Consider the following 115,343-nt stretch of genomic DNA (forward strand, 5'->3'; position numbering starts at 1 on the left):
TAAACTCATCTGAATTAATGCGCTCACGTAGCCTCTGTGCTATCAGCCTAAAAATCACTTTTATACCTCTTGTATGATCGAGAGTGTTTAAACCCGGAAAAGAAAAAACAAAATAAATAACTGATTAAAATTACTATTTTTTTACACAATGATGAATAGCCCTGTAAATCTATACAACTTACACATTTAAAAGACATCTCATTAGCAGTTTTTTTTTAGAGTTTGCTTTCAAAATTTCTATCTGACCTGCGCCTTTAAAAAGCGGGGGGATTACCTTTCTGTCGGGACATACATTCGCCACCCCTCTTACCCAACGCGATTAAGACGCGAAGGAAAACTTCAATTCAGCCAGTCGCTTGCGGCGGCATCAGGTGTTTTGGCGCTATTAATGAGATTGCAAAATGAACACGTTAATCAGGAAAAAGGCAACATTACGTATGGGTTGGTTATCTGCGGCGCTGATGGCGGCATTACTGAGTCAGCAGGCAGTTGCATCTGAAACGGAGAAGACAATGCCAAAAAACACAGCGGCTCAGTCAGTGCCGGGTGAGAATAAATGGTGGAAAGAGGCAGTGGTCTACCAGGTGTATCCACGTTCATTCAACGACACCAATGGCGATGGCATCGGCGATCTGAATGGCATTACCGAAAAACTTGATTACCTGAAAACGCTGGGCGTTAACGTTATCTGGCTGAGTCCACATTTTGATTCACCCAATGCCGATAACGGCTATGACATTCGTGACTACAGAAAGGTCATGAAAGAGTTCGGCACGATGGCAGACTTCGATCGCATGATGGCAGAAATGAAAAAACGTCATATGCGGCTGATTATCGATCTGGTGGTCAATCATACGAGCGATGAAAATCAGTGGTTTGTGGAAAGCCGCAAATCCAAAGACAACCCGTACCGTGATTTTTATATCTGGCGCAACGGTCACAATGGCAAAGCGCCAAATAACTATCCGTCATTCTTTGGTGGTTCGGCCTGGAAACTGGATCCGCAAACCGGCCAGTACTATCTGCACTATTTTGCCAGCAAACAGCCGGATCTTAACTGGGATAACCCGAAGGTGCGAACGGATGTGTATGACATTATGCGCTTCTGGCTGGATAAAGGCGTATCAGGCTTTCGCATGGACGTCATTCCTTTTATTTCCAAGCAGCCAGGGCTTCCGGATCTGCCTCCCGCTGCGCTGTCACACCCTGAGTTTGTTTTTGCCAACGGACCTTACGTCCATCAGTATCTGCAGGAAATGAACCGGGAAGTCCTCTCACATTATGACACGATGACCGTAGGCGAGGCGTTTGGAGTAACGCCTGAACAGGCGAAGACATTTACCGATCCGCAGCGCCATGAACTGAACATGCTGTTTAATTTTGATTTGGTGAGACTGGACCGTGATGGCTGGCGTAAAACCGACTGGACCCTGCCGCAGCTTAAAGCAATCTATACCAAAATTGACAATGCAGCAGGTGATGATGGCTGGAACACAAGTTTCCTGAGTAACCACGACAATCCGCGTGCCGTATCGCACTTCGGTGACGACAGTCCACTCTGGCGGGAAGCCTCTGCAAAGGCGCTGGCGACCATGATGATGACGCAACGCGCCACACCGTTTATCTATCAGGGTGATGAGCTCGGAATGACCAATTACCCGTTCAGGCGTATTGAGGACTATGAAGATGTTGAAGTACGAGGCCAGTGGAAAGATTTTGTTATCAGCGGTAAAGTTTCAGCTCAGGAATATCTGCAAAACGTCAGGCAAACCAGCCGTGACAACGCACGTACACCCATGCAATGGAACAGCCAGGCTAATGGAGGATTTACAACCGGCAAGCCATGGCTGGCGGTCAATCCTGACTATGTGCAGATCAATGCCTCATCTCAGGAACACAATCCCGACTCGGTCTATAACTATTACCGGCACCTCATCACTCTGCGCAGCCAAACGCCGGCGCTGATATATGGCAAATTTAAGGATATCGATCCAGCAAACGATAACGTGTTCGCCTATACGCGCACACTGGATGACCAACGCTATCTTGTTATAATCAACTTCACCAAACAACAACTGAAATATTCACTTCCGGAGGGGATAAAAATCAATAGGCTCGCATTAGACAGTGGTTCCGGCCATACGACTAAAGAGGGAGCAACCCAGCTGGATCTGCAACCATGGCAGGCTTCCATTTACAGACTGTAAACCACAGCCGAATTACTCCGCCGGTCATGCATCGGCGGTTTGCTTTTCACCACGATTTCCTTCTCCCTCATAGCGAACTCTGGTTGATACGAATGTCCGCTTTGTGCCAGAGGCGGACGTTGCTAACATCGGCATGTACTGATCTTTTGAATACAGGCTTTGGGATAGAGGAATGTTTCAAATAGACTCTGTGCCGCAGAACATGCAGAGGGCGTCTTAGAGTGGTCAACAAAAACTGGCCACAGCGTTAGAGTTTTTCCTGAATCTGTTTTCCGATTTTTTTAGTGGTAACCCAACATTATATTCATGCGGCCTGAGTGCGCTATAATACCCTACTATATAGTCCGATTTGGGTGAGCTGCATTGCTTAAGCTTCCACAGCCCTATGCCGGCATCCATTCATTCTTGAAACTCCGATAGAAGCGCTCCATTAGGCCGTTATTCCATCTGTTTCCACGCCGATTTATACTCAGCCTGATCATATGCCGCCACAGTAACTGCCAGAACTTTCTGCTCGTTTAATGTCAGCCTTAATAATTTGTGTACATCACCACAGCGGGCTTAATGCGGTTTATCCATGCCGTTTCCAGCGCTTTCATGATGAGCCTGTTGTCCGGCGAGAACAACAGCGAAATACGGCCAGCGTTTACCTTTTCAGATACAGGTCATATCGCTGCACCATAGCTGGTTAAGCTCCATTACGGCAAACTGTCGCTCAATATGATTTGGGATAGCGATGCGCTTATAACCACAGAGCTTATTTCGTTCAGACGGCTGCTTATAACCGACCAGCCCCAAATCTTTCATTAGCCTGCCAGCACGCTAACGTTCTATTTTTTACAGGCTGTAAAATACAAAACTTAAATTAATATGACAATATTAAATTCAATAGATTAATTCACCGCTCATAAAATTAGCAATAAAAACACTTCACCTCACATGTTATGTTTTACTTAAATAATACTTCTAGCCATGATATTAATTGACCTAATTAAATACAATGACCACTACGTTGGTGCGGCTTAATTAAATTACTAGAGTTTTAGTTTAGTAAACATAAAGCCTTTTTGTGATTCACATCACAAATAGAGATTTACCTCAGAAATTTAAACCTTAATCCTTGCCAGTTCAAATTATGCAAATTAAATTTGAATAAATGCTTTAGAAGCTGACTGGAACCAGAAACTGAAATATGACTAACATCCGTGATGTGGCACAGCATGCTGGTGTGTCTATTAGTACTGTTTCAAATGTAATTAACAATCGCATTGGCAGTATGACGGAAGAAACCAGATCAAAAGTCGAAAGTGTCATGATGGAGCTTGGGTACAAGCCGAGGAAAAGAAATAATTTCTTATATAAAGAGGAAGATAGAGTTTTAGGATTGATGATACCATCAATTGCAAACCCGAGCTTTGCAGGCTTGGCACATGCTTTAGAGATCGCAGCTAATAATATTAATTATAACATTATAATATGCTCTTGCTACAGAGATAAAGAAAAAGAAGTAAGGTTCATAAATGATATGTTCAATCTAAAGGCTCACGGAATAATTGTAGCTTCAAGCGACATGCGGCAGACACATTTTATCAAGTCTGCCGAAAGAGGGATGGTTTTTCTGAGTTATGACAATTCAAACTACATGCCTGGCAGCCGAGCAAGGAAAGTATTTGATAACGTCTCTATGGATAACTTCGAAGCAGGAAGGGTAGCTGCAGAACATCTCAAAAATCGAGGATGCAAAAAAATTGTTTTTATTACAGAATCAACATTAACAGTTGGAAGGAATCAGAAAATATCAGGTTTTCTTTCAGCGTTTGAAATCCTTAATCGAGATGAGTATCAATCAAGAATTATAGAGGTCGAGGCTTTAGTAGAATTCGGAGATTCAGAGATGTTTAATTTAGGGCTATCTATATGTAAAAAAATCCTGGAAGGATCAAACATACCTGACGGTGTTGTTACTATTAATGATGCGTTGGGGATCGGTTTGATGTCGGGCATGCGTGCCCAAGGGTTAAAAATTCCCGAAGATATATCAATTATTGGTATTGATAACATTACATTCAGTGCTTTTACTGATCCGAGTCTGGCTTCGGTGGGTCCTCCTCTAGAAAAAATGGCAAGAAAAATAATAGACAGAATTATTGAAAGGATTGAAAACAAGAGTTTAGAGCCGATGGATTATATATTTAAACCTGAGGTTTTTTTCAGGTCTTCAGTTAAAGTTTAACTAAAAATTTAGTGGTTATTTTTTTCACCGAAACTCAAATTCTAAAATTGGTATTTCTACGGGGGAGTTATGGGAACGCTGAAAGGCATGAATGCATTCGTAAGTGGTGCAGAACAGGGCATTGGGTACGCAATAGTTTCACAACTGATTAATGAAGGGTGTAATGTTTATTTCCACTATCACAGTGATGAAAGTGGGCCTAGATCGTTGCTAAAGCAGGCTGAACTTGCAGGTGTAAAAGCAAACTATAGTTATGCTGACCTTACGTCGGAAATTGAAACGCAGGATTGTGTTGGTAAAGCTATAGATTTTTTAGGGGGAGTAAATATTCTGGTTAATAATGTCGGAGGATTAGTTGGAAGAAAAAAACTTGGAGAAATAGATAAAGTTTTCCTAAACGAGGTTTTTGACAGAAACATAACCACAATGTTGAATGTCACACAGATGATGTTGCCATATTTACTTAATAAAACTTCAGGTTCCAGCATTGTTAACATCGCATCTCTTGCCGGGAGAACAGGCGGACATGAAGGATCGCTCGTTTATTCAGCTGCAAAAGGTGCAGTATTGACATGGACCCGCTCTTTAGCTGCAGAACTGGGACCACATGGGATACGTATAAATGCTGTAGCGCCTGGTTTTATATTGGGTACTCGCTTTCATCGAAACCATACGTCTGATTCCTCTTCAGAATTGACCATAAAAACAATTCCATTAGCAAGAGCCGGGCAACCAGAAGATGTTGCAAGAGCGGTGGTTTTTTTATCCTCTGAATATGATGGTTTTATAAATGGTGCAACGCTTGACATTAATGGTGGCGTGTATTGCGTATAGATATCATTAAAAAGTCAGGTAGATGAAAAAATAAAAATCATTTAAAGGTAAGGTTTTTTATGAAAAAAATCCATGAAGGAAAAAAAACAATACTTATTTTTACTATATTTAAAATATTAGATCCTATTTGGTACGGCATGTTTTTTTGTGCATTAATTTTTGATTTTGTTTATTTTTTTAATTATGACGTTTCATGGAGTAAAACTTCAAGCTGGCTGTTATTGATTGGTTTGTTTATTGCCATTATCCCCAGGTTGATAAATCTCTATTGGGTTTGCATTGTATGGAAAAAAAGTAAAATTTCATTAGTGCATCTTGATTTCTTTCTCAATTTCTTTGCAATAATCAGTGCGGTGATAAACTGCTTTGTACACGGCAGGGATGCATTTGCAATAGCACCAGATAATATTATTTTTTCATCGTTAACCGTCCTGCTTTTAGTTGTCGCTAAAATAGTAGAAAGTCATTTAATTATAGGGAAAAGTTATGTGTTTAAATATTTTCAGTAAAACCGGCTGCATTCTTTCCATTTTCCTTGCTGCAGGCTGTGATCAGGCATCAACACTCAAACCTGAACAACAAATAGGTGCAAATCCTGTGCTACCTGAGCCAAAAAAATTTTTGGTCCCTCCGGTTGAAGTACCGAAAGGAATGGGATGGCCAAGAGATTTGATGCCTGTGGTTGCTGATGATATGAAAATAGAGAAAATAGCTGACAACTTGCTCCACCCAAGGACTGTTTATGTCCTTCCAAACAACGATGTTCTTGTCGTTGAAGGCAATAGTCCGGGACAGGAAAAAGTAACAGCACCAAAACAACTTATTGCGGCAGTAATAAAAAACCGCGCAGGAAAAGGTGGTCAGGGTGGGAACCGGATATCGCTGCTTCGTAAAGTAGGTAATAGCTGGAAGAGATTTAATTTTCTTGAGAACCTTAACTCTCCGTTTGGTGTCCAGCTAATCGGGAATTTTTTATACGTAGCAAATGCTGATTACTTGGTGCGTTATCCATATGTCATGGGGGAAACTTCAATTAAGGAACCCGCTCAGGAAGTATCTGATTTACCAAATACAATTAACCACCACTGGACTAAAGCATTATTAGCCAGTCCCGATGGTTCGACATTATATGTAGGTGTAGGATCCAACAGTAACATTACAGAAAATGGACTAGATGTAGAATATCGCCGCGCCAGCATTCTTGCTGTAGACATTAACACCGGTGCAAGTCGAATTTATGCCAGTGGCATACGTAATCCCACTGGTCTGGCATGGGAACCCGTAAGCGGAAAACTTTGGGCCGTTGCTAACGAACGTGATGAAGTTGGCAACGATTTGGTTCCAGATTACATGACGTCCATAAAACCCGGCGGGTTTTATGGCTGGCCATGGAGTTATTTCGGTCAGCATGTAGACAAAAGAGTAAAGCCAGAGCGACCAGATAAAGTTGCTCAGGCATTGAAGCCAGACTACGCACTTGGTTCACATGTTGCTCCTTTAGGAATATTGTTCAGTACTAAAAACAACCTGCCAGAAAAATACCATGGTGGCGCATTTGTCAGTGAACATGGAAGCTGGGGCCGTATTCCTATCAATGGCTACAAAATCAGTTTTATAAAATTTCAAAATGGCGTCCCGATAGGTCAACCAAAAACTGTAGTGAGTGGTTTTGTTTCTCGCGATCACAAGTATCTCTATGGTTCACCAGTAGGTCTGGCACAGGATAAAAATGGTGAAATTATATTCGCAGATGATGTAGGTAACTCCGTCTGGATGATTAGCTCAAAATAAAATTAAACTTAATACTTCTAACTTAAGCTATTGATTAATGCCATAATTAATTACCTTCAGTTTTCTGGTGGTTATTAAGTAACGCAGGATGGGGTAATCAATGAAAATTCACAGCATAGGCTTATACTATACTCACTCTACTAAATTAATTTTTCGCTTCGGGTATTCTAAGCGACTAAATTATTCGGATGGTGGTTTATTAGTATGCCTAAGGAAAATACAAGCACTCAAAATATTTTAAAAGCAGAAGGAGTTTTTGAGTAGATTTATTACTGCTTTGTGATTTTTTATCAGTGATGAGTTTTTATTCTCTTTAGGGTCATAGGGGCTCTGGTTAAACATGGAGTGAATATAACAAGGTGCTGAATGTTTTCTCTGGAACGCTAAACTTCTGCCAGGCACCCCTGACCTATTTTATAGTTTCCGGTTTCTATCAGAGGCTGACATTCGCTTTTGCTAGCGCTGTATTAATTTCCTACCGGCGACATGCTGAAAAATCAGTGGCTGAACCGGTTTACTTTTTCATCAATGACTTTTCTCCGTCCTCTTTCGTTTTGCAATTCGTTCAGATATGCCTATAAATGTAAACCAGAATGATATAATCATTGTTTTGGTACTCATTGTACGCTATTCGCTCATAGCGGACGTTCATCGCATGCAACCACTGCACGACTTTTAAACCCCTTTCCAAGTTGACATCAAACACAACTGCTCACCCTTCAGCACGCTGATGCGTTCGCTCTGGACGCCGCAAGCCGGGCCAACCGATCTTTACAGGTTGCGGATCGTGACACTCGCCACACGCTCCAGCGTGCAACGCAACGGCATGAAGAAATTCTCGCATCACCCCTCCAACATGAATTTCTTTCATGTTCGTTGAAAATTGATCACTTTTTTTAAACCGGTAGTTGAGGCATAAAGTAAGAATTGTTAATAACTTTGTGTCATATAGAGGTTTTTAAGGGAAATTGCCTTTGACCTCCATATCAGCGAGCAGGATACCGACAGCGATGAATACTTTAGCCTTTACCCTCAAGCGCATTCGTTTCGACGAAAACTATAACCCTTCGAAAAATACGCGGGCGACGACTAACTTCGCTAACTTAGCGCGTGGTGAAAAACGTCAGGAAAATCTGCGTAACGCCCTGGCAATGATCAACAATCGCTTTAACGCACTGGCAAACTGGGATAACCCAAAAGCCGATCGCTATTCTGTCGAACTGGATATTATCTCTGCTGAACTGAATCTTTCTGGTGGCCGCGCAGATGAATCTTTCCCGGCGATTGAAATTCTGAAAACGCAGATCGTTGATCATCACACCGGTCAGCGCATCGAAGGTATCGTAGGCAATAACTTCTCATCCTATGTACGCGATTACGATTTCAGCGTGGTGCTGGCCGAATTTAACAAGGGGCAGACGGAATTCAGTACGCCTGAGGACTTTGGCCAGCTGCACGGCAACATCTTTAAAAGTTTTGTTAATTCGGCTGTTTATAAAGAGAACTTCAGCAAATCACCGGTTATCTGCCTGAGCGTTTCAAGTAAAAACACCTATGTGCGGACCGGTAATCACCATCCGGTGCTGGGGATCGAGTACCAGCAGGATGCGCCTTCGCTGACTGACTTTTATTTCGGAAAAATGGGTCTGAAGGTCCGCTTCTTTATGCCGCAGGGCAGCGTCGCGCCGCTGGCGTTCTATTTCCACGGTGACCTGCTGAGCGATTACACCAATCTTGAGCTGATCAGCACCATCAGCACCATGGAAACATTCCAGAAGATCTATCGTCCGGAAATTTATAACGCAAACTCTGCAGCCGGACAGTGCTATCAACCAACGCTGCAGCATCAGGACTATTCACTTACCCGTATTGTTTACGATCGCGAAGAGCGCAGCCGGCTGGCGGTTGAGCAGGGCAGATTTACTGAGACGCATTTTATCAAGCCTAACCAGACGCTGCTCTCACAATGGTCTGCCGAATCCGTTCTCTGATTAATTAAAATAGAAAAAGGTCACCTGCTATGAAAACGTTATTACCAACATCCACTGCGGGCAGCTTGCCTAAACCCTCATGGATTGCGCAGCCAGAGGTTCTCTGGTCACCCTGGAAACTGCAGGATGAAGAGCTGGTTGATGGTAAAAGAGATGCCCTGCGTCTCTGCCTGGATGACCAGGTGCGGGCCGGTATCGATATCGTAAGCGATGGCGAACAGACCCGTCAGCACTTCGTGACCACTTTTATTGAGCACCTCAGTGGTGTGGATTTTGAAAAGCGCGAAGTGGTTCGTATCCGTAACCGCTACGATGCAAGCGTGCCAACCGTGGTGGGTGAAGTCTCTCGTCCGAAATCAGTATTTGTTGAAGATGCAAAGATTCTGCGCAAGCTGACCGATCGTCCAATCAAGTGGGCGTTACCGGGCCCGATGACCATGATCGATACGCTGTATGACAACCACTACAAAAGTCGCGAAAAGCTGGCCTGGGAGTTCGCCAGAATCCTGAACCAGGAAGCGAAAGAGCTGGAAGCGGCGGGTGTCGATATCATTCAGTTCGATGAACCCGCATTTAACGTTTTCTTCGATGAGGTGAACGACTGGGGTATTGCCGCGCTGGAGCGTGCAGTTGAGGGCCTGAAGTGTGAAACCGCGGTGCATATCTGCTACGGCTATGGCATCAAAGCCAACACCGACTGGAAAAAGACCCTGGGCACAGAGTGGCGTCAGTATGAAGAGGTTTTCCCGAAACTGCAGCGTTCGGCTATAGATATCGTCTCACTGGAGTGCCAGAACTCACGCGTACCGATGGATCTGATCGAGCTGATTCGCGGCAAGAAAGTCATGGTCGGTGCCATCGACGTGGCGACCCATGAGATCGAAACGCCTGAAGCCGTAGCCGACACCCTGCGCAAGGCGCTGCAGTTTGTGGACGCGGAAAATCTCTATCCGTCCACTAACTGCGGCATGATCCCGCTGCCACGCCATGTTGCGAATGGCAAACTTCATGCGCTGAGCGCGGGTGCAGAGATTGTCCGCAGAGAAATCCTGGGCAAATAATTCCTCACCGAACGCGCTATCCGGCCAGCCGCGCTGGCCGGATAGCGCACATATCACCTTTCTTCAGCCGTTTTATTACCTCCCGCCTTTTCTGCGCGTATTCAGCGACTTAATGCGTTGCAATTCTGAAGAGACATGGCATTTTCTGGCCTCAGCCGATATAACTGAGCGTTCATCCCGCCCTCCAAAGGAATCACATGACGTTTTCGCACGAACTGCTGCTGATTTTCACAACCTATCTTGTTGCAACGGCCAGTCCCGGACCGAGCAACATGGCGATTATGGGCACGGCAATGAAAAGGGCAGAGGTGCCGCGCTGGCGCTGGCAGCAGGGGTAGTGAGTGGGTCACTGCTCTGGGCCCTGTTGGCCGCCTGTGGTGTGCTGACCGTGCTGGCTACGTTTGCTCAGCTGCTGATCGTGCTGAAAATTGGCGGTGGTGTTTATCTGCTCTGGCTGGCGTTTAAAGCGGGTAAATCAGCTTTACACCGGACGGATGCCGCTGCCCTGAACGCCAGCGAGGAGCGGGTTGCTTATGCCCGGCTTTTCCGGCAGGGCATCCTTATGCACGTCGGCAATCCTAAAGCGATTCTGACCTGGGTGGCCATTATGTCCTTTGCGATGAAGCCGGATGGCGACGCGATGACACTGCCGACCATTATTGGCGGCTGCGCGGCGATTTGCGTCTGCGTGTTCGGCGGCTACGCGCTGCTGTTCTCCACTGCCGTAATGAGCGCCTTCTACCTGCGCATCCGGCGCGGGCTTGATGCGCTGTTGGCCTGCTGCTTTGCGCTGGCAGGGCTTAAACTGGTCTTCAGCCGAAGCTAGCGGCTAATGCGCCGGGTCTGCCGATGGCCCGGCACCTCAACCTGCAAGGCGATTAAATGAAAGGCGCATGTCTGTGTGAAACCGTGACGTTTGAGATTGCCGTCACGCCTGTATTGTATTACCGCTGCCACTGCTCCCTGTGCAGAAAACAGAGCGGAACCGGCCATAATCTCGCGACACTGGTAAAAGAGCGTGACTTCACCTGGTTATCCGGAGAGACGCAGATCGCGTCATGGTCCAGACCGAGTGGGTATCGATGCGACTTCTGCTCCTGCTGCGGCTCTGCGGTACCAAACCGCTTGCGTGGCCATGCCTGTATCTGGATCCCGGTGGGGTTGCTTAATGAACCTGTCGATATGCAGTGCATCGGGGATTACTGCACCGATGACGCGATGCCCTGGGACACCCTCCGGTCCGCATCTGACCACGCCGGGCCGGTCGCGTCGCTGAATGCGCTGTTAGTGAGCCTGAAGCTCGTTGATTAATGGCCTGAGCGTTACCTGCGAACGTTTAATGCCCAGTGTTCTGAGCAGGCCTTAATCTCATCCAGAGAATGAAGCTGAATTTTTGGCAGGCTGACCCGATCAAAGATCTGCTGATGGCGTTTCCGGTTCTGCGGGGCGGTGCGGATAATATATTTCAGCATCGCCAGGGTCACCGGATCGCGGTCAGAACCCAGCCCGCCAATGCGCCGGGCAGAGGAGAAGCACCTGCGGATGTATCTGAGCAGAGCCACTGGCACGCTGACATCCAGCAGAATCAGCCCTGTGGCGTGAGCGAGTCGCTCTTCAAGGCATCGGGTGTAATTTCCCTCGATGACCCATCTATCCTGACTTACCGCCTCAGTATGCAGCTGAAGAAATTCTGCTGTTGCTCTGGGCCGCCACTGACTTCCCGGAACATGGTGAAGCTGATCAAGATAGACGACAGGTAATGAGGTTTTGCGGGAAATCGCGTCTGCCAGGGTCGATTTTCCACTGTTCGACGGACCCATAATACATATACGTGGTCCGAGCGCGTCTAACGTGAGGAGGGTATTCACAACGTTTCCTCTGACTGTTACCTGTGGGGGTGAAAGCGCAGTAACGTTATCTCTGTCGCTCATCTGAAAAGGCGACGGCCATGATAAACGACAACAGGGTAACTCGTCACAATACGCTGATGCCGGACGTACAGGACAGGCGGATGAGGTCGCCGCCCCCGACATAAACGCCTGAATCGCATTCACCCGCCGGTACTGGCGTTCGCCAGAAAACATTTTCAGTGCCTCGCATATTCCTGCCGCAGAGGCAGGCTCAATGTCGGCAGGTGGTCGCATCGAAGAACAACAGCCAAAAAAAAGCGAATACACATTTACAAATTTAAATGTGTAAATATAATGGCGACTTTTCACGCATCAGAGGATTTTTTTATGCCGTCACTGTTTAGCCCCCTGAATCTGGGCGATCTCAGCCTTCGTAACCGCATCGTCCTGCCGCCGCTGACCCGCTGCCGCAGCGAACAGCCGGGCAACATTCCCGGTGAGATGATGGTGGAGTATTACCGCCAGCGTGCCAGTGCCGGGCTGATGATCACCGAAGGCACCCAGATTGAGCCACGCGGGCAGGGCTACGCCTGGACGCCAGGCATCCACAGCGAGGCGCAGATCGCGGGCTGGAAAAAGGTGACAGAGGCGGTCCATCAGCAGGGCGCCACAATTTTCTGCCAGCTCTGGCACGTAGGCCGCGTATCACACAACGAACTTCAACCGGGTAAAGAAGCGCCGGTTGCCCCCTCGGCCATCGCCGCCGACAACGTGCGGGTGTTTATCGAAACCGGACCGGGTACCGGGATGCTGACCGCGCCCAGCGAGCCACGCGAACTGACTACCTGTGAAGTCAAAGAGATTGTGGCGCTCTACCGGCGTGCGGCAGAGAACGCCAAAGCCGCTGGATTCAACGGCGTTGAGCTGCATTCCGCCAACGGTTATCTGATTAACCAGTTTATTTCGGCACATACAAATTTCCGCACGGATGAATATGGTGGCTCGGCGGAGAATCGTCTGCGCTTCCTGCGTGAAGTGGTTGAGGCCGTCAGCGCAGTCTTTGGCAGCCATCGGGTAGGTGTCCGGTTTGCGCCCCTGTTTTCGAGCACCGATGAGGAGCGCGTTTACCTCGGTCTGGTTGAAAGCGATCCGCACGCCACCTATATCCGCGCTGCACAGCTGCTGAATACGCTGGAAGTGGGTTACCTCTCTATCGCAGAAGCGGACTGGGATAACAGCCCGGCCATGCCGGAGAGCTTCCGCATCGCACTGCGTGACACCTTCCGTTCGCCAATCATCTATTCCGGCCGCTACACCGCGGAGAAAGCGCAGCAGATGCTGGAAAAAGGCTGGGGCGATCTGTTTGGTTTTGGCCGCACCTTTATCGCCAACCCCGATTTGCCAGCGCGTATCCGGTCAGGTTATCCCCTGAATGCGGTGGACCACGCCTCGCTGTATGGCGGCGATGAGAAAGGGTATACTGACTATCCATTTTATCCATCCTGATACACTGTGAGGCGGCATGTCCCCGGAAAATGCCCTGAAGCTGCTGGCCAACCCCACGCGAGTGGCCGTGCTGAAGTGGCTCAAAGAACCTGATGATGCGTTTGCGGGCTATTCGCAGCTCTATCCCTTCGATCAGTACGGTGTCTGCGCCAGCCTCATTCAGGATAAGGCGGGCTTATCACAGCCCGCTACCTCGTTATGCCTCAAGGCCCTTCAGAGTGCCGGTCTGCTCGAAGCCAGCAAAGTGGGCAAATGGACCTACTATCGCCGCGCCGAACAGCGTATCCGGGAAGTTACGGACACCCTGACGCAGGCGCTGCAGGCGCTCTGAACGTCTTAGCCCTGCGGCGTCGTCAAACGAACCGGGGTTGCCTGTCTTTTTTCCCCGCACTTTCTGCGCCGCCTTTATGCCCGCGTCTTGACGAACCCGTCCGCTTAACTTACAACTAGACCCGTCAGGGGAGTCTCGCCGGAGAGACTGAGAGGCTGATAGCGCATCGCGCGGCTTAGCGACCCTTAGAACCTGACCCAGTTGATACTGGCGTAGGAAGACGGGTATCGCAGCCGATACTTGCCGCAGAGGCGCATACGCCTTTGCCTTTTCCCTCTGTATCACGGGTCTTCGTTAACAAAAACGAGGGCAATGTGAAAAATCTCATCCTGAAATCTTCACTTTCTGCCGGGTGGCAGTCATGAGCCGCTGGTCGGTACTTGGCAGCGGCGTGGCCGGGCTGTGTGTCGCCACGCTGCTGATGGAGCGCGGAGAAACGGTCGAAATTATTACACAGCCAGACTGCCGTGCCGCGTCTCACTGGGCGGGCGGGATGCTCGCGCCCTGGTGCGAAGCTGAAAGCGCACCGCCGGAGGTGATCGCCTGGGGCCAGCACGCGGCGAGCTGGTGGGCGAAGCGCGTGGCGGGCGTGGAGCAGCACGGCACGCTGGTGGTGGCGCCACCGCGTGACAGCCGCGAACTCACCCGTTTTGCCCGCCTGACCCAGGCGCATCAGTGGGTCACGCCCGGCGACATCGAGCCCGCGCTGGAAAACCGCTTTGCCCGCGGCCTGTTCTTTGCGGCGGAAGCGCATCTCGATCCGCGTCGGGCGATGCAGCAGCTGCACGACACCCTGCAGCAGGCGGGCGTTGCCATTCACAGCGGACAACCCACCGGCAAAATCATCGACTGCCGTGGTATTCACGCCGCTGCTCAACAACCTCAGTTGCGCGCGGTGCGGGGTGAAATGGTGATCCTGCAGACGCCCGACATCCAGCTTTCCCGTCCGGTACGGTTGCTGCACCCCCGTTTTCCCTGCTATCTGGTGCCGCGTGCCGGGGGGCACTTCATGCTGGGGGCGACCATGGTCGAAAGCCACGACAGCAGCCCGATCAGCGCCAGAGCGATGATGGAGCTGCTCAGCGCCGCCTACAGCCTGCATCCGGCACTGGCCGAAGCCCGCATCGTGGAAAGTGGTACCGGCCTGCGACCCGCTTATCGTCCGAATCTGCCGGAGGTGCGCTACGAAAATGGCCGATTTTCGCTGAATGGCCTCTATCGCCACGGCTTTTTACTGGCCCCGATGATGGCCGAAAAACTTATGCTGCAACTGACCCGGGAGATGACACATGCAGGTTGAACTCAATGGACGCACAATCGAAACCGCTGCCAGCACGCTAGCAGAACTGATGGCAGAGCAGCAGTTCGACATACGCAGCGTCGCCACCGCCCTGAATGGCGCGTTTGTGCCGCGCAGCAGCTATGCCCGCCAGCAGCTTGAGGCGGGCTGTCAGGTCGAAGTTCTGTCACCGATGCAGGGAGGATAATCATGTTCTATCAGTTCGAACCGCAGTCGCGATTCCTGCTCGGCACCGCCGGGTATCCCTCGCCAGAGATCCTCCATCAGGCGATTGACATTTCCGGCACGGAAATCATTACCGTCAGCCTGCGCCGCGAGGGTAGCGAAGGCGGGGCTTTCCGCTCGCTGCTGCAACAGGTGAATAAACGGATTCTGCCCAACACCGCGGGCTGCCACACGGTCAAAGAGGCGGTGACGACAGCGCAGATGGCTCGCGAACTCTTCGATACCCCGTGGATCAAGCTGGAGGTGATCGGTCACGCCGACACGCTGCAGCCCGACCCCTTTGCGCTGGTAGAAGCCGCCCGTATCCTCTGCGCCGAGGGTTTTCAGGTGTTTCCCTACACGACGGAAGATTTGATCGTGGGTGAAAAACTGCTGGAGGCGGGCTGCGAAGTGCTGATGCCCTGGGGGGCGCCTATCGGGTCCGGTCAGGGACTGCGCAACATCGAAGGGCTGCGTACTATGCGCGCCTGGTTCAGCGATGTACCGCTGATTATTGATGCGGGCATTGGCGCACCCGGTCAGGCAGCGCAGGCGATGGAAATGGGCTTCGATGGCGTGCTGCTCAACACGGCGGTGGCCAAAGCACGCGATCCGGTGCGGATGGCCGGGGCCTTTGCCGCCGCGATTCACGGCGGACGTGAGGCGTTTGAGGCGGGTTTGATGGAGCCTCGCGATATGGCATCGGCCTCGACGCCGATTTTTGGGCTGGCACAGTTCAGTTAAGGAGCGGCGATGGATCGTTATCAGCGACAGACCATGCTGCCGGAGATCGGGGACGCGGGCCAGCAGCGGCTGAGCAGGGCACGGGTCCTGGTGGTGGGGGCGGGCGGACTCAGCGCGGCGCTTCTGCCGTTACTGGCGGGGGCGGGCACCGGCTTTATTCGTCTTTACGACGGCGACCGGGTAGAACTGCACAACCTTCATCGGCAGACCCTGTTCGGCGTTGAGGATGTGGGGCAGCTAAAAGCCCTGTGCGCACAGCGCGCACTGGCCGAGAGAAATCCGGCGTGTCTGGTTGAGGCGCATCCCTCTGCACTCAGCGCCAGTCAGTTGCCACAGGCGCTGGAGGGGATCGATCTGGTGGTCGATGCGGCGGATAATTTTGCCATTACCTACCAGCTTTCTGATGCCTGCTATCCGCGAGGCGTACCGCTGATCTGCGCGTCGGTGCTGGGACGCAAAGGTTACGTCGGGGGATTCTGCGGCGGCGCACCGGGTTATCGCGCGCTCTTCCCGCAGTTGCCAGCCGCCGCAGCGAACTGCAATACCGCTGGCGTCATGGGACCGGCTGTCGCGACGCTGGGGGCGATGCAGGCGCAGATGGCGCTAAGCGTTTTGTTAGATCTGACGCCGTCGCCGCTGGGCTGCATGATCCACTGCGATTTTGTTGGGTGGCACATCCGCCGGTTCCGCTTTGACGATGCGCAGGAGCCTGATGGGCCCGTAACGCCTTTCATCGATCGGTCGATGCTGACGGAGGAGGACTGCATCGTGGAGTTGCGTAGCCTAGAAGAGGCGCCGGTCAGCGTCGCCGGGCGGGTCGAACGGATCCTGCCGCAGCAGATGGCGAGCTGGCAGCCACCGGCGCATCAGCGCGTGGTGCTGGTCTGCGCCAGTGGACTGCGCGCCGCCCAGGCGGCGGAAATGCTTGCCGCGCGGGGCATCACGCGGCTGGCGCTGATGGCGGCAAATAGCCTTTAACGCTAAATCACTTCAACCAGCTGGAAGGTTTCGAAAATCAGCTCCATTTCGGCGTGGAAATAGCCTCCACGCTGGAAGTAGCGCTGATGCTCCTGACGCCAGTAGTCAAGGCTCAGATCGCCTTCGCCTTCCATCATCGCCATCTCAGGGGTCACCCGGTCAAAGCGTGTCAGAAACAGTCCGGTGGTACGGATCACACAGACGGGCGTCTGTTCGCCATTCAACACAATGGTGTAGCCGCCCGGCTGTGGCAGCGGATCCTGCTGCTGCCAGCTCCGAAACTCACCACAGGTAGCCACCTTTTTTCCGGCGATAATCAGTGTCGCCAGCTCATCTGCTAATTCCGGAGAGTCACCAAAGGCATCGGTTATCGCATCCGGGTATTTTTCCCTGATCTGTTCCAGCGTCATCGTCATCTGCAAATCCCTGTTGAGTCGCGCGTCTCCGGCGCTACCGCAGCCACCGCGTTATGATAAGTCGCCACCGCGGCGCAGGTGCCGCTAAGGCTGAGAGCGGGACAGCTTAACCGCCCTGATGGCAGAAAAACAACTCTGATGTCAGGCAATTGCGTCTGCCGGGCGGAACGGTGAAGCGCATCACATAATCACGTTACCCATGATTAACGCGTCAGGAAACGTGCCCAGTGCGCAATGTCGTCACCGCTGCCGATCTCAGGCTGTACCAGACCATTGACCATAAAGGTGGGTGAAACGTGAATGCCATTCTGCCGGGCATATTTGCAGTGCCACTTAATGGCATTCTGCAGGTCAGCCTGATCGAATGCGGCAAAAGCATCCACGCCGCTGTACGCCTTCAGGCGCTCAAGGATCTGATTCGGGGTGGCATCGCGGTTCGGGCCGGTACAATGATCGATGAACTCAAACTCTTCACGATGATCGGCCACCGCCTGCATCACCTGCTTCGCGGCGGCTTTACTGTCACAGGCCGCGGCAAGGATATAGCGCACGATCAGACCGGAAAAGAGGTGCCAGGGCTGTGACTGCAGACGAATTTTCAGTGTCATCTGCTCTTCACCGACGTGCGCCAGTAATGCGTCCAGTTTATTGAATGCGCGTACCGAAAATGGACAGGTGGGTTCCAGAAAGACTTCGAAAACGGCAGGGCCGTGACCCCAGACCAGGCTATCGGCAGGTTGACTCATCAGTAACTCCTTCATGATAATCGGAAAAACAGGGCATTTTACTCTGGCAAATCATCAGGACATCAGCCAGTTAATCATCGGCTGTAATTGTTACAAAAAGCAGCAGTCAGCTGCGGCACGGCGTGAAGCAGGCGACAGGCCGGTGCATTAATCGTTAGAATTGCTGGTTTTAGCACGTGCTATAACGCGCTTCATCTTTGCTGGCGAGCCACTATAGTTAGCAGCAGATTAATGAAATTATATCTGCGACGCGTTAGCTAATCGTATGGCTGAGCCGACAAGCGTGAAAAGAGGTTAATTTTGTATAACGATCTCACCTGGAGAACGCTCCATCGCGTTATTAACCAGACGATCTCTGACATGCTGGATGAGCAGCAGACTATTAATGTGTTGTCACTGCGCGCCCGACTGCATGAAAGGGCGGAAAAAGAAGAAGATGAAGTGATGGTGCTCTGCTACTGGCAGGCAAGCAAAATTCTGATGCGATTACCTCCTTCCGTTACCGCCGAACAGCTCATTCAAGCCGCCCGCCACGCTTTCCGCACGCCGCTGGATCATGATCTGCTGTGAATCATGCTGCGTCTGATGCGGCTGCATGGTGTTCTGCAAAAGAGAGGGCAGGTTTATGGGGGTTGAGGTGACGGACCTTCTTCATCATGATCACGGGGCTGACATTCTGACTGAGAGTGTCAGAACTTTTATGGCGGCGGAATCCCCGTATGGCTGTGGGCATCCATCAGGGCGAACTGGCCAGATATACCCCTTTAATCGGACGACACATCGGCAGTGCTGACTTATCTTTTGCAGCAATCGTGGAGAGTCGCCAGACCCGCCCCGCAGCTTTCTGTAATCTCTGTTAAAATTGAACCGCTGCGCCACCGTGCAGGATGTTTATTCGGGAGAAACTATGTTGTGGATTTGGAATGCCCTGATTGTTCTGGTCACCGTGGTCGGTATGGAAATTACGGCTGCGCTGGCGCATAAATACATCATGCATGGGTGGGGTTGGGGCTGGCACCTGTCACATCATGAGCCGCACAAAGGCTGGTTCGAGGTCAACGATCTTTATGCCGTCGTGTTTGCCGGATTATCGATTTTGCTGATCTATCTTGGCAGCACAGGTATCTGGCCGTTGCAGTGGATTGGGGCGGGAATGACGCTGTATGGTCTGCTCTACTTTATTGTGCATGACGGGCTGGTGCATCAGCGCTGGCCATTCCGTTATGTACCGCGCCAGGGCTATTTACGCCGCCTCTATATGGCGCATCGCATGCATCATGCAGTACGGGGCAGAGAGGGCTGTGTTTCGTTTGGTTTTCTCTACGCGCCGCCGCTGGAAAAACTGCAGGCGACGCTGCGCGAGCGTCATGGCGCTAAACGGGGCGCTGCCAGAGGTGAGCGGGGCGCGGAGCAGGACGTGTCATCCGGGAAGTAACCGCCTGACCGGATGCGGCCATCAGCAGCGCCAGTTTCTCTGGTGTGCTGGTGGACTGGCGCTGATCCCAGGCCGCAGGACCGGCAGAAACCACCTTGATGCCGATTTTACGATACACCTGTTTTGCTGTTGCAATCGCCCATGCCGAGCGAAGCGGCAGACCAGGCAGCCCTGCCGACGAGGAGTGATAATAGGGTTCAGCAGCCTCTACCAGTCGCCGGGCGATGCGGCTGAGAGCCTGCCGGTGTCCTCTGTCAGCCAGATTCTCACGTGTCAGCCCTTCCTCCGCCAGCCATGTTTCAGGCAGATAACAGCGTCCCGCTTCCGCATCCTCAACAATATCCCGCGCGATATTGGTCAGCTGAAACGCAAGACCCAGGTCACAGGCGCGATCCAGGGTCGCGTTATCGCGTACGCCCATGATCTGCGCCATCATCAGGCCTACCACACCCGCGACGTGATAACAGTAACGCAGCGTATCATCCAGCGTCTGATAGCGCGTCTCATTCACATCCATCGCGAAGCCCGCCAGATGATCGAACGCGTAAGCGGGCAGAATATCGTGCGCCATGGCCACCTCCTGAAAAGCCGCGAAGGCGGGCTCATGCATCTGAGATCCCGCATAAGCCTGGCGGGTTTTTATCTCCAGCTGGTTAAGGCGCTGTTCAGCAGACTGCAGGGAGGGCGTATCGTTGCTGAAACCCAGCACCTGGTCGTCAATCACGTCGTCACAGTGACGGCACCACGAATAGAGCATCAGCACACTGCGCCGCGTTCTGGCATCAAAAAGTTTAGAGGCCGTCGCAAAGCTCTTTGAACCGACCTCCATTGTCTCTACAGCATGATCGAGTAGTGACGGACTGTTCAAGCCAGATCCTCCACCATTAATCCCGCGGTCGCTTTGGCCGAACCAATCACGCCAGGAATACCCGCGCCAGGATGGGTACCCGCGCCGACGAGGTAGAGGTTACTGATATGCTTATCGCGATTGTGAGGCCGGAACCAGGCACTTTGCGTCAGGATCGGTTCTACCGAAAATGCCGAACCCTGATACGCATTCAGCTCATCGCGGAAATCAAATGGCGTAAAGATACGATGCGTCACCAGCTGACTGCGCAGACCTGGCATGTAGTGCGCTTCAAGATAGTCAAAGATGCGATCGCGCAGGCGCGGCCCTTCAACCCCCCAGTCAATATCGGCGGTGCCAAGATGCGGAACCGGCGCGAGAACGTAGTAGCTGCCGCAGCCTTCCGGTGCCAGCGAAGGGTCGGTCACGCAGGGCGCATGCAGGTAGAGTGAGAAATCCTCTGCCAGTGCGTCTTTATTAAAGATCTCATCTATCAACTCGCGATAGCGCGGACCGAAACAGACCGTGTGATGCGCCAGCTGGTCGTGATGATGATTGAGGCCAAAATAGATCACAAACAGCGAGTTACTCATTCGCTTATTCTGCAGGGTTTTTCCCTGCGCGACTGACGCCGGATGCTGGCTCAGTAGTTCACGGTAGGTATGAACCACATCCGCATTAGAGGCAACCGCACGAGTCGGGAAGACGCGGCCATCCTCCAGATGGACGGCGGTAATCTGGTCGTTATGAGTTTCCAGACGGGCAACGCTGGCATTCAGTTCAACTTCGCCGCCCAGATCTTCGAACAGTTTCACCATGCCGCGAACCAGGGCACCGGTTCCGCCGCGCGGGAACCAGACACCCCATTCCCGTTCCAGAGCATGGATCAGGGTGTAGATTGAGGAGGTGGCAAACGGGTTACCGCCGACCAGCAGCGAGTGGAATGAGAACGCCTGACGCAGATGCTCATCTTCAATGTAACCCGACACTTTACTGTAGACGCTGCGCCAGGCTTGCAGTTTCGCCAGCTGAGGCGCCGCTCGCAGCATGTCACGGAACGACAGAAATGGCACGGTGCCAAGCTTCAGGTAGCCTTCGGCAAACACCGCGCGTGAATAGGCCAGAAAGCGACGATAACCTTCGACATCGCGTGGATTAAACGCGGAGATCTGCGCTTCCAGCGCGGGCTGGTCGTTGTCATAGCTGAAGACCTTGCCGGACTCCCAGCAGAGGCGATAAAACGGCCTCACAGGCATCAGTTCAACGTAGTCAGAAAGGTTTTTTCCCGCCAGGGTGAATAACTCTTCAATGGCACTGGGATCGGTGATCACTGTCGGGCCGGCATCAAAGGTAAAACCCTGGTCCTCGTAGACATACGCTCGTCCGCCAGGCTTGTCACGCTGCTCCAGCAGTCGGGTCGGAATACCTGACGCCTGAAGGCGAATTGCCAGTGCCAGGCCACCAAAGCCTGCGCCAATTACCGTAGTTCTGTTCATTGCATCGCCTGTTGACGGTGAGGAGTCATAATAGCCTGTAACGCTGCCAGCACGGGAACCGGCGGTTTGCCGCTTAATATGCGCAGCCGATCAGGCAGTGTGAGTTTTCCCGCATAAAAACGGGCAATGAGACCTTCGGGAAGGCCGTAAAATCGTTGCATGACCTGCCAGCGGCGATCGGCAGGCCCGGCCAGAAATAACATCCGGTTGAGCATGCGGAAAAAACGCTGCTGCTGCCATGTCTGACGGGCAAATTGCGCAATGGCGGTGTGCAGGTCTTCTGAGGTAAACGCTTGCATCTCTGCCAGCCGGTCCGCTAGCGACACTGCCAGCGGCAGGGAGTAACCGGTTGTAGGATGAAACAGGCCTGCACGCAGCCCGCTGCAGGGCAGATCGCGCTTTTGCCAGAAGCTGTCAGCGTCACCCGTTAATGTGATAGGCAGTGCGCCCTGTTCTTCGCGCAGCAGCCGGTCTAACTGCCAGCCCTGCCGGGCGGCGTAGTCGCGAATGTTTTGCCGCGCACGGTCGCTTTCCAGTGTTGCCTTGTCGATATAGTGCGTATCTTCAATCAACAGCGTATCGGCTGAAAAAGGCAGGCTGTAAACGAAGCGATAGCCCGCCTGCTGGTCCACCGTTGCATCCATGATAATCGGACCGGTCAGGCCATGCGGCGCACTGAGCTGCCACTCCTGGCCAACAAACGACTGAAAGCCCATGCACAGTGCGCTGTCGGGCTGATAACCCCGGCCATCAATCACTGCATCGCTTTCTATCACGCGGCCATCCACCAGCGTGACTGCATGTGATGTGACGGCGGCCACGCGGGTGTTCAGTAGCAGGTCCGGGCCGAACCTGTCGTGCATCACCTGCGCAAAGCGCTCTGCGGTGACGCAAAAATAGCCACTGTTCAGGCTGCGATGGCGCTGGGGAAAACGCACCTCATAGCCGGGCCAGTGGTAAGCCACCAGCGGCGTGATCCAGTGATGCTGGTTGTCTGTGAGATCGTCTTCGTGAAACGACCAGGTGTGGCCGGCACCCGGCTCGCTTTCGGCGTCAATCAGCAGGATGCGCAGTGTGGGTCGCTGCTGACGCAGGCGCAGGGCGATTAAGCCGTTAGCCAGTCCGGCGCCCACCAGAATCAGATCATACCGTGGCATACTCGCTCCTGGCGCTGACTGGCTGTCGGTTAGACATGGCCTGTTCGACAATGTCCGCCGCCAGCGCAGTTCCACCCGCCTGATGCAGCGCATCGCGCAGGATTTTCATCTGCTGCCGGTAGCTGTCATCGGCCAGCAACGTCTGCAACTGACGGGCCATCGAGTGGCTGGTGGTAAAGCGCGAGGCGCGGCGTCCAATCCCGTGCCAGACCACCCGTGCGGCCACACCGGGCTGATCGAACGCCAGCGGAATGGTCAGCAGCGGCGTAAGATGCGTGATGGCATCCAGCACGGTGTTCATTCCGCCGTGCGTAATGGCCAGATCGGCCTGAGCCAGTGCCGCCGCCTGGTCGGCAAAATCGACCACCTGAACGTGGTTTGCCTGGGCCAGTTTTTCCACCTGAAAGGGGGTCAGACGGCCACAATGGGCCAGCAGCAACTGCGCGTCGATCTCCTGACAGGCGCGGACAATGGTTTTAAACAGGCCGTAGCGGTGCCCCTGCAGCGTGCCAAGAGAGGCAAAGATACGGGGTTTCCCATCGTCGGCGAAGTAGTGAGGTTGTGTGTCACTGACGCCGCTGTCCAGAGCGCGCAGCGGCCCCACAGAATGGAAATGGTCGGGAAGGGCCTGACGGGGAAAATCCAGCGCCGGAATTAACTGACTGATCTGCGCCAGCGGTGAAAAACAGTGATGCAGCTTCTCCCGGGGCGCGACGCCCATCGCCTGGGCATGACGGGCAATTACCCGGTCGTGGCCGCGCATCAGCCAGTCATAAATTTTTTCGCTGGCACGATAGCGCTCACGCGCCTGATCGCTGTTGCCGTATTCAAATGGCATGACGGCCAGGGGGAAATCCGCCTCACGGTTAAGCGGCAGCGCACAGGCAACCGAGACGTAAGGCAATGCCAGCGCCTCTGCCACCAGGGCGCCCGCGGGCTCCATCTGATCGACAATCACGCCATCAATCGCCAGTGTGTTCAGCACGACCGGCAATTCGCGGCAGAGCATATCGGTGCTGCGGGCCATCTCATTAATCAGTTTCAGCATCGAGGGCCCGAGCGGATGGGCCGCCAGCTTCAGCGTGTGCGCCAGGCTGCCTGCCGGATGAGAGGTTAAACCCAGCGGGAAAAAGCCGATCCGGCTGTCGGTAAGTAACGAGCTGACGTCACTCTGCTGAAGAAAGGTAATCTGATGACCGCGTGCAATCAGGGCCTGGCTAAGATGCTGAAGCGCCTGCACATGGCTATAAAAGGGCGGTGCAATCACCGCAAAGTGGCTCATGCAGCATCCTTAACTGACAGCAGCGAGTTTTTTCTCAAACCAGGCCTGAACAAAATGGTGGGTGGCGTAGCCGTCCTGGCAGGCAGATGAGAGATGTTCGCTGGCACAACGCAGGTGGTCGCGCAGTTGCGTTTCAACAGCCTGTGGCCCCAGCAGATTGACCAGTGTCGATTTCCCCTCGTCTTTATGCGCATCTTTGCCGGTATCGGTCATGCCGTCCATCAGGTCATCCAGCAGCTGAAAAGCCTGGCCCAGATTGAGTGAGAACCGACGCAGCTGCTCACGCGTTTCACCTGACGCTTCCGCTACGATAGAAGCCATCTGCATTGAGGCGCAGAAAAGGGTGCTGGTTTTGTAGTGATTGGTCATCAGAATGGCATCGGCGCTACGTGGCTTGTCGCCCTCTGAAAGATCTTTGAACTGACCCTGTACCAGACCCTGCATGCCGACCGCGAGTGATAATTCGGCGACCGCATCTGCTCTGGCCGCAGCGGTCAGGCCTTCTGCCACAGCAATCACGCCAAATGCTTTACTCAACAGTGCAACGGCAGCAAGAATCGCTACATGTTCACCATACTGACAGTGAATGGTCGGACGCCCGCGCCGCAGCTGCGCGTCATCCATGCAGGGCATGTCATCCAGGATCAGCGAGGCGGCATGTACCATCTCTACTGCGCAGGCGAGATCCAGCAGACCGGCAGGCGTGGCGCGGCAGCCCAGGTCACGTGCCGCCAGCATCAACAGTAATGGACGGATGCGCTTTCCTGGTGCCAGCGCACCGTCGCGCATCGCTGCACCTACCAGGTCGCGTTCACTTTCAACCGGTAAAAGCTGGTCGAGCCGTTGCTCAATCTCTTTCAGCAAAGTGGCTGCATCGCTGTGTATGAAACTGACGTGTTGTTCTGCACAGGCCGTCATCAGGGCTGTCCTTATCTACAGAGGAAGTCACAGCAGTTCGAAATGATTCGATGCCATCTTCAATACTCGTCCCCGACTGCCATCATACTGCGGGCATGTTTTAAAAAAACGGCGGGTGAATCCATTATCACTAAGCGTAGTTCAGGATGATAAAAATGTTGGAGAATTCAGGCGCATTCCGCGTTTTGCAGTCAATGCAGATGCATAATTCAGCGTGGATCAGCCCAGTAAAGCATGCAGCTGTTTCATCACGCTGGCGACATCCTCTGCGGATAATGCGCCATCTTTAGCGAAGCGCACAATACCCTGTGGATCAATCACCAGAACGGAGGCGCTTTCCGGCTGCAGCTGCCAGCGATGCGCGGTGACGCCACTGCTGTCGATAATAAACTGTTGCCCGGGGTCCGCTTTTTTACTGGAGGCGATACTGCGCACCACAAAAAGCGCACTGCCGGGCAGGGCATCGTCTGTATTGACGATGGTGGTGGTCTGGAAGCGATCCCGCGGTAGTCTGGCCTGCTGGATAGCTGCGATAAGAGGGGCACTCTGATCCTTCGCAGAAAGTCGCCCCGCGACATGAATCACCAGCCGGACCTTTCCGGCCAGTGACTGACTATTCCAGCGCTGATAATGAATGTCGCCCTGACGTAATACCATTTCGCCTTTTTCGGCAATAAAAACGGAAGGAACAGGCTGACCTGTCTTCAGCCTATCCGCCGTGGCAAAACCGGAAAACAGTAAAGCAATCATCAATCCATAATGGCGCACGCGTTCCTCACTTTTTAACAGTCTGCAGCAGGCAACATTTCTGATCATCAGGCAGATGATTAGTATCACATCTATGTTTCAGATCAATAAAAGCATTGAAGATTTGGGCTAAAAATGCGGGGATGGGTTAATTAACATGAGGTGTAAAATGAGCAAGGTACTGATGACGCTACCTGAATTTGCCTGTTATATCGGCATCAACACGCCGACGCTGGCACGCGCGTTCTGCTGCCGGGGATCGCTGGCCGGTGTGCCACTGCCTCAGGCGATGGATGATGCCCCGCTGACGGAACGCCACTGGCTGAGCGACGATGTGCGTCAGTTTAATAACGCCTATAAGCGGGTGCAGGCAAGACGGCAGCGTGGCGAACACTGAACCGCTTTTTGCCGGGGCGGAATGCCGTATCGGCACAGCGGGCCAATCAGGATTTTCCATTGCCGCGCGTCTTTTCCTTTTTCGGGCGGGGCGTTCTGCGTCGGGCAAGGCGGGTCAGACCGGATAATCGGGTTTCACCAGAAAACAGACCAGATTAGCATCCCGTTCGCCCGCAATTTCCACACCGTGCCCGGAACCGGTGAGCACATCGCCGCGACCCAGCTGCTGGTCACCGACGCGGATGATGCCTTCCAGCACCGTCAGCCAGGCGATAAAGCCAGGCATCGCGGGCACCTCCAGTGACTGATTACGCTCCAGTAGCGTGTCATAGATGTAAGCTGCCTGGCGCAGTTCCAGCGGGGCGTCGGATGTTTCCGGCCCGGCCAGCTCGGTCCAGCCGTTAGTCATAATTCCCTGGTCGCGCTCCAGCACCTGAGTCATGGCTTCGCCACCGGGTTGTGAGGGTCGGATAACCGCCTGCAGCAGCTCAGCCTCAAACAATGGCACCGACTCCTCATATTGCACGCCTTCGCCAGCATTAACGACCATGACCCGTTTTGCCGAGAGCTGCGTCCGCTCGCCGTTACTGTCCTGATGCTGCATCGAACCGCGCCACAGGTATGTGAACACCTCTTCATCCTGATGCTGCTGCATCGGCATGCGGGCATCCAGTTTCAGTGACATCAGGTCAACGCTGAGCAGGGGGCTCAGGGCCTCGCCGGGACGCTGACGACGGACAGTGAAGGGGCCGTATTCAAACAACTGTTTGGGGTTTGCACGTACAATGTTCATGATTTGCTCTTTATTAACTGGAGTTCAATCGATCATAGACTCCGAATGGAAAATGAGAAGCCGGGATTATTGCCCGGCTTCGTCAGTGATTTCGAATAAAAGCCGCAGAGCGAACTATTTGCCCTGTTCGTCGCTTTCTCCAAGGAAGAAGTACCAGAGCGGAATGGACAGCAGCCCGGTAAAGACCGTGGAGTAGAGCAGGATCATCATCGCCTGGGTGATATACATGGTCAGCGACCAGTGGCTGAAGGGGATCTGATACTGATCGATTACGCCGCCGATCATGGCATTCGCCATCACTGAAATCACGATCAGCGCCAGCACCGTCACGCTGCGCAGGAAATAGCGCATCTCTTTGCGTTTCACGGCAAAACGTGACTGGACGATAGCCAGCGGAGACTGTTTATCGGGTGCCGTATCCACGCGGACAATCCGGGCGCGCCGGGCGCTGCGCCAGCGCTGGATATCCAGCAGCACCAGTACCAGCAGGCTTGCGCCCATCACCGGCAGCGCATAGCCCAGCGCCAGTGCCACGATCAGGCTGGTGCCCTGCGCATAGCGCGGCATCGCCAGCCAGGCGGAGAGCAGCGTCTGCGCGGGACTGAGCTGCGGCACCGCCGGACGGCGGATCCACCACATCCGGTAGCCCAGCACAATCATCGCACAGAGGCCGAAGCCAAAAAATGCCAGGATCAGCTGATTCGCCAGGCCAAACAGCACGCCCATGTGCGCATCCACACCCCAGCGGGTCAGTTTTGCCACCAGCGGGAAGTGGGCGAACTCCACTCGGTCAACCACACTTAAATCAGTCGGGTTAATCGATACCGCATCGACCTGACTGGGCCAGCGGCGGTCAATTTCTGAAACGGTCCATGCCTGATGTTGCTTTTTAGGCTGGCGCAGCTCCAGTTTTGCCGCATCTATTCCCGCCTCACGCGCGGCGGCAAGCACCTGATCCCATCGGGCATCTGGCTGATTCGGCATGACAGTCGCGGCAGTTTTAGCGGGCATCGTCATATCGGCCATAGTCATACCTGCCATTGTGCCGCGATGATCGGCGTGCGGATCGGCAGATTCAGCCGGCGCTTCACCGTTCAGCGCAGTATTCACCTGCGGCGTTTTCCAGCCGAAGTCACTGCGCATTTTTTCGATGTTGTTGCCCGCCCACTGCGACCAGGTCAGACCGGTGACAGAGAAGAACACCAGCCCCACCGCCAGAAGCAGCCCCAGCGTAACGTGCCAGTAGCGGGTAGCGGCAAACCCGCTGCGAGCCTTAACGCGTTTGCGTGGCCGGGTGCCCGCCCATAAAACGATGCCACCCAGAGCGGCAACCCACAGCCATGAGGCCGCCAGCTCGCTGTAGTTCCGGCCAACATCACCCAGCAACAGGCCGCGATGAAGTTGATCCAGCCACATGCGCAGCGGTAGCACACCGCTGGTGCCATAGACCGTCATATCCCCTTTCACCTGAAGGGTATAGGGATCGATAAACAGCGAGCGCGACTCTGACGGACCCAGTTCCGGCCCGCTAAACTGTACGCGGGTCGTATCCTGCGGACCAGGCGCTGGCCGGACAGCGTAGATATGCGCTGATTCCCCGACGCGCATACGTGCGGCGCCAATCTGGGCTGAAAGCGGCTGGGCCGCACCCTGCGGTTCGGCTGTCAGGGCATCATGATAGATTGCCTTTTCCAGCTGGGGCGTCAGGACATAGAGCGTTCCGGTGAGGGCAGCGACAAAAATAAACGGCGCAATGAACAGGCCGATGTAAAAATGCAGCCGACGCAGCAGGTTAAACAGCGTGCCGCGTGGTGCAGGAGAGATTTCCTGAGAAGAGGACATAGCATTCCACACTTTTCAAAAGATAAAGGCGATCAGGTGACATTGTCACTTAATCGAATCATTCAGCGGTGAGTGCGATGTAAAATGGGCGGTGCACGCGGCCTGTTCAGGCGCCATTGTCGCCGCCGCTGTGGCACTGCGACTGCCGGGGCAGGCGGCGCGCGGCTTATCAGGCACATCCACCAGATAAAGGGGATAAAGACCCAGAGCATCAGCGGCACATGGACCAGCAGGTCGCAGTAGCCGCAGGCAAAACCCATATCGCTCATTGCGGGGTTCATTGCCGGCATGTCGCTGGAATGATGCATCATCGGCATCTCTGCGCTCATAGCGGACATACCCGGCATGTCCGCCATCATGGCGTGATGCTCAGCGAGATTCTTCGAGATCATCGGTGCAACAAACAACAGCAGCACGGCCAGTATCGCAATACAGGCAGTGAGGCGTTGTCTGAGTAAAGATCTCGGCATTATTTCAGTGAACGTAACAGGGTCAGAATTCAGGGCGGCAGTGTAACGCGAAGGGGGGTAAAGCGTTAAATAAAGTGGCTTCAGATGCGAAAAAATTCGCACTCTTTGGACATATTCACTTTAATTTCAGCATTATTTAACTTAATTATTACCCGGTAAATACATACAAATAACATAAAGACGCTGGCTGTGTTTAACCGGAATCTATAAAGGACGAAATATGAAAATTGTGATGCTGGATGGTGAAACCCTGCCTCTCTCCCTGCCCACCGGGCAAATACAGGCCGACTGGGAAATTCGTCCGCAGACCTCAGCGAATGATGTCGTCCCGGCACTGACCGGTGCGACGGTGGCGATCACTAACAAGGTGGCGCTGCGGGCAGAGACGCTGGAAAAACTGCCTGAGCTGCGCTTCATCTGCGTCGCGGCCACCGGCTATGACTGTATTGACCTCGACGCCTGTCGTGCGCGTGATATCCTGGTCAGTAATGTACCGGGCTATTCCACTCAGAGCGTCTCAGAGTCCGTGATTGCCGCGATTTTTGCCCTGCGCCGTCAGTTGATGGCATACGCCCTGAATACGCGCATCGACTGGCCGCAGGCTGCCCATTTCTGCCTGCATCGTCAGACGATTCAGGATATCGCGGGCGCAACGCTGGGTATCGTCGGAAAAGGCGATATCGGGCAGGCGGTCGGACGGCTGGCGCAGGCGCTGGGCATGCAGGTACAGTACGCCGAGCGCAAAGGCAGCGATCGGATACGCGAAGGTTACGTCAGCTTTGAACAGATGCTGGCGACCAGCGATATTATCTCACTGCACTGTCCGCTGAGCGAACAGACCCGCCAGCTGATCGACCGGCAGACGCTGAGTCAGATGAAACCTCATGCGCAACTGATTAACACTGCACGCGGCGGACTGATTAACGAAGACGATCTGGCGGCGGCGTTAAAGCAGGGAGTCATTGGCGGTGCGGCGCTGGATGTGCTGAGCAGCGAACCCCCCACGGCAGATAATCCGCTGCTGGCCGACCTGCCGACCCTGTTGCTGACACCACATATCGCCTGGGCCAGCCGCAGCGGTGTGGAGAATCTGGTATCGGGCGTGATGACTAACATAGCGGCCTTTGTTCAGGGCCAGCCCGTAAATCTGGTGAACTGAGGCTGACATTCAGGTTCCGGACCGCCTGTCAGGCCCAGGGAATGCTCTGGCAGGCGTAAACCTGTCCCGTCAAGGGCTTCAGGCTCGGCGCTCACGTCTGACTTAAATCTTCCGGCACGTCTCGTAACATTCAGCCAGACCCGTTTACTCTGCGGGTGAATCAGGCTGTTAACACGTGAATCTGTTCCGGTGAGAGTCATCGCGCGTTTCAATGACAGAGCCTGACTCAGGCTGCTTATGTCGGTTTCCCCATTGGTTTAATCAGGCATATTTACGGCGTGCATCTGCCTGGCGGGTATCGTTGTGTTTCCAACATTGACCAGAATACGTACAGGATGTCGCCTTGCTCAGGGACGGCAAACGCCGTCGCAGAGAACCGCGGGGAAAGGGATTCGGCTGATGGTAAAAAGAGAGGGTACACCCACGCCGGATGATCCGACCTCCGGGCAGTTTCAGACACAGCCTGATATTGCCCGCGACGTAAGGCTATCACTCTTCATCGCAGATAGTTTCGCGGATACACTACATTCTGCAGGCGGGCGAAACGGCTGACGCCGAAGCCTTTGTTCGTGAGCTGGCACACCCTGTGCCGCAACATGGAGATGCACTGATGACTACTGCACAACAGCGTGAGCAAAAAGGCGAGCGTAAAGCCGCACTGAGAATGGCCCTCACGATGCTGCAGAACGGCGTGAAGCGTTCTGTCTTCATGAAGCCATGAAGATTTAGCGGAGATCGGGCATTAAGCCCATCGCAGCAACGGGGCGGTCATGACCGCCTCTGCCAGACCTGGCAGGCTGCTGCCCGCCCCGGTCATTGCCCACCCTATTGCTGATTGTTGCGGTTTGCTGGCGTGACGACGCCATGAGGCGCAGGCCAGCCTCAGAATATCGAGCGGCCCAGTTTTTCGGTCAATAACTCCAGCGCTGCGGTGCCCGCCAGCGAGTTGCCTGCGCTGTCCAGCCCCGGCGACCAGACGGCAATGCTCATCTCGCCCGGAATGATGGCAATGATCCCCCCGCCGACGCCGGATTTCGCGGGCATGCCGACCCGCCATGCAAATTCCCCTGCGCCATCGTACATGCCGCTGGTGATCATTAATGCATTGATCTGTCGCGCCTGACGCGGGGTGATCATCTCACTGCCATCCAGTGTCCGGCCCTGATTTGCCAGATAGATAAAGGTGCGCGCCAGCTCCACGCAGCTCATCGAGAGCGAGCAGTAGTGGAAATAGGTCTGCATCACGCTGGTGACATCGTTGTCAAAATTCCCGAAAGACTTCATCAGCCAGGCGATGGCGGCATTGCGCGCGGAGTGCTCGAACTCCGAGCGGGCAACGTGGCGGTCGTAGTTGATATCGGGCTGCTGACTCAGTTGCCTGACGATCTCCAGCATCCGCTGACGCGGCGCGGTCAGGCGGGTTTCCAGCAGATCGCAGATTACCAGCGCACCGGCATTGATAAAGGGATTACGCGGCTTGCCCTGTTCCAGTTCCAGCTGCACCAGCGAATTAAAGGGCTGACCGGACGGCTCTTTACCAACGCGCTGCCAGATTTCACTGTCGTCATAGCGCGTCAGCGCCACCGTCAGGGACAGCGCTTTGGAGATCGACTGAATAGAGAAGCGCGTTTCAGCATCGCCCGCCTGAAAGAGTGTGCCATCCCGCAGACAGACTGCCATGGCGAGATGGTCAGGAGCCACATCCGCCAGGGCAGGGATATAGTTCGCCACTTTCCCCTGATGAACCAGCGGACGCACCTGTTCCAGCACCTCCTGCAGCAGAGCATTATTCAGTTCAGACACGCACCTTTCTCCTGTCGGTTACGGGCCGCCCGCGATGCCGCGCATCAGCGAACTGCCATGAATAGTATGAGCGGCGGGCCGCCCTTAGCTGATAGTTTTTGACTGCGCCGCCAGCGGTGCCAGCAGCATCTGTAACAGGCTCAGCAGCGTCAGCATGCCAAAGGGCAGCGTCCAGCTCCCGCTCTGCTCATGCAGTACGCCGAAAAAGAGTGGCCCGAGTGCCGCCAGCGCATAGCCGACACACTGCGCCATGCCGGACAGCTGTGAGGCCTGACGATGGCTGCCAGCGCGCAGGTTGAACAGCGAGAGGCAGAGCACCAGCGAGGCGCCAGCCCCCAGCCCGGCCAGCGTCAGCCAGACGATGGCCCACTGCGGATAGAGCAGTAAGCCCAGTAGGCCGAGAAAAATGCAGGAGGAGGCCACAAACGCGGTGATCCGGGCGTCGTTTACCCGCTTCAGCGCCACCATGCATCCCAGGTTAGCGACGATTGCGACTGCCTGATACCAGAACAGCAACCAGCCAGCCTGTGTCTGGCTGAACCCTTTATCCTGGGCAAACAGGCTGAACCAGTCGATCAGGGTATAAAACGCCAGCGACTGCAGCGCCATAAACAGGGCGATATGCCAGCCACCCGCTGAGCGCCAGGGGTGGCGCTGCGGAATTGAAACCTCCGCAGCGGCGGAGGCAGGCTGAGGCTGGCGTAACAGCGGCAGCCAGGCAAACAGCGCCACCAGCCCGGGCAGCGCCCAGATCACCAGCGAGAGCCGCCAGCCCGCCGCCGAAATCTGACTTAGCGGCACGGCGATGCCGGAGGCCAGGCTGGCGGTAATCGACATTGTGGCGGCATACAGGCCGATGTAGCGGGCGGTGTGCGCGGTAAAGTCGCGTTTAATCAGCGGCGGCAGCAGTACGTTGGCGGCGGCGATACCTGCACTGAGCAGCAGCGTGCCGCTCCACAGCGCCGCTTCGGCCGGAAACCAGCGCAACAGCGAACCGGCCGTGATCAGGCACAGTGCGCCCCATAAACAGCGTATCAGACCGACCCGGTTGCCCAGCCAGGCGGCCGGCGGCGCGAGCAGAGCGAACAGCATCAGCGGAATAAAGTTAAACAGACCCGCTTCCCCGGCGCTGAGCCCGAACGTCTGGCGGATATCCTGTAAAACCGGACCAGTGACGGTGATTGGCGCCCGCAGATTAGCGGCGGTGATAAGCAGAACGAACAGGAAAAAGGCGGCGCTGGAAAACGCAGCGTGAGGTCGTACGGCGTGCTGTTCGGGCATCATGGCAGGGATCATCACAGGCAGCAGTGCTGCGGGGGCGTTGGTTGACGTTAACGCTTACGCATCAGAGTTGATGTCTGGACGCTACTTTACTGACCGGCTGGCAGCGTGTAAAGCCTTGTTATGCGATGAAATAACGCAATGCCGATCCTGCCACATGGCTCACAGAATCACGGCTAATGAAATTCCGGTTCGGGAAAATGACCACAATCATTCTGACTGGTCGACGAACCTGGCTGACAGGTCTGCTGCCGGGTTTCAGCCGCCGGCACCGGCCTTTCAGCGTGCCATGGCGCACTGCAGGCACTGAGAAGGGAAACCAGCATCATTGCACTATAAAGACGCATCACTGCTCCTTATCCACCGTCATGAGGAAAATCACGTCGGTGAGTGCAGTATGCAGGTCAGGGACGTCTTCCCTGAGTCTGGTTGAAAAGTGAGTTAAGTCAATTAAAACAGGGCAAACATCAGCGCCACAGGGAAGCTCATCGGCCATGTCGCGCCGACCAGAAAGGCACTCAGCAGTTTAATACTCAGCTTGTCTTTGGCGATGAAAAAGGTGATCAGCGTAGCGAACAGTGCAACAACGGCATAAAAAATCAGCATACCCTGGTACAGTGTCATTGTTCTCTCCGCAGTGTCAGTCAGGTTTTGCTGCGCATGATGCGTATTTTTGTGATCCAGATCAAGTAGGGCGGGGTTTAGCATCTAAAGAAATCAGGAGGAAAGTGGCATAGCACGTCGGAGTGAGCCGACGTTACTTCAGGCGATTTCAGCCTGAAAACCGGCGTCAGAATGCTGCTTAAACCCTTGCAGAGAGGCGCTGTCGCCGCCTGACTACCGCTGGCGAAATGGTTTACCGCACTGAAAACATTAAACCCATCGGTGAGCGTGTGGTGTGGCGTTGAGTTCAGCGCAGCTTTTCTCCATCCCATTCGGGTATCTATGCGTTGACACCGCCGCAGGCATCAGCCAGCGCCTTCTGCCCGGCCGCCTCAGCCGTTGTCCTTCTTGCTTCTGCATAAAAAGTGCCTGATTCGCGGTCAGACCTTGTAGTAAGCCCTGTAAATCAGCGAAAAATGGCCTCTGCCAGACAGGCTCTCTGACCGCAGCTATCTCACGCCTGGCTGAGGTGTGCAACACTGATTAATCTGTTACCCGACACGTCCATGAGGAAAAATAGATGACACGATTTGTAATGAACAAAAAGGATGATCTCGTCGACAGCGCGTTAGACGGCATGATTTACGCCAGCCCATGGCAAAACCTGGTCCGGCTGCAGGTCGATCCGCACATTCGCATCGTGATGCGTCATGACTGGAAAAAGCAGCAGGTTGCCCTGATTTCCGGTGGCGGATCCGGACATGAACCCGCCCACGTCGGCTTCATTGGCAAAGGGATGCTGACGGCGGCCGTATGTGGTGATGTGTTTGCTTCGCCCAGCGTTGATGCAGTCTATAACGCCATCCTTCACCTTACCGGTGAGGCGGGATGTCTGCTGATTGTAAAAAATTATACTGGCGACAGGCTGAATTTCGGTCTGGCTGCTGAAAAAGCCCGCAATGCGGGCTTCAGCGTCAACATTGTTATTGTGGGTGACGACGTAGCGTTGCCCGACAATCCTCAACCGCGCGGAGTCGCGGGAACGCTACTGGTACATAAAGTGGCAGGTTTTGTCGCGGAGCGCGGTGGCGATCTGGCCGCGGTCACAGAGGCGGCTGACGCTGCGAGCCGGGCCATTGCTACGATGGGCGTGGCGCTCTCCGGCTGTCATCTGCCGGATGAGGAGAGCAGTGAGCGCGTACCCGACGGCAGCGTTGAAATGGGGCTGGGGATCCATGGCGAGCCGGGCGTGGATGTTATGCAGACGCAGAACGCTCAGCAGCTCGTACAACATCTTCTGGAGAAGGTAATGCCGGATAACGATCAGCGATGTGCGCTGCTGGTTAACAATCTTGGTGGCATGTCAGCACTGGAGATGAGCCTGGTGACGCGTGAGCTGATCGCCTCGCCGCTCAGCCAGCAGTGCGATTATCTGATTGGTCCGGCCCCACTGATGACCGCGCTGGATATGAAAGGCTTTTCCGTTACCTGTCTGACGCTGAACCCGCTCCTTGAAGAGGCGATCTGTGCGCCAGTTGAAGTCACCGGCTGGGTTGATGCGGTGAAGATCGTCCCGCTTGCGCCTGTTGTGGTCACCCGTGAGGCCAGTGCGCAGCCCGCGCAACCCTCCGATAACCCGCAGGTTGCGGCAATGGTTAATGCTATCTGCGATACCCTGATTGCCAGCGAAGGCGAGCTGAACAGACTGGATGCTCAGGTCGGTGATGGCGACACAGGGTCCACTTTTGCGGTCGGCGCGCGCCAGTTACAGCGCGAATGCGCAGATCGTCAACTGCCATTAAATGCCTTATCTGATTTGCTGGCGGTTACCGGTGAACGCCTGGCAACCGTGATGGGGGGGTCCAGCGGCGTGCTGATGGCGATCTTTTTCACCGCTGCGGCTCAGCAGCTGGCCGGCGGGGACACGCTGCCGGTAGCGTTGCAGCACGGCCTGGATAAGATGAAGCAGTATGGTGGCGCCCGACCGGGTGATCGCACGATGATCGATGCGCTGCAACCGGCTATTGAGGCGCTGGTGGCGGGTCAGTCACTGGCGGCAGCGGCAGACGCTGCACAGCAGGGCAGTGACGCCACCGCCGGAATGGGTAAAGCCAATGCGGGGCGATCTTCTTACCTCAACAGTGCAAATCTTCACGGCGTGCCGGATCCGGGCGCGGTCGCCGTTGCCCGGGTCTTTGCGGCATTAGCGCAGCTCTGACTGTCAGGCACATCAGGACAGGGAACGCCCGGATCAGCCGTCCTGCAACAGGCTGATGCCACCCGTTTCCCTGACTGATTCAGCCTGAGCGGCGGTGTTTCCCGGCACCCGGCGTTTATCCGCCGCTTAGCGCGGCTTCCTGCAGCGGGTTGATCGGCTGAGCACGACAGCGATCACGTTTCCTCATCAGGAAACAGCGGGGCGCCGGGGCAACAGCGCGAAAGCCGTTATAGTAAGCAGGCTGCGACGCAATCCCACGGACATGCCTGTCCGCGTTAATCTGAGAAGGAGTGGCTGGTGAAAAAATTACTCTGCGCGACGATGCTGGCCGTGTTGCCCGTGACCACACTGGCGGCGTCGGTATTTACGCTGCAATCGAAAGACTTCAGTGATAATGCACTACTGGATAAGAAGTTTGCCGGTGCCAATAAAAACAATCCTTCCTGTACCGGCGAGAACGTTTCACCGGAACTCAACTGGTCTGCCATTCCCTCTGGCACGCGAAGCCTGGCGCTGCTGATGACCGACCCGGTCGGAGCGAAAGGGCTGGGTGTCACGCATCTGGTAGCTTACAACATCCCTGCCAGCCGCGCGTCGTTTGCCCAGGGTGCGCTGACGCAGGGCACAGGCTATACCGGTGGCAAAAACAGCCCTGGCACGCTGCACTACTATGGGCCCTGTCCTCCGGCAGGCAGTGGTCTGCATCATTATAACTTCGTCCTGATTGCCACCGATCTGCCTGTGGGTCAGCTGAAAGCGGGCTTAACTCAGACAGAGCTGATCTCACAGCTTAAAGGCCACGCACTGGGTGCGGCCAGCACGGTCGGCCGTTTCAGTAACGAATAGCAACGTCCCCGCAGAGGCCACCGCCCGCCTCTGCGTATCGCCGACGCGGGTCTGGCATAACGCTGTATGGCAATCGGGCAAAAGTGGTGCGTTTCCGGCAGGTAAATGCGATTACGTTGCCGGGCGGATAACTGATAAAAAAACACCCTGCTAAGCAGGGTGTCGGGAGCGTTATTTTGCTGGTGTGGTGGCCGGCTTGTTGCGTTTGCGCAGCTTGTCGATCAGACGATGCGCCTCCGCTTTGGTTGCCACCGCCGGGGATGATCCGGTCAGTGGCTGGCGGGCCGTCTCACGCACCGTGAGGATGGTCAGCAGACCGATAATACCTGCACCCATCATATAGTAGGCCGGCATCATGGTATTTTTGGTGGTATCCACCAGCCAGGCGGTAACCAGTGGTGTTGTTCCGCCAAACAGTGATACTGAGAGGTTAAAGCCGATCGCCAGGGCGCTGTAACGAATGTCGGTGGTAAACAGCGCAGGCAGCGTCGATGGCATGGTGCCGCTGAAGCAGGTGTGCAGCACGCCCAGGATCAGAAGCCCCCCAAAGACCGCCCACATATTACCGGATCCGATCAGCATAAAGCTCGGGATAGCCAGCAGGATCAGACCGACAGCACCGAAACCGATGACCGGACGACGGCCTATGCGGTCGGTCCAGCGACCCCAGAGCAGCGTCAGCGGCATCATCACGAACATGGCGACCATGACCAATAGCAGACCGCTCAGCTCAGGCAGGCCCAGCACACCGGTCAGGTAGCTCGGCATGTAGGAGGTGAGCATATAGTTGGAGACGTTAAACAGCAGCACCAGCCCAATACATTTCAGCATGGGTGCACGGTATTTGCTCAGCATCTGCATCAGCGTCAGACGCGGTTTGCTCTGCTCCAGCGCCTCCTGCTTTTCCATGTGCTGCTGGAAAGCCGGGGTCTCTTCCAGCTTCAGTCGCACATAGAGACCGAACAGGCCCAGCGGCGCGGCGATAAAGAACGGCACGCGCCAGCCCCAGGACATCATCGCTTCGTTCGACATCAGGGTCGTCATGACCGTTACCAGACTGGCACCCAGCAGGTAGCCGCCAATGGTGCCAAACTCCAGGAAGCTGCCCATGAAGCCACGGCGCTTGTCGGTGGAGTACTCCGCGATAAAGGTCGCTGCGCCGCCATATTCACCGCCGGTGGAGAAGCCCTGAACCAGACGCGCTACCAGCAGCAGAATCGGTGCCATGATGCCAATCGACGAATAGGCCGGGATCAGCCCGATACAGAATGTCCCGATCGACATCATGATCATCGTCATTGCCAGCACTTTCTGTCGGCCGATGCGATCCCCCAGCGGACCAAACACCAGTCCGCCAATCGGGCGCACCAGGAAAGCAGCCGCAAAGGTACCGAAAGTGGCGATCAGCTGCACCGCGTTATTGGCGTCGGGGAAAAAGACTTTGCCGATAATGACGGCGAGATAGCTGTAGACCCCGAAGTCGAACCATTCCATCGCATTACCTAATGCCGCCGCGCCAACCGCACGCTTGAGCATGTCATTATCAATAACGGTAATGTCATCCACAGTCAGCTCTTTAGGCTTCCTGTTCCAGAAATGTTTCTTAGGGTGTTCAGACGATGAGTTTCTGGTGTCCATATTCTCCTCAGGTACTTCAGTGAAGGAGTCTTATAGCTTTCGCAGCCGAAAACAGTGTTCAGAAACAGTGGAAAAGAAAGCTATAAGAAGCCGAAAATAGTTATGCAGCGGCAGTAACCGCAGCCGCTAAACCTTAGACTACGAATGTAATGTTTTGCAAGTTTTCAGCCGGAAAAACTACTTTTGCTGACAAAATCAGCAGGGTCTGCTTAGTCTTAATCACTTTGCTGCTGAAAAAACTGGCGGAAGAGGCGGGATTTTTTTGCGTTTCGGGAACACGCAGGAGTCTGATGTGACAACGTCACCATCGGCCGCGTCGCGACGCGGCCAGACAGAGTAATCTGCGGGTGACAGCGAAAGAGAGGGTGGGATATATCCATTCGCCGCATATCCATAGCAGGATTAGTTGGTAGTTAACGCATAACTGAAATGGCAATGTAATCCCATTCCATGCCAGCAGAGTGTTAATCATGAGCACATTAACTCCGGCCGCATTGCCGGTCATCGATTTCGCCTTATTGTCGGGAAGTCAGCCGCAGAAACAGCAGGTTCTGGAAACATTAGGCCAGGCCGCGCGTGATGTCGGTTTCTTCTATCTGATTAATCACGGCGTTGACCGCCAGCTATCCGATGCGGTGCAGCAGGTTTCGCGGCAGTTCTTTGCCCTGCCACAGGCGGATAAAGACGCTGTGGCGATGGCGAACTCCCCGCATTTTCGCGGCTACAACCTGGCGGGCGTGGAAATCACCCGCAGCCAGCCCGACTTTCGCGAGCAGTTTGATATCGGCGCCGAGCGCGAAGCCCTGCCGGTAACCGCTGATTCACCCGCCTGGCAACGGATGCAGGGGCCGAACCAGTGGCCGCAAGCGTTGCCGGCACTGCAGAGCGTTGTGACACGCTGGCAGGCGCAGATGACCGCGGTGGCGCTGGAGCTGCTGCGCGCGTTTGCCGACGCGCTGGATCTGCCGCGCAACGCCTTTGATAACCTCTACGGCGACTATCCCAACGAACATATCAAGCTGATCCGCTATCCGGGCCGCACCGAGGGCGAATCGCGCCAGGGGGTCGGCGCGCATAAAGATTCAGGCTTCCTGACGATGTTACTGCAGGATGACCAGCCGGGTTTACAGGTTGAGGTGACGCCGGATCGCTGGGTCGATGCGTCACCGCGTCCCGGCGCGTTTGTGGTCAACATTGGCGAGCTGCTGGAGCTGGCGACCAACGGCTATCTGCGTGCCACCGTGCATCGCGTGGTATCGCCACAGCAGAACAGCGAGCGCTTATCCATCGCCTTCTTCCTGGGCGCCCAGCTCGACACCGTGGTGCCAATCTATCAGCTTCCGCCGCAGCTGGCGGCCCTGGCGCAGGGCCCGACCAGCGATCCGCTTAATCCGCTGCTGCGCGAAGTGGGCTGGAACTACCTTAAAGGCCGTCTGCGTTCGCATCCCGACGTCGCCCGACGCTTTTATGCTGAACACCACACGCACTAACCTGCTTCCCATAACGATAAGAGATAAATGATGATGAAAAAGCCCTTACTGGTTCTGGCTGGTCTTTCACTGCTGATTGCACAGAATTTACAGGCCGCTCCGCTGCGCGTCGCCGCCGACCCGCTGCCGCACGCGGAGATCCTGGAGTATGTCAAAACCCTGGACCCGAAACTGGATATAAAGATTGTCGAGCTGAGCAATGGCGTGAACGCCAATGAACTGCTGGCCGCCGGTGATGTGGATGCCAATTACTTCCAGCATCTGCCTTACCTGAAAGATCAGGAAAAGGCGCTGGGCAAAACCTTTGCCGTGGTGGCCAGCGTTCACATCGAACCGCTGGGCATCTATTCGCACAAGGTGAAATCGCTGGCAGCACTGCCTGAAGGGGCGAGCATCGCCGTTCCGAATAACACCACTAACCTGAGCCGCGCGCTCTGGCTGCTGCAGGATAAAGGGGTGATTAAGCTCAACGCCAAAGGCGAGGCGGGTTCGACGCTGGTCACGCCGAAAGATATCAGCGACAACCCGAAAAAGGTGAAGATCGTTGAGATCGAGTCTCCCCAGATACCCCGTTCGCTGGATGATGTGGATGCCGCCATCATCAACGGCAACTACGCGCTGGAGGCAGGGCTGAACCCGGCCAAAGATGCGCTGGGGCTGGAATCCGCGGCCCATAATCCTTACGCCAACCTGCTGGTGACCACGCCGGCGCTGGAGAAAGATCCGCGTGTGGTTCAGCTGGCAAACGATCTGCGTTCGCCGCAGGTGGCGGCGTTTATCCGCAAAACCTACCAGGGCTCTGTGATCCCGGTTACGGACCCGCAGCATGATTAACATCCGTCATCTGCATAAACAGTATGCTGGCGCGCCTGCGCCAGCCCTGGACGACATCTCGCTGACCATCGAAGAGGGCACCATCTTCGGGATTCTGGGCCGGAGCGGCGCGGGCAAAAGTACCTTGCTGCGCTGCCTGAACCGGCTGGAGCAACCCTCTTCGGGCCGGATCGAGATTGACGGGCAGGATCTTGCGGCGATGAACCTGGCACAGCTGCGTCAGCAGCGGCAGCAGATGGGCATGATCTTTCAGCACTTCAACCTGCTCCATTCCCGTAACGTCCATGACAATATCGACCTGGCGCTGGAAATCGCCGGGGTACCAGCCAGGCAGCGTCGCGATCGGGTCGCCGCGTTACTGACAAGGGTGGGGCTGGATGATTTTGCGGCAGCCTGGCCGTCGCAGCTCTCCGGTGGACAGAAGCAGCGCGTCGGCATCGCCCGCGCGCTGGCTGCCCGTCCCCGCTATCTGCTGTGCGACGAGGCGACCAGCGCACTGGATCCTGAAACCACCACCGCGATTCTCGATCTGCTGGCCGATATTCAGCAGCAGCTCAACATTACGATTGTGATGATCACCCATGAGATGGCGGTGGTGAAGCGCATCTGTCACGGCGCAGCCTTGCTGGAGCATGGCCGGCTGGTGGAGAGCGGCAGCCTGAGCCAGATCATGGGCCGCCAGGAGGGACGCCTGCGCGCAATGCTGCTGAAGGATGGCGAAGCGGATCGGGCGTTTATCGAAAAATATCAGCGAGAGGCGATGACCCGATGCGTAGCATGAGTCTTGATCGGTTCCAGGCACTGCTGCTCAACGCCACAGGCGAGACACTCTACATGGTGCTGCTGGCGGCGCTGTTCACGGTCGCGATAGGGCTGCCGGTGGGTGTGCTGCTGTTTCTGACCCGGCCGCAGGGCCTGCTGCCTAATCGCGCGATCGCGCTGCTGCTGAACACGCTGGTCAACACCGGTCGCGCCCTGCCGTTTGTGGTGCTACTGATCGCGCTGATCCCCTTTACCCGACTGCTGGTCGGCACCACGCTGGGCAGTACCGCCGCGATCGTGCCGATTACGCTGGGCGCCTTTCCCTTTTTTGCCCGCATCGTCGAGAACGCGCTGGATGAAGTCGATCGTGGCCGCATAGAGGCGGTAGTGTCGATGGGCGGCACGCTGTGGCATATCGTCAGCCGCGTGCTGCTGCCGGAAGCGCTGCCCGCGCTGGTGGCAGGGATCACCCTGACAATCGTGATGCTGATTGGCTTCTCGGCGATGGCGGGTGTGGTCGGTGGCGGGGGACTGGGCGATCTGGCGATTCGCTACGGCTACCAGCGCTTCGACAATCAGATCATGGCGGCCACCATCGTCGTGCTGCTGGCGCTGGTAATGCTGATCCAGAAACTTGGCGACTGGCTGGTCCGTTCGCTGGCTTATCGCCGCTGACCGCCCCGTGATGCGGGCAGAGCCGCGACGTTTAATACAACGGCCGGAAGGTGATCCGCAAGGGGGCAAATCCGGCCGCTCCGCTTTTCCGCTGTCCTCGGTTGTATTCCCCCGCCATCCTTTAACAGCAGATGCGTTTTGCAGGATCAATAATCACCGCCACTTGCCAACCTACCATTAGTAACTTACCTTTAGTAACTTGATGGTGAAGCAGGTAAGGTGACGACGATGCAGGCATTACTGGTGACTTCTCATCCTCATCATGAGGCGCATACCCACCGCGTGGCGGACCAGCTGGCGCAGGGCATTATGGCAACCGGGCAGCATACCGTGGAACGCGCGGATCTGGCGGCAGAGGGGTTTGATCCCCGCTTTACGCCCGATGATTATCGTCGTTTCAGCGGCGAGGCCAGCGTGCCCGCCGATGTGCTGGCGGAGCAGCAGCGTCTCGATCGGGCGGATGCGCTGGTGCTGGTCTATCCCGTTTACTGGTGGTCTTTTCCGGCGCAGCTGAAAGGCTGGATTGATCGGGTCTTTATTCAGGGCTGGGCTTTCAGTGAACAGGAGGGCCGGTTCGTGAAACGCCTTGGGCACCTGCCGGTGCATCTGATCGCCATCGGCGCGGCGGACACGCGGACTTATCTGCGACGCGGCTATTTTGCCAGCATGCGAAATCAGATTGAGCAGGGCATCTTCGGCTACTGTGGCGCGCCGGTGGTAACCAGCGAACTGTTACTGACGGGCGATGAGGGGTATCCTGACACCCATTACCGCCTGGCCCGGCAACTGGGGCAGCGAATTTTTAGCCTGCAGGAACCCCAATGACCGCTGAAAAACCGGCCCGTAAACGCCTCTCCCGCGAGGCCCGGCGCAGACAGTTAGCCGATGTCGCATGGCAGATCATGCGGGCTGAAGGAAGTGAGGCGCTGACGCTGGCACGGGTTGGCGAGGCGGCGGGCGTCAGCAAGCCGGTGGTTTACGATCACTTCACCACCCGTCACGGGCTGCTGGCCGCGCTGTATGACGATTTCGACCGCCGTCAGACCAGACGGATGGACGCCGCCATGCGTGCCGCGCCAATGCGCGTGCAGCCGAAAGCGGAAGTGCTGGCGGCCTGCTATGTGGATTGCGTGATGACAGAGGGCAGAGAAATCCCGGACCTGCTCTCCGCCCTCAGCACCTCGCCGGAACTGGCTGCGGTCAGGCGCCACTATCAGCTCGATTTTATCCGCCGCTGTCAGCACTGGTTTGCGCCTTTTACCGGCAGCGACAGGATCCCGGAAGCCGGCATGTGGGGCTTGCTGGGGGCCGCAGAGGGTATCGCAGGCGCGGTGGTGCGGGGTGATATTGCCAAAGCAGAAGGTCAGCAGGCGCTGACGGCCCTGATTGTGGCGCTGGTGACGGGCGGCCATCCGCCGGAAAAGCCGTAAATGAAAAATGGCGGCCCGCAGGCCGCCGAATCATTCAACCACAACAGACGTTGTGTAAGCAGTGGCAACGCACAATGATGATCGTTTAGCCTTTTACCCCGCCGGCGGTTAATCCACTTACCAGCCAGCGCTGTGCCAGCAAAAATACCAGGGTTATCGGGATCGCGGAGAGCACAGCCGCCGCGGCAAAGTCGCCCCACAGATAGTTCTGCGGATTCAGATACTGCTGCATGCCGACCGCCAGCGTATAGCTGTTGACGTCGCGCAGCAGCAGCGAGGCAACCGGCACCTCGGTCACTGCGGCGATAAAGGCCAGAATAAACACCACTGCCAGAATCGGCACCGACAGCGGCAGCAGCACCAGCCGGAACGCCTGCCACGGCGTCGCGCCATCGAGCGCGGCGGCCTCTTCCAGCGAACCATCGATCGTTTCAAAATAGCCCTTAATCGTCCAGACATGCAGTGCAATACCGCCCAGATAGGCGAAGATCACGCCACCGTGTGTGTTCAGCCCGATAAAAGGCAGATACTGACCCAGCCGGTCAAACAGGGCATAGAGCGCCACCAGCGACAGCACCGCCGGAAACATCTGGAAGATCAGCATCCCTTTCAGCAGGCTGGCACGACCGGCGAAGCGCATCCGGGCGAAAGCATAGGCGCAGGTGGTGGAGAGCGCCACGATGCCCAGCGCGCTGATGGCGGCAATCTTGACCGAGTTCCACAACCAGAGCAGCACCGGGAAGGGCGGCGGCGTGACCCGGCCATCCGCATGTTCTACGCTGAAGCCCAGCGCCAGCCGCCAGTGCTCCCACGAAATCTGTTCCGGTATCAGACTGCCGGTGGCGAAGTTACCGGCACGTAGCGAAATCGCGATCACCATCAGCAGCGGAAAGAGAATCGCCGCGATAAATAACAGCAGCAGCAGATGCGTGAACAGCAGACGCAGCCGTTGCGATTTGGGTTGGACCATAGCCATAAGCACTCCTCATCGCCCGATCCCCCGGGCTCTCTTGTTGGTCAGCCCCCGGCAGCGCGTACCCTTTTACGGGCCCGTATTGCGCCGGCCGGGCCAGATGTTCAGTCAAACTTCATCCGCGAGGCTTTCAGGTTAATGACCGCCAGCGCACCTACCAGCAGGAAAATCAGCGTGGCGATGGCCGCCGCCAGACCAAAGTCCTGCCCGCCGCCGCCTTCGAAGGCGATACGCCAGGTATAGTTGACCAGCAGGTCGGTATACCCGGCCGGGGTGGTGGTACCCAGACGATCCGGCCCGCCGTTGGTCAGCAGCTGCACCAGCACGAAGTTGTTAAAGTTAAAGGCGAAGCTGGCGATCATCAGCGGCATCAGCGGCTTGAGCAGCAGCGGCAGCGTAATCAGAAAGAAATTCTGCAGCGGACCGGCGCCGTCCATTGCCGAGGCTTCATAGAGATCGTCCGGAATCGCCTTCAGCAGCCCCATGCAGAGGATCATCATGTAGGGATAGCCCAGCCAGGTATTGACGATAATCAGCATGGTGCGCGCCAGCGTCGGATCGCTGAACCAGGCAGGCTTCACGCCAAACAGCGCGCTGAGCATGACGTTGATCTCACCAAAGCTCTGGTTGAACAGCCCTTTGAAAATCAGGATCGAGATAAACGCCGGAACGGCATAGGGCAGGATCAGCATGACCCGATAGATCGCTTTGCCGCGCAGCGCCTCCCACTGCACCAGACAGGCCAGCACCATCCCCACGGCGACCGTCAGGACGACGGTGATTAGCGAGAAAAAGAGCGTCCAGCCAAATATCGCCAGAAACGGCTTCTGAATGCCTTCGTCAGTGAAGACCCGCACAAAATTTTTCCAGCCGGTGTTGACGGTGAAACCGGGGCTTAACGTTTCGTTACTCCAGTGGTTCTGCGCATCCAGCGCCTGGTAGAAGCCCGTCTCTGGATTAGCCCGATAGCGGGTGCCGTTTTGCTGGTTAATAAGAACATTGTCTGCGTCCAGTCGATAGAGCGGCTGGGTGCCGGAGAACTGGCGCAGCGAGCTCATGCGCAACGCACGGCCATCCGGCAGCGTAGCCTGAATCTGGCTCAGTGCCTGATGGTGAGTGGTAATGACGCGCAGAGTCGCGCGTTCACCCGCAGGCTGCGGGGCGGGCGTCATTTTCAGCGTCTGCTCTGCGCCGAACTGAAACGGCGGCGAAAGATAGTGCTCACTGCCGTCGTTCAGCGCCAGTTGCCAGCGGTCACCCGCCGGAAAGAGCGAGAAACTGACCGATTCACCCGACTGAAAGGCGCGGCTCAGTAACACCTGCTGCGCCCGCTCGAAAGTAAGCTGGTTGCTGCTGCTGTAGTTGGTAAAAGCAATGGCAATGGTGCAGGCGAGCGGGAACAGCACAAACAGCGCCATGCCCGCCACGCCCGGATAGACATAACGCCATGCATAGGCGCGACGGTTAGCGTAAATCCACAGGCCCAGCGCACTGAGGATCAGCGTCAGTAACGCAAACAGATATTCACCCTGCGCGTACATCAGCACCAGCAGATAGCCGACCAGCAGACAGCCAATCCCGATGAGAACGCGCTTAAGCAGCAGACTGTGCGTTTTCGGTTTTCCTGACATGATGCGGTTTTCCTTAACGGTCACTCAGGCCGGGCATGAGCCCGGCTGCAAAAGGGGAGTTACTTTTTCAGGCGGGCCTGGGCATCTTTCAGCGCCGCATCGACGCTCTGACGACCGCCCAGCGCGTTCAGAGTGGCGGTGCGCATGGCGTACCAGAAAGCGGCCATCTGCGGGATGTTCGGCATGATGTCACCCTGCTGAGCGTTGCTCATGGTGGCGGCGATCCGTGAATCCTTCTCCAGAGTCTGCTGGAACGATTTCAGCGCCACGGCGCCCAGCGGTTTATCTTTGTTAACTGCATCCAGTCCGGCGTCGGTCAGCAGATAGTTCTCCAGGAACTCCTTCGCCAGCTCTTTGTTGGGGCTGGCTGCGTTGATCCCGGCGCTCAGCACGCCCACAAAGGCTTTTGACGGCTGGCCTTTCAGGGTCGGCAGGGCCGTAACGCCATAGTCGATACCACTTTTGTCGAGGTTGCCCCAGGCCCAGGGACCGTTGATGGTCATGGCGGTTTCGCCTTTATTAAAGGCGGCTTCGGCGATGGAGTAGTCGGTGTCCGCATTCAGCACTCTGGCTTTAACCTGGTCGACCAGGAACTGCATGCCCGCTTTCGCGCCAGCGTTGTCCACGCCGACATCCTTCACATCATAGTGTCCGTCCTTCAGCTTAAACGCGTAGGCACCGCCAGCGGCCAGCAGCGGCCAGGTAAAGTAGGGCTCCTGCAGGTTAAACATGATGGCGCTTTTGCCCTTAGCCCGGAGCTGTTTGTCGAGCGCGGCGATCTCCTCCCAGGTTTTTGGCGGTTCAGGCAGCAGTTTTTTGTTGTAAATCAGGGATAGCGATTCCACCGAGATGGGATAGCCAATCAGCTTGCCGTCGAAGCGTACGGCGTCCCAGGTGAACGGGAAAATCTTCTCACGGAAGCTGGCGTCCGGCGTGATCTCCGCCAGCAGACCTGACTGCGCATAGCCACCAAAGCGGTCATGTGCCCAGAAGATGATGTCCGGGCCATCGCCGGTCGCCGCCACCTGCGGGTACTTCTCTTCCATCTTGTCAGGATGCTCGACCGTGACTTTGATACCGGTCTCTTGCTCAAATTTCTTGCCCACGTCGGCCAGGCCGTTGTAGCCCTTGTCACCGTTGATCCAGATGACCAGTTTACCTTCCTCGATTTTTGCCAGGGCACCTGCCGAAAAAAGCACGGCAGAGAGGGCAGAGAGGGCCAGAATTTTTGCTCCGGTTTTCATCGTCATAAATCCATCCTGTTTGCGGAAGTGGGGAATGCGCTATCGGCATCATTGTGCGTATCCGCCAGGGCTTCTCATCCTCCCCGCCTCTACGCCCCGCAGACGAGTGCTGTGATCGCGCTGGCAAAAACCCCGCTAAGCGCGCGCTGAAGCGGTAAAAATTGATGCGAGTCTGCGCTGACGATCACAAAAAAGCGTGTCGGCGCGCGGCGCGCCGAATCCGCCCCTGTTTCTCCTCCTCCCGCCTCCTCCCCCAGCAGATCATCGGGCGGTGGAGGATGTTACTGATTGTTTCCTTTCGCATAGTGAGCCACGGAACCCGTCTGCCGCTGAGCAGACACCAATAAGCAGCTGAGAGGGAAGGGATCATGGCGAGCGTTGTGCTACGCAATGTCACAAAAGCCTGGGGCGATACGGTGGTATCAAAAGATATCGATCTCACTATCGGCGAAGGGGAATTTGTTGTTTTCGTGGGCCCATCGGGCTGCGGCAAATCGACGCTGCTGCGCATGATTGCCGGACTGGAAACCATCACCCGGGGCGATCTGTTGATCGGCGATCGCCGCATGAACGAGGTGCCGCCAGCCGAACGCGGTATCGGCATGGTGTTTCAGTCCTATGCGCTCTATCCGCATCTGTCGGTGGCAGAGAATATGTCGTTTGGCCTCAGACTGGCGGGGGTAAAGAAAACTGAGATTCAGCAGCGGGTCAACCAGGTGGCAGAGATTCTGCAACTGGCGCATCTGCTGGATCGCCGGCCCAAAGCCCTGTCGGGCGGGCAGCGACAGCGCGTGGCGATTGGCCGCACGCTGGTGGCCGAACCGCGCGTCTTCCTGCTGGATGAACCGCTGTCGAACCTTGATGCGGCGCTGCGCGTCCAGATGCGAATCGAGATCTCCCGTCTGCATAAGCGCCTGAAGCGCACCATGATTTACGTGACCCACGATCAGATCGAAGCGATGACGCTGGCTGACAAGATTGTGGTGCTGGACGCCGGACGCATCGCGCAGGTCGGCAAGCCACTTGAGCTTTACCACTATCCCGCGAATCGCTTTGTCGCCGGGTTTATCGGTTCACCCAAAATGAATTTCCTGCCGGTCAAAGTGACTGCGACTGCCATCGACCAGGTGCAGGTGCGGCTGCCCAATCAGCAGCTGGTCTGGCTGCCGGTTGACAGTGCCGGTGTACAGGTGGGCAGCAATATGTCGCTCGGCATCCGGCCGGAACATCTGCTCTCCAGCGACATCGCCGACGTCACCCTGGAGGGTGAGGTTCAGGTGGTGGAACAGCTGGGGCATGAAACACAGATTCACATCGAGATTCCCGCTATCCGTCAGAACCTGGTGTACCGCCAGGAGGACGTCGTGCTGGTAAAAGAGGGCACCATCCTCGGCATTGGCCTGCCGCCCGAGCGTTGTCACCTGTTCCGTGAGGACGGGAGTGCGTGTCGCAGGCTCTATCAGGAGCCGGGTGTATAGCCCTGCCAAAACAATAAAAGCAATGACCTCAGGAGATAGAAAATGTTAACTCTGCGCAAACTTCCCCTCGCCGTTGCCGTCGCGGCAGGGATCCTCTCCGCCCCGACGATGGCGGTTGATTTTACCGGCTATGCCCGTTCCGGCATCGGCTGGACCGGAAGCGGTGGCGAACAGCAATGTTTCCAGGCGACCGGCGCTCAAAGTAAATACCGTCTGGGTAACGAGTGCGAAACCTATGCTGAACTGAAATTAGGCCAGGAAGTGTGGAAAGAGGGTGATAAGAGCTTTTATTTCGACACCAACGTAGCCTACTCCGTGGCGCAGCAGAATGACTGGGAAGCGACCTCACCCGCTTTCCGTGAAGCCAACGTCAAAGGTAAAAACCTGATCGACGCATTGCCAGGCTCAACGATCTGGGCCGGTAAACGCTTCTACCAGCGTCATGACGTGCACATGATCGACTTCTATTACTGGGATATCTCGGGTCCGGGTGCCGGTCTGGAAGATGTGGATCTCGGCTTTGGTAAGCTCTCGTTCGCTGCGACCCGCTCTTCTGAAGCGGGCGGTTCATACACCTTCTCCAGCGATCGTATCCGTGATTTCGCCACCCGCACCGCCAACGATGTGTTTGATGTGCGCCTGGCGGGGCTGGAAACCAACCCGGATGGTGTGCTGGAGCTGGGTGTCGACTATGGCCGTGCCAACGCCCGGGACGGATACCGTATCGAAGATGGCGCGTCGAAGGATGGCTGGATGTTCACGGCTGAACATACCCAGAGCATGCTGAAGGGCTACAACAAGTTTGTTCTGCAGTACGCCACCGATGCAATGACCTCGCAGGGCAAGGGCGTGCCGCAGGGCACCAGCCTGAATAACAACGGCGATATGTACCGCGTACTCGACCATGGTGCCATCTCGCTGGCCGAACGCTGGGATCTGATGTATGTCGCGATGTACCAGAACATTGATCTGGACAACAACCGCGGCACCCAATGGTACACCGTGGGGGTCCGCCCGATGTACAAATGGACGCCAATCATGAGCACCCTGCTGGAGCTGGGCTACGACAATGTGAAGTCACAACAGGCGAATGAGCGCAACGGCCAGTACAAAGTGACGCTGGCACAGCAGTGGCAGGCGGGTGACAGCATCTGGTCTCGTCCGGCACTGCGTCTGTTCGCGACCTACGCCAAATGGGATGAGAAGTGGGGCTACAACAAAGACAGCGCCGGCGATCTCACTTCCTTCGCCTCCGCTGACAGCAGCGGCAACGGCATCCTGACCAACAGCCGTGGTAAAGATGACGAAGTCACGTTCGGCGCGCAGATGGAAATCTGGTGGTAAGCCAGCCTCTGTTCTGACAGGCGCAACCCTGCGCCTGATGGATCGCTTTGGTTGCGGTGTGCCATTGCCTGGCTCACGCCGCAGCCTGCAATAAGGTAAGCATAATGAAAATGAAAAAACTGGCTGCACTCTGCCTGAGTGCCGCGTTACTGACCGGTGCCGCGCTGCCCGCGCTGGCAGAAATTAATCTTGTACCGCAGGATCTCTCCTCTGCGCCCGCGGTCCCGCCTGAAAATCTTCAGCGATTAAGCTGGCAGCCTCTCGCGGCCGCGCAGACACAGACGACAAAACTGGCGAACAGCGGACAGACGCTGAATGCGCCGCATATTGCCGGGCCGGTGGCGGCTTACAGTCTGCCTGCAAACATCGGCGAACTGACCCTGACACTGAGCAGTGAAGTGGCTGACGGTCAGGTATTTGCCCCGAATGTGCTGGTGCTGGATGAAAATCTGCGTCCTGCGGCCTGGTTCCCGAGCCGCTACTTTACTTATCAGAAGCCCGGCGTGATGACAGCCGATCGGCTGGAAGGTGTGATGAAGCTGACCCCTGCGCTGGGGCAGCAGAAAATTTATCTGCTGGTCTTCACCACCGACAGCGATCTGACACAGACCACGACCTTACTCGACCCGGCAAAAGCCTATGCGCAGGGTACCGGCCATGCCGTACCGGATATTCCCGACCCCATCGCCAGCCATAGCCGTGAAGGGACAATTAAGCTGAAAATGCAGACCAGTTCCGGTTCGTCTATCCTGGTTGGCCCGCTGTTCGGCTCGTCCGGCCCCAGCGCAGTCACCGTCGGCAACACCGCCGCGCCCGCTCCAGCTTATGCCGCGACGCCAGCACCCGCCGCCGCGCCTGCGGCAAAAGCGCGTGCGGAACCGATCATGCATGACACCGAAAGTTACTTTAATCAGCAGATCACACAGGCGGTGGACAGCGGCAATATCGATAAGGCGCTGAAACTGCTGGATGAAGCCGAGCGAGTGGGTTCCACCTCTGCACGGCGAACCTTTATCAGTAGTGTTAAAGGCAAGGGGTGATGCGGCCCCGGCATTATTGATGTTGTTCCATCTGGTGCGCGTCTGCGCACCTTTTTTTTGCCCGCAGAGATAACAAAGAGTTTGCATGTACCCGATCTGTCGAAGCCCGTGAGCATGCGCTGCAGAGATGAACCCAGGCAGACATCGCCCGGAATGGGCCCCCCTGCGATTAGAGGGATTGCCTGGGGAGCCTGCGTGCAAAGGGATTTTCTGCGACCAGGGCGGATGTTACCGCTCGTCTGCCCGACAAAAGTGCCGCTGAGGCGAAAGTAAAGAGACAGGCACGGTGGCCAGACATGCACTGCCGTGCGGGCCATCCCTGGCCCGGATTAGCCGATTACCGGATGGTCAGACCTGAGGCGGACGTGGCCCGGTATCCGGACAGGCATCCATCATTAAACACGGCCAGACCGCTTACGTCGTGCCGTCAGATCCCGCAACAGCGAATGGGTTTCGGGAGCGCTGAATATCTCTTCCACCGTCACGCTGAGTTTGCGCCGCCAGTTGGGATATTCGTCGCTGGTGCCGGGGATGTTGACCGGTGCGGCCATATCCAGCCAGTCTTCGGGCTGCAGCCCCAGCAGGGCGCTGTGGCTGTCAGCCAGATAACGCTGCATCGCCTGATTCAGCGCCTTACTCATTCCGGTGCGACGCGCCTCGCGTCCGGCTCGTTTCGGCAGCGCGCCGACCCGATGCAGACTGTTCAGCAGCGCCTGTTTTGCCCGCAGGCGATCCTTATACAGCCCCGCCAGCACCACTTTATCCGGATAAAGACCGAGTCGCGCGCCGGTGGTCAGGTCATCACTCTGCCACCAGCCGCGCAGGGTCGGCAGATCGTGGGTAGTGGCGACAGCCATCGCCTGTCGCGGCCAGTTTGCGGGCGCGCGGAAGCACTCATCGTTGCTCTGTTCAAACCAGAGCACTTTGTAGGAATAAACGCCCCCGTCACGTAGCTTATCGACGATCGCCTCCGGCACGGTGCCGAGGTCTTCGCCAATCACCATGCAGCGATGACGCTGACTTTCCAGCGCCAGAATCGCCAGCAGGTCGTCAATGGGATAGTGTACGTAGGCGCCGTGCATCGCGCTTTCACCGGCCGGGATCCACCACAGCCGCATCAGCGCCATCACATGATCGATGCGCAACGCGCCGCAGTGACGCATGTTGGCGCGCAGCAGGGCGATCCACGGCTCCCAGGCGCGCTGGCGCATCACCTGCGGGTCCATCGGCGGCAGTCCCCAGTCCTGGCCGCGCGGGCCGAGAATATCGGGTGGCGCGCCGATGCTGGCTTCAAGACAGTAAAGATCGCGTTCGCTCCAGGTTTCTGCACCGCCGCGTGCGACGCCGACGGCCAGATCGCGATAGAGTCCCGGCGTCATCTGCTGCTGCTGGCAATCCTGCCAGCACGCCGCGAACTGCTGCGCGGCCAGCCACTGTAGCCAGAGCCAGAAACGCACCTCGTCCTCATGATCCCGCAGGAATCGCTGTACCGCCGGGCTGCCTGGATGCTGCATCTCTTTCGGCCAGACGGGCCAGCCCCAGCGCTGGCTGTCCTGCGCCATCTGGTCGGCATGCAGCGCATCAAACAGCGCCTGATGCTGCAGGCTTTCGCCGCCCTCACGGATAAACGTGTTAAATGCCTGCACATCGGGGTCGGTCACGGCGCGCCCGGTGAAGTGCGGCCACGCCAGGCGCAGCGCCGCCAGCTTCAGCCGGGTGACCGCGGCATAATCGACCCACTCCGCCGCGCGTGCCTCTGCCAGCGTCTGTTGCGTGTCCGTCTGCGCCCACCAGGCCTGCGCGGCGGGGCTCTGCCGGAAATCCGTCACGGCGTTAACATCAATATAGAGAACGTTAAGCCAGCGGCGGGATGAGGGGCTGTAAGGACTGGCACTCTCCGGGCTGGCGGGAAACAGCGCATGGATCGGATTCAGTCCGATAAAGGCCCCGCCACGCATGGCCACTTCCGGCAGCATCCGGCGCAGGTCGCCAAAATCGCCGATGCCCCAGTTCTCGGCAGAACGCAGGGTGTAGAGCTGGATGCAGGCGCCCCAGAGTGATTCGCCTGCCAGCAGTGCGGGGGGTTCATAGCAGCGGGCCGGGGCAATGATGACCCGGCATGACCATTGTTGCGTGTCCTGTTGCAAGGTCAGCTGATGATAGCCTTCAGGCAGCGGTGGCAGATGCAGCGGCTGACCGGGCTGGCAGCGCCCGGAACTGAGCCCGCCCGCCTCGCAGGTAAGATGCCAGTGGGCATCCTCCTGCAACCGCGGCGACAGGCTCAGCGAATCGCCACGGCGAAAAATCACTACCGGCGGCAGCGGCGTACCGGGCTGGCCCGGTGTCTGCATGACCGCCAGCAGACGCTGGCGGATTTGGGTCGGTATCGCCTGAGGCTTGCCGTGCGCATTAATATATTCTGCGGCAATACCCGCACGGGAGAAGGCATCCAGCATGGAATCTGTCTTCATGGCGTTCCTTAGCGTTTCGCTTGCCAGATGCGCTGCTGATAATCGCGGATGGCGCGATCGGAGCTGAACATGCTACAACGGGCGGTATTGAGGATGGCCGCGCGCGTCCAGGCGTCCGGGTCGCTCCACAGCGCTTCAGCCTGCGCCTGGGCGGTCAGATAGGGCTGGAAGTCAGCCAGCACCAGATAGGGGTCGCCGCCCTCCGGACCAAGGCTGTGCAGCATTGTGTCAAAAGCGCTGAGATCGCCCTGGCTGAAAGTGCCATCTTCCAGCGCCTGCAGCACCTGATTTAGCTGCTTATCTTTGCTGCGCCACAGCGCCGGGTGGTAGCCGCTCTCTTTCAGCGCAACCACCTGCTCCACGGTATGGCCGAATATGAAGATATTTTCACTGCCCACCTGCTCTGCGATTTCAACGTTCGCGCCATCGAGTGTGCCGATGGTCAGCGCGCCGTTCAGCGCCAGCTTCATATTGCCGGTGCCGGAGGCCTCTTTCCCGGCGGTGGAGATCTGCTCGGAGAGATCGGCAGCCGGAATCAGCCGCTCAGCAACGGAGACGTTGTAGTCGGGAATGAACACCACTTTTAAGCGGTCGCCAATGCGCGGGTCCTGATTGATCACCTCTGCCACTTTATTGATGGCATAGATGATATTTTTCGCCAGGGCATAACCCGGTGCGGCTTTGGCCCCAAACAGCACCACGCGCGGCACGCGATTAGCCTGCGGATCGGTCACCAGCGTCTGCCAGAGCGCGATGATATGCAGCAGGCTCAGATGCTGACGTTTATATTCATGCAGGCGTTTGATCTGCACATCAAACAGCGCGGCAGGGTCGATCGCGATGCCGGTGCGCTGCTTAACCCACTCCACCAGTGCCGCTTTATTCTGCTGCTTGATAGCGCGGTACTCGGCGCGGAAGGTGGCGTCGTCCGCAAAGGTTTCCAGTCCCTGCAGCGCCGTCAGATCGCTGAGCCAGGGCTGTTGCAGCGTGCGGGTGATCAGCGCGCTCAGCGCCGGATTACACTGATTGATCCAGCGGCGCGGGGTGATGCCGTTGGTTACATTATGGAATTTCTCCGGCCACAGCTGGTGATACTCCGGGAAGAGATCCTGCACCACCAGCTTTGAGTGCAGCGCCGCCACGCCGTTGACCGCGAAGCCGCTGGTGACGCAGAGGTTAGCCATCCGCAGCTGGTTGTTATGGACCAAAGCCAGTTTCGCCCATTTCGCCTCATCATCCGGCCAGCGCGCCATCACGGTGTTTTTCAGCTGCGCATTAAGCGTATTAATAATCATGATATGGCGCGGCAGCAGGCTGCGTACCAGCCTTACATCCCAGCACTCCAGCGCTTCAGGCATCAGCGTGTGATTGGTGTAAGCGAAGGTCTTCTGCGTAATCTGCCATGCGCGATCCCAGCTCAGCTGATGCTCGTCCAGCAGCAGGCGCATCAGCTCGGGGATGGCCAGCGTCGGATGGGTATCATTCAGCTGAATCACTTCATGATCGGCCAGGGATTCAATGCTGCGTCCGGCCTGGTGATGGCGGCGCAGGATGTCAGCCAGCGCACAGGCGCACTGAAAATATTGCTGCATCAGACGCAGTTTCTTACCGTTCTGATGGTTGTCATTGGGGTAGAGCACCTTGGTCAGTTTTTCCGCATCGATGCCCTGTTGCTCCGCCCGCAGAAAATCACCGTCATTGAAGCGGCTGAGGTTAAAGGGCTGCGCATGTTTCGCCTGCCACAGGCGCAGTGGCTGGCTGAGGCCATTCTGATACCCGACAACGGGCAGGTCCCAGGCTTCGCCCACTAGTTCAAACGCCGGTTGCCACTGCGTCTGGCCCGCGTGGGTCACGACTTTACCGCCCAGCCCGACCCGCACATTCAGGGCGGCATTGTGGTTAAACCAGGGGTAGCTGTCACGCTGCCACTCATCCGGCTCTTCAATCTGCGCACCCGCTCTGAAGTGCTGGCGGAAAAGCCCGTACTGATAGTTCAGGCCATAGCCGGTTGCAGGCTGGCCCACATTCGCCATCGAATCGAGAAAGCAGGCGGCCAGTCGGCCCAGACCGCCGTTACCCAGCGCCGGGTCAGTTTCGTTTTCCAGCACATCACTCAGTGAAATATTCCAGGCGGAAAGCGCCTCATTGACCGCCTCATACCAGCCCAGATTCAGCAGGTTATTGCCTGTCAGGCGGCCGATTAAAAACTCCATCGACAGATAGTTCACATGGCGCAGCGTGGACGGGAGAGTGTGAATGGGCCGGGCCGCCAGCATATCGGCGAGCGCCCCGCTGAGTGCCTGCCACCACTGTGCCGGGGTCATCTCCTGCGCATCGCGCAGACCAAATCGCTGCCACTGGCGGGTCAGGGCAGTATGAAACTGAGTCGGATCAAAATCGGGCTGTGTCATTGCAGACATCCTTAATAACGAAAAAAAGGTCAGTGTGGTGACAGTTTGCCCGGCTGAAAAATGCGCTTCCTCCTCCTGCAGAGAATAAGCGCAGGAGGATGGGGAGGGTGGAGAGGATGAGGCTTTTCCTAAATCGTTTACGGAGTGTGATAAGGGACACTTTTGTAAAGTTTAAATAATGGGTTTGCTTGCATTCATCAGACGAAATGCTGAACCTGTGTAAGGAATAATTACGAAGCGTAAAATAATGATGCGCTCGACAAATGGAGAAACGTGCGCCCATGTTAATACCCGCCAAACTCAGCCGTCCGGTGCGTCTTGAGAGCACCGTGATTCGCGAGAGATTGCTGCAAAAACTCACTGCGGCCGGAAACTACCGGCTGGTGCTGGTTACCAGTCCGGCAGGCTATGGCAAGACCACCCTGGTGTCACAGTGGGCGGCGGGAAAACGCGATCTGGGCTGGGTTTCTTTAGATGAGGGCGATAATCAGCCGGAGCGCTTTGCCGACTACCTGATTGCTGCGCTGCAGCAGGCTACCCACGGCGGCTGTCCGCGCAGTGAGCTTCTGGCGCAGAAGCGGCAGTATGTTAATCTCAACGCCTTGTTTTCCCAGCTTTTTATCGAGCTGGTGGAGTGGCAGCAGCCGCTGTGGCTGATTGTGGATGACTATCATCTGATTACGAATCCGGTTATCCACGACGCGATGCGCTTCTTTCTGCGCCATCAGCCTGACAACCTGACCCTGATACTGATGTCACGTAATCTGCCGCAACTGGGGATTGCGAATCTGCGCGTACGTGAGCAGCTGATTGAGCTGGGCAGTCAGCAGCTGGCCTTTACCCATCAGGAGGCACAGCAGTTTTTTGACTGCCGGCTGGCGTCCCCACTGGAAAGCGAAGAGAGTGACCGGCTGTGTGATGATGTGGCGGGCTGGGCCACGGCGTTGCAGTTGATCGTATTGTCAGCGCGACAGGGTGCCAGTTCTGCCCAGCACTCTGCCCGGCGTCTCTCCGGCATCAATGCCAGCCATCTGGCCGATTATCTGGTGGAGGAGGTGCTGGATAATGTGGATCTGCCAACCCGCCATTTTTTACTCAAAACCGCCCTGCTGCGCTCAATGAACGATGAGCTGATTGCCTGCGTGACCGGTGAAGATAACGGACAGATGCGGCTGGAGGAGATCGAGCGTCAGGGGCTGTTTCTGCAGCGCATGGACGATTCCGGTCGCTGGTTCAGCTTCCATCCCCTGTTCGGCAATTTCCTGCGTCAGCGCTGTCAGTGGGAGCTGACGGCGGAGCTGCCCGCGCTGCATCGTGCCGCAGCAGAGAGCTGGATGGCACAGGGGTTTCCGGGCGAGGCGATCCATCATGCGCTCGCTTCCGGTGATGCCTCTATGCTGCGGGATGTCCTGCTTAAACACGCCTGGACGCTGTTTAATCAGAGCGAACTGCCGCTGCTGGAGAACTCCCTGAAAGCCCTGCCGTGGGAGATGTTGCTGGAAAATCCGATGCTGGTACTGTTGCAGGCGTGGCTGATGCAGAGTCAGCATCGTTTTTCTGAAGTCGACAGTCTGCTGGCACAATTTGAACAGGCAAGTCGCTGCGAAATTGATGCGGCCCTGCGTGGAGAGTTTAATGCGTTGCGCGCTCAGGTGGCGATTAACGACGGTAATACGGACGAGGCTGAGCGTCTGGCAAAAGTGGCGCTCGATACGCTGCCCGCCAGCCGTCACTACAGCCGCATCGTGGCAACCTCCGTGCATGGTGAAGTCATGCATTGTAAAGGGGAGCTGGATGATTCACTGAAGCTGATGCGTCAGACTGAACAGATGGCCCGCCGCGACGAAGTGTGGCACTACGCGCTCTGGAGCCTGATTCAGCAGAGCGAGATCCTGTTTGCTCAGGGCTTCCTGCAGGCTGCTTATGAGATTCAGAGCCGTGCTTTCGTACTGGTCGAAGAGCAGCATCTGGGGCAGTTCCCGCTGCATGAGTTTCTGCTGCGTATCCGTGCGCAGCTATTATGGGCGTGGGGACGACTGGAGGAGGCGGAGCAGGCGGCGCGGGAAGGGATCAAGGTGCTCAACGGTTTCCAGCCGCAACAGCAGATTCAGTGTCTGGGGCTGCTCGTACAGTGTTCGCTGGCGCGCGGCAATCTGGATAACGCCCGCAGCTACCTGAACCGGCTGGAGAATCTGCTGAACAATGGCAACTGGCACAGCGACTGGATCGCCAATGCAGATAAAGTACGGGTGATCTACTGGCAGATGACGGGTGACAGCCAGAACGCCCGTGACTGGATGCGCCAGACGCCTAAACCGGCCTTTGCCAACAACCATTTTTTGCAGGGCCAGTGGCGTAACATCGCCCGCGCCCAGATCCTGCTGGGTGACGTCAGCCAGGCGGAAGTGGTGCTGGAGGAGCTGAACGAGAACGCCCGCGCACTGCATCTGATGAGCGATCTGAACCGCAATCTGCTGCTGCTGAATCAGATTTACTGGCAGACTGACCGTAAAGCCGAGGCGCAGCGTGTCCTGATTGAGGCGCTGAAGCTGGCGCGCAGCACTGGCTTTATCAGCCACTTTGTGATCGAAGGGGAGATGATGGCGCAGCAATTACGGCAGCTGATTCAGCTCAACACCCTGAACGAGCTGGATAGCCATCGCGCCCGGCGCATCCTGCTGGAGATCAATAAATACCACCGCCACAAATTTGCTCACTTCGATGAGGGTTTTGTCAGCCGGTTACTTAACCATCCTGATGTGCCGGAGCTGATCCGCACCAGTCCGCTGACGCAGCGTGAGTGGCAGGTGCTGGGACTGATCTATTCGGGCTACAGTAACGAACAGATAGCCGGTGAACTGGCGGTGGCCTCTACGACGATTAAGACCCATATCCGCAATCTCTATCAGAAGCTGGGCGTGACCCATCGCAGCGAAGCGATGAATCAGGTGCAGTCGCTGCTGAAAATGATGGGCTATGTCTGAGAATCGCCGGTCACAGGGGTTGGCAGCTGGATCCGTATCGTCTCAATTCCAGTTGCTTATCCGACACCCTCTCTTCCCCCGGAATGCCTGACTTCTGAGCAATTAAAAACCGGCGCGATAACGCCCCGAAAGCCAGTGAAGTACAGAAGTAGGGCACCGGCCTTCTCGCTGATGGCGATTAAATTCTGCGTTTCCTGCATGATAAAGACAGACCGAAAGTATAAGCAGGGTAACTGATTGCTAAGAAAATTCTGTGTGCAAGGGTAACTGTCACTATGGTAATATTTTCGCGCTTATTCAGCTTTTCTGCCGTGCGTAGTATTACTGGAATGCAGTATGACCGATAAATATGTGATTCATCCTGAAGCCGATATGCAGCTTCTGCTACGCCGCACCTGCCAGATCCTCGTTACGCTACTTATTCTGCTCTCTCTTCATCCGTATATGGCCCGCGCCGGAATAAAGGATGACAAAGCGAATCGTATCGTCAGCGGCATAATCAGTTTCACGCACTGGAACGGTTTAACGCAGCCGCCTGAATTATGTGTATTTCCGTCGGCACACCATCTCTCATTGCCGGAAAACAGCCCCTCTGCCACCGCAGGATTTACCACCGTTTATCTTGCGGCAGCCGGTGATTTCACAAAGCACCGATGCGACGCCCTCTATTTCGGCGATGAGACGCCGCAACAACAGGTGGATCTTATTGCGCAGTTGACGGGGCGAGGGGTGCTTACTCTTGCCGAGAATAATGCGGAATGCACGCTGGGCGCCGCTTTCTGTCTGATCTTTCAGCCAGACCATACGCACTTTGCCGTTAATCTTGATTCCCTGGCCAGAAGCGGTGTCAGAGTGAGTCCGGATGTTCTTCTGCTCTCCCGTGAGGGAAAAAAATAAGATGAAATTCGATGAATCCAGGCGCGATAAATCATCTATCCGCAATAAACTGCGGAAAATAAGCACCATTAATTCGGCGGTTATATTACTGCTCTGCTGGCTGCTGCTCTCATCGACGTCGCTTATTTTTATTAAAAATTATGAGAAGTGTAATCTCGAACTGATCGGCTCCACCCTGAGCACTTCGCTAACCGCGGCAACCGTCTTTGCCGACAGTTATGATGCGCGCAGTAAAATCGAACGGATGGGCGAGGAGGGACTTTATGCCTCTGCGAAGCTGGTCACCCGGGATCATATCGTGCTGGCCCACTGGCAGGCTCAGCAGGAAGAAACGGGCTGGTATTCGCGGTTGCTGCGTGACTGGATTTATCACAAGCCGCTGATCGTCGACATTATTCATGCTGACGCTGCCGTTGGTACCCTGATGCTGGAAGGCACCGTCACCGGGGCGAAGAGTTTCATTCAGTACTCCTTCTTGATCCTCTCAATCGGGATGCTCTGCGTGCTGATCATCTCGCTGCTGTTGAGCGAATTTCTGCATCGGGGGATGATCGCGACCCTGCGAACCATCACCAACTCGATTCACTATGTGATTAACTCTGGCGATTTCTCGTGGCATATTCCGGGCAGTCCGATCCGCGAATTTCAGCTCTTTTCAGACGATCTCAACTCGCTGCTGAGGGAGATGCAATCGCTCAAGGCTTCGCTGATCCGTGACAATCGCTCGCTGGCCACGCAGGCACTTACCGATCCGCTGACCGGCCTCGCCAATCGCAGCGCTTTCACCGCGCGGCTGACCCAACTCCTTGCGTCGCAGGATCGTGCGCGCTTTGCGCTCCTGTTTCTGGATGGCGACCGCTTCAAGAGCATCAACGACAACTGGGGCCATACTGCCGGGGATGAGATTTTAAAAGCGACCGGATCGCGGCTGCTGTCGCTGGCCACAGAGCCGGATCTGGTTGCGCGATTAGGCGGGGACGAATTTGCCATGCTGGTCTGCAGCCGGACAGGCGAAGCGGAATTGCAGGCGCTGATGCAGCGCATTCATGATGTCACTCAGCAACAGATTCTGATTATCGAAGGCATGCCGATTACGATCTCGGTGACCATTGGCTACGCGTGGTCACAACCGGGTGAAACGGTGGAGTCGATTCTTGAGCGTGCCGACAGGGATATGTACAAAAACAAGCGGAAAAAGAGGGCGTAAATATGAAGAAAAACTTTTCTCTGCTGTTGCTTGCACTGACACTGGCGGGCTGTCAGTCGAAAGAACGTTTCAGCGAGGCTCAAATCGCAGCAATGAGAAGTGCCGGATTTACCCAGAATAGTGAGGGCTGGGGATTAGGCCTGTCCGATAAGATCCTGTTCGGGGTAAACGAGTCAGAACTCACTCCCGCCAGTAAACAGACTATTCAGGGAATGGCGAAAAATCTGGCCGCGACCGGTATTGAGCATGTCCGTATTGACGGGCACACCGACAATTATGGTAAACCCGATTACAACCAGCAGCTGTCACTGAAACGCGCAGACGCGGTTGCCGCGCAGTGGGCGGCAGGTGCAGCGATACCGCGTGGAAATATTGTCACCCGTGGACTGGGCATGAGCGCACCGGTCAGCAGCAACAACAGCGCACAGGGGCGTGCGCAGAACCGCCGCGTCGCCATCGTCATCACCGCCCCCTGATTCGTGGCCGTCACCCCGTTGACCGCGTTGATTGCCTGATCCCCCAGCGGTCAGCGTCGGTTAACCGGGAAGCGCACGGTCACCGCCTGCGTGCGGAAGGGATCTCAGCGAATAGCGAGTTCGCTCAGTGCCGACAGCAGTGCATCCACTTTAGGCAAAAACTGTTTGCGCCGCGGCCATACCGCGCTCAGCGTCAGGCCGTCAGGCTGGAGATGCGGCATAATAATCTCCAGTTCGCCTGCCACTACGGCGCGCTGAATCAGCCAGGAGGGCATCTGCGCGATTCCCAGCCCTGCCAGAACGGCCTGCAGCTGGGCATCCACATCGCCCAGCGCCAGTCGGTAGGGCACCTCACGCCAGTGCGGCTGACCATCTTCAGTTGTGAACAGCCAGGGCTTGGTGCTGCCATCGACCCGCTCATAAAGGATGGCAGGATGTTTCAGTAGCGCTGTTTCACTTTCAGGGCGTCCCTCGCGATCCAGATAAGCGGGAGAGGCGCAGAACTGCATCTGCTCACGTCCCATATTGCGCCAGCCCAGCGACGCAGGCAGGTCCGGTGCGCCGCCGATCCGCACCGCCACATCCACACCCTCTTCAAACAGGTCAACAAACCGGTCCGACAGACTCAGGCTTATCGCCAGTTCCGGGTGCTGCTGGCAAAAGGGCACCAGCAGCGGCATGACGTTAAGACGGCCATAGGTCGTCGGTACGGCCAGCTTCAGACGGCCGGACGGAATGGTGCGCTGCGCCGCCAGCACCGCTTCCGCTTCAGCCAGGTCCTCCAGAATGCGCATACAGGTCTGATAGTAGGCGCTGCCCGCATCGGTCAGGCTCAGACTGCGGGTGGTACGCTCCAGCAGCCTCGATCCCAGGCGCGTCTCCAGGCGACTGACGCTTTTACTGATTGCCGAGCCAGTGACATGCAGGCGCTGGGCGGCGGCGGTAAAACTGCCACATTCGACACTGGCAACGAACGGCAAAATATCCTTAAGGCGGTGATCGTGCATCGATTAATGAACTCAGGTTAAGAATGCTGTGAATAAATGCCAGAGATAAGAACTGAATTCTCTATTAGGCTTAGAATTACGCAAAACGAGGAGAAATCAAATGAAAAAGCACGCTTTGATTGTGGGCATCAGCGGTGTTATCGGTCGCGCACTGGCAGAAAAACTTCAGCAGGAAGGCTGGGAAGTCAGCGGCCTGTCTCGCGGACGTGGCGCGGTGCCTGTGGGCGTGACCAGTTTGACCGCCGATCTGACGGATGCCGACGCCGTACGCGAGGTCCTGAAATCGGAGAAACCAGACGCACTGTTCTTCAGTGTCTGGGCTCGTCAGGAAACTGAAAAAGAGAATATCCGCGTTAACGGCGGGATGGTTCGCAACGTGATCGAAGCGCTGGGTGATCGCCTCAAAGGTTCGCACGTGGCACTGGTGACCGGACTGAAGCACTATCTGGGGCCGTTCGAAGCTTACGGTAAGGGTGCAGTACCGGTGACGCCGTTCCGTGAAGAGCAGGGCCGTCAGCCGGTCGACAACTTCTATTATGCGCAGGAAGATGAGCTGTTTGCCGGTGCAGAGAAATATGATTATCGCTGGAGCGTGCATCGTCCGCACACCATCATCGGCTACGCCGTAGGCAACGCGATGAATATGGGTCAGACGCTGGCAGTCTATGCGACGCTGTGTAAAGAGAAGGGCTGGCCCTTTATTTTCCCGGGCTCCCCGGAGCAGTGGAATGGCGTAGCAGACATGACTGATGCGGGTCTGCTGGCTGAACAGCTACACTGGGCAGCTACCTCACCTGACGCCGCCAATCAGGATTTCAACGCCGTGAATGGTGATGTGTTCCGCTGGAACTGGATGTGGCCAAAACTGGCTGAATACTTCGGTCTTGACGCCGCAGAATACCCGGCACAGATGATGCCGCTGGAAAACCGGATGGATGAAGCGCCTGCTGCGTGGAAGGCGATTGCAGAGCAGCATCAGCTGCGTGAGGCCGATATCACTAAGCTGGCCTCCTGGTGGCACACTGACGCCGACCTTGGGCGTCCGATGGAAGCCTTCACCGACATGAGCAAGAGCCGTAAGGCGGGCTTCACCGGCTACCGCAGCACGCTTGACTCCTTCACTCAGCTGTTCGATAAGCTGAAAGCGGAAAAAGTAATTCCGGAATAATCCCTGCAGGCGCCGATACCGGCGCCTGTTTTTTTCCGGCAGAAGCTATACTCAGGCACGCGATAAGAAAAGGGAGGAACCTATGGCAACGTGTTTCATTATCGGCGCGGCGGGCAAAGTCGGCCGACAGCTTACCCGTCAGCTAAGTAGTCGTAACCATGCGGTCACGGCACTGCACCGCAAACCGGACCAGGCTGAAATGCTGCAGGCGGCGGGTGCAAAGCCGGTAGCAGGCGATATTCAGCAGCTGGATGTCACTGCGCTGGCTGCGCTGATGACCGGGCATGATGTTGCAGTTTTTACGGCGGGGGCGGGTGGAGCCGGGATGGCACTGACTGACGCCATCGATGGTGAAGGACTCAAACTGGCGGTTGCGGCAGCCGTTCAGGCCGGTGTCCCGCGCTTTATACTGGTTTCCGCGTTTCCTGATGCGGGTCGCGGTAAAACGCCGTCAGAGGGTTTCGAAAACTACATGCGTGTTAAACGTCTGGCAGATGCGGAATTGGTGGCGAGTAGCCTGGAGTGGGTGATCCTGCGGCCTGGGACGCTGACCGATGAAGCCGGTTCAGGGCAGATTCATGCCGATCTGGCCATTCCTTATGGTGACATTCCGCGCGCAGATGTGGCGGCGACGCTGGTTGGGTTAATTGAACATCCGGCGATTAAGTATCAGATCATCGAACTGACGAAAGGTGATTTGCAGATTGACGCGGCGTTGCAGCGGTTGCAGCGTGGCTAAAAGAGAGGAGCCAGAACGGCCTGCATCTGGCAGCCGGGGGGCGTTCACCTGCCGCTCCCGGCCAGGCGTTTTCGTAAAAAAGCCCCGAAGCCGGGGCTTTTTTTCTGTCTGAACGCAGGGCTTACTTCACGCATCCGGCGCAGTGTGCGCGCTCGATGTGCCGGAAGAAGTCATTGCCTTTGTCGTCGACCAGGATAAACGCAGGGAAGTTTTCCACCTCGATTTTCCAGATCGCTTCCATACCCAGTTCGGGATAGGCCACACACTCCAGGCTCTTGATGCTCTGCTGCGCCAGGACTGCGGCCGGACCGCCGATGCTGCCCAGGTAGAAGCCGCCATGTTTCTGACAGGCATCGGTGACCTGCTGGCTGCGATTGCCTTTCGCAAGCATGATCCTGCTGCCGCCATGGGCCTGCAGCAGATCCACATAAGAGTCCATGCGTCCTGCCGTCGTCGGGCCGAGCGAACCGGAGGCATAGCCTTCTGGCGTCTTAGCCGGACCGGCGTAATAGATCGGGTGATCCTTGATGTACTGCGGTAACCCTTCGCCGTTATCGATGCGCTCTTTAAGTTTGGCATGGGCGATATCACGCGCCACGATGATGGTGCCGGTCAGGGAAAGACGGGTAGAAACCGGATAGGCGGAAAGCTGCGCCAGAATCTCCTCCATCGGACGATTGAGATTGACCTGCAACACTTCGCCTTCGCCCTGCTGACGCAGTGCCTCCGGGATCAGACGACCTGGATTGGATTCCAGTTTCTCAATCCAGATGCCTTCACGGTTAATCTTCGCTTTGATGTTACGGTCAGCCGAGCAGGAAACACCCATACCAACCGGGCAGGAGGCACCATGACGCGGCAGACGGACGACGCGAATGTCGTGCGCGAAATATTTACCGCCAAACTGCGCGCCCAGACCGAGCTGCTGCGCCGCTTCCAGCAGTTCCTGCTCCAGCTGAACGTCCCGGAACGCCTGACCGTGCTCGTTGCCCTCGGTGGGCAGACCGTCGTAATAGTGCGTCGAGGCGAGTTTAACCGTTTTCAGCGTGCTCTCTGCCGAGGTGCCGCCAATGACAAAAGCGATATGGTAAGGCGGGCAGGCGGCGGTGCCGAGGGTTCGCATCTTATCCACCAGGTAATTCTTCAGCTTGCCCGGGCTGAGCAACGCTTTGGTTTCCTGATAAAGGTAAGTTTTATTGGCGGAACCGCCTCCTTTGGCGATACAGAGGAATTTGTACTCATCCCCATCCACGCTGTAGAGGTCAATCTGCGCAGGCAGGTTGGTGCCAGTGTTCACCTCTTTATACATATCCAGCGCAGCGTTCTGCGAATAACGCAGGTTCTCTTCAATGTAGGTGTTGTAAATACCTTCTGACAGCGCGGCTTCATCTCCACCACCGGTCCAGACACGCTGACCCTTTTTGCCCATGATGATCGCGGTGCCAGTATCCTGACAGGTTGGCAGCACGCCTTTGGCGGCAATTTCCGAGTTTCTCAGAAACTGCAGAGCGACATATTTGTCATTGTCGCTGGCTTCCGGGTCGTCAAGGATAGAGGCAACCTGCTGCTGGTGGGCTGGACGCAACATGAAAGAGGCATCGTGGAACGCCTGCTGAGCGAGTAAGGTCAGGGCCTGAGGCGCGACTTTCAGGATCTCCTGACCCTCAAATTCAGCGACAGAAACATGTTCGCGACTCAGCAGATAATATTCAGTTTCGTCGTGGGACAGTGGAAAGGGGTTCTGATAGACAAAAGGTTTGTTCGACATTTTTTCTCACTTACTGACTGGCTGACCCCCCGCGTGCAGGCGGCGGGGAACAACATCATAGGCGAATGTATTGTTTATTATGCTTCCCCGCCGTGGGTACGCCGGGGAAGTGCAGGAATGGTATCTTATAACGCGTTGATCTGCATTTGGTATCCGTCAGAACATCCATACCATCCACGGATAGGCAATCAGCATCATAGACACCAGGAAGAGGGCGCCAAAAATCGTGCCCAGACGCCAGTAGTCTTTGGTCGGCAGATAGCCGCTTCCGTAGTAAATCGGACTCGGGCCGGTACCGTAAGGGGTGATGATGCCCATTACACCCAGGGAGGTACATAACATCAGGCAGAAAACGGGCATGTTAATACCCGGGATTGAGGCGGCGATGGTCAGCATGGCGGGTAACAGCGCGGTGGTGTGCGCGGTGGTACTGGCAAACAGGTAGTGCAGCAGGAAGAAGGCAATCAGCAGGACCACGGCGGAAACCTGCGGATCGTAACCCTGCAGCAGCATACCCCCCTCTTTACCTAACCAGGTGATGAACCCTACGCGGGCTAAGCCATCGGCCAGAGCCACCAGGGTGGCGAACCATGCAAAGGTGTTCCAGGCCGGTTTGTTACTGGTGATGTCGTTCCAGTTCAGCACGCCGGTCCACAGCATCAGGACCACAACCAGCAGGGCTGCCAGCGCCGGTTCAATCCAGGCGGTGGCGAAAATCCACATCAGCAACGCACAGACCACAAATACCAGCAGCAGAATCTCATTGCGGGTCAGACGGCCCAGTTTTTCCAGTTCGGCGATAGCCCATTTTGGCACTTCGTCGTTGATTTTGACTTCAGGCGGATAGAACCAGTAGGCCAGCAGCGGCATGGTCAGAATCAGCAGCAGGCCCAGCGGCAGGAAGGCCAGGAACCACATCCCCCATGAGATATCAAAACCGATGATGCTTTTCACCAGCGCCAGCGCCAGCAGGTTAGGTGCCAGCGCAGAGAGGAACATGGAGCTGGTGATACAGGCGGCGGTAATTGCAACCCACATCAGGTAAGAGCCGATTTTACGGGCGCTGGGGTCATTGGGTTTAGAGCCATACAGCGGCGGCAGGTTAGCGATAATCGGATAGATGGTGCCGCCACTGCGCGCGGTGTTTGACGGCGTAAACGGTGCCAGAAGCAGGTCAGCGAAGGTAATGGCGTAACCCAGCGTCAGGCTGCGACGACCCAGATACTTCACCAGAATCAGGGCCAGGCGACGACCAAACTGGGTTTTGTCATAACCGGCGGCGAACATAAAGGCACCGAAGATTAGCCAGACGGTGGAGTTACCGAAGCCGCTCACTGCCCACTTAAAGGATTCACTGGCAGCTTTGAATTTCGGATTGGCCAACTCAGCCGGACTGAAAAGCAGGAACTGACTGAAGAGGGCGATGACCACGACCCCGGTCAGGCCAATCACCGCACCCGGCAGCGGTTCGAAGATCAAACCGACGATCACCCCGACGAAGATGGCGAAGAAGTGCCAGGCATAAGGTTCAAGTCCGGCGGGGGCAGGCACCAGTAATAACAGCACGGCTACCATCACCGGCAAGGCAAGCATAAGCGCTTTCTTTCTGGCTGCCGCTGCAGGTGAGGCTTTGGGCGGTTCGGTTACAGCTGAGAGTGTTTTCATAGTGTTTTATCTGCAAGTTGAGAAGAATACGATGTGCGCCCCGGCGTTTAATCACTTTCTTTTTATTCTTACTGGTGTGAATAAACCGCGATGAACGAATTTTGGCTAATCTGCTGAAGAACTGTTGAGCGCCGATTTTAACGTCATGTAAATATGATGCGATTTTCTTAAATATTAACTTTGATCTGGATCAAAGAAATTAAGTTATTGTCATGGCGTTTTAACATTTATTTTTAAATTATCTTCAGATAAGTGATGTTTAGAGCATTATGTGACAGGTGTCAATAATCAGGCAGAGCACAAAGACAAGTAATTCCTTTATAAGCCATTGTTTTTAATGTTTTTAATTGAAGTGTAAATGAGGTGTTGCATTTTGTTTTCTATTGCTTAACAATTAATGCAGCGTCACTCTGATAAAACAGAGGATTTAATTTAAGAAGCCTTTGAAGCTTAAAAAAGTAAAGTTATTACTTATTAAAGCAGGAAAGCGAGTATATTAAGTCTATGACATCGGACCACTTAATTAAGCGATGATTTGCGTCCGCTAAAATTTCCAGACTTTTAAATCTTGGAGTTTATCGCGATGAATACTCTCACTCCCATCCTGAATCCCCTGACGCTCCCTGGCGGCGCCGTGCTGAAGAACCGGCTGGTGATGGCACCCATGACCACCTGTACCGGTTTTTATGACGGTACGGTCACCAGCGAGCTGGTCGAATATTATCGCGCCCGTGCAGGCAGCATCGGTACCGTGATCGTCGAGTGCTGTTTTATCGATAACCGAGGCCCGGCGTTTCCGGGGGCGATCGCCATTGACAGTGATAACAAGATCCCCGGTCTGAAACGCATTGCGGACGCGATTAAATCTGAAGGTTCTACTGCAATCCTGCAGATCTATCACGGTGGCCGCATGGTCGAGCCGGAACTGATCGGCGGGAAAACCCCGGTTGCGCCCAGTGCGATTGCCGCACCGCGTGAAGGGGCGACCAGACCGCTGGCGCTGACCGCCGATGAAGTCGAAACCATGATCATCAAATTTGGTGATGCTGTGAACCGTGCCATCAAGGCGGGCTTCGACGGTGTGGAAATTCATGGTGCCAACACTTACCTGATCCAGCAGTTCTATTCGCCGAACTCTAATCAGCGTGATGACAAATGGGGCGGCAGCCGCGATAACCGCGCGCGTTTCCCGCTGGAAGTGCTGGAGATCACCCACAAGATGGCGGCACGTTTCGCGCATAACGGCTTTATCATCGGCTATCGCTTCTCACCTGAAGAGATCGAAGTGCCCGGCATCCGGTTTGATGACACGCTCTATCTGCTGGAGAAACTGGCGGCGCGCGGTCTCGACTACGTGCACTTCTCTGTCGGTCAGCTGCTGCGTCCCTCAATTGTCGAGACCCAGGACCCTACGCCGCTGATCGAGAAGTATATCGCGATGCGTTCGCCTGAACTGGCGAAGGTTCCGGTGATTGGTGTCGGTGGCGTGGTAAACAAGGCCGATGCGGAGCTGGCGCTGGAGAAAGGCTACGATCTGGTGGCGATAGGTAAAGCCTGCATTGCCTATCCGGACTGGGCCGACCGCATTCTCAATAACGAACATCTTGAACTTTACATCGACAGCAACAAACGCGAAGCGCTGCAGATCCCGGAACCACTCTGGCGCTTCTCACTGGTCGATGCGATGATCCGCGACATGAGCGAATCGGGCCGCAAATATAAAGCGGGCGTCTATCAGGAAAAAGTGGAAGCCGAGGCGCTGAAGCTGAAAATCAACGTGACGCTGGATACCGACCGTATCACCGACATCACGCTGGTACCGGATGACACCCTGGACGTGGACTTCACCACCACCTTTGAAAGCCTGCGTAACCGTATCCTGGTCGCCAACAGTCCACACGTCGATGCGATTACCGGCGCCACCACGCAGAGTGAGGCGCTGAAAAAAGCGGTGTCACGCGCCATGACAACCTCCAGCAAAGAACACGTTATCGAAGAGGGCGGCAACCCTGACGCGCCTCAGAACTACGACGTGGTGGTTGTAGGCAGCGGCGGTGCCGGTCTGGCAGCGGCGATTCAGGCGCACGATCAGGGCGCGCGGGTGGTGATTATTGAGAAGATGCCGACCATCGGCGGCAACACCATCAAAGCTTCTGTGGGAATGAACGCGGCAGAGACCCGCTTCCAGAAACTCAAAGGCATCGAGGACAGCAAGGAGCTCTTCTATGAAGAGACCCTGAAAGGGGGTCAGTTTAAAAATAACCCGGTGCTGCTGCGTGAGTTTGTTGACCTGGCCCCGGAAGCGATTGAGTGGCTGGCGGATCATGGCATTGAGCTGAATGACATCACCATCACCGGCGGGATGAGCATCGACCGCACCCATCGTCCGGCGGACCGCTCAGCGGTCGGCGGCTTCCTGATCAGCGGTCTGGTAAAAAATATTAACAGCCGCAATATTGACGTCCTGCTGGAAACTTCTGTTGAAGAGATTCTCTATGAGGATGGCGTAGTGACGGGTGTCAAAGTGGTGGATGAGTACAACGACAGCCGTATCCTGAACGCGAAAAGTGTGATTGTGGCGACGGGAGGATTCAGTGCTAACCGCGAGCTGGTGGTAAAATACCGTCCCGAACTTGACGGCTTCGTGACCACCAACCACAAAGGCGCGACCGGCAGTGGCATCGCGATGCTGGAAAAAATTGGCGCCGGCACCGTGGATATGGGCGAAATCCAGATTCACCCGACGGTGGAGCAGACGACCTCTTACCTGGTGTCCGAGTCGATTCGCGGCGGAGGCGCCATCCTGGTCAGTCAGGCGGGCAAGCGTTTTTACAACGAAATGGAAACCCGTGACAAAGTGTCTGCACAGATCATCGCTCTGCCGGAGAAGAGTGCCTGGATTGTGTTTGACGAGCAGGTGCGGATGAACAACAAGGCGGCGGATGAATATATTGCTAAAGGTTTTGTTATCAGTGCCCCGACCGTGGCGGAGCTGGCCATGAAACTGAATATGAGCGAGTCTCAGACGCTCGAAGCGACACTGGCTCGATACAACAACTTTGTCAGAATGCAGAGAGATGAAGACTTTGGTCGCCAGACTGCACTGCGTCACCCGCTGAGTGAAGCTCCGTTCTATGCGATTCGTATCGCACCGGGCGTGCATCACACCATGGGTGGCGTCACCATCGACACCACCACTGCCGTGCTGGACAGTCAGAAACAGGTAATTAACGGTGCCTGGGCCTGTGGCGAGGTAGTGGGCGGTATCCACGGCGCAAATCGCATTGGGGGTAACGCCGTCGCCGATATTATCATCTTTGGTATCCTGGCGGGCGGAAACGCTGCGGCCTATGCCCGCCGTTAATCACCCGCCCCAGCATCCGCCTCTGGCGGGTGCTGTTTTTTCCTCTTAAGAGCAGAGTCGCCTATGTTAAACGACGCGCGTGTCTATGCTTACTCCGCCACATTAATGGGTTCGCCCATCCTGCTTAAACTCTTCGACGATAATCAGACCCTGGCCGGTCAGGTGTTCCGCCTGATCAAACAGCAGGAAAATCTTTTTACGGTCAACCGCGCCGCGTCAGAAGTGATGGCGATTAACCATGCGGCGGGGCAGCAGCCGGTGGTGGTGAGTCAGCCCGTTTTCGATTTGATCGCCTGCGCACACGCGGTGAGTCTGCTGCCTGGCAGTCTGTTTAACCTGGCTATTGGCCCGCTGGTAAAGTGCTGGAAGATCGGCTTTCAGGGTCATAGCGTGCCGCCTGAGGCCGAGCTGCGGGCACGTCTGGCGCTGACCAATCCACGCGATGTGATCCTTGATGCCGACGCCCGCAGCGTCATGCTGGCCCGCCCAGGCATGGAGATTGACCTCGGCGCCATCGCCAAAGGGTACATCGCCGATGTCGTGCAGGCCTTTCTGCGTCAGCAGCAGGTCAGCCGTGCCCTGATTAACCTGGGTGGCAACGTCCAGACGGTGGGTGCGCCGCCCGATGAAACCGGCTGGGCCATCGGCCTGAAGAAACCTTTTGGCGAAGAGGGCGCACTGATCGGGGTGATTGAGGTCTGCAACCGCTCGGTGGTCACCTCCGGCATTTATGAGCGCTACTTCGAGGAGGATGGTGTCTGTTACCACCATATCCTCGATCCGCACAGCGGTTATCCGCTGGATAACGCGCTGCTGAGTGTCACCGTAATTTCGGACCGTTCGCTGGATGGCGATATCTATACCACACTGTTGTATGGCCTGGGTGCGGAAAAGGGCATTGCCTGCCTGGCCGATAAGCCGGGCATTGAGGCGATTTTCGTGACCCGCGACAAACAGGTTATCTGCTCGTCACAACGTCACTTTTCGTTTCGGTTACTCGATACCAACTATCGGCTGGTTCACTGACAATACTGCTTCAGCAGGGTGTGATATTCCGGCTGCAGACGATAGCGATAAACCGGGCGGCCCGTCACCCCGTAGTGAATGCTGGTGAACAGGATATTAATCTGCGCCAGCCAGATCAGATATTTGCGGCAGGAAACGCGGGAGATGTTGACCTCAGTCGCCAGCTCATCGGTGGAGAACTCAGTACCCGGATGCGCGTCGATCCAGAGGCATAGCGTGCGCAGCGTCTGCGGTGTTAACCCTTTTGGCAGTCGCTTCTGTTCGCTGGCGCCTGGCGGATTGCCATGCAGAAGCTGATCCACGTCTGACTGCTGATAAAACTGATGATTGTCCATCAGCGATTTTTTCTGCCGCCAGCCGGTGAGCGCCTCTTCGAAGCGGGCGAACTGGAAGGGCTTGATCAGGTAGTCCACCACCCCGTAGTTGAGTGAGGTTTTAATGGTCGCGGCATCCGCGGCAGACGAGATGATGATGACGTCAACGGATCGCCCGGCGCTGCGCAGCTCCGGCAGCAGATCAAGACCATTCTCCTGCTGCATGTAGATATCCAGCAGGATCAGATCCACCTGAGGTTCAGCCTGCGTCAGGAACTCGTTGGCCTGTTGCAGGGTGGAAGCGGTGCCGCAGCAGGTAAAGCCGGATATCTGCCCGATATAACAGCGGTTCAGCTCGGCTACCATTGCATCATCATCAACAACTAACACATTGATCATTGGGTAATCATTCCTCTCTCCCACGGAAGTTGCACTAAGAATTGGGTAAACACACCCGGTTCCGACTCCACGCTGACGTTACCGCCCAGGCTTTCGGTCTGCTGCTTTACCAGAAACAGGCCGACGCCGCGATCGTCCCCTTTGGACGAGACGCCTCGCTCGAAGATGGCGCTGAGCTGGCTGCTGTCGATACCGGGACCATCATCGCTCACCTCGCAGGCTAACCAGCCGTTCTGATAATGCAGCATGAGGTGAATTTCTCCTTCAGCCTCCGGGTCCAGCGCCTCAAGTGCATTTTCAATTAAATTGCCCAGTACTGTGATTAACACCGCGCTCTGCTCTTCGCTGCCGCAGTCGGGCAGAAAACTCGCTTCGTCGATAATCAGCTGATGACCCTCATCGGTCACCCGGTTGATTTTACTCAGCAGGAAGCCCGCGATGATCGGTGATTTGATCTTCTGCAGCAGAGAACCAATCTCAGTCTGATAGGCGTTCGCGGTTTTGAGAATGTACGCTTCCATCTGCGCATAATTTTTCATGTGCAGCAGGCCCAGAATCACGTGCAGCTTATTCATGAACTCGTGGGACCGCTCACGTAATGCATCTACATAGTTTACCATGCCGTCCAGACGCTGCATCAGCTGGCTGATCTCGGTCTTGTCCCTGAAAGTGGTCACCGCGCCGATAATGCGCTCGCGACTGCGCACCGGAACGGTGTTGCTGATCAGAATACGGTTTCCCAGCCTCAGCTCCTGATCGTACCAGGCTTTGCCCGTATGCAGCGCATCCTGCTGATGGCGATGCATCACGCTCTCTTCGGCGATCAGATCACCGCTGGTGGGCATCTTACGGGTGGTATCGTGCAGCAGCTGCTGCGCCGCATGGTTGATCAGGCTGATTCGTGACTGATCATCGACCGCAATCACGCCCTCTTTAATAGAATTGAGGATCGCCTGTCGCTGCTCAAACAGACTGGAAATCTCGTGCGGCTCCAGTCCCAGCAGGATGCTCTTCAGTCGCCTGACCAGAATAAAAATGCCGGCCAGCGCCACCAGCCCGCCAAACAGGCCAGTCCAGACGATATTCCAGCGGCTCTTTGCAATCTGCGCCGCCACATCGTTCAGTGCGATCCCGATTGCCACCACGCCAATCTGCTGATGCTGCGCGTTGAAGATTGGAGTAAAGACCCGCAGCGCCTCTACCAAAACGCCGTGATTCACGGCCACATTCTCCCGGCCAGCCAGCGTCGGATAGATATCGTTGCCAACAAAATGTTTGCCGATTACCGCAGCGTTGGGATGGGAATAGCGAATGCCCTGCATATCGGTCACCACCACGAACAGCAGGCCGTTGCGTTTGCGCGCCGCTTCTGCCAGCGGCTGGATCTGCTGGCTGCCGTCAGGCGAGCCTATGCCACGCTGGATTTCCGGGCTGTCTGCCAGCGTGCGGGCAACCGCCATCGCCTTATCCTTGAGATGGGACTGCGCAAAGTTATCGATCTGCACAAAGTAGAGCAGATGGACCGCGACCAGCACGGTGAGGATAACGGCGGTCATCATCAGAGTGGTCAGGGTACTGAGTTTCATGGGTCGTTTCGTCACGGCATGTCGGTTCTGTGGTTGGCTTTTCATTGGCGCTCAGTACGAGGAGTTGATCGCCGGGAAACATACGCGAACTCAGCGCATCCGTACAGTTTTAGCGGTCTGCAGACGGGCGGTCGCCAGAGAACAATATTTGTGTTAGGGGATTGTATAATTCAAAGGACACCCTTAATGTGGGATTAAAATATTTGATCAGTATGGTAAGCCTTTTGTAATTAAATTAAGGCTAAATTGCTATTTTTAATTTTATAATTATTTTCGAATTAACTCATAAATAACATTCTTTTAAAATTTAAGGACTTTTTTTAACCAGTACCGTCTGAGCTGTAGATTACATGATGAATTCAAAGAAAGTTATTCCTACCCTTTCCCTCGCGGCCTTGCTCGTTTCTTCCGCGCTCCACGCTGAAACTTCACCCGAAAAAACTGACGTCCTGTTGATCGGCGGCGGCATCATGAGTGCCTCAATGGGCACGATGCTGGAAGAGCTGCAGCCTGGCTGGAAACAGATCATGGTTGAGAAACTGGATGGCGTGGCGCTGGAATCGTCAAACGGCTGGAATAACGCCGGTACCGGTCACTCCGCTAATATGGAGCTGAACTATACGCCAGAGCGGAAAGACGGCTCAATCGACGTGACCAAAGCGCTGGAAATTAACGAAGCCTTCATGGTTTCACGCCAGTTCTGGACCGCACAGATCAAAGAGGGCGTAATGCACGATCCACGCTCTTTCATCAACTCAACGCCACACATGAGCTTCGTCTGGGGCGATAACGTTGACTTCCTGACCAAGCGTTACGCTGCACTGCAGAAAACCGCACTGTTCCAGGGCATGAAATTCTCTACCGACCACAAGCAGATTGAGCAGTGGGCTCCGCTGGTGATGGAAGGCCGCGATCCACAGCAGAAAGTGGCCGCGACCTGGACCCCGGTCGGCACCGACGTCAACTACGGTGAAATCACCCGTCAGCTGATCGGCAGCCTGAAGAAGAACGATAATTTCCGTCTGGAAACCTCGTCTGAAGTCACCGATTTCAAACGTAACGACGACAACTCCTGGCACGTCACCATTAAAGATGCCAAAAACGGTAACGAGCGTGCGGTTGACGCGAAATATGTCTTTATCGGTGCAGGCGGCGGCGCGCTGAAATTACTGCAGAAAACCGGCATTCCGGAAGCGGACAACTATGCAGGTTTCCCGGTCGGCGGCTCCTTCCTGGTGACTGAAAATAGCGCCATCGCTGCTCGTCATCTGGCGAAAGTGTACGGTCAGGCGTCAACCGGTGCACCACCGATGTCGGTTCCGCACCTGGATACCCGCTATCTGGATGGCAAACGTGTCGTCCTGTTCGGACCGTTTGCGACCTTCTCGACTAAGTTCCTGAAAAACGGTTCCCTGTTCGATCTGCTGAGCACCACCACCACCCACAACGTGGGTCCCATGACCCATGTTGGCATGGATAACTTCGACCTGGTGAAATACCTGGTGGGCCAGGTAATGCTGAGTGATGAAGATCGCTTTGAATCGCTGAAAGAGTACTATCCGGATGCGAAGAAAGAGGACTGGAAACTGATTCAGGCCGGTCAGCGTGTGCAGATTATCAAGAAAGACGCCGACAAAGGTGGCGTGCTGAAGCTGGGCACTGAAATCGTGACCGATCATCAGAAAACGGTAGCAGCCCTGCTGGGTGCTTCTCCGGGTGCCTCTACCGCCGCGCCTATCGCGTTAAACGTGATGCAGAAACTGTTCCCGGAAGAGTTTAAATCCGCAGAATGGCAGGCCAAAATTCACAAGATGATTCCAGGCTACGGTCAGAAACTGAATGACAACGTGCCGTTGCTGCAGCAGGTGTGGAATGACACCGCCGCGACCCTGCAGCTGACTACGCCACCGGTAATCAATATGGATGGCAAAACTGCCGAGGCACCAGCCGCACAGGCTCAGCCCGCAGCGCCATCAGCGAAACACGACATGGCGCTGTAATCGCGACCTGACGTAAAAAAAGCCCGCACAGTTAACCTGTGCGGGCTTTTTTAATGCCTGCGGTTCCGGCCGGTTACGCCGGCTTGCCACCGCGCCAGTTACCCCAGGGATCCTCTGCGGCAGGGGGGGCCGCTTTCGCTGCAGAGGCGATGTGGGGTGCGGTTTTTCCCGTCAACGACGCCAGGTAGAGCGCCTCGACCTCAGCGCGTGCCCAGGGGGTGCGACGTAAAAATTTCAGGCTCGACTTCACGCTGGGGTCGCTCTTAAAGCAGTTGATATTGATCCGTTTTGCCAGCTCCGCCCAGCCATACTTTGCGACCAGGCTGTTGATCTGCATCTCCAGCGTAACGCCATGCAAAGGATCCTTTAAGGTGTGTGCGTTCATCATCTATCCGTTCCGTTCACTTGATGCCGCACATCCTGACGAGGGTTGCGCCGTTGTGCAAGGCACAGAGGCGAAAAAGGGGCTTTTATGTGTCGGCGATAACGCAGCGGGCAGGAAGGTGCGCAGGAGGGCCGGGATTATGCTACTCATAAACCGGTGATGTCACTGAAAAGGATCCTTTATGCATGAGCCTGCTGATAACCTGCTGAATGCTGCCCGGCGCAGACGAGCGTTGATTGCCGGTTCCGTGGGTAATTTCATTGAGTGGTATGAGTTTGCGGTTTATGGTTTCCTCGCCACCGTGATCGCGCAGAACTTTTTTCGGCTGGAGGGCGAGTCTGCGCTGACCGGGCTGCTGCTGACCTACGCGTCTTTCGCCATCGCCTTTTTCTTCCGGCCGCTCGGCGCAGTCGTCTTTGGCAGGATGGGGGACCGCATCGGGCGGAAGCCCACGCTGATCTTCGTGTTGATCATGATGACGCTGGCAACCGCCGCCATTGGTCTGATTCCCCCTTATGCGCAGCTTGGCGTGCTGGCTCCGCTGATCGTCACGGCGCTGCGTATTCTGCAGGGGCTGTTCGCCGGGGGTGAGTATGGCGGCGCGGTCTCTCTGATGACCGAGTTTGCGCCGCGTGGCAGGCGGGGCCTGTATGGTGCCTGGCAATCTTTTACCGTGGCACTGGGGCTGCTGGCCGGAGCCGGTATCGTCGCGCTGCTCTCCATGCTGCTGACCCCGGATCAGATGCTGAGCTGGGGCTGGCGTATTCCGTTCTTTATGGCGCTGCCGATGGGCGTGCTGGCACTCTGGCTGCGGGTGCAGATGGAGGAGACGCCGGCCTTTATTCATCAGCAGGCACAACCCGTCCGGAAAGTGCAGGCCAGCCTGGGCGACACGCTGAAAACCATCCTGCTCGGCGTCTGCCGTCTGATGGTCTGGTCAGCCGCCGGGTATACCTGGCTGGTGATTATGCCGACCTATCTGCAGACCTCACTGCATACCGGATTTAACCAGGCGCTGCTGATTGCGGTGATCTCAAACCTGGGCTTTGCCAGCACTATTATTCCCGCCGGGATGCTGAGTGACAGGATAGGGCGCCGTACGGTGATGGTGATGGCGGCGGTGCTGCTGCTGGTGCTCTCGCTGCCACTGCTGAATGTCCTGCAATCCGCTGAAAGCGGGCTGCTGCTGAAAGCGCTGGTAGTCTTTTTTGCGGGCGGCGTGGTCGGCCTGCTGGCCGGGCCGGGACCGGCGATGCTGGCAGAGATGTTTCCGACGCAGGTACGCTACACCGGACTGGGGCTGGCCTATTCGCTCTCGAATGCGGTCTTCTCCGGCTGCGCCGGATTAATCATCACCGGGCTGATTAAAGAGACTGGCAATCCCGACATTCCCGCCTGGTATGTGATGGCGACGGCGCTGGTGAGCATCGTGGCGCTGATGACGCTGAACCGGGATGATCATTTGCGCCAGCTCGACGAGCCGCCCGGGCGCTGAAACAGAATCCAGGGCGCGCGATGACTGACGACAGTCAGGTTCGGTTCTCAGTTAAGACGCGAGTTTACCTGCAGGCGGGCCATATCCTCCTGACGTGAAGCGCTGTTTAATCAACCCTGTTTCCTGATGATGAGAGGAGAGCAGTTATGTTTGATGTCAACCAATGAGGGTGTTTTAAAGACGAGTAGTATTTGCGCAGATCATGAATGCGCTATGGGGGAGAAGCGGACGCCAAAATGATAGCGGAGGTGAGATTTAAAATTTTCAAAATCCCATCCCGGCTGGGAATCTGCGGCGGCGTGCCCATTCACAGAAAAAAACAACCGCCATTCCGGTGGTACAAAGAGCAATACTGTGAATACTGCTTTTATCGCATCAGCCGGAACCGCTGGCCAGTATTAAAGATAAAAAATCATCGTGACAGCGAGCGTAAGCGGTAAAAAAATATGTTTTTATGCCTGGCGACTGCCCCGATGAAGACGTCCAGGCATTTCCAGGCGTAGACATTTACCGCAGGCTGTTACGCAGGGCACTTTACGCCTGTCCGACAGTTTCCATAATCGGAACATAATTATGCTGCTTAGTATCCGGGAGCCCGACATGATGCCGTAACCGCCACAAAGACAGTTGTGAAGGAGAGAAGGCAGGGGCTAAGCGCCGCCGTAGCGGACTTAATATTCCACGCACAGCGGTAAACCGATGAGCAGATCAGTGAAGCGAAGCGTCTCTCGACTGCGAGGGGGCTCGGCTACTGTGACGGCACTTTATCCCTGCCGGTCTCCGGTCACAGGACGGAAAGCAATATGCTTATCAGTTCAGGCCATAAGCGGAGCAGGTATTGATGCTAAATAAAGCCGTCAAAAACTTGAGTCAGTGGTAAAGCTTACATTCAAGCGTCACTTAGCCTTTAATTATTTTACTTTCTAAACCCGAATTTAGTCGGGAAAGTCTGTTCCCCTCTCCGCCTTCTGATGCAAGCAAAACGCGAGACAAATGCTAATAGTTTTCATTGATTAAGAAATACAACATCAGGCAAAGATGTTGTTATCTATTCTGGCGCACAAAAAATAAGCAGGAAGATTCCCCATAAATGCATCAGTAAGTACTTGTGATTAAAATATCTTCCTTTATGAGCAGGATGGATACTCCAGTTTGAAATCGTCAGGACCTGAACCAAATCAGGAGATTCATGTAACAAAACTGACAACATTATTGTCATAAAAGAATTTAATTTTTAATTAATTGACATCACCCGCTTCGATTTCTGGAAACATCAGAAACAATAAATCCAATAATTAGCCTAATAATCACAAATAAAGCCGGGTGATTTTTTAACTTGTACTGATCTGAATCAAAAAAACATAAAATCCACATAATTAAAATCAAGTCAACTGCTAACTTTTGTTAACTTTTTTTTGTCATGAAATTGCATATAACACAAATTTGACTAAAATACCTTCAAAAGGAGAGGTGCACGTATTATGGAAACTTACGGATCGATTGAATTTCATGCATCTTGTTCACATTTTTTTAAAGAGGGCATCAGGCATCTTGTTGCCTCCGGGTACACATCAAACAAACAAAAAATTAACAATTATTTAGTGGTTGAGTTACACCTCAGCACGCTTAAAGATTTGATTATTGAATCTGACTTAGGGCTATTTTCAAAAACTGACTACACTCAGATTGTGATAATCTCATCTGAAAAACTGATGCCACTTGCCAATTATTATGTTGTCAGAAATAACTACAGGATAACGGCGATTCGAAGTACATCCCTGTCAGAAATACAGGATTTCTTTACAGGGAATAAGGTTGAAATGTCCGGGGATAAGCTGACAGAAAGTGAGTTCAGAGCCTTTAAGCTATCACTGAGCGGTACACGTAACAAGGATGGAATTAACCCTAAAACATTCTGCAGTCAGCGATACTCAGCTATAAAAAAGCTTGGGAAAGACCGTTATTCCCTGCTGTATACCTGATACCTGAAGTGTAAATAATTCAGCAAACATCATCGGGCTGTGGTGAAAATGTACTATATTTTTGAACCAATTTACCTTTCTGACGGGCAACTCTTTGCTTATGAATGCCTGACAAGGCTCAAAAAACCATTGAGCAATGAGGCTGACTGCTATGAGGTTTTTTTTAAAAATGCCACAACGGGTTTTCTCACATCACTGGCAGAAAAACAGATTGAGTTTATTGTCAATAATTATCATTTTCTTGCGGAAAATTCACTAAGAGCAACTATTAATGTTGACCTATTATCACTGAAAGCTATCAGTGAATCCGGATGGAAAAATACACTTGATAAACATCCTCTGATTAATTTTGAAGTTGACATGATACGAAACTTTCCTGCCAAAGAGTGTCCGGTAGAATTGCTCAGGCTATACAGGGATCGTCTGTGGCTCGATGACGTGTCGCCAGAAAATATAGATTTCTCAGCTGATGTACTGCAGGCGTTCAGCTTTGTCAAAATCGACAAGTCTTCTTTCTGGCTGGCGCAGAAAAACCATGCAGAACTCTGGGAACTCGAGAGATTTCATAAAAAAATGCTCACAATGAATATTATGACTGTTGCAGAAGGTGTTGATTGCCTTGAATACAAATTAGCACTGGAAAGGTCTGGTTTTTTTGCGGGGCAGGGTTATTACTGGCCTGCTTTGACAGAGCAGAAGATAAGAGAGCTGAATGTGCCAGGGAGGTTCTGACTTCATCCATCCACTTAGATGATATTGATTTCATTTTTAGCAGAAACCGCTGAACCATGAATGTGGGCACACATGACTACCCGTCGTTTCGGATAGCAACAGAATACCAAATTAACCGACGGTATATGCTGCGAAAACATGCTTGATTGATTTTTCAGCAACACCCTGTAGATACAAAGTTTAATCAGTAACTCAAACATGATAACAGTGGGATCATCGCCATGAATAAAAAACTAGCGTCTAAAATTTGTTTGCTTTCTGCAGTGCTGATGTCTTCATCTGCATTCGCGGCATCAACTGTAACTTTTCAGGGAGAAGTGACAGCGCAGACCTGCAGTATCAGCATTAACAGTACCACCAATGCAACGGTACTGTTGCCTACTATTCCCCTGAGCGCGCTTTATACCGCCAGCACAACGACAACAGCTGTCGGAAACAGTGCGGGGCTGACACCTTTTACTATTTCTGTAACCGGCTGCACCTCAAGCGGCACAGCTCTGACGATGTACCCTGAATTCCTGGGAACCAGCGTTGATACCACCACGTTTGCGCTGGGCAATACGGCGGGGACCAATGCGGCTACCGGAGTCGGGATCGCTCTCTATTCTGATGATACCGGGACCAGTCAGATCAATCTCAACGGCGTAACACGGGGTGCGGCACTGACACTGCCTGCAAATGCCACGTCAGCCTCAACAACTTACAGCGCCAAGTATATGGCCACCAGTGCCACTACCACAGCAGGTAAAGTCACCGGCGTGGCGCAGTACACACTGAACTACCTTTGATTCAATGCGGGCTGCCCTGTGCAGCCCTATCATCAGTGATACTCTATATGAAAAAAATCTTCCTTTTTACTCTGATGCTATTTGCAAATGTGTCGCATGCCAGTGTGATAATGGTGGGTACGCGCGTCATTTTCTCTTCCGGCCTCACTGAAAAGACGGTGCAGTTTAACAATCCCGATCCTCAGCCATATATTGTTGAGATTAAATTAACTGGTGAACGCGAGAACTCTTCAGCAACGCCCCCCTTTATTGCAGTTCCTCCGGTCTTCAGAATAGAACCCAACCAGGGACAGTCAGTAAGACTCATTTCATCTAAAGCCAGGCTTGCGCTTCCGCAGGATCGCGAGTCTGTTTTTTACATGAACTTCACTCAGATTCCGGCGCTTAAAGCTTCGGAGCGTAACGATAATCTCTTGATTATTGCTGTAAAAAGCCGAATCAAGGTGTTTTATCGTCCTGAATCACTTTCAGGTCAGCAAGGGGATGCTTTTAAACTGCTCAGGTTCAGCCTTTCTGATGGCAAAGTGATTGTTGAAAACCCGACTGGATACTATCTGTCTGTCAGCAGTGCTCGTTATGTTAAAGGCGGTCACTCAACCTCGCTGACAGACGCAATGATGCTCCCTCCCTTCTCTAAAACGGAATGGTCACCTGCCGGAAGGGTAACGTCTTTGCGCGGTGGAAAAATACTTATCACGCAGGTGAATGACTATGGTGCATACGTTGAAGATACAAGGGACTTGTAAATCATACAGAGCACAGATTCTGCTGTCAGCGTATGTTACCACGATGAGCATACTGGCATTCACCCCGCCGACAGCTGCCGCCGAAGACAATGAGTATTATTTTGATGCCTCTCTGTTTAAAGGAAGTAACTTCGATCAGGAAGCTCTTAAAAAACTCTCAAAACCGGATGCAGTTTTGCCAGGCACGTATCAGCTTGACGTGTATGTCAATCAGCAATTTCTTGGGCGCTATTCGATAAACGTAAAGTCAGATAACGGTACTGACAAGCCATGTTTCTCACCAGACCTGATCAATGCCATAGGTTTTAAAAATTATCAGCATGGCCCGCTTAGTGGCGGATCATGCCTTTTTATGTCTGATGTAAAGCCGCAGGCTTCTGTCCATCTGTCCATTTCGGGTTTCAGACTAGACGTTACTGTGCCCCAGTCACTGTTGATTAAGAAACCCCGGGGATGGATTGACCCTGCTGAATATGACACCGGGACAAATATCGGCTTTGCCAACTACCTGGCAAATTATTATCACGTGTCTTATTCAGATTCCCGGATCCGTAATCAGGACTCAGCATGGTTATCGCTTAATGGTGGAATCAATCTGGGTACCTGGCAGTACCGGCAGTCAGGTTCTGCCACCTGGAATCAGCAACAGGGGGCATCATGGAACACCATCAGAGGATATATTCAGCGACCTGTGCTGGCGATCAGAAGTGAATTTATGGCCGGCCAGCTAATCACTAACGGAAACTTCTTTTCTGGCCTGAGCTACAGCGGTGTAAATCTCGCCTCATCCCAGGCGATGCTCCCTGATACACAGCAGGGCTATGCCCCTGCTATCCGTGGCGTTGCCAGCACGAATGCAAAAGTGTCTGTACGTCAGAACGGAAACGAAATCTATCAGATAACTGTGCCCCCCGGTGCTTTTGAAATAACGGATCTGACACCTACCAGCAGCAGTGGCGACCTGCAGGTAGAAGTGACTGAGGCAGACGGGACGGTAAAGAAGTTCGTTGTACCTTTCTCCGCAGTACCGGAGTCTATACGCCCTGGTGTCAGCAGATATAACCTGGCCATCGGCAAAACGCGGGACATGTATAAAGATGCAGATTTTGGAGACATTATTTATCAGAGAGGCCTGACGAATGCTTTTACCGGCAACGGTGGTTTACGTTTTTCTGAAGGGTATATGTCCTCTGTTCTGGGTGGTGTCTACGCCAGCCAGCTTGGGGCCATCGGGTCAGATATCACCTGGTCCCGGGCATCCCTGCCGGAAGGGGATAATCTTCAAGGCTGGATGAGTCGTATCAGCTGGAGCAAAACTTTTGCTGCAGCTGGCACCACGGTTTCACTTGCAAGCTATCGTTATTCAACGACAGGCTATCGGGATTTATCCAGTATTCTTGGCATGAGATATGACGCGCTGAATACGGCGAACTGGCTTCAATATGCCAGCGAACAGCGGGAAAGATTTGACGTAACGATGAGTCAGAATATGAATCAGGCCGGCAATCTTTTTATCACAGCAGCGACCCAGAATTACCGGAACGGGCGTTCACGGGACACGCAATATCAGATTGGTTACAGTAAAAGCTTCAATGGCGGAATTTCAATGAGTTTTGCGGTCAATCGCCAGCAGACGGGAAATTACGGGAATAATACGTCCCAGGAGACGGCGATTTCAGCAACTCTCTCCATTCCTCTGTTCCCGGAGAGCTCCAGAAGCGCTTCACTGAGTAACACATTCAGTCACAGCAACTCCGGAGGAAGCCAGTACCAGACATCGTTATCCGGTTCTATGGATGAGCAGCAAACCACCTCATACAGCGTCAGTGCAACACATGATGCTCAGCTGAGTCAGGATACGCTTAGCAGTAGCCTGCAGAAGCGATTACCCAAAGTCTCGCTTGGAATGAACGGATCTGTCGGTAAAAACTACTGGCAATTATCAGGGAATGCCCAGGGGGCTGCAGCACTTCACTCTGGTGGCCTGACGTTAGGTCCTTACTTAGGAGACACGTTTGGGCTTATCGAAGCCAAAGGTGCTGAAGGTGCAGAGCTTTTCAACGCGCCACAAACCCGGATTGATGACAATGGATATGCACTGGTTCCATCAATGACGCCGTATCGTTATAACACTGTTTCACTCGACCCGGCCGGAATGGATGGCAATGCAGAAATCCTCGATAGTCAGAAACGCGTGGTTCCGGTTTCAGGTGCGGTTAGCAGAGTCACTTTCCGCACAAAAACAGGTACCGCATTACTTATTACCGTTCACTCGTCTCAGGGAGAAAGTATTCCTATGGGAGCACCTGTTGTTGATGAAAACGGCGTTTCTGCAGGCATTGCTGGCCAGGGAAGTCAGATTTATGTGCGTGCTGAAAAAGAGAAAGGCTATTTTGTTGTGAGCTGGGGTGACAACAATCAGTGCCGCATTCCCTATTCACTGACCGCTGATGAACGCAGGATGGCGCTGGTTACACTGACTGCCAGTTGTGAGAAATAATATGAAAATAGTGAGCATGATACTTAAAGGACTGATTGTTTTTATTAGTCTGTCAGTGTTGCCAGCCATGGCCAGTTGTACAAGTACCGGTGCATCACAGACCGAAGATAATCGTACTGCCCTGATTCCATTTGGCAAAGTCAATCTGTTTGATACCTACTTTTCACCTGTGGGTACATTGCTTGGCAGCGTAACTGTCCCGCCCACCAATTATACTTACGGGGGGGCAACAGCCTCAACAGTCTTATGGACCTGCGATCAGAGCGATCTTTCCAGTATCTACTTTCTGGTAGCCACCAATGGTGATGACAGAGTGGGTGGATTCTATGATATCGGCACGACTGACGGACTGGATGGTGTTTACGCAACTTACTTTGCGTACGTCGGACTTAAACTGACAATGAACAGTCAGGTCCTGACCCGCTACTGGCAGAAAGTCGCGGTTACGAGCTATGCGACATCCGGCACCAAAATACAAATCCGTCTGCAGGATATCCCTCCGCTTCAGGCTGAACTTTACCGCGTCAGCACTTTGCCAGGAACCAGTTCGGCCTCACGCTATTGCGGCAATAATAATACAGACAAAAGTGGTATTGTTTATGGCTCAACAACGGGCGCCGATTATAGCTGTATACAACCGAATGCTTATATTCAGCTCTTTGGCCCGGGTTTGACGGGTGATCAGGAGGGGCAGGATAGCGCTTACAACTGGCGGTTCTGGGGCGCAGACAATGGGTTTGGTTATGGCATGCGCTCTGTTAACCGTCTCTACAACACGCCAACGTGTGTGGTGCGCAGTGCCACACCACTCGTGATGTTACCCGTGATATCCGTTGCAGAGTTAAATAACAGTTTATCCAGTTCTGCCAGCTTCAGCGTCAGTGTTGAATGCAGTAACAGCGTGACTTCGGGAACCGCGACTTCACAGACTGCACTCGGATTTCAGGTTTCACCCGGAGCTTACAATGCTGCAAATTCGCTGGGTCTGGTAAACAGTTCAGATGGTGTCAGCATGCTGCTTTCAGACAATTATAATGACGCAACATCTGCAAAAGGGGTGGGAATTACGATTGCTCATGCCAGTTCGCCTTCCTCGCCACTGACACTTATAGGGCAGACCGGTACTGACCCGCTCAACACCAGTTATATGGGAAGTAACGCAGGCTGGTATCCGGTTCTGGACAATGCCAGCGCAACAGGAAGCAGCGTATCCGGTTATACAAACTATTCTTATAACTTTATTGCTACGCTTAAGAAAATCCCGGGACAAACTGTAACGGCTGGTAAAGTAAGAGCAACGGCTACCGTAGTGGTGAAAGTGCAATGAAATATATTGCTCATTTCCTGATTGTTTTTTCATTGCTGAATAATAATGTCAGCGCTGGCGTTATGCCGTCCCGGACAAGGGTCGTGTATACAGAGAGCAATCGGGAACAGTCTCTGATGCTGGCTAATACAAATCGTTATCCCGTAATTGTTCAGACATGGATCGACAATGGTGAAGGAACGCCTGATGTTTCAGGTATCCCGTTTATCAGCGTCCCACCGGTATTCAGGCTTGAACCCCATGCAATTAAAGGGGTGCGTATCATATACAATGGCAGGCCGGTTCGCCGGGATAGGGAGTCTCTTTACTGGTTTAACATCTATGAAATCCCTCCTGAAAGAAAAGATGTCGTAATGGAGAACGGCGTACTTGTAACAATGAATACACAGATCAAACTGTTCTATCGTCCTTCCGGAGTTATCACCACGCCGGAACAGGCAATCTCAGCTGTTACCTGCCACAAAGCAGGGATACAGATTATGCAGTGCTATAATCCCTCACCTATACACCTCTCAGTGATTGCAGTTCAGATTGATTCTTATCGTTCAACGGCCAGAGCACTGGATAGCGACCTGATGATACCTCCATTAGCTGAGAAAAAAATCAACCTGAGCAAAGACATACCTGACAGTTTTAGTGCGGAATTTCGTTATGTCAATGACAGCGGCGACCAGCTTACCCATAGGGTAGTTGTGAAGAAATAATTCACACTTTCTTTGCTAACATTGTTCATCACAAAAACCTATATGTTACCAGACTTACTATCATGCTGATTTATTTAACTTTAATAAATCATCCTTCATTCAGTGAAGATGGAGAAACTAAAAAATGCCAGGTTCAGTTAGCTGTCATACATCAGACTGATTTGACTTATTTCAACAATACCAGGTTTCATTTAATTTGAGTTAAGGGTTTGTTGAACGCTCATTTTTTAATTTCGTGTTAAAAATACCTATTCAAAACATGTACTAAAGAACAACGCCCACCACATAGAATTCCGAAATAAAAATATATTTTGATTAACAATCAGCAGGTTATAAAGATAAGCGACGCCTTTAACAAAAATGCGCAATTGACAGAAATCTTTTTCCGATGTTATTTTGTATTTCACTTCAGGATTCGAAAAAATGAGAATGCTTTCTCGCACAAAAAGTGCAGTTTCGTTCCTGTCCGCCCCTGATGCTCATGAATTAATTTTACTGGTATCAGCGTTACTCACCCTGCAACAACGTAACACTGGAGAAATTTTATAAACATAAAAAAAACAAGAGCCTGCATTCTGGCTTTATTTGCCCCCACTTTGTTTTTTGCCTCACTTCTGAATGCGGCAAGCGGTGGAACGGTAACTTTTACTGGCCTGCTGGTAGAAGCAACCTGTACGACCAAAGCATTTAATAAAACTGCTGATATAACCTGCGTCAGAAACCATAAGAAAACAACTGACAACGTAGAGTTTGACAAACTGAACAATAAAATAGCCTCAGGAAACGTCATTTACACTGCATTACTCAGACACGTTAATGAAAGAAAAAACGTTGCCATGCTGGATGTCACTTATCAGTGACCGGCATTATTAAGGCTAAAATGTTTATTAACATTCTTTAAATTAAAATCACCAGAGTTAAAAGTATTAAACCAGTCAGAAAAAACATCTTCCGGCTTTCGTTGATAATAAAAGATAAATCTCTTATTTTTTTGAATCCTGTTATAGCTCTATATTGAAAACATGAATGGCAGAGTTATGTGTATCAACCTGCCACCTTTTTTACAACCTTGAAGAAAATGGAAACCGCATTTCGATTCCAGACTCTGTACCTTCAGGTGTTATTGTTAATGTATTGCTGTCATATACAAGCCGGAAATCAAATCTTAACAATAAGAAGTCCTGCATTTCTGAAGCAGTTATGACCACTTTAAAAGTCGTAAATTAAGTTTTCAGCTATATGCCCAATCCTTTTGGACCCTGAATATTGAATTAAGTATGGTTTTAAATTTTCTGATGCAGGCTGTGGTCGCGACTTTTTTCATTTTTCCACGTGCAATTAGAGATGTATAAAAGTCCTTAATCTGAGGGTTATATCGAATCGCTGCAGGCATCTCCATATCGAGTGTTGCCCGCAGGCCAGCCCCGGATAGCCCTTTTACCGCGAAGCTGCCCGCTGTCTCGGTCATACGGGCATACACCAACCAGGGCCGATATCTGCCTGCGCGTCAGCGCTCCCAGCTCAGGATAGCCGCCTGAGTTACTGGCCCAACGCCCTTAACTTTTCCAGGCATTTTTTCGTTTTGCAGAAAGCGCAGTGTTTTGATTAAGGGGTTATTTTATTTCCTGGTCCAGAATATCAATGTGTGAGTTAAGCCAGGCGATATGCGCTGCAATACCCATCTCAATATATGACCCGTTTTTCCTGCAGCCTGTTAGCTTCCATGACACGATTCTGTACCAGCTGACGCCGTCGGGTAAGAAGCAGTGCCAGATCCTGAAGCGCTTTGTCTCTGGCAGGTCTGAATTACGGTTTCATCCGACGATCCTATTGGCAGAGTATCCTGGCATCGATAGAATCGCTTTTTGCCAACTTACCGATTGCCCTGGCAAAATTCTTTATCTGTCGCGGATTAATGACAGCAACAGGCAGACCCGCTGAATTCAGCATTGAGCCAGTTAGAGAGTGATACCGGCTTGCAGCCTCCATGACAACCCCCGTTATATGAAGACCTTCCAGCTCCTTCAGCCACTGCATGATGCCGGATGCGGGATTCTCCAGATGTATCAGTTGCTCGCTGGTACCAATAAAAACATCTAACGCGAACTTTGATACGTCAATACTAACAGTGGTTTTATCGATCATTTCAGTTTTCCTGCCTTGCAGATACGGGCTTCTGACGCACCAAATAATTATTCGGGCTACAGCTGAAAGTGATGCTGCGCATCATGCTTACCCGCAAGCTTATCAATCCCTGAATGTCGATCGGGCTGCAGCGTCAGTAAAAAACACAGAATAAGTTAATCCCATCCCGGTTCTGCATTTAAAATTCAAAGCTATGGAATTTCAGAAGAGGAACGCGAAATCGTCGCCTGGTTTCGTCGTCAGCACTGGACGACATTCGCACAAGTCACAGAGGACTCTTTCACATTCAGCGCTGTAACGATTCTCTGAAAAGTGGGGGCCGGAAGAGGTAAAAAAAACCAGCCGGGCGGCTGGTTTTTATAAGCGGGTGACAGGAACGTTACACCAGCTGTTGTGCGGTAGTGTCTACCAGCGTCAGCAGCACTTTGATATCGTCCAGCGTCACCGTCGGGTTCAGCAGGGTCATTTTCAGGCAGGTCACACCATCGTGCTCGGTCACGCCGACATTAGCACGGCCCGACTCCAGCAGCGCATCACCAATACGCTGATTAAGCAGGGCGATATCCGCACTGCTCAGATGCGCCAGGTGCGCCGGACGATAGCGGAACAGCACGCTGGCAAGCTGTGGAGTCATCACCAGTTCCAGCGCTGGCTGCTCATCCACGTACTGCGCCACCTGCTGCGCCAGCGTCACGCCGTGATCGATGATGTCGGCATACTGTTTCTGACCCAGTGCTTCCAGGCCCATCCACAGCTTCAGCGCATCAAAACGGCGGGTCGTCTGCAGCGATTTTGATACCAGATTCGGTACACCCTGCGCCTCATCGAACTCCGAGTTCAGGTATGCCGCCTGGTAGCGCATCAGCTCATAGTGACGCGCTTCCTTCAGCAGGAAGGCACCACAGCTGATGGTCTGGAAGAACTGCTTGTGGAAGTCCAGAGTAATAGAATCCACCTGCTCAATACCGTCCAAATAGTGACGATACTTTTCAGAAAGCAGCAGTGCGCCACCCCAGGCGGCATCGACGTGCACCCAGATGTTTTCTTCTGCCGCGAGCGCTGTGATGTCACGCAGCGGATCGATCGCACCTGCGTCGGTCGTACCCGCCGTGGCAACGATCGCCAGAATGCTTTCACCATTCGCTTTGGCGGCAGCCAGTTTATGGCGCAGATCGTCCATATCCATACGGGCAAAACGATCGCACTTCACCTGGGTGACGGACTGGTAACCCAGACCAAGCAGCGCCATGTTCTTCTGCACGGAGAAGTGCGCATTCTCTGAACAGAAGACTTTAATCTTCTTCAGATCGCCGGTTAAGCCATCCTGCTGAACGGAGTGACCCTGACGGGCGAAAAAGGCATCGCGCGCCAGCATCAGACCCATCAGATTGCTCTGGGTGCCGCCACTGGTGAAGACACCAGCATCACCCGGCTGATAACCGACCTGCGTGCGCAGCCACTCAATCAGCTTCATTTCAATCAGGGTGGCAGAGGGTGCCTGATCCCATGAATCCATGCTCTGGTTAGTGGCGTTGATCAGCACTTCCGCTGCCTGGCTGATCACCAGGCTCGGGCAGTGCAGATGCGCTACGCACTGTGGATGATGCACCGACAGGCTGTCTTTGAGGAAATACTCGATGGCGCGTTCAATCGCGGCCTGGTTACCCAGACCCTGAGGATTGAAGTCCAGCTGAATACGCTCACGCAGCTCTGCGACGGTTTTTCCCTGATACATTTCAGGTTGTTCCAGCCACTTAACGACGGCCGCACTACTCTGGGCAATCGCCTGCTGGTAGGCCTCGGTACTCTGTGCTGAGGCCGCCAGAATCGGGTTTAACCGGGACATTGCATTCACTCCACTCAAACTGGTTGTACGCCAGCTGACAGCAGGGCGTTTTCAAATTTATCCATAAACACGTCCAGCTCTGCATCTGTGATCAGCAGGGAAGGCAGCAGACGTAATACGCTGCCGTGACGTCCGCCACGCTCCAGAATCAGGCCGTTCTCAAAACATTTTTTCTGCACCAGCGCAGAGAGGTCGCCATCAGCCGGGAAGCTGCCCATGTGATCAGCAGGTTCATGAGGCTTGACCATCTCAATGCCGAGCATCAGGCCCAGACCACGCACGTTGCCGATGACCGGGTAGCGCTGCTGCAGTTCGCGCAGTTTGCCTTTCAGCATTTCGCCCTGTGCCGCGACTTTGTCAGCGATGTTGTTGTCTTTCAGCAGTTTCAGCGTGGTCAGGCCGGTTGCCATCGCCAGCTGGTTACCGCGGAACGTGCCGGTGTGATGGCCCGGAGACCAGGCATCGAACTCTTTCTTAATACCCAGCACCGCCAGGGGCAGACCACCGCCGACCGCTTTTGACATCACGATGATGTCAGGCTCAATGCCTGCGTGTTCAAAGGCGAAGAACTTACCGGTACGCGCAAAGCCAGCCTGAACTTCATCAAGGATCAGCAGAATGCCGTGCTCTTTGGTGACTTTACGGATGCGCTGCAGCCACTCAGCCGGGGCCGGGTTAACGCCGCCTTCACCCTGAACGGCTTCCAGAATCACCGCCGCAGGTTTACGCACGCCGCTTTCCACGTCGTTGATCAGATTATCGAAGTAGTAGGTCAGTGCTTTCACACCGGCTTCGCCACCGAGGCCCAGCGGGCAGCGGTACTCGTGCGGGTAAGGCATGAACTGCACTTCCGGCATCATACCGTCGACGGCTTCTTTCGGTGAAAGGTTGCCTGTTACAGACAGCGCACCGTGTGTCATGCCGTGATAACCACCGGAGAAACTGATCACGCCGCTGCGGCCGGTGACTTTTTTCGCCAGCTTCAGCGCGGCTTCTACCGCATCCGCGCCCGACGGGCCGGTGAACTGCAGGCAGTACTCTTTGCCCTGACCCGGTAAGACGGAGAGCAGGTACTCAGAGAACTCATCTTTTAACGGTGTGGTTAAATCCAGAGTATGTAACGGCAAGCCGCTGGTAATGACATGTTGAATGCTCTGCAGAACGTCCGGGTGATTATGACCCAGAGCCAGCGTTCCGGCACCGGCAAGACAATCGAGATAGTTATTATTCTCGACGTCGGTGATCCAGACACCCTGTGCCTTCGCAATCGCGAACGGCAGTTTGCGCGGATAACTTCGAACGTTTGATTCAAATTCAGCCTGGCGGGCCAGATAGGTTTCATTGGTTGCGTTTGCGTTTTGAGCATTCAAACTATCAATACGGACTTTATCCGTCATCATATCTCTCCTACAACCGAAACGGCTAACGCGTTCCAGTTGAATAAATGAAAGTTAAAAAGGGTCTGTGTTAAAGCGCGGCCAATATAGGGTTTTTTAAGGTCCGACTCAATCTTTAATTTTAGTGATGGAAAACAGATTCTTTGTTATAAGAATCAAACAGTTGTTGAGATTATGACCGGATGTATTGCACTTGCTTTACAGGCATGTTTCCAATAAGTGGCGTAAAAACACCAGCTTACCCGGCTCAGACCGCGTCAGAATTAAGAGAATAATCTATGTAAACAGCTGTTTCCGGTGAAAAGGCTATTAAAAAGCGGCGTTCTCAGAGAGAAAAAATATATGCCGCCTGCGCTGCTAAAGTCGCATCCCCTGGCGTTAAAAACCGCAGATTAATTAAAATAATAAACCTTCTATTAACATTTAATTAAAATGCGGTCAGAACCTGAACGCTGCTCACCGGATAAATCTGGCTTATAACAGGCACTGGTCCACAAAATGGTTCAGGTCGGCCAGCGCTTCGCGCACCTTCGTTTCGGAGGCGTTGATCGTCAGCAGATCGGCATAGCCGTTTAACATCGCGCTGATCTGTCGGGCGGTGCGCGGGACATCGTCGCAACGCAGGCTACCCTCTGTGACGCCGTCACGGATGATCGTCTCCATCAGCGTCTGCCACAACTGCGTCATCTCTTCGGCCAGTAATGCATAGGGTTCATTATGAGCCGCCATCTGCCAGAAGGAAGAATAGAGCTGCCAGGTGGTGTCCGGCGCGCTGGGCAGGTGGCTTTCAAACAGCACATCCAGACGCTGACGCGGCGTGAGGGGCTTAAGGGAGTCCGCAAAGGCTTCAAAATCCACCCGCATAAAGCGATCCAGCGCCGCCAGACAGAGTGCCTGCCAGTTACTGAAGTAGTGATAGATGTGGCTGCGCGATATGCCGACCGTTTCTGTCAGCTCGCGAGTGGTCACTTTTTCGATCCCTTTTTCGATAAACAACCCGATTGCCGCATCCAGGATTTTTGTTCTTAATGCTTCCGCTGACTCTTTCATCATTACTCTCACATTGACTTTGAGCAACCGCTCAAATAGACTGCTTTTTGAACTTGAGCAACCGCTCAAAATTAATCATATCAGAAACTGAAACAGAAAAAATGCACTCCCTGAAACCTGCTCTGCCCGTTGCGGCTCCGCGCAGCGCCATTCTGACCTTAAAATCGCTGGGTCGTCTTCACAGCCGTAAGCTCATCCTGACGCTGCTGCTGGTGGTGGCGGAAAACGTCATGTACCTCCTTTATCCCCTGCTGGCGGGATTCGCGATCAACGCGATAGTCGCCGGAAGGACCTGGCACGCAGTGCTTTATGCGCTCATGGTGTTCACCATGTGGGCGATCGGTGCGGCGCGTCGCAGCGTGGACACCCGCACGTTCGCGCGGATTTATGCTGCCCTGGCCGTACCGGTGATTGTGACGCAGCGCAGCGAAAACCAGAGCGCGTCTACCATTGCCGCGCGGGTGGCGCTGTCACGCGAGTTTGTCGACTTTTTTGAGCAACATCTGCCGGTGCTGATTACCTCGCTGGCCTCCATGACCGGGGCGGCGGTGATGCTGCTGGCGATCGAGTTCTGGACCGGCGTGGGCTGTCTGGCGATTCTGCTGTTCTTTGCCTGTTTTCTGCCAGGCTTTACCCGGAAAAACGATCGCCTGTTTGGCCGGTTGAATAACCGGCTGGAAAAAGAAGTGCGTTTTGTCAGCAGCGCCAGCGCCACCTCTCTGGGCCGTCACTACGGCGTCCTGGCCAGTCTGCGCATCCGGCTTTCCGATCGCGAAGCCCTGGGGTATCTGGCTATCGGCAGCGTAGCGGCGCTGATGTTTGCGATCACCATCGCGGCGATGTCCCGTCGGGGCGGCATTGATGCGGGACATATCTACTCGGTGATGACCTATATGTGGATGTTTGCCATGAGCCTGGACGATGGCCCGCGACTGCTGGAGAAGTATTCGCAGCTGAAAGACATTGGCCGCCGGGTAAATACCGGTACTTACTGATCTCGCCGGGCCGGAACAATGTGTGCGCCAGATCACATAAATGGATTGCTAAGCGCAGCCTGAGTTTTTATAGTCTGCGCGCTGTTGCCAGATGAGAATGCGTTTTACTCTTCTTTCTGGCTCACTTCTGCTTTTACCTTCAGGCCATTGGGAATCCATTTTGTTAAGAAAAAATCATAAAACCGACGCTGCCGGTTTTGTCGGCTGGGCATTGCTGGCCCTTGCGCTGGGCGGCTTTGGCATTGGTACAGGCGAGTTCATTATGATGGGCCTGCTGCCGGATGTGTCACGATCTCTGGCAATTACCGAACCACAGGCAGGCAATGCCATCGCCGGTTATGCACTGGGCGTGGTCGTGGGCGCGCCGGTTATTGCGGTAATGGCGGCGCGCATGGCACGGAAAACCCTGCTGCTGATTCTGATGGCGCTCTTCAGCATCGGCAACGTCGCCAGCGCAATGGCCGACAGCTATCACGGCCTGCTCGTGGCGCGTTTTCTGACCGGTCTGCCGCACGGCGCTTACTTTGGCGTGGCGTCGCTGGTGGCTGCCTCGCTGGTGCCGGTAGAACGACGGGGCCGTGCGCTGGCATCACTGATGCTGGGGCTGACGGTGGCGACGCTTGTCGGTGTGCCGCTGGGCTCGTGGATTGGACAGCTGTTCAGCTGGCATGTGGTCTTCACCTTTGTTGGCGCGATTGGTTTGCTGACCTGCCTGCTGATTGGCCGCTACGTGCCTTACACGCCAGGCGATGCGGATGCGCATCCGCTACGTGAACTGGGTGCGCTAAAAAACGCGCAGGTCCTGCTGACGCTGCTGGTCGGCGCGGTCGGATTCGGCGGCATGTTCGCCATCTTCAGTTATATCGCGCCCACGCTGATTAACATCGCGGGGCTGTCACCTTCGCTGATCCCGTGGGCGATGGTGGCGTTCGGACTGGGGATGATCATTGGCAATCTGGTCGGCGGTCGTCTGGCTGATGGGGCAGTGCTGAACATCATTGGCTGGACGCTGCTCTGGAACGTACTGGTGATGCTGGCCTTCCCGGTGCTGGTTCAGCACGTGGCGACCGGGCTGCTGGCGACCTTCCTGATTGGTACCTGCTCGGTACTGCTGCCGTCGCTGCAGATCCGTCTGATGGATGTCGCCAACGACTCCCAGACTCTGGCGGCCGCGATGAACCACTCGGCGCTGAACATCGCCAACGCGATGGGCGCGTATCTGGGTGGCCTGACCGTGTCGCTGGGCTATGGCTGGCTCTCCACCGTCTGGGTGGGCGTGGCACTGGGCGTCGGCGGCCTGCTGGTGTTTGTCATCACAGCGCGACATGCTGCCCGTCAGCAGGCGCAGCTGGCCTGATGGCAAGCGCGCAGCGGTACAGTCTGTCGCTGCGCGCTTACACTCACTACCTGATCGTTAAGGCCATCTGAACCCGCGCTGTGCGGGTTTTTTACCTTTTAGCCTGGGTAAAAGGGCGCCTGACGGCAGAGCGAGGCAGTCTGTAGCGGCAGGAGGCGTTCAGCGCAGGATGGGAACCAGACACTGCTGTAACTGCGGCCAGAAGTCCAGATGCGGGAAATGCCTGAATATTAGCGGTCAAAACGTTCTTATAAAAACCACGTTTCCTGAATCATCAAAAGTAATACTGTGTCTCAGGTTTTTTTAATCGGAAAAAGCAGGTTGATAACCTGTTAATGACAAATGGCGATGCGCTATTTTGGATGAATTTAATAACATCTGATTTTTTCGTAAAAGACCGGTGCGCAGGAAGCGCGGGTGGCAGGGTGATTTTGCACCGATCTTTTTAATGTCGATCTAAAAATTGTCCCTGATGACCATCAGATTATCACAAAGCCGATCTTGTTATCCGTGCACTCACAGAGTAACTCTTCCGGACAACCGCAAAGCTTTATCACTTCATGATAGCCTTCCCAGCTCTCAACGTACTTCTCCATTTTATCAATGCTACGTTGTGTACAGTTCTTATGAAAACCCACACACCAGAATGATCGGGTGTCATAGATGCAACGCTTGATTGCACTTATTTTTTCAATATCTTTTTCGAAGCCATTAATCAATGTCTGCGGGTTTGTTGAGCATTTCAGCTCAATGAAAATAAATGAATTTTTCCTGGTTTGCTTTTTTCTGATAGCAAAATCAACGAACATGTTAAGACGATTTTTCATCTTCCGGTTATCCGGAATGGCCTCAACTTCACGGTCAACAGTGTAACCCTCTAACCGGGAAATATAAAACTCCAGTTCGAGCTGTAGCCATTTCTCCCAATCGTTTCTTTTTGTACTGCAAATCATCATCAATTTTTTTCTGATAATGGCATCATGCAAAAAATCTTCCATGATCTTTTTTACGGTTTTAAAGTCAGTAATTAAACTCATTCTTCCCTCTTTTATAAAATTTATCCCTTTTGAGTTATATCGGCATGCTGAGTGAATACTTTAACGAAACATAAAGAGGTGATTCTTTTTATTGCTGAAATCCCTGCGTTTCTGATCACTTCAATAGGTCAATAAGATGCCGGTCATGATGAGATCTGTGTGTTACGGATATGTTTTCATAAGCCCGGGCGTCTCTGCGTTAGGCAATATAAATCCTCCTTGCTGAATGGCAGGCCTCTGCCGGAAATGCACGCTTCGACCGCCAGAGCAAATCAGGGATTGTGAAACTCAGATATCAGTCAACGCAGCGCAGGCTCAGGGCTCCCCATCAGTTGGCAACGCCCCGGAAGCAGGGCAGAAGGCAGAGTTTTCCAGACTGGCCAGTAAGTCGTGTGCATCTTAATGCCGTGACGCTATGTCAAAAAAAGATAAAATGCCGTCTGCCGCGCAATCGCGGCAGATTGCAGCACAGCATTATGCCAGTATGGTGAGTAAGGATGCTGATTCCGCTGCGTATTTTCCTCAATCAAGAGATAACAAATCTGATGAACGCTTCTGCTGGCATAGCCATGAAGATTACCGCTGCGCTGAGTTCCACGCTGATGCTGGCCTGTGTAAAAGGACTGGATGGCGCAATACCCGTGGGCGAGGTGATATTCTTCCGTTCAGTGCTGGCGCTGGTGCCGCTGTTGATCTGGCTGCGTTTTCAGGGCAGCATTCTGGACGGGATCCGCACCCGTAATATTCGCGGGCACGTCGTGCGCGGCCTCGCCGGAACCGGTGGCCTTTATTTCAGCTACCTGTCGCTGCTCTATATCTCCCTGACCGATGCCACCGCCATTAACTATGCTGCGCCGCTGTTTACTGTGCTGCTGGCGGCGCTGCTGCTGCGGGAAAAAGTGCGTCATCATCGCTGGGTCGCCGTATTTACCGGTTTCAGCGGCATTCTGGTGATGTTCTCCGGACACCTTACGCTGACGCGTCAGGCCAGCTTCTCGCTGTCATCGTCGGTGGGTATCCTGCTGGCGCTGATGGCCGCACTCTGTACCGCCTGTGCGCTGGTTCAGATCCGTTTTCTGAATGGTAAAGAGAAGCCGGGCGCTATCGCATTCTGGTTCGCCGTCACCACGGCACTGACGTCGCTGGTGACGTTACCCGGCGGCTGGAAAGTGCCGCACGGCAATCAGCTGGCGCTGCTGATAGGGTGCGGGCTGCTGGGGGGCATCACCCAAATCCTCATGACCCTGAGCCTGCGCTACGCGGAAGCCTCATTACTCGCCCCGTTCGATTACACCACGCTCCTCTGGTCGGTAGCGGTGGGGTATCTGCTGCTGGGTAATCTGCCAAACTCAACCACCCTCATCGGCGCGGCGCTGGTGGTTACCGGGGGCCTCTATTCGGTGTTGTACGAACGCTACCGGTTTCGCAAAGCGCAGGCCGTTAACGTCACAACCTGAAATCGGAGCAGAGTAATACGCGCTGGTGGCGTAATTACGCACGGTTAATAATTTGTGATCGCGGCTGAGGAAACCCAGACTGTAATCGATTACTTTATCTGCACACAGCAAAAGTAATCGATTACTTATTGGTGAGGTGCCTATGATTGTGACGGTGCAGCAGAATGCAGGCCAGCAGGTGCAGCATAAGCTGCTGGTGCCGCGTCTCTCTCTGATGATGTTCATGCAGTTCTTTATCTGGGGGAGCTGGTCGGTCACGCTGGGACTGGTCATGACCCGCCATAATATGTCGCTGCTGATTGGAGATGCATTCTCGGCAGGGCCGATCGCCTCGATTCTCTCGCCATTTGTGCTGGGCATGCTCGTAGACCGTTTCTTCCCTTCGCAGAAGGTCATGGCGGTGATGAATCTGGCGGGGGCGGCGATCCTCTGGTTTGTGCCGCAGGCGCTGATAGCAGAGAACGGTGCGTGGCTGATTGCACTCCTGTTTGGCTACACACTCTGTTTTATGCCAACGCTGGCGCTCGCCAATAATATCGCCTTCCATAGTCTCGCCAGCAGTGAGAAAAATTTCCCCATTGTCAGGGTTTTCGGCACGATTGGCTGGATCGTGGCGGGGATCTTTATCGGCGTTACCGGCGTGGCTGACAGCGTGGCGGTCTTTCAGCTGGCCGCGCTCTGCTCGCTGCTGCTGGCGATTTACAGCCTGACGCTGCCCCATACTCCGGCCCCCGCCAGAGGATTGCCGCTGAAGATGCGCGATCTTTTCTGTGCGGATGCCTTTGCGCTGCTGCGTCAGCGTCATTTCATGGTCTTTGCGATCTGCGCCACGCTGATCTCTGTTCCGCTCGGCACCTATTACGCGTTCACGGCTTCCTGGCTGGCGGATGCCGGGATCCGTGAAGTCAGTACGCTGATGTCGCTGGGTCAGATGTCAGAGATTGTTTTCATGCTGATCATCCCGCTGCTGTTCCGTCGCCTGGGGGTAAAGATCATGCTGCTGATCGGCATGGCCGCGTGGTTCGTCCGTTACGCCCTGTTTGCGCTGGGTATGAACGATGAGACGCGCACGCTGATCTATCTTGGGATTCTGCTGCATGGCATCTGCTATGACTTCTTCTTTGTGGTGGGATTCATCTACACCGACAGGATTGCCGGCGAAAAAGTAAAAGGGCAGGCGCAGAGCATGGTGGTGATGTTCACCTATGGCATGGGCATGCTGCTGGGCTCGCAGATTTCGGGGGCGCTCTACAACCATCTGGTTGCCGGTCACGCCAGCGCGCAGAGCTGGGCAATATTCTGGTGGATTCCCGCCGTTGCCGCCGCGCTGATTGCCATTATTTTCTTCTTTTCGTTTACCTATCGCGATCCGGCGATGAAAGAGCAGAGGAGTCGCCGATGAAAACCATCAAAGGACCGGGCATCTTTCTGTCGCAGTTTATCGGCGAGCGGCCGCCGTTCAATACGCTGGCGGGACTGGCGGAATGGGCCGCCGGACTGGGCTATCAGGCGCTGCAGATCCCGTGTCATCAACCCGCTATCTTTGACCTCGAACGGGCAGCGGTAAGCCAGACTTACTGCGATGACATACGCGGCATGCTGGCAGGATTCGGGCTGGAGATCAGCGAACTTTCGACACACCTTGAGGGACAACTGATGGCGGTAAATCCCGCCTATGACCTCGCGTTTAATAATTTCGCGCCAGAGGCGCTGCGGGGCGACCCGGCCCGGCGCACCGACTGGGCCGTCGCCACACTGAAACGTGCGGCAGCGGCTTCTGAAAAACTCGGTCTGCACGCTCATGCCACCTTCTCCGGCTCGCTGGCGTGGCCCTGGTTTTATCCGTGGCCGCCGCACCATGAGGCTCTGTTTGATGAAGCGTTTGCGGAGCTGTCGCGGCGCTGGTTGCCAGTGCTGGAAACCTTTGACCAGCACGGCGTCGATCTCTGTTACGAACTTCATCCCGGAGAAGACCTGCATGACGGCGTTACGTTTGAACGCTTCCTCCAGGCGGTGAATCAGCATCCACGCTGCCATATCCTGTATGACCCCAGCCATCTCTTTCTGCAACACATCGACTATCTGCAGTTTATCGATCTCTATCATCCGCACATCAGAGCCTTTCACGTTAAGGATGCCGAGTATCAGCGCAACGGACGCAGCGGCGTGTATGGCGGCTATCAGCCGTGGCTCTCACGCGCCGGGCGCTTCCGTTCGCCGGGGGATGGTCAGATCGACTTTGGCGGTATCTTCAGCAGGCTGGCGCAGTATGAATTCAGCGGCTGGGCCGTGCTGGAGTGGGAATGCTGCCTGAAAGCGGGGGAAACGGGCGCGCGCGAGGGGGCGGCGTTTATTCGCAACCACATCATTCCGGTGTCTGACCGCGCATTTGACGATTTTGCTTCAGCCAGAAACGCCTCTTCGGTCCGGCAGCAGTTAGGTCTGGATCGCGACGTTTGAGGGGGTAGCCCGGCCTTTGCAGAGGGGCCGGTCTTGCACGGGTAAACCAGAAGGATCGCTATGTCTGTACAGAAGATTGCGCAAATGGCGGGAGTATCGGTCGCCACGGTTTCCCGGGTACTGAATAACAGCGACAGCGTAAAACCGGCGAATCGCCAGAAAGTGCTCGCGGCAATTGAAGAGAGCAACTATCAGCCCAATCTGCTGGCGCGCCAGCTGCGAACCGCACGCAGTTCGATGATTCTGGTGCTGGTGTCGGACATCTCAAACCCGTTCTGCGCCGAGGTGGTCAAAGGGATTGAGGCGCGGGCGGAGAAAAACGGTTATCGCATCCTGTTATGCAATTCGGGTGCAGATATCGCGCGTTCGCAATCCAGCCTGCAACTGCTCTCTGGCAAGGTCGTTGAGGGCATCATCACCATGAATGCCCTCAGCAGACTGCCTGAACTGAGTGAGCTGATTGGTGAGGCACCCTGGGTTCAGTGTGCTGAGCATGATGACAACGGGCAGATCGCCTGCGTTGGTATTGATGATGAAGCCGCTGCGCGATCGGTGGTGCACTATCTTGCCGGGCGGGGACGCCAGCGTATCGCCCTGATTAATCACGATCTGCGCTACCGCTACGCCCGCCTGCGTCAGCAGGGTTACACCGCTCAGCTTAATGAGCAGCATCTTACCTGGCAGGCCATCGCCTATGCCAGCGAGCTGAGTTTCAGCGCCGGCAGGGTGGCCATGCAGCAGCTGCTGGCTGACGCAGTGCGACCGGATGCGGTGTTTGCCGTCTCCGATACACTGGCTGCCGGGGCCATGGCAGCGATTCAGCAGGCGGGGCTGCGGATACCGCAGGATATTGCCGTGGTCGGTTTTGACGGCAGCGAGCTGGCTGACATGACGTCACCGCCGCTGACGACGCTGGCTCAGCCTTCTCACGCGATTGGTCGCCAGGCCTGTGAGCTGCTGCTGCAGAAAATTGCCTTTCCGGACGTGCCGCCGCAATGCGTGATCATGCAGGGTGAGCTGGTGGTACGGGCCAGTAGCTGACCATTGCCTCTTCAGCCTCTTTTCAGGCCACGGCGTCTGCCTGGCACATGACTGTTATCGTATGCAGACGCTCAGAGGAGAATTTCGTGGTCAGGACGGTGGGTGGTGAAAGGCGTATATATCGCCCGACAGACCTGTTCAGCCTGTGCGAAGTTACTGCGCGACCTTCGCCGCGCAGTTTTCTGCATCACTGTGCGTTCAGGAATGCCAGCAGATCCTGATTCAGCTGATCCTGATGCGTTACCGCGAATCCGTGCGGCGCATTGTCATACACTTTGAGTTCAGCCCCTTCGATCATCTCTGCGGCGACCTTGCCCGTCGATTCAAACGGAACGACCTGATCGTTACTGCCGTGGATTACCAGCGTCGGTACCTTCACTTTCGCGACGTCAGCACGGAAATCGGTCTCTGCAAACGCGGTTACGCAGTCGACCGTGCTCTTCAGCGAGGCCAGCAGCGCGATGTTCAGTGTCTGCGTCATCACACCTTCGGACACGGTCTGTCCGGCGTTGGTGCCATAGAAGGGGGTTGCGAACGCTTTAATGAACTGCGCGCGATCTTTCAGCAGGCCATCGCGGATCCCCTCAAATACCGACATATCCACGCCCTGCGGGTAGTCAGCCGTTTTCCCAAAGATTGGCGTGACGGCACCCAACAGCACCAGCGCCGCGACGCGATCGCTGCCATAGTTGCCGATGTAGCGCGTGACATCGCCACCGCCCATGGAGAAGCCGACCAGAGTGACGTCCTGCAGGTCAAGATGAGTGATCAGGTCATTGATGTCAGAGGCGAACGTATCGTAGTTATTGCCATTCCAGGGCTGGTCGGAACGACCAAAACCGCGACGGTCAAACGCAATTACCCGATAGCCATTTTCAGCCAGGAAGTTCATCTGGCTGTCCCACATATCGGCATCCAGCGGCCAGCCGTGGCTGAATAACACAGGCTTACCGGTTCCCCAGTCTTTAAAGTAGATTTGTGTGCCGTCTGTCGTATTAAAGGTACTCATAGTATTGCCCTCTGTATGACGTGATGGATGGATATGGCGCTTTCTCATGCAGGCAGCATCCGATAACGAATTCGGGGGAACGCTTCACCCGGTTTACCGGCAACACGCCGTTAATGGCTGAAGCAGGCGCCTGCCGCGCGCGGGACGGATGCGTCCGGTTTTTGACCTCTGATCAGGAACCGGACTGTCAGCGCACTGGAGTGCTGTGAAATGTGCACCGGTAAGCGCCTGCTCGCCATGTTTCATAAAGACAAAAAGGATCTGCGCATCATCAATAGTAATCCGATATGTGTAATTCACCATGACAGGGGCGTATGGACATCGGTTTTACAGTAGGGGCAGGAGGCTATTGCGATATCCGCAAGGGAGGGGTTTTCGCAGAAAAGTTATCGTCTGACGGAAATGTGCTGGAAAAAGCGAACCTTCATGCCCTGAACGATGCAGGGCATGGCGGGCGTATTAATGATTGGTCACAACGGCTGTCAGAAACTCAGTCTGAAACCGGCCGTCGCATAAACCGGCGTTTCAACCTTCTTCCCTTTCTGATAGGTCACTTCGGTATAGAGCGAGGCGTTCCGGGCCACATCAGCGGTTAAGCCAGCGCCATATTTGCCCACGTTGCCGTAGTAGCGCGTATCAAATGCCACCTCATTGATCTCTGTCCGGTTGCGATTAGTGAACTCACGGGCAGCCGCCACTTTGAGGTAGGGCCGGACGCTGTGATTCATTACATCGAATTCACTCTCAACTAATGTACCGACTTCCCCCTGAACACTGTTTGCGGCATTGACGCTAGCTTCCATGCCATTATTCAGAACGTAGCTGGCTTTGCCGATCCGCGAATAAGTGAATCGTCCGTAAGGCGTTACGCTTAAAGGTCCCGTTAAGTCGAGTGTGTAGCCTGTTTCTGCGGCAGCGGTGAAGGATGTCTGATCGTAGTTGCCTTTGGCCCGGCTACCGCTGTTCATGCTGGTGTTCAGGTCATTATTAAGATGGTTAGCTTTCACCAGCAGATCGGCATAGAAGCCATTATTGTCGAGCCACGTGCTATAAAAACCGCCACTGTAGCTTCGGATGTTGCCATTATTGGCGCGATCGGACTGAATAGTACTTTTACTGAATGCGGTAAAAGCACCCATTAAGATCCTGCCGTTATCGGTAGCATGCTGACTGTCGGCACCAATCTGCATACCATTAATTGAGAGGTGAAAAGCGCTGTAACCCTTGTCATCGAGCCGGCTATTCTGATTAAGATACCGCGCCCATACGCCAGTATCACTATTCTGCCGATGCAGATCGCCCATTCTCTGACGCAGCGAACTGGTTTCCGATTCCAGGATAATCCGGGGTGCAGCAGCCAGGTTAAGCACCGCCTGCGCGCTATTACTTAGCTGAGGTTTCGGCTCAGTGATCTGTCGGTTGACGTCTGCCTGCGCAGTTGCCTCTGGCGAATCTGATTCGCCTGGCTTACCTCCAACTAAAAACCACTCGGTATGGCCATTCTCTGTTTTGTTACTGAGCCGATATTGCCAGACGCCCGCTTCAACAATCCCACCCCTGTTAAGTAAACTGAAGCGAGCATCGCCGCTGTTGATATAAACCAGCTGCACATCGCGAGGTTGTGTTATTTCCCGGCCACTGTCGCTGACATAGATACCGAAACGTCCGGTTGCCTTGTCCGAAACCGTAATTCTGTCGCTGGCCCTATCAGCCAGGCTGCTGGTGAGGTAAAAATCACCCTCGCCTGAAAGAGTTTTTAATGCCAGATGATTAAATTGCGCTCCAGAGGTATATGCCAGCATGTTGACTTCACTACCGGACTGCATCGCCAGGTTATCGATTCGCGTGACAAGCTCCGGGCCGATATTATCCGGCAGGGGCGCATCGCCATCGTTGCTATCACCTATCCAGGCGGGGCCAATTTCCATCGTGCCAGCCAGCGTCAGGTTTTCGATATATACGCCCGCACCTGGTGCCGGTGAATTAATAGTGACATCGGTGGTATTGGGATCGGTGCTATAAATGTCTAACACAGCCTGGGGGCTAATAAATAGCTGCCCGCTTGATACGGCCGCAGTGCCCATGCTGACTTCACCGGATCCTGCAACTGTCGTATTACGAATACCCGGATGCGCCAGCAGGCTCTCATCCTCTGACCGTAGCAGCGATACGCGAGAATTGTCGGTCACCAGGGAATCAGCGACTAACCCATCATTCTGCACATAGAGATTGCTCTTGCCGGTCAGCGTGAGGCGGCTGACGGGGGGCGATTGAGTTAAGCTGAGTTCCGCATCACAGTATGTCGAGCCAGACAATATTTCTTCATCACTGTAATCGTGACCCCAGGCCGGAGGCGTCAGCCCGATAATAAAAGAGGTGATGCCTAACGATAACGCACTTTTTTTATAACTAAAAATGGCCATGCTTTATATCCCTATAAATTAGATTTTAAAAAAGCCGGAGGAGGATGCACCCGCTCATTCTCAGGTCTGATATTTAGTCCATAACCCGGATAACACTAAAGCCGGCACGTTATTATACGTGTCCGGGGGCGTCATTATTCCGGCGAAAGAGTGCAGATAGGCGATCAGGCTCATGACTGACAAGCTCAGTCCGGGGCGGAATAGCCCTGTCGCAATAATTTCGAATAGTTTTTGGTACGGAAAAAACAGCTGTTATCGGGTGAGTTAAAAAACGCAGATTAAGAAGAATGAGAGGGCGTGCAGTTTGGCTTTTCATAAACATCCCTGTTATTTCTTTCGGTGATTTGTGCGTCCTTGCACATTGCAAAAATATATAATTTTTTTCAGTTGTCAAGGCAGCATGAAAAAACGATGTCGCAACATCGATATGAAAAAGAGAATAATTTATATTTCCTGCAGAATATGCCACAGAAGCTTTAACAGGTACGTTTATAGTTACAACATACTAATATTTTATATACAATACAGACCTGAACATCCGCGTTTTAAATGTCTCGCATAAAAAAAGTAAGCCTCTTTGCAGAGAGTTCCGCCGTGCGTTTTGGCTGGTAAGATGTCATTACATTTAAAAAAACGTGATTAATCAGAGAGTAACCGCATTAAGCGTAGCGGTATTCATGGCGGAGTCGTTAATCCTCACTAAGCTTGTGAAGTAACCCCTTAAATAAAGGGACCTTTTCCAGCCGCAAGGAACAGGCGATATCGTCATGAGGCGTATATGAGTGAAAACTACTGCACCATTACTTTTAATGGTGAACGACTCAAAGGGCTGGCAGATCAGCCGCTGATTGATTTTCTGGATGCTCACGGAAAAAAATTACCGCATGTCTGCTATCACCCGGCGCTGTCGCCACTGCAAAGTTGCGATGTCTGCTGGGTGGATGCCGATGGCGAGCGCGTCCGGGGCTGCACGCTACGTACCGAAGAGGGCCTGATGGTTCAGAGCGAAGGCGTTGCGCTTAAAGCGGCCCAGCAGGAGGGTATGGACCGGCTGCTTAACCGCCATGAGCTTTACTGCACCGTTTGCGAACACAACACTGGCGAGTGCACGCTGCATAACGCGGTGGCGGATATGCATATTCCGATTCAGTATTATCCACACCAGCCTAAACCCTATAACAAAGATCACTCCAATCCGTTCTACACCTACGATCCAGACCAGTGCATTCTTTGCGGGCGCTGTGTTGAGGCATGTCAGAACGTTGAGGTTAATGAAACCCTGTCGATCGACTACACCCAGGCGCATCCGCGCGTGCTCTGGGATGGCGGAACGGAAATTGCCGGTTCGAGCTGCGTCAGCTGCGGCCACTGCGTGACGGTCTGCCCCTGCAATGCCCTGCTGGAAAAAACCATGCAGCCCGACGCAGGCCCGTTTACCGCGATGGATGAGGGGCTGAAACGGCCCCTTATCGACGTTGTGAAGTCACTGGAAAACAGCATCGGCATGGAGCCCATTACCGGCGTCTCTAAGATCGATGTGGCGCTGCGCCAGTCTGAGATCAAACGCACTAAAACGGTCTGTACCTACTGTGGCACTGGCTGCAGCTTCGAAATCTGGACCCGTGATCGACACATTCTCAAAATACAACCGCTCGCTGACGCGCCAGCCAACGGCATCTCTACCTGCGTGAAAGGAAAATTTGGCTGGGATTTTGTTAACAGTCCGGAACGTCTGACAACACCATTAATCCGCGAGAATGGCCGTTTTCGGCCCGCCAGCTGGGATGAAGCCTTGCAGCGGGTGGCTGATGGACTACGCGGCGTTGCGCAGCAACATGGAGGCGATGCAATTGGCTTTATCGGCTCCAGTAAAGCCAGCAACGAAGAGGCCTATCTGACCCAAAAAATCGCCCGCCTGATCTTTGGCACCAATAATGTCGATAACTCTTCCCGCTACTGTCAGAACCCGGCCACAGAGGGGCTGTTTCGCACCGTCGGCTATGGGGGGACGCCGGTACGATCAGTGACCTGCAGCAGGCCGGGTTGATTGTGCTGGTTGGCAGCAATCTGGCTGAAAACCATCCGGTGATCGCGTCACACATTAAACAGAGTCATAAACATCATGGCCAGAAGCTACTGGTCGTCGACCCGCGTTGTCATGAGATGGCAGAGCGTGCCGACTGCTATCTGCGCATTCATCCGGGTACGGACCTGGTGTGGGCCTCGGCAATGGCTAAATATATGTTCGACCACGGCTATGCGGATGAGGCTTTTCTGACAGAGCGGGTGAATAACATCGAAGCATATCGCGCCTCGCTCAACTCTTTTACGCTGGCCCGGGCCAGTGAAGTCTGCGGACTGAGTGAGTCTGAGCTGACTGAAGCGGCTGAGATGATTGGCCAGGCAGGCAGCGTTTGCATACTGTGGGCGATGGGCATTACCCAGCACAGCCACGGGGCAGATACCAGCACGGCCTTGTCAAATCTGCTGCTGGTCACCGGCAACTATGGCCGGCCTGGCACCGGCGGCTATCCGATGCGTGGCCACAATAATGTACAGGGGGCCAGCGATTTCGGCTGCCTGAGTAATTTTTATCCGGGCTATGAGAAAGTCACGGACGAAGCGGTTCGGGCCAAATGGGCCCAAGCATGGGGTGTCTCGCCAGAGGCGCTTTCCAGTCAGGTGGGTGCTGATAACTTCAGAATGGTTAAGGAGGCCGGAGAAGGCAAAATTCGTGCTATGTATATCACTGGCGAAGATACTGCTTTTGCGGATGCTGACCTGACGTCCGTCCATGCTGCCTTCAGCAGGCTGGATTTTATGGTCGTACAGGACATCTTTATGTCACATACGGCCGAATTCGCCGATGTGGTGTTACCGGGTGCGCCCAGTGTGGAAAAAGAGGGCACCTTTGTAAACACGGAACGGCGAATTCAGCACTTCTCACAGGCGTTAAAGCCGCTGGGCGACTGCCGTCCGGACTGGCAGATTTTCACCGACCTTGCCGCCCGTCTTGGGCACCCGTGGAACTATCCGAATCCGGGCGCAATTATGGCTGAGGCAGCAGGGATTGCCGACATCTTTGCCGGGGTCAGCTATGAGCAACTGGCTGGCTGGCGGTCTCAACTCTGGCCGGTCAGCGCCACCGGAGAAAGCACGCTGCGGCTTTACACCGAACGGTTTAACTTCCCCGATGGCAAAGCCCGACTCTATCCGCTGAGCTGGCAGCCGCCTGCTGAACAGGCGGATGCAGACTATAATCTGCTATTGAACAATGGCAGGATGCTGGAGCATTTCCAGTCGATGAATCAGACCGGTCAGGGCGGGCGTATTATGTCGCTGTCGCCTAATGCTTTTGTTGAGATTTCACCCGAGCTGGCCGCCTCACGTTCGCTGAGTGAAGGCGAGTGGGTTCGCATCAGTTCACGGCGTGGCGCGCTGGATGTACCGGTCGTCATCACGGATCGTGTCGCGGGTAATGTGCTGTTTATGCCGATTCATCACGGTAAAGATGGACTCAATATACTGACTGGTGAACATCATGATCCGGACGTGAATACGCCTGCCTATAAAGAAACGGCCGTTAACATGCAGCGCATCGATCACCGGCTGCAGCCTGATCCTCTGCCACTGCATAATTTCCGCCATGGCAGCCGGACACCGTTGTCACATCTGCCTGTCGAGCAGAAATGGCAGCAGGAAGGCTACCGCGAACCGCCTGAACATGTTGAAAAACCGGAGAAATTCTGATGGCAGAACGGATAAAATATCAGGTCCCGCCAACACCTGTTGAACCCACTGCCCGTGAAGCGATGGATGAGCTGATCGAAAATCTCCACCAGCATGGCTTCCTGAGGCTGGCGAACGATCTGGTGAAGTCCAACAGCGAAGTGGGAAAGATTCTGCTTTCCGGGCTTAATCAGCCCGGCACCCAGAACGCCCTCCAGAACCTCTCACTGCTGATGATGACGCTGGGCACTGTCCCGCCGGAACGGTTCAGTCATCTGCTGCTCGCCGTTCGCGATGCGGCAATGGCCGTGAAACCGGCCCGCGACGCAGCCCGGCAGGAAAAAGCCGCGCCCGGTATTCGCGGCATAATACGCCTGCTCAGGGATGAAGAACTCTGGCGTGGGCTGCGCCCGATATTTGCGGCGCTGGAGGTGTTCTCGCAGCAGATTGATCGCGAGGAGCAGAAACCGATCACCCGCTTCAGCGGCAAAAGCAGCCGGGAATAGGTCAGCCTGTCAGGCTTCAGGTTGGCGTGGGGGTATAGACCAGATGACCGGCGACCCCCCCCGCGCCACCGTCTTTAGGGTGATTAATGCCATCGGAGACGGGCACATCAGTGAAATCAAAGGGCGAAACGCTTTCCAGACAGGCGACGTTGACTCCAGACAGTTCGGGCTGCGAGCGGCTCTGATGAAAGGTGTAAATACCACAGACTGAGCAGAAGTAATGTCCCACTGCCTTGCTATTGAAGCGATATTCAGTCAGCTGCGCTTTGCCCTGCGTCACGTCCACTCTGGTTGCAAACACCACCACCGCGCCGCGCATCCGGCAAAATGAGCAGTTACAGCGGCGCACTGTGCTAAATCCGTCTTTCAGTGTCACCCGGAATGCCACTGCGCCGCAGTGGCAGCGTCCTGTCATTTCATTGTCCATCGTCATCTCCTGTCATAGAAAAGTGGCCCCCATTCAGCCTATGCCATCACAGGGGATCTGGCCGCCCCGAAGACGGATTTTTTGTCACGCACTGGCGGGGCACTGCAGAGAGAAGGCGAAGTTTTGCGGCCTGATGCCTGCTATAGCAGACGGAATCAAGCCACCCTGTTTTCAGGGCGAACAGACACTGTCTGCGATCAATCGCCTAGCCGGACCCAGCGGTGACCTGCTACCACTGTCAGCACCACAATCGTTATGCCTGCCGCCAGATGCATTAAGAAATCGATAAGATGCAGGTGGGTATCGTGGCAAAGCGACAGCAGCATCGACGAAGTAAACGCACTGCCGCAGCCGCTCAGCGCCAGGCTGCGTGCGGGATAGAGTGAGCGGGTACGCTGCAGGGCAAACACCGACATCAGCATCATGGGCAGGCTGGCCGACAGCATAAACAGATAGCAATGGATACCTTCACCCAACAGGGCCGCCCCCGCTGTTGGGGTTTCTGATGACAGGTTGACCAGGTTCAGCGCCAGCCAGATGCCTATTAGCAGCAGCAGCCAGCGCAGGCTGACCGGTTTTCTGCCGGCAATACTGAGCGTAAAGGCGGCGGCAAGCGTGCTGCCCGCGATAATAAGTGCCATCAGCAGGGCAACCAGCGCGAAGAGGGCGCCAGGCTGTGACCAGTCAGTGAGCCGGCTATGAAATGCCCAGCTGGTCAGTGCGCCACAGGGCAGTGCGAGCGCGATCCAGCCCGCAACGCGCCAGGCGGTAGGCCAGACGCGCCGGACCGGCTGCGCGGAAGCAGTAAGCTGATTAATTAACTGGTCATGATTTCTCATGATGCATCCGTCCGAATTTACGAAGATTAATCATTGCGCGATGCAGCAGGGATTTAACCGCAGAGAGCGACTGGTCGGTTTCGGCGGCGGCCTGCGCCAGACTCTGTTCACGCAGATGAACCGATTCGACGATGGCCCGCTGACGCTGCGGCAGGGTCGCCAGATAGCCGGAGAGACGCTCCGTATCCTCAGCGGCGTCCGCAGACTGGGCGGGCTGGGCGTGCAGCGCCTCTTCATCCTGAACTTCCTGACAACGGCCATGCTGGCGCAGCATATCGATCGTCCGTGCTGAGGCGATAGCGGCAACCCAGGGGAGGATCGGGCGATCAGGATCGTAAGTGTGCCGTACCCGATGAATGGCCAGCAGCGTCTCCTGAATGACATCCTCTGCCAGCGCTTCATCATGGATTTTTTTGCGCACCAGTGCCCGGATGGCCGGAACCATCGCCTTCAGTACCTGGTTATAGGCAGTTTTGTCACCTGCCTGCGCCCGGGCCATTAAAGCTGGCCACTGCGCGCGTTGATCACGCTCAGACATCGGGAATCAGCAGCTCACCATCCTGTTATGCTGTTGCGGTAACGCATCAGCCAGGCCTGTCGTCATCAGTTTCAGGTTTTCTTTCCTTTTTCTGTCGCCTGATCCAGTGCTGAAATCACAATCCCCGGCGTCAGCACCTGCGGCAGCACCACCGGTTTGCCGCCATCGGCGGGATAGACCACATAGAGCGGTAATCCGCCACGACCAAAGTCGCTAAGCGCCTGCTCAACATCAGGATTGTATTTGGTGGAATCTGCGACCATGTAAATCGTACTGGTGCGCGCCATCGCGGCTTTCACCGCCTGGGTCGACAGCGATGTCCGATCGTTGACCTGGCAGGTAATACACCAGGACGCGGTGAAGTTCACCAGAATGGGCTTGCCCTGACCTTTGATTGCCTCCACGTTTTGCGGCGACCAGGCAACTGCGGCAGCAGCCTCAGAAGCGGCCGCCGTTTCAGCGGGTGCGCTGGCAAAACGATTCAGATTCATCAGCGGCACGACCACCAGCGCCACAAAGAATGCGGTTGCAACATGTAGCATCACATGACGCTGACCCATCATACGGCGTTTCTGCGCCATGCCATACAGCCAGGCAGCGAAACTCAGCAGTAAACAGCAGATCAGGATCGCAGCCAGCGCCGCCGATCCGGCCTGTCGTTCCAGCACCCAGATCAGCCAGCCCACCGCACCCAGCATCGGAAACGCCAGCCCCTGTTTCAGCGTGATCATCCACGCACCGGGCTTAGGCAGGATGCGTGCCAGCAGCGGGAAGAACGAAATCAGGGTGAAGGGTGCAGCAAAACCGAGCGCCAGCGCGACAAAGATCACCAGACTGACCAGCGGAGGCTGGGTCAGGGCATAGCCGACCGCGCTGGCCATGAAAGGGGCGCTGCAGGGCGTGGCGACGATAATCGCCAGCGCGCCGGTCAGGGCGGAGCCGACCAGCCCGCCCCGGTCGCCGCCCATGCCGCCCACGCGCTGTATCGACAGCCCCACTTCAAACAGCCCGAGCAGGTTCAGCGCCGACCCCAGCATCACCAGAATCAGTGCGGCAATAACCAGCGGCGATTGCAGCTGAAATCCCCAGCCGACCGATGCGCCTCCCGCCCTGGCCAGCAGCAGCACGGCGGTCAGGGCAATCATCGTCACCACCACACCCAGCAGAAACGCCAGCCCCTCTGCACGGGCATGACCTGGCGCTTCATGATGGCGGATCAGACTCAGTGCTTTCAGCGAGATCACCGGAAACACGCAGGGCATAAGGTTCAGAATAATGCCGCCGAGAAAGGCGGCTGCAATCGCAGTCAGCATGATTTACCTGCTCAGATGATGAAGTTAAGCCGGATTGGCCTGGCGGTACTGCTTAACGGCGTCCATCGCTTTTTGAATGTGCGTATCCGGATTTTTATCAGTGAAGCTCATCAGGATTTTGCCGTCCGGTGCAATGACGTAAGAGGTGCGGTCTGAGACCTTCTGACCCTTCATCTCCATGGTGCTCTTATATTCTGTCGCGACTTTCGCGCCAGGGTCGGCGGCCACGGTAAATTTGTCGCGGCATTCCAGTTGCGAGAACTTCGCAATCTGATCGGTATTGCCTGCGGTCACACCGATCACTGTCGCCCCCAGCTTTTTAAATTCATCGGTCGCTTCAGCAAAATCGTGCGCTTCGAGCGTACAGCCTGCGCTGAAAGCCGCAGGGAAGAAGTAGAGCACTACCGGACCTTTCTGCAGGGCCTGCTGCAAAGAGAAGGTGGTCGATTTACCGGCCAGCGCGGCATCGAGTTTAAAGTCAGGCGCTTTCTCACCGGCTTCTAAAGCCGCAAAAGCGGAGGTGGCCGGAACACTCAGTGCCAGCAGCGTCGCAACGGCCAGGGTTTTCAGGGTCTTTTTCATTGGCATTACTCTCTCCATTGACGAACAGACGGAGTTGTCTGCTGCCTCTGTTAACAGGTTCGCTTAAAAATGGAAAAAGTTGCGCAGGTTTGAAAATTTTTTACGGATTTTTATCAGGAAGTGAACGTCCGTTTGATTTTCTGGCGGGCCGGAACGGCTGAATCGAGTAAAGCTTGTGGCCGTACACGTCACATAATGCGCCGTTATTATTCCTGATTCTCCAGAGTTTATGTGATTCAGCCCACATTACTACGCCTGAAAACCACAAATTTAGTCTCAGGTGAGCAGGGTCACGGTTCTGAAAGGCTCAATTCAGTAGGTTTTGCTTACAGAATGAAAAAACGATTCAGCTAATGGAGCAAAGGATGAAGATTAAACTGACGTTAACGATGCTGGCGGTTCTGGTTTCTGGCTCAGCAGCTGCGAAAACCTGGGTGCTGACCAGTGCTGAACAGGGCACCGGACAGGGAAACTGGAAGATCACCAGCAGCGAGCTGAAAGCACAGGGTAAGCCGTTCAGCATCGAGCAGAAGGTGCTGCATGGCGGCAAGCAGGAGGGCAGTAAAATTCTGACCATCCACAGTCAGGATGGGCTGACCATTACGCTGAGTCCCACGCGGGGTATGAACCTGTTACGTGTTGAAGGCTTTGGCTCCCGCATGGGCTGGGATTCGCCGGTCAAAGAGGTGGTCAATCCCGCCTATATCAACCTTGAGAGCCGTAACGGTCTGGGCTGGCTGGACGGCTTCAATGAAATGATGGTGCGCTGCGGCTATGAGTGGACCGGCCATCCGGTAACCAGTGAGGGGCGTATTTATACCCTGCACGGTAAAGCAGGCAACACGCCGGTTTCTGAACTGGAAGTGGAAGTGGCCGATGCGGCCCCGCACGAAATCCGCATTCGTGGCCTGATCAAAGAGAGCACCTTCAAGAAAACCGATCTGCAGACTATGACCGAACTGCGCTACGTGCCCGGCAGCAACAGTTTCAGCCTGCATGATGTGTTAACAAATCATGCCGACTATCC

94 protein-coding genes, 4 pseudogenes and 1 riboswitch (2 of these 99 cut by a window edge) are annotated in these 115,343 nt (G+C 54.7%); of the genes and pseudogenes, 57 read left to right on the forward strand and 41 right to left on the reverse strand.

All coding sequences use genetic code 11. From position 1 onward, the window contains the following. Positions 1–58, reverse strand: partial view of a GntR family transcriptional regulator gene (locus tag ACLHDD_RS19155; protein ID WP_427105419.1) — the 5' portion only. The gene continues 653 nt to the left of window position 1, outside the view; 58 of the gene's 711 nt are visible here — the first part of the coding sequence; it begins with the start codon at positions 56–58; its stop codon lies beyond the left edge, outside the window. Positions 59–512: 454 nt separating this feature from the next. Here ACLHDD_RS19155 and ACLHDD_RS19160 point away from each other — a divergent pair, with 454 nt between their 5' ends. Next, positions 513–2,207 (forward strand): glycoside hydrolase family 13 protein, encoded by a 1,695-nt coding sequence (locus ACLHDD_RS19160; RefSeq protein ID WP_427105420.1) that lies wholly within the window; start codon positions 513–515, stop codon positions 2,205–2,207. 225 nt (positions 2,208–2,432) lie between these two features. Here the strand turns inward: ACLHDD_RS19160 and ACLHDD_RS19165 are convergent. Beyond that, positions 2,433–3,026, reverse strand: a pseudogene (locus tag ACLHDD_RS19165) (integrase core domain-containing protein); the annotation flags it as partial. Positions 3,027–3,399: 373 nt separating this feature from the next. Between ACLHDD_RS19165 and ACLHDD_RS19170 the strand changes: the two are divergent. The 8 genes and pseudogenes from ACLHDD_RS19170 to ACLHDD_RS19205 all read left to right on the forward strand — a co-directional run bounded on the left by ACLHDD_RS19170 (position 3,400) and on the right by ACLHDD_RS19205 (position 11,428). Next, complete coding sequence (locus ACLHDD_RS19170; protein ID WP_427105421.1) at positions 3,400–4,440, forward strand: LacI family DNA-binding transcriptional regulator; 1,041 nt, start codon at positions 3,400–3,402, stop codon at positions 4,438–4,440. Between the two features lie 69 nt (positions 4,441–4,509). Further along, positions 4,510–5,274: an SDR family NAD(P)-dependent oxidoreductase gene (locus tag ACLHDD_RS19175; protein WP_427105422.1), complete on the forward strand. Its 765-nt coding sequence runs from the start codon at positions 4,510–4,512 to the stop codon at positions 5,272–5,274. Positions 5,275–5,333: 59 nt separating this feature from the next. Continuing rightward, positions 5,334–5,783, forward strand: coding sequence for a DUF2231 domain-containing protein (locus tag ACLHDD_RS19180; protein ID WP_427105423.1), 450 nt, complete (start codon positions 5,334–5,336; stop codon positions 5,781–5,783). After that, positions 5,761–7,065: a PQQ-dependent sugar dehydrogenase gene (locus tag ACLHDD_RS19185; RefSeq protein WP_427105424.1), complete on the forward strand. Its 1,305-nt coding sequence runs from the start codon at positions 5,761–5,763 to the stop codon at positions 7,063–7,065. The genes ACLHDD_RS19180 and ACLHDD_RS19185 overlap by 23 nt, the downstream gene beginning before the upstream one ends. 1,010 nt (positions 7,066–8,075) lie before the next feature. Beyond that, positions 8,076–9,056, forward strand: a complete 981-nt coding sequence (locus tag ACLHDD_RS19190; protein ID WP_427105425.1) for a DUF1852 domain-containing protein — start codon at positions 8,076–8,078, stop codon at positions 9,054–9,056. Between the two features lie 29 nt (positions 9,057–9,085). Next, positions 9,086–10,117: a methionine synthase gene (locus tag ACLHDD_RS19195; protein ID WP_427105426.1), complete on the forward strand. Its 1,032-nt coding sequence runs from the start codon at positions 9,086–9,088 to the stop codon at positions 10,115–10,117. Between the two features lie 197 nt (positions 10,118–10,314). Continuing rightward, positions 10,315–10,943 (forward strand): annotated as a pseudogene (locus ACLHDD_RS19200) (LysE family translocator). Positions 10,944–10,999: 56 nt separating this feature from the next. After that, positions 11,000–11,428, forward strand: coding sequence for a GFA family protein (locus ACLHDD_RS19205; RefSeq protein WP_427105427.1), 429 nt, complete (start codon positions 11,000–11,002; stop codon positions 11,426–11,428). A gap of 11 nt (positions 11,429–11,439) precedes the next feature. Here ACLHDD_RS19205 and ACLHDD_RS19210 read toward each other — a convergent pair whose 3' ends face one another. After that, positions 11,440–11,985 carry an AAA family ATPase gene (locus tag ACLHDD_RS19210; RefSeq protein ID WP_427105428.1) on the reverse strand — a complete coding sequence of 182 codons (546 nt, stop codon included), beginning with the start codon at positions 11,983–11,985 and terminating at the stop codon, positions 11,440–11,442. 369 nt (positions 11,986–12,354) lie between these two features. On the opposite strand from ACLHDD_RS19210, the gene ACLHDD_RS19215 reads away from it, so the two are divergent. The 6 genes from ACLHDD_RS19215 (at position 12,355) to ACLHDD_RS19240 (ending at position 17,030) form a co-directional block, all read left to right on the forward strand. Continuing rightward, positions 12,355–13,473 carry an alkene reductase gene (locus ACLHDD_RS19215; RefSeq protein ID WP_427105429.1) on the forward strand — a complete coding sequence of 373 codons (1,119 nt, stop codon included), beginning with the start codon at positions 12,355–12,357 and terminating at the stop codon, positions 13,471–13,473. Positions 13,474–13,489: 16 nt separating this feature from the next. Further along, entirely contained in the window at positions 13,490–13,804 is a 315-nt protein-coding gene (locus ACLHDD_RS19220) for an ArsR/SmtB family transcription factor (protein WP_427105430.1), read from the forward strand. Between the two features lie 116 nt (positions 13,805–13,920). Beyond that, a riboswitch (TPP riboswitch) is annotated at positions 13,921–14,040 on the forward strand. A gap of 125 nt (positions 14,041–14,165) precedes the next feature. Then, positions 14,166–15,104 carry an FAD-dependent oxidoreductase gene (locus tag ACLHDD_RS19225; protein ID WP_427105431.1) on the forward strand — a complete coding sequence of 313 codons (939 nt, stop codon included), beginning with the start codon at positions 14,166–14,168 and terminating at the stop codon, positions 15,102–15,104. Then, complete coding sequence (gene thiS, locus ACLHDD_RS19230; protein WP_427105432.1) at positions 15,094–15,291, forward strand: sulfur carrier protein ThiS; 198 nt, start codon at positions 15,094–15,096, stop codon at positions 15,289–15,291. The genes ACLHDD_RS19225 and thiS overlap by 11 nt, the downstream gene beginning before the upstream one ends. A gap of 2 nt (positions 15,292–15,293) precedes the next feature. Beyond that, entirely contained in the window at positions 15,294–16,052 is a 759-nt protein-coding gene (locus ACLHDD_RS19235; protein ID WP_427105433.1) for a thiazole synthase, read from the forward strand. A 9-nt stretch (positions 16,053–16,061) separates the two neighbouring features. Further along, on the forward strand, positions 16,062–17,030 hold the full coding sequence (locus tag ACLHDD_RS19240) for a HesA/MoeB/ThiF family protein (protein ID WP_427105434.1): 969 nt from the start codon (positions 16,062–16,064) through the stop codon (positions 17,028–17,030). A 2-nt stretch (positions 17,031–17,032) separates the two neighbouring features. Here the strand turns inward: ACLHDD_RS19240 and ACLHDD_RS19245 are convergent, their stop codons facing one another. Further along, positions 17,033–17,446 carry an ASCH domain-containing protein gene (locus ACLHDD_RS19245; protein WP_427105435.1) on the reverse strand — a complete coding sequence of 138 codons (414 nt, stop codon included), beginning with the start codon at positions 17,444–17,446 and terminating at the stop codon, positions 17,033–17,035. Positions 17,447–17,649: 203 nt separating this feature from the next. After that, positions 17,650–18,192, reverse strand: coding sequence for a DsbA family protein (locus tag ACLHDD_RS19250; RefSeq protein WP_427105436.1), 543 nt, complete (start codon positions 18,190–18,192; stop codon positions 17,650–17,652). A 300-nt stretch (positions 18,193–18,492) separates the two neighbouring features. Here ACLHDD_RS19250 and ACLHDD_RS19255 point away from each other — a divergent pair, with 300 nt between their 5' ends. Next, entirely contained in the window at positions 18,493–18,762 is a 270-nt protein-coding gene (locus ACLHDD_RS19255; protein ID WP_427105437.1) for a hypothetical protein, read from the forward strand. Between the two features lie 337 nt (positions 18,763–19,099). Continuing rightward, positions 19,100–19,627 (forward strand): sterol desaturase family protein, encoded by a 528-nt coding sequence (locus ACLHDD_RS19260; protein ID WP_427105438.1) that lies wholly within the window; start codon positions 19,100–19,102, stop codon positions 19,625–19,627. Here ACLHDD_RS19260 and crtB read toward each other — a convergent pair. The 6 genes from crtB to ACLHDD_RS19290 all read right to left on the reverse strand — a co-directional run bounded on the left by crtB (position 19,566) and on the right by ACLHDD_RS19290 (position 26,077). After that, a complete protein-coding gene (gene crtB / locus ACLHDD_RS19265) occupies positions 19,566–20,495 on the reverse strand; it encodes a 15-cis-phytoene synthase CrtB (protein ID WP_427105439.1) in 930 nt (309 codons plus the stop codon). The two genes, ACLHDD_RS19260 and crtB, sit on opposite strands and share 62 nt — an antisense overlap. Continuing rightward, a complete protein-coding gene (locus tag ACLHDD_RS19270; RefSeq protein ID WP_427105440.1) occupies positions 20,492–21,970 on the reverse strand; it encodes a phytoene desaturase in 1,479 nt (492 codons plus the stop codon). Before ACLHDD_RS19270 ends, crtB begins: the two co-directional genes overlap by 4 nt. Further along, the gene (gene crtY / locus ACLHDD_RS19275) at positions 21,967–23,127 is read right to left on the reverse strand and encodes a lycopene beta-cyclase CrtY (RefSeq protein ID WP_427105441.1); all 1,161 of its coding nucleotides are present in this window, start codon (positions 23,125–23,127) and stop codon (positions 21,967–21,969) included. Before crtY ends, ACLHDD_RS19270 begins: the two co-directional genes overlap by 4 nt. Next, positions 23,114–24,409, reverse strand: a complete 1,296-nt coding sequence (locus ACLHDD_RS19280) for a glycosyltransferase (RefSeq protein WP_427105442.1) — start codon at positions 24,407–24,409, stop codon at positions 23,114–23,116. Before ACLHDD_RS19280 ends, crtY begins: the two co-directional genes overlap by 14 nt. Before the next feature lie 9 nt (positions 24,410–24,418). Continuing rightward, positions 24,419–25,327 carry a polyprenyl synthetase family protein gene (locus ACLHDD_RS19285; RefSeq protein WP_427105443.1) on the reverse strand — a complete coding sequence of 303 codons (909 nt, stop codon included), beginning with the start codon at positions 25,325–25,327 and terminating at the stop codon, positions 24,419–24,421. Between the two features lie 219 nt (positions 25,328–25,546). Continuing rightward, complete coding sequence (locus ACLHDD_RS19290; RefSeq protein WP_427105444.1) at positions 25,547–26,077, reverse strand: YtfJ family protein; 531 nt, start codon at positions 26,075–26,077, stop codon at positions 25,547–25,549. Between the two features lie 166 nt (positions 26,078–26,243). Here ACLHDD_RS19290 and ACLHDD_RS19295 point away from each other — a divergent pair, with 166 nt between their 5' ends. Further along, a complete protein-coding gene (locus ACLHDD_RS19295) occupies positions 26,244–26,471 on the forward strand; it encodes a hypothetical protein (protein ID WP_427105445.1) in 228 nt (75 codons plus the stop codon). 114 nt (positions 26,472–26,585) lie between these two features. Here ACLHDD_RS19295 and ACLHDD_RS19300 read toward each other — a convergent pair whose 3' ends face one another. From ACLHDD_RS19300 to ACLHDD_RS19310, 3 genes are all read right to left on the reverse strand, one after another. Beyond that, the gene (locus tag ACLHDD_RS19300) at positions 26,586–27,263 is read right to left on the reverse strand and encodes a pirin family protein (protein ID WP_427105446.1); all 678 of its coding nucleotides are present in this window, start codon (positions 27,261–27,263) and stop codon (positions 26,586–26,588) included. Positions 27,264–27,377: 114 nt separating this feature from the next. Further along, the gene (locus tag ACLHDD_RS19305) at positions 27,378–29,105 is read right to left on the reverse strand and encodes a DUF2534 family protein (RefSeq protein WP_427105447.1); all 1,728 of its coding nucleotides are present in this window, start codon (positions 29,103–29,105) and stop codon (positions 27,378–27,380) included. Positions 29,106–29,167: 62 nt separating this feature from the next. Further along, complete coding sequence (locus ACLHDD_RS19310; protein ID WP_427105448.1) at positions 29,168–29,575, reverse strand: DUF2946 domain-containing protein; 408 nt, start codon at positions 29,573–29,575, stop codon at positions 29,168–29,170. Between the two features lie 220 nt (positions 29,576–29,795). Between ACLHDD_RS19310 and ACLHDD_RS19315 the strand changes: the two genes are divergently transcribed. Together ACLHDD_RS19315 and ACLHDD_RS19320 are read left to right on the forward strand one after the other, a co-directional pair. After that, on the forward strand, positions 29,796–30,734 hold the full coding sequence (locus ACLHDD_RS19315) for a D-2-hydroxyacid dehydrogenase (protein WP_427105449.1): 939 nt from the start codon (positions 29,796–29,798) through the stop codon (positions 30,732–30,734). 484 nt (positions 30,735–31,218) lie between these two features. After that, positions 31,219–31,455 (forward strand): annotated as a pseudogene (locus ACLHDD_RS19320) (ISNCY family transposase); the annotation flags it as partial. Between the two features lie 161 nt (positions 31,456–31,616). On the opposite strand, the gene glsB reads toward ACLHDD_RS19320, so the two are convergent. From glsB to ACLHDD_RS19335, 3 genes are all read right to left on the reverse strand, one after another. Next, on the reverse strand, positions 31,617–32,537 hold the full coding sequence (glsB, locus tag ACLHDD_RS19325) for a glutaminase B (protein WP_427105450.1): 921 nt from the start codon (positions 32,535–32,537) through the stop codon (positions 31,617–31,619). Positions 32,538–32,621: 84 nt separating this feature from the next. Continuing rightward, entirely contained in the window at positions 32,622–33,821 is a 1,200-nt protein-coding gene (locus ACLHDD_RS19330; protein ID WP_427105451.1) for a CynX/NimT family MFS transporter, read from the reverse strand. Positions 33,822–34,268: 447 nt separating this feature from the next. Then, positions 34,269–34,442, reverse strand: a complete 174-nt coding sequence (locus ACLHDD_RS19335; RefSeq protein ID WP_009093071.1) for a GhoT/OrtT family toxin — start codon at positions 34,440–34,442, stop codon at positions 34,269–34,271. Between the two features lie 559 nt (positions 34,443–35,001). Between ACLHDD_RS19335 and ACLHDD_RS19340 the strand changes: the two genes are divergently transcribed. Together ACLHDD_RS19340 and ACLHDD_RS19345 are read left to right on the forward strand one after the other, a co-directional pair. Continuing rightward, positions 35,002–36,639, forward strand: coding sequence for a dihydroxyacetone kinase subunit DhaK (locus ACLHDD_RS19340; RefSeq protein WP_427105452.1), 1,638 nt, complete (start codon positions 35,002–35,004; stop codon positions 36,637–36,639). A 297-nt stretch (positions 36,640–36,936) separates the two neighbouring features. After that, on the forward strand, positions 36,937–37,485 hold the full coding sequence (locus ACLHDD_RS19345) for a YbhB/YbcL family Raf kinase inhibitor-like protein (RefSeq protein ID WP_427105453.1): 549 nt from the start codon (positions 36,937–36,939) through the stop codon (positions 37,483–37,485). A gap of 171 nt (positions 37,486–37,656) precedes the next feature. Here the strand turns inward: ACLHDD_RS19345 and proP are convergent, their stop codons facing one another. Further along, positions 37,657–39,123 (reverse strand): glycine betaine/L-proline transporter ProP, encoded by a 1,467-nt coding sequence (gene proP, locus ACLHDD_RS19350; protein WP_427105454.1) that lies wholly within the window; start codon positions 39,121–39,123, stop codon positions 37,657–37,659. Positions 39,124–39,593: 470 nt separating this feature from the next. Between proP and ACLHDD_RS19355 the strand changes: the two genes are divergently transcribed. The 6 genes from ACLHDD_RS19355 to ACLHDD_RS19380 all read left to right on the forward strand — a co-directional run bounded on the left by ACLHDD_RS19355 (position 39,594) and on the right by ACLHDD_RS19380 (position 44,314). Beyond that, the gene (locus ACLHDD_RS19355; RefSeq protein ID WP_427105455.1) at positions 39,594–40,613 is read left to right on the forward strand and encodes an isopenicillin N synthase family dioxygenase; all 1,020 of its coding nucleotides are present in this window, start codon (positions 39,594–39,596) and stop codon (positions 40,611–40,613) included. Positions 40,614–40,643: 30 nt separating this feature from the next. Then, the gene (locus tag ACLHDD_RS19360) at positions 40,644–41,447 is read left to right on the forward strand and encodes a MetQ/NlpA family ABC transporter substrate-binding protein (protein WP_427105652.1); all 804 of its coding nucleotides are present in this window, start codon (positions 40,644–40,646) and stop codon (positions 41,445–41,447) included. Further along, positions 41,440–42,228, forward strand: coding sequence for a methionine ABC transporter ATP-binding protein (locus tag ACLHDD_RS19365; protein WP_427105456.1), 789 nt, complete (start codon positions 41,440–41,442; stop codon positions 42,226–42,228). The genes ACLHDD_RS19360 and ACLHDD_RS19365 overlap by 8 nt, the downstream gene beginning before the upstream one ends. Continuing rightward, entirely contained in the window at positions 42,216–42,884 is a 669-nt protein-coding gene (locus ACLHDD_RS19370; RefSeq protein WP_427105457.1) for a methionine ABC transporter permease, read from the forward strand. The genes ACLHDD_RS19365 and ACLHDD_RS19370 overlap by 13 nt, the downstream gene beginning before the upstream one ends. Before the next feature lie 228 nt (positions 42,885–43,112). Beyond that, positions 43,113–43,709, forward strand: a complete 597-nt coding sequence (locus ACLHDD_RS19375) for an NAD(P)H-dependent oxidoreductase (RefSeq protein WP_427105458.1) — start codon at positions 43,113–43,115, stop codon at positions 43,707–43,709. Beyond that, a complete protein-coding gene (locus ACLHDD_RS19380) occupies positions 43,706–44,314 on the forward strand; it encodes a TetR/AcrR family transcriptional regulator (protein ID WP_427105459.1) in 609 nt (202 codons plus the stop codon). Before ACLHDD_RS19375 ends, ACLHDD_RS19380 begins: the two co-directional genes overlap by 4 nt. A gap of 85 nt (positions 44,315–44,399) precedes the next feature. Here the strand turns inward: ACLHDD_RS19380 and malG are convergent, their stop codons facing one another. The 3 genes from malG to malE all read right to left on the reverse strand — a co-directional run bounded on the left by malG (position 44,400) and on the right by malE (position 48,168). After that, positions 44,400–45,290: a maltose ABC transporter permease MalG gene (malG, locus tag ACLHDD_RS19385; RefSeq protein WP_111139643.1), complete on the reverse strand. Its 891-nt coding sequence runs from the start codon at positions 45,288–45,290 to the stop codon at positions 44,400–44,402. A 101-nt stretch (positions 45,291–45,391) separates the two neighbouring features. Further along, on the reverse strand, positions 45,392–46,918 hold the full coding sequence (malF, locus tag ACLHDD_RS19390) for a maltose ABC transporter permease MalF (protein WP_427105460.1): 1,527 nt from the start codon (positions 46,916–46,918) through the stop codon (positions 45,392–45,394). A 59-nt stretch (positions 46,919–46,977) separates the two neighbouring features. Then, the gene (malE, locus tag ACLHDD_RS19395) at positions 46,978–48,168 is read right to left on the reverse strand and encodes a maltose/maltodextrin ABC transporter substrate-binding protein MalE (RefSeq protein WP_427105461.1); all 1,191 of its coding nucleotides are present in this window, start codon (positions 48,166–48,168) and stop codon (positions 46,978–46,980) included. Positions 48,169–48,530: 362 nt separating this feature from the next. Here malE and malK point away from each other — a divergent pair, with 362 nt between their 5' ends. The 3 genes from malK to malM all read left to right on the forward strand — a co-directional run bounded on the left by malK (position 48,531) and on the right by malM (position 52,024). Further along, the gene (malK, locus tag ACLHDD_RS19400) at positions 48,531–49,640 is read left to right on the forward strand and encodes a maltose/maltodextrin ABC transporter ATP-binding protein MalK (RefSeq protein WP_427105462.1); all 1,110 of its coding nucleotides are present in this window, start codon (positions 48,531–48,533) and stop codon (positions 49,638–49,640) included. Between the two features lie 42 nt (positions 49,641–49,682). Further along, positions 49,683–50,984 carry a maltoporin gene (locus ACLHDD_RS19405; protein WP_427105463.1) on the forward strand — a complete coding sequence of 434 codons (1,302 nt, stop codon included), beginning with the start codon at positions 49,683–49,685 and terminating at the stop codon, positions 50,982–50,984. A gap of 104 nt (positions 50,985–51,088) precedes the next feature. Then, positions 51,089–52,024, forward strand: coding sequence for a maltose operon protein MalM (malM, locus tag ACLHDD_RS19410; protein WP_427105464.1), 936 nt, complete (start codon positions 51,089–51,091; stop codon positions 52,022–52,024). A gap of 395 nt (positions 52,025–52,419) precedes the next feature. On the opposite strand, the gene malQ is transcribed toward malM, so the two are convergent. Together malQ and malP are read right to left on the reverse strand one after the other, a co-directional pair. Further along, positions 52,420–54,495: a 4-alpha-glucanotransferase gene (gene malQ / locus ACLHDD_RS19415; protein WP_427105465.1), complete on the reverse strand. Its 2,076-nt coding sequence runs from the start codon at positions 54,493–54,495 to the stop codon at positions 52,420–52,422. Between the two features lie 8 nt (positions 54,496–54,503). Then, a complete protein-coding gene (gene malP, locus ACLHDD_RS19420) occupies positions 54,504–56,906 on the reverse strand; it encodes a maltodextrin phosphorylase (RefSeq protein WP_427105466.1) in 2,403 nt (800 codons plus the stop codon). A gap of 281 nt (positions 56,907–57,187) precedes the next feature. Here malP and malT point away from each other — a divergent pair, with 281 nt between their 5' ends. The 4 genes from malT to ACLHDD_RS19440 all read left to right on the forward strand — a co-directional run bounded on the left by malT (position 57,188) and on the right by ACLHDD_RS19440 (position 62,470). After that, a complete protein-coding gene (gene malT, locus ACLHDD_RS19425; protein WP_427105467.1) occupies positions 57,188–59,890 on the forward strand; it encodes an HTH-type transcriptional regulator MalT in 2,703 nt (900 codons plus the stop codon). 336 nt (positions 59,891–60,226) lie between these two features. After that, a complete protein-coding gene (locus ACLHDD_RS19430) occupies positions 60,227–60,787 on the forward strand; it encodes a YfiR family protein (RefSeq protein ID WP_427105468.1) in 561 nt (186 codons plus the stop codon). Position 60,788: 1 nt separating this feature from the next. Then, the gene (locus ACLHDD_RS19435; protein ID WP_427105469.1) at positions 60,789–61,994 is read left to right on the forward strand and encodes a diguanylate cyclase domain-containing protein; all 1,206 of its coding nucleotides are present in this window, start codon (positions 60,789–60,791) and stop codon (positions 61,992–61,994) included. Between the two features lie 2 nt (positions 61,995–61,996). Further along, on the forward strand, positions 61,997–62,470 hold the full coding sequence (locus tag ACLHDD_RS19440) for an OmpA family protein (RefSeq protein ID WP_427105470.1): 474 nt from the start codon (positions 61,997–61,999) through the stop codon (positions 62,468–62,470). 104 nt (positions 62,471–62,574) lie between these two features. On the opposite strand, the gene ACLHDD_RS19445 is transcribed toward ACLHDD_RS19440, so the two are convergent. Then, positions 62,575–63,477: a LysR family transcriptional regulator gene (locus ACLHDD_RS19445; protein ID WP_427105471.1), complete on the reverse strand. Its 903-nt coding sequence runs from the start codon at positions 63,475–63,477 to the stop codon at positions 62,575–62,577. Between the two features lie 100 nt (positions 63,478–63,577). On the opposite strand from ACLHDD_RS19445, the gene ACLHDD_RS19450 reads away from it, so the two are divergent. Both ACLHDD_RS19450 and ACLHDD_RS19455 read left to right on the forward strand, forming a co-directional pair. Next, on the forward strand, positions 63,578–64,645 hold the full coding sequence (locus ACLHDD_RS19450) for an SDR family oxidoreductase (RefSeq protein WP_427105472.1): 1,068 nt from the start codon (positions 63,578–63,580) through the stop codon (positions 64,643–64,645). Between the two features lie 82 nt (positions 64,646–64,727). After that, positions 64,728–65,384, forward strand: a complete 657-nt coding sequence (locus ACLHDD_RS19455) for an NAD(P)H-binding protein (RefSeq protein ID WP_427105473.1) — start codon at positions 64,728–64,730, stop codon at positions 65,382–65,384. Positions 65,385–65,505: 121 nt separating this feature from the next. Here ACLHDD_RS19455 and fumA read toward each other — a convergent pair whose 3' ends face one another. Continuing rightward, positions 65,506–67,152: a class I fumarate hydratase FumA gene (gene fumA, locus ACLHDD_RS19460; RefSeq protein ID WP_427105474.1), complete on the reverse strand. Its 1,647-nt coding sequence runs from the start codon at positions 67,150–67,152 to the stop codon at positions 65,506–65,508. 156 nt (positions 67,153–67,308) lie between these two features. Beyond that, positions 67,309–68,817: a DASS family sodium-coupled anion symporter gene (locus tag ACLHDD_RS19465; protein ID WP_427105475.1), complete on the reverse strand. Its 1,509-nt coding sequence runs from the start codon at positions 68,815–68,817 to the stop codon at positions 67,309–67,311. 583 nt (positions 68,818–69,400) lie between these two features. On the opposite strand from ACLHDD_RS19465, the gene ACLHDD_RS19470 reads away from it, so the two are divergent. After that, positions 69,401–72,181, forward strand: a complete 2,781-nt coding sequence (locus ACLHDD_RS19470; RefSeq protein ID WP_427105476.1) for a flavocytochrome c — start codon at positions 69,401–69,403, stop codon at positions 72,179–72,181. 63 nt (positions 72,182–72,244) lie between these two features. Further along, positions 72,245–73,207 carry an FAD:protein FMN transferase gene (locus tag ACLHDD_RS19475; RefSeq protein WP_427105477.1) on the forward strand — a complete coding sequence of 321 codons (963 nt, stop codon included), beginning with the start codon at positions 72,245–72,247 and terminating at the stop codon, positions 73,205–73,207. Here the strand turns inward: ACLHDD_RS19475 and dcuR are convergent. Both dcuR and ACLHDD_RS19485 read right to left on the reverse strand, forming a co-directional pair. Next, positions 73,201–73,920, reverse strand: coding sequence for a two-component system response regulator DcuR (dcuR, locus tag ACLHDD_RS19480; RefSeq protein WP_427105478.1), 720 nt, complete (start codon positions 73,918–73,920; stop codon positions 73,201–73,203). The two genes, ACLHDD_RS19475 and dcuR, sit on opposite strands and share 7 nt — an antisense overlap. Next, positions 73,917–75,551, reverse strand: coding sequence for a sensor histidine kinase (locus ACLHDD_RS19485; protein ID WP_427105479.1), 1,635 nt, complete (start codon positions 75,549–75,551; stop codon positions 73,917–73,919). Before ACLHDD_RS19485 ends, dcuR begins: the two co-directional genes overlap by 4 nt. 305 nt (positions 75,552–75,856) lie before the next feature. On the opposite strand from ACLHDD_RS19485, the gene mqo reads away from it, so the two are divergent. Further along, entirely contained in the window at positions 75,857–77,506 is a 1,650-nt protein-coding gene (gene mqo / locus ACLHDD_RS19490; RefSeq protein WP_427105480.1) for a malate dehydrogenase (quinone), read from the forward strand. 73 nt (positions 77,507–77,579) lie between these two features. On the opposite strand, the gene ACLHDD_RS19495 is transcribed toward mqo, so the two are convergent. After that, a complete protein-coding gene (locus ACLHDD_RS19495) occupies positions 77,580–77,891 on the reverse strand; it encodes a VF530 family DNA-binding protein (RefSeq protein WP_427105653.1) in 312 nt (103 codons plus the stop codon). A 181-nt stretch (positions 77,892–78,072) separates the two neighbouring features. Between ACLHDD_RS19495 and ACLHDD_RS19500 the strand changes: the two genes are divergently transcribed. The 8 genes from ACLHDD_RS19500 to ACLHDD_RS19535 all read left to right on the forward strand — a co-directional run bounded on the left by ACLHDD_RS19500 (position 78,073) and on the right by ACLHDD_RS19535 (position 88,165). Further along, positions 78,073–79,386 (forward strand): MFS transporter, encoded by a 1,314-nt coding sequence (locus ACLHDD_RS19500; protein ID WP_427105481.1) that lies wholly within the window; start codon positions 78,073–78,075, stop codon positions 79,384–79,386. Positions 79,387–80,867: 1,481 nt separating this feature from the next. Beyond that, the gene (locus tag ACLHDD_RS19505; protein WP_427105482.1) at positions 80,868–81,368 is read left to right on the forward strand and encodes a hypothetical protein; all 501 of its coding nucleotides are present in this window, start codon (positions 80,868–80,870) and stop codon (positions 81,366–81,368) included. A gap of 48 nt (positions 81,369–81,416) precedes the next feature. Continuing rightward, positions 81,417–82,100 carry an EAL domain-containing protein gene (locus ACLHDD_RS19510; protein WP_427105483.1) on the forward strand — a complete coding sequence of 228 codons (684 nt, stop codon included), beginning with the start codon at positions 81,417–81,419 and terminating at the stop codon, positions 82,098–82,100. 221 nt (positions 82,101–82,321) lie between these two features. Continuing rightward, positions 82,322–82,888, forward strand: a complete 567-nt coding sequence (locus tag ACLHDD_RS19515) for a fimbrial protein (protein ID WP_427105484.1) — start codon at positions 82,322–82,324, stop codon at positions 82,886–82,888. A gap of 47 nt (positions 82,889–82,935) precedes the next feature. Beyond that, positions 82,936–83,634: a fimbrial biogenesis chaperone gene (locus tag ACLHDD_RS19520; RefSeq protein WP_427105485.1), complete on the forward strand. Its 699-nt coding sequence runs from the start codon at positions 82,936–82,938 to the stop codon at positions 83,632–83,634. Positions 83,635–83,677: 43 nt separating this feature from the next. After that, on the forward strand, positions 83,678–86,134 hold the full coding sequence (locus tag ACLHDD_RS19525; protein ID WP_427105486.1) for a fimbria/pilus outer membrane usher protein: 2,457 nt from the start codon (positions 83,678–83,680) through the stop codon (positions 86,132–86,134). Between the two features lies 1 nt (position 86,135). Then, the gene (locus ACLHDD_RS19530; protein ID WP_427105487.1) at positions 86,136–87,461 is read left to right on the forward strand and encodes a fimbrial protein; all 1,326 of its coding nucleotides are present in this window, start codon (positions 86,136–86,138) and stop codon (positions 87,459–87,461) included. Further along, positions 87,458–88,165, forward strand: a complete 708-nt coding sequence (locus tag ACLHDD_RS19535; RefSeq protein WP_427105488.1) for a fimbrial biogenesis chaperone — start codon at positions 87,458–87,460, stop codon at positions 88,163–88,165. Before ACLHDD_RS19530 ends, ACLHDD_RS19535 begins: the two co-directional genes overlap by 4 nt. Positions 88,166–89,992: 1,827 nt before the next feature. On the opposite strand, the gene ACLHDD_RS19540 is transcribed toward ACLHDD_RS19535, so the two are convergent. The 4 genes from ACLHDD_RS19540 to ACLHDD_RS19555 all read right to left on the reverse strand — a co-directional run bounded on the left by ACLHDD_RS19540 (position 89,993) and on the right by ACLHDD_RS19555 (position 94,603). Then, positions 89,993–90,310: an IS110 family transposase gene (locus tag ACLHDD_RS19540; RefSeq protein WP_427105489.1), complete on the reverse strand. Its 318-nt coding sequence runs from the start codon at positions 90,308–90,310 to the stop codon at positions 89,993–89,995. Between the two features lie 379 nt (positions 90,311–90,689). Continuing rightward, positions 90,690–92,156, reverse strand: a complete 1,467-nt coding sequence (locus ACLHDD_RS19545) for a pyridoxal phosphate-dependent decarboxylase family protein (protein ID WP_427105490.1) — start codon at positions 92,154–92,156, stop codon at positions 90,690–90,692. A 14-nt stretch (positions 92,157–92,170) separates the two neighbouring features. Further along, positions 92,171–93,553, reverse strand: coding sequence for a diaminobutyrate--2-oxoglutarate transaminase (locus tag ACLHDD_RS19550; RefSeq protein WP_288474792.1), 1,383 nt, complete (start codon positions 93,551–93,553; stop codon positions 92,171–92,173). A 474-nt stretch (positions 93,554–94,027) separates the two neighbouring features. Then, on the reverse strand, positions 94,028–94,603 hold the full coding sequence (locus tag ACLHDD_RS19555) for a TetR/AcrR family transcriptional regulator (protein WP_427105654.1): 576 nt from the start codon (positions 94,601–94,603) through the stop codon (positions 94,028–94,030). A gap of 101 nt (positions 94,604–94,704) precedes the next feature. Between ACLHDD_RS19555 and ACLHDD_RS19560 the strand changes: the two genes are divergently transcribed. Together ACLHDD_RS19560 and ACLHDD_RS19565 are read left to right on the forward strand one after the other, a co-directional pair. Then, on the forward strand, positions 94,705–95,598 hold the full coding sequence (locus tag ACLHDD_RS19560; protein ID WP_427105491.1) for an ABC transporter six-transmembrane domain-containing protein: 894 nt from the start codon (positions 94,705–94,707) through the stop codon (positions 95,596–95,598). Positions 95,599–95,758: 160 nt separating this feature from the next. Continuing rightward, positions 95,759–96,955: an MFS transporter gene (locus ACLHDD_RS19565; RefSeq protein WP_427105492.1), complete on the forward strand. Its 1,197-nt coding sequence runs from the start codon at positions 95,759–95,761 to the stop codon at positions 96,953–96,955. A gap of 479 nt (positions 96,956–97,434) precedes the next feature. Here ACLHDD_RS19565 and ACLHDD_RS19570 read toward each other — a convergent pair whose 3' ends face one another. Then, on the reverse strand, positions 97,435–97,992 hold the full coding sequence (locus ACLHDD_RS19570; protein ID WP_427105493.1) for a hypothetical protein: 558 nt from the start codon (positions 97,990–97,992) through the stop codon (positions 97,435–97,437). A gap of 545 nt (positions 97,993–98,537) precedes the next feature. Here ACLHDD_RS19570 and ACLHDD_RS19575 point away from each other — a divergent pair. The 4 genes from ACLHDD_RS19575 to ACLHDD_RS19590 all read left to right on the forward strand — a co-directional run bounded on the left by ACLHDD_RS19575 (position 98,538) and on the right by ACLHDD_RS19590 (position 102,950). After that, a complete protein-coding gene (locus ACLHDD_RS19575; protein ID WP_427105494.1) occupies positions 98,538–99,449 on the forward strand; it encodes a DMT family transporter in 912 nt (303 codons plus the stop codon). Between the two features lie 142 nt (positions 99,450–99,591). Beyond that, positions 99,592–100,851 (forward strand): MFS transporter, encoded by a 1,260-nt coding sequence (locus ACLHDD_RS19580; protein ID WP_427105495.1) that lies wholly within the window; start codon positions 99,592–99,594, stop codon positions 100,849–100,851. Continuing rightward, complete coding sequence (locus tag ACLHDD_RS19585; RefSeq protein ID WP_427105496.1) at positions 100,848–101,909, forward strand: sugar phosphate isomerase/epimerase family protein; 1,062 nt, start codon at positions 100,848–100,850, stop codon at positions 101,907–101,909. Before ACLHDD_RS19580 ends, ACLHDD_RS19585 begins: the two co-directional genes overlap by 4 nt. A gap of 60 nt (positions 101,910–101,969) precedes the next feature. Further along, positions 101,970–102,950, forward strand: a complete 981-nt coding sequence (locus ACLHDD_RS19590) for a LacI family DNA-binding transcriptional regulator (RefSeq protein WP_427105497.1) — start codon at positions 101,970–101,972, stop codon at positions 102,948–102,950. Positions 102,951–103,137: 187 nt separating this feature from the next. Here ACLHDD_RS19590 and ACLHDD_RS19595 read toward each other — a convergent pair whose 3' ends face one another. Together ACLHDD_RS19595 and ACLHDD_RS19600 are read right to left on the reverse strand one after the other, a co-directional pair. Then, the gene (locus ACLHDD_RS19595) at positions 103,138–103,959 is read right to left on the reverse strand and encodes an alpha/beta fold hydrolase (protein WP_427105498.1); all 822 of its coding nucleotides are present in this window, start codon (positions 103,957–103,959) and stop codon (positions 103,138–103,140) included. Positions 103,960–104,441: 482 nt separating this feature from the next. Next, positions 104,442–106,382 carry an autotransporter outer membrane beta-barrel domain-containing protein gene (locus tag ACLHDD_RS19600; RefSeq protein ID WP_427105499.1) on the reverse strand — a complete coding sequence of 647 codons (1,941 nt, stop codon included), beginning with the start codon at positions 106,380–106,382 and terminating at the stop codon, positions 104,442–104,444. A gap of 778 nt (positions 106,383–107,160) precedes the next feature. Here ACLHDD_RS19600 and fdhF point away from each other — a divergent pair. Both fdhF and ACLHDD_RS19610 read left to right on the forward strand, forming a co-directional pair. Then, positions 107,161–110,132: pseudogene (fdhF, locus tag ACLHDD_RS19605) on the forward strand (formate dehydrogenase subunit alpha). Continuing rightward, entirely contained in the window at positions 110,132–110,617 is a 486-nt protein-coding gene (locus tag ACLHDD_RS19610; protein WP_427105500.1) for a DUF1641 domain-containing protein, read from the forward strand. Before fdhF ends, ACLHDD_RS19610 begins: the two are co-directional and overlap by 1 nt. Before the next feature lie 16 nt (positions 110,618–110,633). Here ACLHDD_RS19610 and ACLHDD_RS19615 read toward each other — a convergent pair whose 3' ends face one another. The 5 genes from ACLHDD_RS19615 to ACLHDD_RS19635 all read right to left on the reverse strand — a co-directional run bounded on the left by ACLHDD_RS19615 (position 110,634) and on the right by ACLHDD_RS19635 (position 114,322). Then, positions 110,634–111,044, reverse strand: a complete 411-nt coding sequence (locus tag ACLHDD_RS19615) for a GFA family protein (RefSeq protein WP_427105501.1) — start codon at positions 111,042–111,044, stop codon at positions 110,634–110,636. Positions 111,045–111,241: 197 nt separating this feature from the next. After that, the gene (locus tag ACLHDD_RS19620; protein ID WP_427105502.1) at positions 111,242–111,883 is read right to left on the reverse strand and encodes a DUF1109 domain-containing protein; all 642 of its coding nucleotides are present in this window, start codon (positions 111,881–111,883) and stop codon (positions 111,242–111,244) included. After that, entirely contained in the window at positions 111,870–112,421 is a 552-nt protein-coding gene (locus ACLHDD_RS19625; protein ID WP_427105503.1) for a sigma-70 family RNA polymerase sigma factor, read from the reverse strand. Before ACLHDD_RS19625 ends, ACLHDD_RS19620 begins: the two co-directional genes overlap by 14 nt. Positions 112,422–112,492: 71 nt before the next feature. Further along, positions 112,493–113,734: a protein-disulfide reductase DsbD family protein gene (locus tag ACLHDD_RS19630; RefSeq protein ID WP_427105504.1), complete on the reverse strand. Its 1,242-nt coding sequence runs from the start codon at positions 113,732–113,734 to the stop codon at positions 112,493–112,495. A 24-nt stretch (positions 113,735–113,758) separates the two neighbouring features. After that, a complete protein-coding gene (locus ACLHDD_RS19635) occupies positions 113,759–114,322 on the reverse strand; it encodes a peroxiredoxin (protein ID WP_427105505.1) in 564 nt (187 codons plus the stop codon). 359 nt (positions 114,323–114,681) lie between these two features. Here ACLHDD_RS19635 and ACLHDD_RS19640 point away from each other — a divergent pair, with 359 nt between their 5' ends. Then, a protein-coding gene (locus ACLHDD_RS19640) for an aldose 1-epimerase family protein (RefSeq protein WP_427105506.1) crosses the window boundary here: on the forward strand, positions 114,682–115,343 show its 5' portion. Its footprint extends 547 nt past the window's final position; 662 of the gene's 1,209 nt are visible here — the first part of the coding sequence; it begins with the start codon at positions 114,682–114,684; its stop codon lies beyond the right edge, outside the window.

It is taken from the genome of Pantoea sp. NSTU24 (assembly GCF_050157905.1).
Classification (GTDB): domain Bacteria; phylum Pseudomonadota; class Gammaproteobacteria; order Enterobacterales; family Enterobacteriaceae; genus Pantoea.

What these genes read in the sequence shown, in the direction of transcription:
- ACLHDD_RS19160 (WP_427105420.1), top strand. Translation starts at nt 513, where the DNA reads ATGCCAAAAAACACAGCGGCTCAGTCAGTGCCGGGTGAGAATAAATGG.
- ACLHDD_RS19170 (WP_427105421.1), top strand. Translation starts at nt 3,400, where the DNA reads ATGACTAACATCCGTGATGTGGCACAGCATGCTGGTGTGTCTATTAGT.
- ACLHDD_RS19175 (WP_427105422.1), top strand. Translation starts at nt 4,510, where the DNA reads ATGGGAACGCTGAAAGGCATGAATGCATTCGTAAGTGGTGCAGAACAG.
- ACLHDD_RS19180 (WP_427105423.1), top strand. Translation starts at nt 5,334, where the DNA reads ATGAAAAAAATCCATGAAGGAAAAAAAACAATACTTATTTTTACTATA.
- ACLHDD_RS19185 (WP_427105424.1), top strand. Translation starts at nt 5,761, where the DNA reads ATGTGTTTAAATATTTTCAGTAAAACCGGCTGCATTCTTTCCATTTTC.
- ACLHDD_RS19190 (WP_427105425.1), top strand. Translation starts at nt 8,076, where the DNA reads ATGAATACTTTAGCCTTTACCCTCAAGCGCATTCGTTTCGACGAAAAC.
- ACLHDD_RS19195 (WP_427105426.1), top strand. Translation starts at nt 9,086, where the DNA reads ATGAAAACGTTATTACCAACATCCACTGCGGGCAGCTTGCCTAAACCC.
- ACLHDD_RS19205 (WP_427105427.1), top strand. Translation starts at nt 11,000, where the DNA reads ATGAAAGGCGCATGTCTGTGTGAAACCGTGACGTTTGAGATTGCCGTC.
- ACLHDD_RS19215 (WP_427105429.1), top strand. Translation starts at nt 12,355, where the DNA reads ATGCCGTCACTGTTTAGCCCCCTGAATCTGGGCGATCTCAGCCTTCGT.
- ACLHDD_RS19220 (WP_427105430.1), top strand. Translation starts at nt 13,490, where the DNA reads ATGTCCCCGGAAAATGCCCTGAAGCTGCTGGCCAACCCCACGCGAGTG.
- ACLHDD_RS19225 (WP_427105431.1), top strand. Translation starts at nt 14,166, where the DNA reads ATGAGCCGCTGGTCGGTACTTGGCAGCGGCGTGGCCGGGCTGTGTGTC.
- thiS (WP_427105432.1), top strand. Translation starts at nt 15,094, where the DNA reads ATGCAGGTTGAACTCAATGGACGCACAATCGAAACCGCTGCCAGCACG.
- ACLHDD_RS19235 (WP_427105433.1), top strand. Translation starts at nt 15,294, where the DNA reads ATGTTCTATCAGTTCGAACCGCAGTCGCGATTCCTGCTCGGCACCGCC.
- ACLHDD_RS19240 (WP_427105434.1), top strand. Translation starts at nt 16,062, where the DNA reads ATGGATCGTTATCAGCGACAGACCATGCTGCCGGAGATCGGGGACGCG.
- ACLHDD_RS19245 (WP_427105435.1), bottom strand. Translation starts at nt 17,446, where the DNA reads ATGACGATGACGCTGGAACAGATCAGGGAAAAATACCCGGATGCGATA.
- ACLHDD_RS19250 (WP_427105436.1), bottom strand. Translation starts at nt 18,192, where the DNA reads ATGAGTCAACCTGCCGATAGCCTGGTCTGGGGTCACGGCCCTGCCGTT.
- ACLHDD_RS19260 (WP_427105438.1), top strand. Translation starts at nt 19,100, where the DNA reads ATGTTGTGGATTTGGAATGCCCTGATTGTTCTGGTCACCGTGGTCGGT.
- ACLHDD_RS19270 (WP_427105440.1), bottom strand. Translation starts at nt 21,970, where the DNA reads ATGAACAGAACTACGGTAATTGGCGCAGGCTTTGGTGGCCTGGCACTG.
- crtY (WP_427105441.1), bottom strand. Translation starts at nt 23,127, where the DNA reads ATGCCACGGTATGATCTGATTCTGGTGGGCGCCGGACTGGCTAACGGC.
- ACLHDD_RS19280 (WP_427105442.1), bottom strand. Translation starts at nt 24,409, where the DNA reads ATGAGCCACTTTGCGGTGATTGCACCGCCCTTTTATAGCCATGTGCAG.
- ACLHDD_RS19285 (WP_427105443.1), bottom strand. Translation starts at nt 25,327, where the DNA reads ATGACGGCCTGTGCAGAACAACACGTCAGTTTCATACACAGCGATGCA.
- ACLHDD_RS19290 (WP_427105444.1), bottom strand. Translation starts at nt 26,077, where the DNA reads ATGATTGCTTTACTGTTTTCCGGTTTTGCCACGGCGGATAGGCTGAAG.
- ACLHDD_RS19295 (WP_427105445.1), top strand. Translation starts at nt 26,244, where the DNA reads ATGAGCAAGGTACTGATGACGCTACCTGAATTTGCCTGTTATATCGGC.
- ACLHDD_RS19300 (WP_427105446.1), bottom strand. Translation starts at nt 27,263, where the DNA reads ATGAACATTGTACGTGCAAACCCCAAACAGTTGTTTGAATACGGCCCC.
- ACLHDD_RS19305 (WP_427105447.1), bottom strand. Translation starts at nt 29,105, where the DNA reads ATGTCCTCTTCTCAGGAAATCTCTCCTGCACCACGCGGCACGCTGTTT.
- ACLHDD_RS19310 (WP_427105448.1), bottom strand. Translation starts at nt 29,575, where the DNA reads ATGCCGAGATCTTTACTCAGACAACGCCTCACTGCCTGTATTGCGATA.
- ACLHDD_RS19315 (WP_427105449.1), top strand. Translation starts at nt 29,796, where the DNA reads ATGAAAATTGTGATGCTGGATGGTGAAACCCTGCCTCTCTCCCTGCCC.
- ACLHDD_RS19330 (WP_427105451.1), bottom strand. Translation starts at nt 33,821, where the DNA reads ATGATGCCCGAACAGCACGCCGTACGACCTCACGCTGCGTTTTCCAGC.
- ACLHDD_RS19335 (WP_009093071.1), bottom strand. Translation starts at nt 34,442, where the DNA reads ATGACACTGTACCAGGGTATGCTGATTTTTTATGCCGTTGTTGCACTG.
- ACLHDD_RS19340 (WP_427105452.1), top strand. Translation starts at nt 35,002, where the DNA reads ATGACACGATTTGTAATGAACAAAAAGGATGATCTCGTCGACAGCGCG.
- proP (WP_427105454.1), bottom strand. Translation starts at nt 39,123, where the DNA reads ATGGACACCAGAAACTCATCGTCTGAACACCCTAAGAAACATTTCTGG.
- ACLHDD_RS19355 (WP_427105455.1), top strand. Translation starts at nt 39,594, where the DNA reads ATGAGCACATTAACTCCGGCCGCATTGCCGGTCATCGATTTCGCCTTA.
- ACLHDD_RS19360 (WP_427105652.1), top strand. Translation starts at nt 40,644, where the DNA reads ATGATGAAAAAGCCCTTACTGGTTCTGGCTGGTCTTTCACTGCTGATT.
- ACLHDD_RS19365 (WP_427105456.1), top strand. Translation starts at nt 41,440, where the DNA reads ATGATTAACATCCGTCATCTGCATAAACAGTATGCTGGCGCGCCTGCG.
- ACLHDD_RS19370 (WP_427105457.1), top strand. Translation starts at nt 42,216, where the DNA reads ATGCGTAGCATGAGTCTTGATCGGTTCCAGGCACTGCTGCTCAACGCC.
- ACLHDD_RS19375 (WP_427105458.1), top strand. Translation starts at nt 43,113, where the DNA reads ATGCAGGCATTACTGGTGACTTCTCATCCTCATCATGAGGCGCATACC.
- ACLHDD_RS19380 (WP_427105459.1), top strand. Translation starts at nt 43,706, where the DNA reads ATGACCGCTGAAAAACCGGCCCGTAAACGCCTCTCCCGCGAGGCCCGG.
- malG (WP_111139643.1), bottom strand. Translation starts at nt 45,290, where the DNA reads ATGGCTATGGTCCAACCCAAATCGCAACGGCTGCGTCTGCTGTTCACG.
- malF (WP_427105460.1), bottom strand. Translation starts at nt 46,918, where the DNA reads ATGTCAGGAAAACCGAAAACGCACAGTCTGCTGCTTAAGCGCGTTCTC.
- malE (WP_427105461.1), bottom strand. Translation starts at nt 48,168, where the DNA reads ATGACGATGAAAACCGGAGCAAAAATTCTGGCCCTCTCTGCCCTCTCT.
- malK (WP_427105462.1), top strand. Translation starts at nt 48,531, where the DNA reads ATGGCGAGCGTTGTGCTACGCAATGTCACAAAAGCCTGGGGCGATACG.
- ACLHDD_RS19405 (WP_427105463.1), top strand. Translation starts at nt 49,683, where the DNA reads ATGTTAACTCTGCGCAAACTTCCCCTCGCCGTTGCCGTCGCGGCAGGG.
- malM (WP_427105464.1), top strand. Translation starts at nt 51,089, where the DNA reads ATGAAAATGAAAAAACTGGCTGCACTCTGCCTGAGTGCCGCGTTACTG.
- malQ (WP_427105465.1), bottom strand. Translation starts at nt 54,495, where the DNA reads ATGAAGACAGATTCCATGCTGGATGCCTTCTCCCGTGCGGGTATTGCC.
- malP (WP_427105466.1), bottom strand. Translation starts at nt 56,906, where the DNA reads ATGACACAGCCCGATTTTGATCCGACTCAGTTTCATACTGCCCTGACC.
- malT (WP_427105467.1), top strand. Translation starts at nt 57,188, where the DNA reads ATGTTAATACCCGCCAAACTCAGCCGTCCGGTGCGTCTTGAGAGCACC.
- ACLHDD_RS19430 (WP_427105468.1), top strand. Translation starts at nt 60,227, where the DNA reads ATGACCGATAAATATGTGATTCATCCTGAAGCCGATATGCAGCTTCTG.
- ACLHDD_RS19435 (WP_427105469.1), top strand. Translation starts at nt 60,789, where the DNA reads ATGAAATTCGATGAATCCAGGCGCGATAAATCATCTATCCGCAATAAA.
- ACLHDD_RS19440 (WP_427105470.1), top strand. Translation starts at nt 61,997, where the DNA reads ATGAAGAAAAACTTTTCTCTGCTGTTGCTTGCACTGACACTGGCGGGC.
- ACLHDD_RS19445 (WP_427105471.1), bottom strand. Translation starts at nt 63,477, where the DNA reads ATGCACGATCACCGCCTTAAGGATATTTTGCCGTTCGTTGCCAGTGTC.
- ACLHDD_RS19450 (WP_427105472.1), top strand. Translation starts at nt 63,578, where the DNA reads ATGAAAAAGCACGCTTTGATTGTGGGCATCAGCGGTGTTATCGGTCGC.
- ACLHDD_RS19455 (WP_427105473.1), top strand. Translation starts at nt 64,728, where the DNA reads ATGGCAACGTGTTTCATTATCGGCGCGGCGGGCAAAGTCGGCCGACAG.
- fumA (WP_427105474.1), bottom strand. Translation starts at nt 67,152, where the DNA reads ATGTCGAACAAACCTTTTGTCTATCAGAACCCCTTTCCACTGTCCCAC.
- ACLHDD_RS19465 (WP_427105475.1), bottom strand. Translation starts at nt 68,817, where the DNA reads ATGAAAACACTCTCAGCTGTAACCGAACCGCCCAAAGCCTCACCTGCA.
- ACLHDD_RS19470 (WP_427105476.1), top strand. Translation starts at nt 69,401, where the DNA reads ATGAATACTCTCACTCCCATCCTGAATCCCCTGACGCTCCCTGGCGGC.
- ACLHDD_RS19475 (WP_427105477.1), top strand. Translation starts at nt 72,245, where the DNA reads ATGTTAAACGACGCGCGTGTCTATGCTTACTCCGCCACATTAATGGGT.
- dcuR (WP_427105478.1), bottom strand. Translation starts at nt 73,920, where the DNA reads ATGATCAATGTGTTAGTTGTTGATGATGATGCAATGGTAGCCGAGCTG.
- ACLHDD_RS19485 (WP_427105479.1), bottom strand. Translation starts at nt 75,551, where the DNA reads ATGAAAAGCCAACCACAGAACCGACATGCCGTGACGAAACGACCCATG.
- mqo (WP_427105480.1), top strand. Translation starts at nt 75,857, where the DNA reads ATGATGAATTCAAAGAAAGTTATTCCTACCCTTTCCCTCGCGGCCTTG.
- ACLHDD_RS19495 (WP_427105653.1), bottom strand. Translation starts at nt 77,891, where the DNA reads ATGAACGCACACACCTTAAAGGATCCTTTGCATGGCGTTACGCTGGAG.
- ACLHDD_RS19500 (WP_427105481.1), top strand. Translation starts at nt 78,073, where the DNA reads ATGCATGAGCCTGCTGATAACCTGCTGAATGCTGCCCGGCGCAGACGA.
- ACLHDD_RS19505 (WP_427105482.1), top strand. Translation starts at nt 80,868, where the DNA reads ATGGAAACTTACGGATCGATTGAATTTCATGCATCTTGTTCACATTTT.
- ACLHDD_RS19510 (WP_427105483.1), top strand. Translation starts at nt 81,417, where the DNA reads ATGTACTATATTTTTGAACCAATTTACCTTTCTGACGGGCAACTCTTT.
- ACLHDD_RS19515 (WP_427105484.1), top strand. Translation starts at nt 82,322, where the DNA reads ATGAATAAAAAACTAGCGTCTAAAATTTGTTTGCTTTCTGCAGTGCTG.
- ACLHDD_RS19520 (WP_427105485.1), top strand. Translation starts at nt 82,936, where the DNA reads ATGAAAAAAATCTTCCTTTTTACTCTGATGCTATTTGCAAATGTGTCG.
- ACLHDD_RS19525 (WP_427105486.1), top strand. Translation starts at nt 83,678, where the DNA reads ATGAGCATACTGGCATTCACCCCGCCGACAGCTGCCGCCGAAGACAAT.
- ACLHDD_RS19530 (WP_427105487.1), top strand. Translation starts at nt 86,136, where the DNA reads ATGAAAATAGTGAGCATGATACTTAAAGGACTGATTGTTTTTATTAGT.
- ACLHDD_RS19535 (WP_427105488.1), top strand. Translation starts at nt 87,458, where the DNA reads ATGAAATATATTGCTCATTTCCTGATTGTTTTTTCATTGCTGAATAAT.
- ACLHDD_RS19540 (WP_427105489.1), bottom strand. Translation starts at nt 90,310, where the DNA reads ATGATCGATAAAACCACTGTTAGTATTGACGTATCAAAGTTCGCGTTA.
- ACLHDD_RS19545 (WP_427105490.1), bottom strand. Translation starts at nt 92,156, where the DNA reads ATGTCCCGGTTAAACCCGATTCTGGCGGCCTCAGCACAGAGTACCGAG.
- ACLHDD_RS19550 (WP_288474792.1), bottom strand. Translation starts at nt 93,553, where the DNA reads ATGACGGATAAAGTCCGTATTGATAGTTTGAATGCTCAAAACGCAAAC.
- ACLHDD_RS19555 (WP_427105654.1), bottom strand. Translation starts at nt 94,603, where the DNA reads ATGAAAGAGTCAGCGGAAGCATTAAGAACAAAAATCCTGGATGCGGCA.
- ACLHDD_RS19560 (WP_427105491.1), top strand. Translation starts at nt 94,705, where the DNA reads ATGCACTCCCTGAAACCTGCTCTGCCCGTTGCGGCTCCGCGCAGCGCC.
- ACLHDD_RS19570 (WP_427105493.1), bottom strand. Translation starts at nt 97,992, where the DNA reads ATGAGTTTAATTACTGACTTTAAAACCGTAAAAAAGATCATGGAAGAT.
- ACLHDD_RS19575 (WP_427105494.1), top strand. Translation starts at nt 98,538, where the DNA reads ATGAACGCTTCTGCTGGCATAGCCATGAAGATTACCGCTGCGCTGAGT.
- ACLHDD_RS19580 (WP_427105495.1), top strand. Translation starts at nt 99,592, where the DNA reads ATGATTGTGACGGTGCAGCAGAATGCAGGCCAGCAGGTGCAGCATAAG.
- ACLHDD_RS19585 (WP_427105496.1), top strand. Translation starts at nt 100,848, where the DNA reads ATGAAAACCATCAAAGGACCGGGCATCTTTCTGTCGCAGTTTATCGGC.
- ACLHDD_RS19590 (WP_427105497.1), top strand. Translation starts at nt 101,970, where the DNA reads ATGTCTGTACAGAAGATTGCGCAAATGGCGGGAGTATCGGTCGCCACG.
- ACLHDD_RS19595 (WP_427105498.1), bottom strand. Translation starts at nt 103,959, where the DNA reads ATGAGTACCTTTAATACGACAGACGGCACACAAATCTACTTTAAAGAC.
- ACLHDD_RS19600 (WP_427105499.1), bottom strand. Translation starts at nt 106,382, where the DNA reads ATGGCCATTTTTAGTTATAAAAAAAGTGCGTTATCGTTAGGCATCACC.
- ACLHDD_RS19610 (WP_427105500.1), top strand. Translation starts at nt 110,132, where the DNA reads ATGGCAGAACGGATAAAATATCAGGTCCCGCCAACACCTGTTGAACCC.
- ACLHDD_RS19615 (WP_427105501.1), bottom strand. Translation starts at nt 111,044, where the DNA reads ATGGACAATGAAATGACAGGACGCTGCCACTGCGGCGCAGTGGCATTC.
- ACLHDD_RS19620 (WP_427105502.1), bottom strand. Translation starts at nt 111,883, where the DNA reads ATGAGAAATCATGACCAGTTAATTAATCAGCTTACTGCTTCCGCGCAG.
- ACLHDD_RS19625 (WP_427105503.1), bottom strand. Translation starts at nt 112,421, where the DNA reads ATGTCTGAGCGTGATCAACGCGCGCAGTGGCCAGCTTTAATGGCCCGG.
- ACLHDD_RS19630 (WP_427105504.1), bottom strand. Translation starts at nt 113,734, where the DNA reads ATGCTGACTGCGATTGCAGCCGCCTTTCTCGGCGGCATTATTCTGAAC.
- ACLHDD_RS19635 (WP_427105505.1), bottom strand. Translation starts at nt 114,322, where the DNA reads ATGCCAATGAAAAAGACCCTGAAAACCCTGGCCGTTGCGACGCTGCTG.